Source organism: Xenorhabdus szentirmaii DSM 16338 (assembly GCF_002632585.1).
Classification (GTDB): Bacteria; Pseudomonadota; Gammaproteobacteria; order Enterobacterales; family Enterobacteriaceae; genus Xenorhabdus; species Xenorhabdus szentirmaii.
Genome location: NZ_NIBV01000002.1, coordinates 2,012,208 through 2,127,550 on the forward strand (window position 1 = coordinate 2,012,208; position 115,343 = coordinate 2,127,550).

The window sequence follows — 115,343 nt, forward strand, 5'->3', positions numbered from 1 at the left end:
TTATCAGCTGACAGACAGCAACCCCGCGCTCTTGCTGACCCAATCTCATTTGCAGGACAAACTGGCGATACACGCTGTTCCCGTTTTCTTGCTGGATGACGACACCCGGCGCAACACGCTTGGCCGGCAACCGGACCACAACCCGGATGCCGGCCAATTGGGGCTTCAGCCACACCATCTGGCCTATATTATTTACACCTCCGGCTCCACCGGAATGCCCAAGGGCGTGATGCTGGAACACCGCAATGTGGTGAGCTTTATCCATGCCCAGCATCAAACCAGTGAACCCAAAGTGGGTGATCGCATCCTGCAATTTGCCACCGTCGCATTTGATACCTCGGTGTCGGATATTTTCCCGACCCTTGCCTCCGGTGCCACGTTGGTATTGCGTCCCCCCCATATCAGAATACCGGACATCACATTTGTTAATTTCTTGCGCCAGCAAAAAATTACCGTCATCGATTTGCCCACGGCGTTCTGGCATCACTGGGTACAGGAGACAATGGCCGGCCGCAGTGGTTTCAGCCCTCACCTGCGCACCCTGATTGTCGGGGGAGAAAAAGCGGAATATCGCCACCTGATGAGTTGGTTGTCCAACCCTGAAACGCAATCCTGCCGTTGGATTAACTCCTATGGCCCTACCGAAACGACGGTTATCGCTACCACGCTGAAATTGGATAAAAAAGAATCGGTTTATTTCGAAAATTCAATTCCAATTGGCTATCCGTTGCCCAACAGCCACATTTATATTTTGGATAAACACGGCCAGCCTGTTCCCATCGGCGTCAACGGGGAAATTCATATCGGGGGCGCGGGCGTCGCCCGTGGTTATTTGAACCGAACAGATTTAACCAACGAAAAATTCATGGCTGATCCATTCAGTGACCAGGCCGGCGCACGTATGTATAAAACCGGGGATCTGGGGCGCTGGCTGCCGGACGGCAACATTGACTACCTCGGCCGCAATGATTTTCAGGTCAAGATCCGGGGATTCCGCATTGAACCGGGTGAAATTGAAACCCAGCTGGCGGCCTGTGAGGGTGTCAGTGATGCCGTGGTTATTGCCCGTGAAGAAGAGACGGGAAATAAACAGCTGGTTGCTTACCTGATCCCACAGTCAGGTATCACCCTTCATCCCTCTGATTTGCGTGAGCAACTGAGCTCCCGTCTCATGGAACATATGCTCCCCAGTGCATTTGTGGTGCTGGATGCCTTTCCACTATCCGCCAACGGAAAATTGGATCGCAATGCGCTGCCTGCCCCGGATCACTCAGCCATCGTCAGCCGTGAATATGAAGCACCGCAAGGAAAAGCCGAACAGCAGTTGGCTGCGGTCTGGCAATCCTTGCTGGGACTGGAACAGGCAGGGCGCCATGACAATTTCTTCGAACTGGGCGGACATTCATTGCTGGTTGTCAATCTCATTGAAGAACTGCGTCAGACAGGCTTATCCCTTGATGTCAGCGCTGTTTTTTCCTCCCCGACACTGGCGGCCATGAGCGCCCGCCTGAATCAAAACCATGCTCAGGACATTGGCATACTGACTGTTCCGGAGAATCTGATCCGCGAAGACAGCCAGATCATTACGCCAGATATGCTGCCGTTGGCGGAACTGACACAAGAACAGATTGACAGGGTTGTTGCCCTCGTTCCGGAAGGGGTTGCCAATATTCAAGATATCTATCCTCTGGGACCCTTGCAGGCGGGCATCCTGTTCCACCATTTGCTGGAAACAGAAGGCGATACGTATCTGGATAACCAACTTATGGCTTTTGACAGCCGTGCACGGTTGGATAATTTCTTGCGGATATTCCAGCAGGTGATTGACCGGCACGACATCCTGCGCAGTGCAGTCCACTGGCAAGAATTGCCGGAGCCTGTGCAAGTGGTTTATCGCCGGGCGTCACTGCCAATAAAAGAACTGACATTGTCCGCAGAAGAGAGTGCTGACGAAAGCGCTGAAACACAATTACGCCGGTTAACCGATTCCCGCACAGTACGGATGGACATTACCAAAGCCCCTCTCCTGGAGGCCCATATTGCCCGGGACCCTGAATCCGGACAGTGGTTGCTCTCCTTATTGCACCACCATTTAGTTTGCGATCACCTGTCACTGAATATGGTCTTCAATGAAGTGAAGGCACTATTTTTGGGGGAAGAGGCGCATTTACCCACTCCACTGCCTTATCGTCATTTTATCGCCCAAATCCGCAGTGTGCCGCAGGAAGCGCATCAGGAGTATTTCCGCCATGTGTTGGGCGATGTGGACGAACCCACCCTGCCATTCGGATTACCTGATATGCACAATGATCCCCACGGGGCAGATCAACCCAATGAAATAGCCGAAGATGTCATTGTGCTTGATGATGACTTAGCCTGCCATCTGCGGGAATGTGCTCAGCAACAGGGCATGAGTGCTGCCGTGCTGTTCCATGTGGCATGGGCACAAGTCCTGTCGCGTTGCAGCGGGCGGGACGATGTGGTATTCGGTACTGTCCTGCTGGGGCGTTTGCAAGGTGGGATCGGTGCCTCCCGGGTACTCGGCATGTTTATCAATACCCTGCCTGTCCGGGTTCGGTTGCAGTCACGGACAGTTCAGCAAGCCGTGCAGGAAACCCACCAGCAACTGAGTGAGTTGCTGGATCACGAACAGGCACCGCTGGCCGTTGCCCAACGTTGCAGTGGCATTCAGGCTCCCTTGCCATTGTTCAATAGCTTGCTCAACTTCCGTCACAGCCCACGCGACAAAACTGAATCCGCATCTCAGGTTTGGGAAGGGGTACAGATACTCGACGGGGAAGAGCGCAGTAACTACCCGCTGTCACTGGACGTCGATGATTTCGGGGATGGATTCTCCCTTACCGCACAATGCAGCCAGCAGGTTAATCCGGCCCGCCTGAATGCTTACATGGAAATTGCGCTGAAAGAGATTGTTTCTGCATTGCAGAATGTACCGGAACAGCCAATGGGGACCATTGGTATCCTGCCTCCGGCTGAGCGCAATCAGCTATTGGTGAGTTTTAACAATACTGAACAGGCTTACCCACAGGATGCGTTGATCCACCAGCTGTTTGAGCAACAGGCAGCGCGGACTCCGGACATTACTGCACTGGTGTTTGGCGACAGCGAATTGAGTTATGCCGGACTGAATCTCCGGGCCAATCAACTGGCGCACATGCTGATTGCTTTTGGCGTGCGCCCTGACGACCGTGTTGCCCTGTGTGTCGAACGCAGCCCGGAGATGGTCATTGCCATGTTGGGCATTCTCAAGGCGGGGGCGAATTATGTTCCGCTCGATCCGGAATATCCCACCGACCGGCTGACCTACCAATTATCCGACAGCAAGCCTGTTCTGATGCTGACTCAACAGCATTTACAACCGCGTTTATCACTGCAAGGAATCCCCGTCTGGCTGCTGGATGATGATGTTTTTCAGGATAATACGGCACAACAGCCTGCACATGATCCTGATGCCAGACAACTGGGCATTCAGCCACACCATTTGGCTTATATCATTTACACCTCCGGCTCAACCGGACAGCCCAAAGGTGTCATGATTGAACACCGCAATGTGGTGGGCTTCATTCATGCCCAACATCAGATAAGCCAGCCCCAGGCAGGGGATCGCATCCTACAGTTTGCAACAATGGCCTTTGATACTTCAGTATCGGATATTTTCCCGACCCTGACATCAGGGGCAACACTGGTCCTTCGCCCTGCCCATATTCGTGTACCTGATACAACATTTGTTGACTATCTGAACCAACAAAAAATCACGCTCATCGATCTGCCGACCGCTTTCTGGCATCACTGGGTACAGGAGATGAAAGCCGGCCGCACAGGTTTCAGCCCCCATTTAAGGGCCGTCATTGTCGGCGGGGAGAAAGCCGAATTCCGTCACTGGGCAGATTGGCAATTGCTTCCGGAAACCCAGCACTGTCGTTGGATAAACACCTATGGTCCGACTGAAACCACCGTCATCGCCACTCACCTGATTATGGACAGCCATTCCGGAGCTGATGCCGTCAACGGGGTCATTCCCATTGGCTATCCAAACGCCAATACCCGGATCTATATTCTCGACCCCCAAGGCCATCCCGTGCCTCTCGGGGTCAGCGGAGAGATCCACATTGGCGGTATGGGCGTTGCCCGTGGTTACCTGAACCGGCCCGATTTAACCACAGAAAAATTTGCTGATGACCCATTCAGCCAACAACCCGGTGCACGCAGGTATAAAACCGGCGATTTGGGGCGCTGGCTGGCTGATGGGACAATCGAATATCTGGGGCGCAACGATTTTCAGGTCAAGATCCGGGGATTCCGCATCGAACCGGGGGAAATTGAAGCGCAATTGCTGGCTTGCCCCGGCGTCAGAGAAGCGCTGGTTATCACCCGTGAAGAAAACAACGGTGACAAACGACTGGTGGCTTATGTCATTCCGCAACCCGATGTCACACTGGATGCCAATGAGCTGCGTGAACAGCTTCATGCACATCTGGCCAGTTATATGATCCCCAATGCCTTTGTCATGCTGGCATCTTTCCCTCTGACGGCCAGCGGAAAAGTGGATCGTCAATCACTGCCGGCACCGGACCATGCCGCTATCGCCAGCCATGAATATAAGGCACCCGAAGGGGAAATTGAGCAACAAATTGCCACCATCATGCAAGCCCTTCTGGGGCTGGAAAAAGTGGGGCGTCATGACAGCTTCTTTGATTTGGGGGGAAATTCACTCTCAATCATTCAGTTAATGGCAAGGTTGCGTGATGAATTCCACCTTGAAATCTCCATCAGCGACATTTTTGCCCACTCCACACTGACTGAACTCGCTGAGCTGATTGCATCAAGACAACTTGAAACCTTTTTCGCGCAGGAAGATATCGAATCTCTGCAAAAAGAATTGGAGAACTTGTCTGAAGATGAACTACGTGCCCTGTTAAACGGAGATAATTAATTAAATGAGCAACAACGAACAAACCCTGATTGCATTGAGACAAGCGGTACTCCAGAAAAAAATTAAAGAACGCATTAAGAGCAGTCAGGTTGCAGACAAAAAACAGATTATGCCAAGAAGCGCGGATCAGAAAATCCTTCCTCTATCCTGGGCACAACAGCGTTTATGGCTTTTGGCACAGTTAGATCCTACTGCGCAGGCGGCATACCATATTCCTGGCGGTCTTCGCCTGCAAGGCCATTTAGATTTGAACGCCCTGCAAGCCGCATTAAACAACGTTGTCGCGCGCCATGAGATTTTGCGTACCACTGTCCGGACGCTGGAAGGCCAAGTACAACAAATTATCGGCGATCCAGATTCGGGTTTCTTTTTGGCTATGGAAGATCTCAGCCACCTTTCCGCAGCAGAACAACACACCGCTGTCGAAGACACCGCCCAGCATGAAACCAGCCAGCCCTTCGATTTTGCACAAGGCCCCCTGATCAGGGGGCGGTTGCTCCGGTTGGCTGAAAATGAGCATATTTTGCTATTAACACAGCATCACATTATTTCCGATGGCTGGTCACTCAATGTTCTGTTGGATGAACTTTCCACGCTTTATCATGCATTCAGCGAAGGACGGGATAATCCCCTCCCTCCCCTGACACTTCAGTATGCAGACTATGCCCTTTGGCAACGACAATGGCTACAGGGTGAACGGCTAGAAAAACAGGTGAACTTCTGGCGCAATGCGTTGCAGGATGCCCCTGCACTTCTGGAACTCCCCACAGACAGGCCGCTGCCGGAAAAACAGAGCTACGCCGGGGGATCTCTTGATATTGCCCTGTCGCCGGAATTAAGTGCGGGGCTGAGAGCATTCAGCCAGCGTCATGGCACAACGCTGTTCATGACCCTGCTGGCAGGATGGGCAACCCTGCTTTCCCGACTCAGCGGCCAAACCGATATCGTGGTAGGGACTCCCGTTGCCAACCGGCCACACCAAGAGCTAGAGCCGCTGATGGGTTTCTTTGTCAACACACTGGCATTGCGGGTACGGTTGGATGACAACCCGACCATCAGCGAGCTGCTGGCACGGGTCAAAAACCATGCCCTTAAAGCGTATGCACATCAGGATCTGCCATTCGAACAACTGGTTGAAGCCCTGAAACCACCGCGCAGCCTCAGCTACAGCCCTGTCTTTCAGGTCATGCTGTCCGTGGACAATACGCCCGGGCAACAGGATATCGAATTACCGGGAACGGTGATCAGTGCCATCAATCCGACAGAAAACGTTTCACAATTTGCCCTGTCGCTGTCAGTCAATGACACGGAAGAGGGGCTAACCGGTGATCTGGAATATTCAAGCGATCTGTTTGACCCTGCCAGCATTGAGCGCATAGCAGGCTACCTGAAAACGATGCTGGCTGCCATGATCAGGGACGATACACAACGGGTGGAACATTTACCGCTGTTGCAGCCACAACAACGTGCCCAAGTTTTACAGGATTTCAATAAAGGCACATTGTCATACCCGCAAAGCTTGCTGATCCACCAACTGTTTGAACAACAAGCAGAACGAACGCCGAATGCCACAGCGCTCGTCTTCGGTGAAAACCAACTCAGTTATGCGGCGCTGAATCAACGCGCCAACCAATTGGCGCATCACTTGATCGCTTCTGGCGTGCGCCCTGATGATCGTATCGCAATCTGTGCAGAGCGCAGTTTCGATTTAATCATTGGCATCTATGCCATCCTCAAAGCAGGCGCGGGGTATATTCCTCTTGATCCTGAATACCCTGCGGAACGTCTGGCCTATCAATTATCCGACAGCCAGCCTGTATTATTGCTGACCCAGCAGCATTTGCAGGCCCGCTTGCCTATAGACGGCATAAAAGCAGAAGGCATGAAAGTCTGGTTGCTGGATGACAAAAGCCACCAAGAAAGCGTAGCGCTGCAAACCACCGACAATCCCGATCACCACCAGCTGGGACTTCAGCCACACCATCTGGCTTATATCATCTATACTTCCGGTTCAACGGGAATGCCCAAAGGCGTGATGCTGGAACACCGCAATGTGGTCAGTTTCATCCATGCACAGTTTCAGGTCAGTGAACCTGAATTAGGGGATCGTGTCCTGCAATTTGCCACCGTCGCATTTGATACCTCGGTATCGGATATTTTTCCCACCCTTGCCTCCGGTGCCACGCTGGTTCTGCGTCCTCCGCATGTCAGAATTCCTGATATCACCTTTGTTACTTTTTTACGTGAACAAAAGATCACTATCATAGATATGCCCACCGCGTTCTGGCATCACTGGGTACAGGAAATGATGGCAGGCCGCAGTGGTTTCACGCCTTATCTGCGAACCTTAATTGTCGGGGGCGAAAAGGCTGAACTGCGACATCTGCTGAATTGGTTGTCCAACCCTGAAACACAATCCTGTCGCTGGGTTAATTCCTATGGCCCGACGGAAGCCACCGTCATCGCCACGACATTGACACTGGAAAAATTAACGCAGGAAAACCGGAATGCGTTGCATCTCGGACACGAGATCCCCATTGGTTACCCACTGCCCAATTCCCGCATTTATATTTTGGATAAGCACAATCAGCCCGTTCCTGTCGGCGTGGGCGGAGAAATCCATATTGGTGGAACGGGAATTGCCCGTGGTTATCTGAACCGAACAGATTTAACCAACGAAAAATTCATGGCTGACCCATTCAGTGACCAGGCCGGCGCACGTATGTATAAAACCGGCGATTTGGGTCGCTGGTTGCCCAATGGCACGATTGAATATCTGGGGCGCAATGACTTTCAGGTCAAAATACGCGGTTTCCGCATTGAACCGGGGGAAATTGAGGCTCAGCTGGCAAACTGTGAAGGCGTCAAAGATGCGGTAGTCATCCCCCGTGAAGAGGGAATGGGCGATAAACGCCTCGTTGCGTACCTGATCCCACAATCAGGTGTTGTACTCAGCCCTTCTCGGCTACGTGAACAACTGAGTACCCGATTGATGGATCACATGCTCCCCAGCGCCTTTGTGATACTGGATGCCTTTCCGGTGTCTGCCAATGGCAAGTTGGATCGCAAGGCATTGCCGGCGCCTGATCATACCGCCATTGTCAACCGTGAATATGAAGCTCCCCAGGGTGAAATCGAGCAAACACTGGCGGAAATCTGGCAATCCCTGCTGAACCTGAAACAGGTGGGACGCCAGGATAATTTCTTTGAGCTGGGCGGGCATTCTTTATTGGTGGTCAATCTGATAGAACAGCTGCGCCAGCAAGATTTATCGCTTGATGTCAGTGCTGTTTTCTCCGCTCCCTCCTTAATGACCATGAGTACCCGCATTAGCCAGAATAATGATGGCCCTCAGGTCACCACGCCAGACGTACCGCCAAACCTCATTCATGCAGACAGCCGGATCATTACCCCTGACATGCTGCCCTTGGTGGAACTGGAACAAGATCAGATTGACCAAATCATCGCCCATGTCACCGGCGGCATTCCGAATATCCAAGATATCTACCCGTTGGGCCCCTTGCAGGAAGGCATTTTGTTCCATTATTTGCTGGAAACAGAAGGTGATCTCTATCTGGATAATCACTTGATGATTTTTGACAGCCGGGCGCGACTGGACAGTTTCTTGCAGGCACTCCAGTTTGTCATTGACCGGCATGACATCCTGCGCAGCGCGGTTCACTGGAAAGAACTGCTTAAACCGGTACAGGTTGTCTATCGTCATGCACCACTGCCGATTATTGAACACACATTGTCATCAGAGGAATTGTCATCAGAGGAATTGCCAACGAAGGAAGATGCTGAAACGCAGCTGCGCCGCCTCACCGATACCAGTGCCATGCGGATTGACATCAACAAGGCACCATTGCTGGCAGCGCATATTGCCCAAGATCCTGCTTCCGGGAAATGGATGTTTTCTTTGTTATATCACCATTTGGTTTGTGACCATATTTCGCTGGATATCATCTTCAATGAAATACAATCACGGCTATCGGGAAAAAGCGACAGCCTGCCCCAGCCCCTGCCTTATCGCAATTTTATTGCCCAGATCAACAAAATACCGTTGGAAGCGCATCAGGCTTATTTCCGTGAACTGCTGGGTGATGTAGAAGAACCCACCCTTCCCTTTGGGTTGCAGGATGTTCAGGGCAATAACATCATTGAAGCAATCGTGGAAAATACTTTTACACTGGACAGCAAACTCGCCCAGGATCTGCGCGAATGTGCACGACAGCTGGGAATGAGTACCGCGGTACTGTTCCATGTAGCATGGGCACAAGTGCTGGCACGATGCAGCGGACGGGACGATGTGGTATTCGGTACGGTACTCCTGGGGCGTCTGCAAGGCGGGGCCGGTGCTGCCGAAGTCCTTGGCATGTTTATCAATACTTTGCCTGTCCGCGTTAAATTACAGGCACGTTCCGTCAGGCAAGTTATTCAGGAGACTTACCAGCAGCTAAGTTCACTCCTCGAACATGAGCAGGCGCCATTGGCCATTGTTCAGCGTTGCAGTGGCATTCAGGCACCGTTGCCGCTGTTTAATAGCCTGCTCAATTTCCGCCATAATTCACGCGACAATGAAGATGAAGGGTCGGCATCACAGGTTTGGGAAGGCATTCAGGAACTGGACAGCCAAGAACACAGCAACTATCCGCTGTCGCTGGATGTCGATGATTTTGATGACGGATTTTCCCTTACCGCCCAATGCAATCAGCAAATTAACCCGGTTTGCATCAACGCCTATATGAATACGGTGCTGAAAAGACTGGTAACCGCATTAAGGCGCTCGCCCGAACTCACGATGAAAGAAATTGATGTCTTGCCACAGGCCGAGCGTGATCAATTGCTGGGAGAGTTCAATGATACCGCCGTCAACCTTCCGCAAGATATCTTGATTCACCAATTGTTCGAACAGCAGGCAGCACGCACACCTGATGCCATTGCGCTGGTATCTGAAGATAGCCAGCTGAGTTATGCAGAGCTGAACCAGCATGCCAACCAATTGGCACATTATCTGATGGCATCGGGCGTGCAGCCGGATGATCGCGTCGCCATTTGTGTCGATCGCAGCCCGGATATGATTATTGGCATGTATGGCATTCTCAAAGCCGGCGCAGGTTATATTCCCCTTGATCCGGAATACCCCCCGGAACGGCTGGCTTACCAGTTATCAGACAGTAAGCCCGCGTTATTGCTGACTCAGCACCATTTAAAGAACAAATTGTTAAAGGACAAGTTGTTAAAGGATAAATTGTTAAAGGATAAATTGCCCCTCCACGATGTGCCCGTCTTGCTGCTGGATGACGAAAACCAGCGCAGCACATTGGCCCGGCAACCTACCCATAATCCTGATAGCGGCCAAATGGGACTTAAGCCGGACCATCTGGCTTATGTCATCTATACGTCAGGCTCAACCGGAATGCCCAAAGGCGTGATGCTGGAACATCGTAACGTGGTAAATTTCATTCATGCCCAACGCCAAACCAGCAATCCCCAACCGGGTGATCGCATCCTGCAATTTGCCACTGTCGCGTTCGATACTTCCGTGTCTGATATTTTCCCGACGCTGGCCTCTGGCGCAACTCTGGTTCTGCGGCCGCCTCATATCAGAATACCGGATACCACCTTTGTCACGTTCCTGCGGGAACAAAAAATCACCATCATGGATATGCCCACCGCATTCTGGCACCACTGGGTACAGGAAATGATGGCAGGGCGCAGCCATTTCAGCCCTTATCTGCACACCATTATTGTCGGCGGGGAGAAAGCAGAGCACCGCCATTTGATGGGATGGCTGTCCAGCCCGGAAACACAAGCCTGTCGCTGGATCAACTCCTATGGCCCGACAGAAACAACGGTCATTGCCACCACCTTGACAATCAATGACAAACACTCTTCGGATAATTCGCCGGATAGCGCTTCGTTCTCCGCTGATAACATTCCAACCGATAATATTCCCATTGGCTGCCCACTGCCCAATACCCGTGTCTATATTTTGGATTCCCTTGGTCAGATTGTTCCTGTTGGCGTATGCGGTGAAATTCATATTGGCGGGGCCGGTGTTGCCCGTGGTTATCTGAACCGCCCTGATCTGACAAATGAAAAATTTGTGACCGATCCATTCAGCAAACAGCCCGATGCCCGCATGTATAAAACCGGTGATTTAGGCCGCTGGTTGCCCAATGGCATGATCGAATATCTGGGACGCAATGACTTTCAAATCAAAATACGCGGCTTCCGCATTGAGTTGGGGGAAATTGAAGCCCAACTGGTACATTGCGAAGGGGTCAGCGATGCGATTGTCATCGCCCGGGAAGACGGAAATGGTGACAAACGTCTGGTGGCTTATGTAATCCCGCAAACCGGAGTCACACTTACCCCTGCGGCACTGCGCGAACAGCTCAGTATCAGCCTGATGGATTATATGCTCCCCGGCGCATTTGTGATGCTGGATGCTTTCCCGATGTCTGCCAACGGTAAATTGGATCGCGAGTCGTTACCTGCCCCCGATCATACCGCTACCGTCAGCCGTGAGTACGAAGCACCACAAGGGGAAAACGAGCAAAAACTGGCGACTGTCTGGCAATCCCTGCTGGGGCTGGAACATGTCGGACGCCATGACCATTTCTTCGAACTTGGGGGACATTCCCTGCTGGTGGTCAGCCTGATAGAACAATTGCGCCAGCAAGGTTTATCCCTTGATGTCAGTGCCGCATTCTCTGCACCGACGCTCTCTGCCATGAGCGCCCGCCTGAGTGAAAACAGCGGACAGGATACCGGTGCACAGGCTGTGCCGCCAAACCTTATCCGGCCCGATAGTCAGGCCATTACGCCAGATATGCTGCCCCTGGTGGAACTGACACAGGCGCAAATCGACCAGATTGTGGACAACGTACCGGGCGAGGTTGCCAATATTCAGGACATCTACCCGCTCGGGCCATTGCAGGAAGGTATTTTGTTTCACCACTTGCTGGAAGAAAAAGGGGATACTTACCTCGAAAACATACTCGTCAGTTTTGACAGCCGGGCCAGACTGGATAATTTCTTGCAGGCACTCCAGCAGGTCATTGACCGGCATGACATTCAGCGCAGCGCCTTCCATTGGCAGGAATTGCCTGCACCGGTGCAGGTCGTTTACCGCCACGCGCCACTGCCGATGACAGAAGTGACGCTGTCGGCGGAAGAAAGTGCAGACACCCAGTTACAACGTCTCACTGATCCGGACACCATTCGACTGGATATCACTAAAGCTCCGTTATTGGCCGGTTACATTGCCAAAGATCCCCATTCCGAACGCTGGTGGCTGGGTTTATTGCATCACCATCTGGTCTGTGACCATTTATCACTGGAAATCATGTTCAGTGAAATACAGATGCTGCTTACGGGTGATGCAGACCACCTCCCCGCGACCGTTCCTTATCGCAATTTTATTGCCCAGACACGCAAAGTCCCTCTTGAAGTGCACAAGGCCTACTTTCAACAACTGTTGGGGGATGTGGAAGAGCCGACACTTCCCTTTGGGTTATTGGATGTACAGGGAGGCAATCGTGATGAAGACAAGGAGGAACACACGGAAATCGTGGAGGATACCTTCACGCTGGATAACGGGCTGGCTCAGCAAATCCGTGATTGTGCCCGCCAGCAGGGCATCAGTTCAGCAGTACTGTTCCATGTCGCATGGGCACAGGTTTTGGCGCAATGCTGTGGCCGGGATGATGTGGTATTCGGCACCGTACTCCTGGGCCGTCTGCAAGGCGGGGCGGGTGCATCCCAGGTACTTGGCATGTTTATCAATACCCTGCCTGTCCGTATCCCATTGCAGGGACGTTCCGTCAAACAAGCCGTACAGGAAACCTATCAGCACCTGAGCGAATTATTGGATCATGAACAAACACCGCTGGCGATAGCCCAACGGTGCAGCCGTGTTCCGGCATCACTGCCACTGTTTAACAGCCTGCTCAATTTCCGCCACAGCCCGCATGATGATGAGCAATCCGATTTACCGGCGTGGGAAGGCATTCAGGAGCAAGAAAGTGAAGAACGCAGTAACTATCCCCTGTCACTGGACGTAGACGACTTTGATGACGGATTTGAACTGACGGCCCAATGCAACCGGCAAGTTAACCCTGCCCGCATTAATGCTTATGTTAATGCGGCATTGAAAGGGATTGTAACCGCCCTGCTGCATTCGCCGGAACAAGCCATTCAGACCATCAATATCCTGCCAGAGGCAGAACGCCATCAGTTATTGGTGGATTTTAACGACACGGATCTGGCATACCCGCAGGATATGTTGGTTCATCAGTTGTTCGAGCAACAAGTGGAACGAACGCCTGATGCCACGGCACTCATTTTCGGCCACCAACAATTAAGCTATGCCGAGCTGAACCGCCATGCCAACCAGTTGGCACATCATCTGATTGCAGCCGGTGTACGACCGGATGATCGCGTGGCCATTTACGTTGAGCGCAGTCCGGAGATGGTCATTGGCATGTACGGCATTCTGAAAGCGGGAGCCGGTTATATTCCCCTCGATCCCGATTATCCGGCCGAACGATTGGGCTACCAATTAGCCGATAGCCAACCCGCGCTATTGCTGACCCAGCAACATTTGCAAGGACGGCTGCCAACGCAGGGAATGCCTGTTTGGTTGTTGGATGATGACCTGCACCGCAAGAATGTGGCAAAACAGCCTGAGCATAACCCTGATATCCGGCAACTGGGGCTTTTGCCGAATCATCTGGCCTATATCATTTATACTTCCGGTTCAACCGGACAGCCCAAGGGCGTGATGCTGGAACACCGCAACGTGGTGAACTTTATCCACGCCCAGCATCAGACCAGTGAACCACAATCAGGCGATCGCATCCTGCAATTTGCTACGATGGCGTTTGATACCTCGGTGTCAGATATTTTCCCGACCCTTGCCTCAGGCGCAACCCTGGTGCTGCGCCCTGCGCATATCCGGGTGCCGGATGAAGAATTTGTCGCCCTGTTAAATGAGCAGAGAATCACCATCATTGATATCCCTACCGCATTCTGGCATCTGTGGGTGCAAGAAATCGCCGCCGGACATTGCGGTATCGGCCAATACCTGCGCACCGTGATTGTCGGCGGTGAAAAAGCGGAATTGCGACACCTGATAAGCTGGCAATCCATGCCAGAAACCCGGGCTTGCCGTTGGATCAACTCCTATGGCCCAACCGAAGCGACAGTCATTGCGACAACACTGAAATTAAATGGCAACCCATCAGCAGATTTCGTTGATCATATTCCGATTGGCTACCCGCTGCCCAATACCCGTATTTATATTCTGGATACGTTCGGGCAACCCGTTCCCCTCGGGGTCAGTGGAGAGATCCACATTGGCGGCGCAAGTGTGGCGCGGGGTTATCTCAACCAGCCGGAATTAACCGCAGAAAAATTTGTTACCGATCCTTTCAATGAAAAACCCGATGCACGTATGTATAAAACAGGGGATTTAGGCCGCTGGTTACCTGACGGCACCATTGAATATCTGGGACGCAATGATTTTCAGGTCAAGATACGTGGTTTCCGCATTGAATTGGGAGAAATTGAAACTCAACTGACAGCTTGTGAAGGTGTCCGGGATGCGGTTGTTATCGCACGGGAAGAAGACAATGGGGAAAAACGCCTTGTCGCCTATGTGATCCCTCAATTCATGCCACCGTCCGGCATCCCCCTTACGCCTTCTCAATTGCGCGAACAATTAAGTTCCCGCCTGATGGACAATATGCTCCCCAGTGCATTTGTTATCTTGGATGCCTTCCCGCTCTCTGCCAATGGCAAACTGGATCGCAAGGCACTCCCGGCACCGGATGAATCTGCCATGACCACTCAAGGCCATGAAGCGCCAATGGGTGAGACGGAGAATGTCGTGGCCGGTGTATGGCGAGAATGTCTCGGTTTAGGGCAGGTCGGGCGCCACAATCACTTCTTCGAACTGGGGGGGCACTCCCTGCTGACCTTGCAGGTCGTTATGCGCTTGCGTCAGGTATTGCAGCGGGATATTGCAGTGCGTGATTTTCTTGCCTATCCGACAGTGAGTGAATTCGCCGCGTTTATCCAGTCGGATACTTCGCCCACCCGGCAAAACCATTTAGTGACTATCCGCAAAGGCAATCCGGCCCAAAATGCCAAACCTGCGCTGTTCCTTGTTCATCCGGTCGCCGGCAGCATCGATTATGCATACGACCTTGCTCCTTACATTGATGACAAAGAGAGAGCCATTTACGGGATTGTCGCCAACGAGATACAGGAAGACGAAAATACCCCCATTGACTTAAAAGACAGGGCCAAAGAGTACGTTGCCTCCATTCGTCAGGCGCAAATCCAAGGACCCTATTGCCTGGCAGGTTGGTCCATCGGTGGCAATATCGCCTATGAAATGGCCTGCCAACTGATTGCAGAAGGTGAAACCGTGAAGTTTATCGGACTCCTTGATACCCATGCCAATTATGAAGAGGCATACTCGCAGGAAGAAAAAGAAGCGGGATTTATCTTTGATGAAGTTGCCATTTTAGCGGATAAACTTTTGAACGATTGCCCTGACGACAGACGGGATGAAATAAATGCACTCATACTGAAACATGACTTTGACGCAATGCTAATGTGGGCACAGCAACACGAACTGCTGCCGTCTGACCTTTCTGCGGAAAATATCAGGCAACACCTCATCTTGTATCACAACCTCTCAGTTGCGGCGAACGACTACACCCCGTCAACGTGCCCGGCAAGTGCCCGAATTACCCTTTTCAAGGCAACCGAGCGAGAACAAGAAGAAGCGCCTGAGCACAGCGTCAGCCTTGGCTGGGACAAAACCGTCCCACAGGCACAACTCACCGTCGTTGATATTACAGGCTCCCATGATTCTATTATGCAGCCGCCTAATATCCAGTTTGTCGGCAAAGCTTTACTTGATGCCTTGATAAGCGAAGAGATGAACGAATAAAGGAGATTGGTATACTGTCGACATCCTCCTCATCCTTTAGGGCGAAGAGGGTGTCAAATCCAGCAATATGATAGAGTTCCAGATTCAATGGAATATTGGCGTTTGATGGGTTTTAGTTTCATCGTCATGCCCCATTGTTATGGTAATTAGGCTAACAGGCTTTTGAGGTATCCGAATTTAATATCCCCTGCAAATAAAGTTAAAAAACCTCTAATTGCCGATAATAGTCATTAACCATCAGTTATTTCTTTTTATCCAATCCTTGACAGGTTTAACCCATTCAGGATTAGGTCTAAAAAACACTCCGTGTGATTGCCCTGTATCTATTAAAAGTTCATCATATGAACGTATATTATCACCACTATTGTTTTTTATTCCATCACATGAACCTACTTCATCAGACTTTTCTATCACTGAATAAACATGCCCATAAAGCTTATATTTTTTATTACGTTGTATCTCATTAGAACAAGCGGCTAATATGATGTAACTTATATTTTTATTTTTTAATTCAGTAGCGGAATAAATTGTTATTTCACCCCCTCTTGAAAAACCTATTATTGTGATATTTTGAGGTAAAACCCCCGCCTTAATGAGCTTATTAATGTCATTGTTTAACTTCTTTGCATATTCGAAAGGATTGGTATTTTTAGGCCGATGGTAAGCAATGAGATGATAATCCGGATCAGATAAACTTTCCTTCACACCCGGAAAATCATATACTCCCCAATGGGGTTTACTAGGATTTACAGGTTTTTCAATATTTCCTTCCAAAACTTTACCATGATTATAAAAAACATACTTTTCATCTGGATTGATATTTTTGGGAAACTCATCAAAAACAACATTTGCCCATGAGATTAATGGTGCCAACAACAATATTGTGACCAATAATTTATTTTTCATGTTTTTACTCTTAAATTATATAATATGAAATTAACAGATTAAGTGCAGCAGATGAAATATTAAAAAAAGAAATCAACTGCGGTAAATCCCACAGCCATTACGCTTGAAATCGCAGCCTGAAATGCATAAATAAATCAGGCAGTATCGACAGTTGACTCAAGGATAAAAATATCAGCTTTAAGCCTTACATGCCAAAGAATATTCACAACGCTATATCGCAAAAAATATCCGTGTTCATTACAGCGCCGTTTCATAGGAATAGGAATTGAAACGTCATACGGCAAAAACTCAGGATCTGCTGATGCATTGAAAGATCATCGGAAAAAAACGCGTTCCAGTTCAGAAAACAACATGCCTGACACGGAAATATATTGTCTGGCGGATTATTAATGACTGATTATCCGGGTATTTGTATGGTAATAAAGGGTATTTATCACAGACGTTATGCGATGAGCTGAAAGAGGAAAGCCTTACACTCATTACCAACGTTCGCCGTAATCTGAAAGGAAGTTTTTATCACTTTGGGATAAGGTGATGTTAAGGAAATGATTTTTAATAGAAACCGTCAATGATCAATTGAAAAATATTTCTCAGATAGAACACTCAAGACATCGGAGTGTTGTCGGCTTTTTGTTAGAGGTCGTATCAGGCTTAATTGCTTATACGTTCCAACCGAAAAAACCGAGCTTAGGTTTACGTGATCAGGAAATCGCTGTATTTAAACAGAGTTGAGGTTAATCAAAAAGCCGGATTACCAATGGGATAATTCCGGCCTGACCGTTGACTTAACAATATCCATAATAAATGGAAATCACTGATTTTAATTTGGGTAGTCAAGAACCCAAACAGGTTGACTTACCCTATTCCCTGCTCTAGCAAGGATTTTCCCGGTATGCAGCCCGACAGACGGGCAGGTGTTCACTGTGTTCAGGCCAGAATTACAGACAGGGAAGGTTTAATCACATCAAGTGCTTCTTACCTGCCTTTTTCGTGATGTATGAGGTGACCGAGATCGTTATCGGCAGATTTGTCATGAAATTCATGAGAAATGAGGGAATGAATTTTCCTTCATTCATTGTCAGAAAATCGATTATGTGCCGACTTTTTCAGCAGCTTTCTTCACGCTGTCCTGATGTTTTTTATTAGTTGACGCTGATTGAAAACTCATTTTTACATGGGATAAACCAATATGAATGATAGTAAAAATCATGAATAAACATTCGTGCCCTGACAGTTTCCAATACAATATCAGAAGCTGTCAGGGCACGTTTTTATATTCCAGCAGCTCAATACCAGCGGAATATTTTCATTCCCGCAATAAATATCACAACACCGAACAGGCTCAGGATAATGACTGCCGGAATGACCTGCATCACATCCCCTCCTTCGATAAATATTTTGCGCATATTATCCGCCAGAATGGTCAACGGCAGGTATTCGACGATATTTGCCATCCATTCGGGGAATTTTTTGTAGCTGAAGAAGATCCCTGAAAGCAGAACTTGTATCAAAATCGTCACCTCCAGCAATCCGTTGGCTGTCTGGCCCTTGCGCGCACGGGATGCCACCAGGACTGCCATGCCCGAGAAACAGATATTGCCGGCGAATAACAATAGCAGGAAGGCATAAAACGACCCTTGCATTTCAATATCAAAGTAAATTTCCGCGAACCAATAAATGATGAGTATTTCAACGAAATTGATGATGAAACAGGCCAGTATGTGAGCCATCAAAAATAGGGACTTTTTCATTGGGGTGATGCACATCTGGCGTGTCACCTGTGTAATGCGTTTTTCGGCCAGTGCCCAACCGACGGCGATCAGGCAGGTTTCCATGATAGCCATTGCCAGCAATCCCGGTATGAGGAAATCCAGATAGCGCAAACCGGGGGTTTCCAGAATGAAGAGTGCGTTATCTGCCTGTTCAGTTTTCTGCTGATTGAGCAGGTAGTATGTCAACAGGGCATCACTGTTCTGGGGATCAATCGAATAAATGCGCTGCCCCTCTCCATTTTGTTCAATAAACATCTGGATATCACCCCGTTTCAGCCCCAGAACCACGGCATCACGATCGGGGTAATATTTGATGCGGTATTTGACTTTCACCAGATTATCACGCTTGATCTCCTTCTGGTTGACAATGCCGGAGATAACGTGCTCCTGTGCCACAAGCGCCTCTCCCCATGCTTTTATTTTCTGCTGTTCCGTAATTCCCGTGGGTAAAACAATGCCAACGTCTCTTTCTGGGACACTCTGGGATGAAAACGAAAGGCCCAGCAACCAAACCAACAAAAGCGGGAAACCAAATGACCAGAACAAAATTTCAGGTTCACGCAGGTATTGTCTGAACTGGGTTGTCATTAAATTGATAAGCGAGCTATTCATGGAATCGTCTCCCTGCCAATGTCATGAACAAGTCATCCAATGTTTTTTTCCTGACCACCAATTCATTGATATTGACGTTGACTTGTTTAGCAAATTCAAAAAGATAGACCACGAAGCTGGTTGACTCATTGGTCATCATATAGATTTTGTTTTTCTTTTTATCGAACTCATAACTCAAGACTTGGGCATGTTGGCTCAATGGCTGTAAACGCTCAGGAAATTGCGTGCTTAATTCCACCCAATCACCGTGACAATATTGTTTCAGCAAATTATCCATACTGCCCTGCGCGATGATTTCCCCCTTGTTCATGATGCAAATGCGATCACAAAGATATTCCGCCTCCTCCATGTAATGGGTGGTCAGCAGCATAGTGGATTGTTTTTCCCGGTTAAGTTTGCGCAGAATATCCCAGGTATCGTGGCGGAATCTGGGGTCCAATCCGGTTGTGGGTTCGTCCAGTATCAGAATTTCCGGCTCATTCATGATAGCGACCCCCAGAGCCAGTCGCTGCCGTTGTCCCCCGGACAGCCCTTCCACATAGGCTTTGCGCTTTTCGGTCAGTTCAACCAACTCCATGACATCTTGTGTCCGTTGGCGGGAACAACCATAGAAGCTGCCAAAAAGATTCAGTATTTCTTCGACCTTAAGTTTCCTGATAAACAAGGTTTCTTGCAGGACACCACTGAGGCGTTGGCGCAGGTAAGGGGAATCTTGCTGCCATGTTCTGCCCAGCACCCGCACGGCCCCTGAATCCTGTTTTTTCAGGCCCTGCAATATTTCGACCAATGTTGTCTTGCCCGCCCCATTCGGACCCAGCAGCCCAATGAACTCACCACGCTTAACCTCCAGCGTAATGCCTTTGAGCGCCTGAAAGTCTTTGTAATGTTTGCGGACTTGATCGAACTCAATCACTTTCTCACCGTCTTGGGTGCTGTGTTGGATACCATGTTGAATACTGTGTTGAATACCCATAAGGTTCCTGTATCTCACTTGGTGATAAGTTGGGAAAGGGAAGATAATTTTGTTTTCAGCAATCCCGTAAATTTCGCCATTCCTTCCTGATTGAAACAACAGCAACTAATTTGCATGATCGGCACTCCTTTTTCAGAAAGGGTCATGTAGATATTGATGGAATCATTTTCCCAGCGGGTAGAAATGGCCTGACTCGGCTGGGTTTGCTCTTCCCGGTGTTCATTTTGCCAATAAGCACTCAACCGCAATCCTCCCAAACCGGGATCGGCGGCCGGTGTCTTGAAGACATTCTGTAGTATGTTGATATTGATGATGGGATCAGAAACCGCCTGATGGCTTTTCCGGCGCCGGAAAAGCGATTTTGGCGGATGAGGCTCCATAAAAAACAGATCAGCCAGAAAACGCGGGTATAACTCAGAACGCCGGAAAATTTTGCTGTAAATCCAGCTTCCGGCCCGGATCGCCCAAGCGTATATTTTCGGGCTGTCTTTCCAGCGTTGTTCAGCCACAATCCCAACCGGCGTACTCCACGGGCAATCCATGTGATCATAAGCCTGCAAGATCTTTACCTTGATATGTTCCAGCAATGCCAGTGTTGCCGTTTCCCTTTGTGATGGTTTATTGGCGGTTTTATTGATGGCTGGCTTCATCACGGTTTCCATGCAGACAGGCACCGGCATGACCCGCAACAAGGGGATCATCAGTGTCTCACTGCCCGGCTGGTCCCGCCCTTCCAGCACGGAATTGAGTGAAAAACGTGATTGCCCTGTCATTTCATAAACCACTTCGGCAACCAATGTCATAAAGACCATCTGCAACGTTGCCCTTTGTTGTTTCGCCAACACATCCAGTTGCTCGTAGCTGCCATCAGGAAAGGGCAGGAAAAATTCGTGATCAATCAGAACATCCTGATTGATGTAAGGGGCAGGAAAACGTGCGTAAGGGTATCCCGCCAGATGATTCCGCCAGAAAGCCAGATTCTGCTTGCCCTGACGCCGGTAATTTTCCCGTTCATGGCGAACCCACTCATCAATCTGCATGTCATTTGCTGTCGTTGACAATGGCTTTCTGCCCTGACATCCCTGAGCATAGCGTCGCCACAACTGCTGCTCAAACAGATGAATGGCGCCGCCATCCGCCACAATATGGGGAAAGAACAAAGACAGCATGTACTTTGTTTTTCCCAGCAGATACAGCTGGGCCCGCAAGTGTGGCGGGGATTTCAGGTCAAAAGGGGTATTCAGGAGCTGGCGGATATTATTGAAAATATGCTGATCCTGCTCCGCCGCGTCATGGGCAGACAAATCCAGCAAGGGCAGGTCAAATGAATCAATCCGGCAGGGTCGCTGGACCGGGGCATAATCCAGAATTTCGGTACGCAGGGAAATATTCGATTGAATCAGGTCATTGATGGCTTGCTCCAGCAAATCTACCCGCAATTCACCTTCAATCAGAATGCCTGAATGATTGTTGACGGTATCCCCGAGTGCACTGGCGACAAACCAGAAACAATGCTGGCTGTATCCCAGCGGGAGCCATTGCTCCCGCCTTTTTTTCCCGAAATCACAGGCAAGGGGTGTTGATTGGCGTAGTGGTGATTTGATGCTCATTGATCCCCCTTCCGGCTCTCTGCCGCACTATTGGCTTGTTGCTTGTGACTCAAATCGACCTGTTCCGCCAATTGCGCAATGGAAGGGTGCTCATAGATAAATCCGACCGGAAATATCACTTGCAGCCGCTGTTTGATCCGCGCAATGATTTGCACCGCCATAAGCGAATGACCATTCAGTTCGAAGAAATCATCAAATACCCCCAACGGGCCAATCCCCATTTTTTCATGCCAGATATCAGCGATAATCGCTTCTGTCGGATTGCGGGGTGGCTGGTAATCAACGCTCAGCACCGGCCGCGGGTACAGTTTCTGTTCCGGTGTTTTTGGACTGGTTTTTGAGCCGGTTTTTGAATTAAAAGAAGGCTTTTCCGCATTCAGGGCATGGTCCGCTGAATCGCTTTCCCCTGATTCATGTCCGCTGTCCGGCAAAGGCAAACCTTGTGTAGAAATGGCATAAACACTGTCATCATGAGCCAGCAAACGTTCCAGTAATTGGCAGCCTTCCTCCGGCAAAATTCCGTGGCTGATGGTGTCTTGTTCTTCATCCTGATACCAACGGCTCAGGCTATCCACAGCCATTCCCACTTCCCGCCATGCATCCCAGCCAATGGCCAGATAGCGGGTCTGGCGCCTGTTGGCCGGACGGTGTTGGTGATGCAACAGGGCAAAGGCATCTTCATACGCATTCGCGGCACAATACGCCACCTGGCCGACTGCTCCCACCGTGGATGCCAATGATGAACACAAAACAAAAAAGTCCAGGGAATGATGCCGTAAACAGTGATTGAGTACCTGCGTTCCCACCACTTTTGAGCGGAAAACCTGAAGGGAGTCCTCTAATTTCCGATTCTGGATCAATCCCGCGTCGGCGATCCCTGCGCTATGGAAAATACCGTGGATCTGCCCATACTGGAGAGTGATATCGGTCAGCGCCTTCCCAATCCGGCCTGCATCGGCTACATCAGCGGAAATCACAGAAACGGAAGCCCCCATCTGCTGTAACTGTTGCAGTAACCGGATATTCTGTGACCGTTTATTGTTGGTATCATGGCTGTCGAGCCAATCTGACCACTCATTTTTCGGCGGTAATTCACTGCGGCTGATGAAGATTAAATGAGGCTGATAGCGGCTTGCCAAATAAGTCGCTATCGTGGCGCCGATGCCGCCAAACCCTCCGGTGATCAGGTAATTGCCACCCCGCCTGAATGAGGGGGAAGCCGCAACGGGCAATTCGGCCGTTTCAAGCAACGGGAGATAACGGTTTCTGCCACGTATCGCGACAATATTGTCTGAACGCTTGCCATCTGAATTATTGCCTGAGTTATTGCCTGAATAGCTGTCTGAATGTCCGATAATCTCTGCCAGCAATGCAGACAACGTGCGGGAAGAAACCGGATTGAACAAAGGCAGCGACCACCGGTTGTCAGACAGCGAAATATCAATGCTTTTGCACTGTACCTGTTCAAATTCTTTGGGGATCACGCGGCTCGGGCCAATCAGCAAGGCCTTGGCCGGGTCATTGCGATCATGGTCCGAGATGGCGTGCAGCCGGTTAGAAAGGATATTGATTTTCAGCACGGTGTCATGCGGGTTTCCTGCCGCAAATTGACGGGCAATGTGCAGCAAAGATTCATAATTTGTGAAAGCTGTCTGCAATGAAATGGAGAACGAACGCGTTATCGACCATGCATGAATGATGTGACTGACCTTGACGTGCTGAGAATGAAGCAGCGTTGCCAGCGCCTGATAATCCTCGCCCTGCTGAGGGTTAATCGTCACCCGGCACAAAGCGGCATTTGCGCTGAAACGTCTGCCCTGCACAACCTGCCAGACTTTTCCCCCCTGCTTTTCCAGCTGGCTGGTCAACTGCTTGCCTACCCCCAACCGATCCATGAAAATCAGGAACACCTGCCCGTTCAGTTCGCTATTTTCCACCGTTGGCGCCAGCATTTGTTTCCAGCGGATCTGGTGGCCCCATTGTTCCGGTGGCAAGCGCCCGGCTTTTGGGGCAGAGGCTTTCGGGGCAGAAAGGTTGCACCGGGATTGGGAGTCAGGAGCCTGACTGACTAATGTATCCAAACTGTAGCGTTGATGCTGGAAAGTATAACCAGGCAAAGGAAGACGACGGCGAGCTTGTGTCTGATACAGCGCTGACCAATTGACGGACACCCCTTGCCGCCATAATTGCCCCAGAGCATTCAGCAAATGTTGCCTGTCGGGAATATCCTGTTTGATGTCCCGTGTGCTGCTAAAAACGGGCGGGAATGCCGATCCTGCCACCTGCATTCTGGCCAGTCCGGTCAGGCTGCTGCCCGGCCCGACTTCCAGCAAGACAGGGGTTTTGTGGGATAACAAACAAGCAATCCCCTGGCTGAATTCAACCGGTTCCCGTAATTGGCGAACCCAATAATCCGGCGATGTTGCCTGCTCGCGGCTAATCCATTCTCCGGTTATGCAGGAGATAAACGGCAGGTCAGGTGGTGACAGCGTGATACCGTCAAATACCCGCCTGAAGGGTTCAAGACACCCCTCCATCATGGCACTGTGAAAAGCATGGGATGTATGCAAGGCCCTGGTTTCAACCCCTTCGGCCTCAAGGGCAGCCTCCAGTGCCAATATCGCCCCGGTTTCTCCCGATACCACGCAAAATTCAGGGGCATTGCAAGCCGCCAGCGTCACCCCTTCATGGAGATAACCCTGCAACGTCTTTCTATCCAATCCCACTGCCAGCATTTTTCCGCCCGGCATCCGGTTCATTAATTCAGCCCGTTTGGTGACAATGGTCAGCGCATCTTCCAGTGTAAATACACCGGCAAGGCAAGCCGCGACGTATTCACCAATGCTGTGACCAATACAAGCCGAGGGACGGATGCCCCATTCCATCAGCAATTGGCTCAGGGCATACTCGACAACAAACAGGGCCGGCTGGGTATAACGTGTTTCATACAATGCCGGTGTGTTTGCCGGCATGTTCGCTGATGCGTTCGCCGGTGCTTTATTGCTGGCAGCCGAATCGAAGATCAGCGGGCGGATATCGCGCCCCAGCAAGGGGCGCAGAATTGTCGCACATTGATCAACCACGGCCCTGAACCGGCTTTCCTGCTCATAATAGCCCCGCATCATGCCTGCGTACTGGGAACCCTGCCCGCTGAACATAAAGACAAGGGCAGAAGAGAGCGTGGCCGCACTGCTTGAAGCAAACGCGCCGGCGATATTTTCCTGCCCCTGCGAAGTCCGGGATAAACAATTATCCAGCACAGTGATCGCATTTGCATGATCATGGCATACCAGACTGTAGCGGTAATCCATTTCATTGCGGCCAACATGCAGGGTATAGGCAATATCCGCCAATGGCTGCTCAGGGAACTTTTCCAGCCAGTCGCGGAATTTCTTCAGATTTCCACGCAGTGCCGCAGGGGTTTTGGCTGAAAAGCAAAGCAATTGTTGCGGGTAGGCCGGGCCGGACGGAGGAATGGGCGGTGCTTCTTCCAGGATCATATGGGCGTTGGTGCCCCCCATGCCGAATGAGCTGACTCCGGCACGAAGAATGCCCTGACCCTGCCATGCTTTTCCTTCGGTTGGAATATAGAATCTTGACCCCGTCAGGTTAATTTCAGGATTCAGCCGGCTGAAATTCACGGCCGGAGGCAGATAACGATGTGTCAGCATTTGTGCGACTTTCATCACGCCAGTGACACCCGCAGCAGAATCCGTATGGCCAATATTGGCCTTAACGGACGCCACAGCACAAGGGATCTGTACCCCGCCTTGCTGAACATCCGGTGCATCTTGCCCATAAGCCTTGATCAGGGCCTGCATTTCCATCGGATCACCGAGGTGGGTCGCTGTACCGTGTGCTTCGACATAACTGATACTGTTTGCCGGGACCTCAGCTGCCAGCAACGCACGCTGGATAACGGAAGCCTGCCCTGTTACCGATGGCGCGGTAAAACCAATTTTCTCCGCGCCATCGTTATTGATCGCAGAGCCTTTTATCACCGCATAAATATGATCGCGGCTGTCCAGCGCATCTTGCAGCCGTTTCAATATCACCACCCCGACACCATCACCACTCAATGTGCCGGATGCTTCCGCATCGAAAGTCCGGCAATGCCCGTCATGGGAGAGAATGCCGCTGCCCTCAAAGTGATAGCCGCTATGGGAAGGAAAGCCAATATGTACACCGCCACTCAATGCCATATCACATTCCCCTGCCAGCAAGGACTGGCAGGCATAATGCAAAGCAACCATTGAGCTTGAACAGGCCGAGCCGATGATAAAACTGGGGCCTCTCAGGTTGAACTTATACGAGACGCGGGTTGAGAGCAGATCCCGGTTATTGCCGAGTAACATGATGTCCGACATCACTTCCTGCATCATGGCGGAATGGTTCAACAAATAATGGAATAAATAACTGCTGCTGGATGTACTGGCAAATACGCCAATGGCTCCCGGATATTTCTCCGGTGCATAACCCGCATTTTCCAGTGCCAGCCAGGATGTTTCCAGAAACAGGCGTTGCTGCGGGTCCATTGCCTGTGCTTCCCGTGGCGAATAACCGAAAAATTCAGCATCAAAATCTTCCGGGTAATCGAGCACAGACGCATTGCGGATAAAATCGGCGCGCGAACGCGCCTCCATTGTAATTCCTGCCGCATCCAGTTCCTCATCACTCAATGGCCTGATGGACTCAACACCGGCAGCGATATTTTGCCAGAATTCATCAATATCACCGGCACCCGCAAATTGTCCCGCCATGCCAATAATGGCAATTTCAAAGCCCGTTATTTCCGGATCATTTATTTCCGGGGCATTCATTTCGTAATCAGGCAATAAATCCATTGACTGTGTTTTTTGGGTATTATTGACATCGGTATTATTCATTAGCTCTGTTCCCTTTTCCCATTACCCTTTGTGCTGCATTTTTTTCTGCCGTTTTGCCAGACGCTGGCGTCCATCAATGAGATTGTTCGGATTCATTTGCCTGCCTGGCTGCCTGATGCCCATACCTGATAACGGTGCTTTATGTTCATGTCGCTCACTCTGTTTTCTTCCGTTGCTGATAAACTGAGCGAGCTGGTGGATAGTGGCGTAGTTGAGCAGATCAAGAATGGACAAACGGGGATAACCCAACGCATGCAGTTTCAGGTGAACGCGTGCCAGCAGCAGAGAATCCCCACCCAAATCGAAAAAATTCTCATCACAATTGGGGGATTCTATATCCAGTACTTCTGCCCAGACTTGCTGAATGCCCTGTACAACGGGATCAGGTGATAATTTCCATTGTGCCCTTTCTGTTTCCGTGTTTTCTAATCCGGCGCTTTCCAATTCAAGGTGATTTAGTGCCCCTTTTCTTGATGCATTATTTACAAATATGCCGTTTTCAGCGGTATCGTTTTGTAGCCCACTGTTTTCTGTGATCGTATTTTCTGGCGCACTCACTGCCATCCCCGAATAATGGGAAGGTAAAAGAGCAATATCGAGTTTGCCGTTTGCATTCAAAGGCAGGGAAGGCAAGGTCTGGAAATAGGTCGGCAGCATATAGCGCGGCAATCTTTCCGCCAGATAAATACGCAGTTCCATCATATCCAATGTTTTTTGCGCCCTGGGCACAATATAGGACGCAATGCGTTTTCCCCGGGTTTCTTTAATGATCCGAACCGCAGCCCGTTCAATGTCAGGGTGCTTGCACAGCACCGCCTCAATTTCCCCCGTCTCAATCCGATAACCCCGGATCTTGTTCTGATTATCAATGCGCCCCAGATATTCAATATCGCCATTGGGCAGGTAACGTCCCCGATCCCCCGTTTTGTACAGCCGGGTTGAAAGGGATTTGTCGAATGGGTTCTCAATAAACAGATTTTGGTAGAGGCTGTCTTGGTTCAGATAAGCCAATGCCAGCCCCTTCCCGCCAATGTAAAGTTCACCTGTCGTCCCTATCGGCACGGGTTGCCGGAATGCATTGAGGATATAAACCAGATTGCCTTCATTGGGTTTACCGATTGGCACACTGTTGCCTTCCGTTCCGCGATAACGATAGCTTGTGGTAAACGTGGTATTTTCCGTTGGCCCATAACCGTTGATCAGATGCAATTCCGGATAGTATTTGCAGATACGGTTGGCATGGGCGGATGACATGGCTTCACCACCGGAAATCAGTTGCTTCACTGTTTGCAGTGTCTGCGGGCGTTCATCAACAATCAGGTTGAACAGCGATGTCGTCAGGAACAGGCTGTCTACCCGCCCGTCTTTAATGATTTTTTCCAGCAAAAGCACAGAAATTGCACTCTGCGGATAAATGACTATCGAGCCGCCATTCAACAGGGGACCCCAGATTTCCAGTGTTGAGGCATCAAAGTTGACAGAGGCCAGTTGCAGAAAACGACCGAAGACGCGGAAATCAGCATAACTGACGTCTTTGACCAGACGGATAATGCCTTTTTGCCCTATCAGCGCGCCTTTGGGTTTGCCGGTAGAGCCAGAGGTGTACATAACATAGGCCGGCAGGTTGGCCTGGTTTTCATCAGGGTGAGATCCCTTGTCCGGCAGTGGGCTGACAGGCATCCGGGATAATGAGGATTGCTCTGCATCCAGCCATATTACGGCAGATAAATTGGCCGCTTTCATCGGCAGTGAGCTGTCAATCACCCGCTGGTCTGTGATGAAGAATTCACACTGTGCATCTTCAACCTGCTCGAGTAAACGCGCGTCCGGATCTTCGGGATTGAGCGGCAGGTAAACGGCTTTTAGCTTGACCAGTGCCAGAATCGATACGATCAATTCAATACTGCGCCCCAGCAACAAAGCAACCCGCTGCCCCTGTTGCACGCCTTTTTGTACCAGCAAGTGCGCCAGTTGGTTGGATTGCTGGTCCAGCGCCAGATAAGTGAGTTGCTGTTTCCCGGATGGCTTGCTGAATTCGACGGCGCACGCAGAAGGTGAACGGGCAACCTGTTCCGCAAACAGTTCAGCCAGTGTCTGTTGCCCCCGATAACCGGATGCCCCCTGACTGAAGGCTTCAATTTTCCGCTGCTGGGCCATGGGAACAAAGTGATTGGCACAATGCAAGCTCTGTGCCTCTGTCACCATTGCCGTAAAGACCGCTGAATAGCATTCAGCCATATCCGCCGCCAGATCACGGCTCAATCGGTTTTCGTCATAATCAATCTGGATAGAAACCTGATCATTAATTAGTGATGATGTCAGGGTCTTGTGCTGAAAATGGACGGTCAGGGCAAAGTGCGTCCCTTCATAGACATCTTGAGTATGCAATTTGCCTATCACGTTCAACCCGAGGCCGGCTGCCATCTGGTCATAAATATGAAAGTCAATGTAGTTGAACAGGACTTCATCCAGTAATGGCTGCTGGCCGAATTGGCGCTGAATTTCCGCCAACGGGTAGCGGCGGTGGGGAATGGCTTCAATTTCATTGGCAAAAACCTGACGGATCAGTTCATGCCAGGAAACCGGTGATAAGATCTGGCGGAACGGCAAGATGTTGAGGAACAGACCGTACAGATTATCCCCGCCTTGTGCTTCCGGCCGCCCATTGGTAGAAATACCGGTCAGAATGTCATGCTCACCGCTGAAAATGCTCATCACTTTGATGTGCCCTGTCAGCAAAACACTTTTCAATGGTACGCCGAGTTGCTGCATCAAGTGACGCAATCCCTGATAAACCGTCCCCTCCAATGTCAGGGTAAAGGATTTTATTTTCGGGCTGGTTGCAAGAGTGCCGCTGTCATTATCATCACCATTATTTCCATCAACTGTGCCTTCTCCTGCATGACTGGCCGCATCCCCTGACACCCCCGCATTCAGCTTGCGGGGCAATTCCATGATGGTGCAATCATCCAGTTTTTGTGCCCAGTACATTTTATTCTTTTCATCGGCAATGGCCGCTTTTTCCAGGGCAATGAAATCACGGTATTCCAGCGATTTCTTATCCGGCGCCTGCCAGTTGTCCAGTCCGGTCAGCGTGGCGTAGCGGCTGAATACCTCCACGATCATGGTGTTATAACTCCAGCCATCAAATATGGGATGACATTCAGTCATCGTAAACTGGAATGAATGATCTGTACGTAAGTAGATGAAGAAACGCAGCAATGTCGGATTGAGCAAATCAAACGGATTTACCCGTTCAGCCTCCAGTAAGGCTTTTACCCGTTCGTCCTGTTCTTCGTCGGATAAATGGCGCAGGTCTTCAACGACAATCGGCAGTTCAGCAAATTCAAGCACCAATTGCAGGGGTTCACTGTAACTCTCCATATCGAATGCCGTGCGCAGAACATCATGGGCTGCCACGGTCTGGGCGGTTGCTTCGCGGAAAGCTGTCTCATCAAACTGCCCGTTGATGAATATGTGGGTTGAGCCGGTGCAGTGGTATACATTGGCATCAGGAGAAAGATTCATGTGGTAGAACATACCCGCCTGCATCCGGCTGAGCGGATAGGCATCAACCACGTTCTTCGGCAGGCGCCGGCGATCTTCCGGCGAAATCTGACTGAACAGGGCCATCGTCTGCACTGCGGTCGGATTCTCTTTGCTGCGCTCATTCAGCACAGCGGCCAGTTCTGCCACCGTTTGATGCTGGAACAGATCCACCAGCGTCAATGACCATCCGTGACGCTGTGCTTTGCCTGCCAGTTGCACGCCTCGCAACGAGTCACCGCCCAAGGCGAAAAAGTTATCGTGAATACCAATCTGGGATACCGGCAGGGTTTCTTGCCACAATGCCAGCAATACGGTTTCTGTTTCATTTCGTGCCGGCTGATATTGACTGGCAAGCTGGGGGCGCACTTGCTGAGGCGCTGGCAATGCCTTGCGATCAATTTTGCCGTTGGGGGTCAGTGGCAGGGTATCCAGAAAAATAAAGGCAGACGGCAGCATGTAGTCCGGCAAGGTTTTTTTCAATTCGATCCGCAATGCATCAACGGACAGTTTTTCTTCTGGCGATGTCTCTCCGGAATGTGTCTCCTCCGCCGTTTTCGCCGCAATGGATTTCGCTGCAATAGGTTTAGCCACAATGTAAGCCACCAGACGCAGCGCATGGTTGGCATCATCCTGATGGGCGATCACGACAGCCTGAGCAACCGATTCAATGCGTTTCAGCGCACTTTCAATCTCTCCCAGTTCAATGCGGAACCCGCGAATTTTCACCTGATGGTCAGCACGGCCGAGATATTCCAGTGAGCCGTCACGACGCAAGCGGGCCAAATCCCCACTCCGGTATAACCGCTGTCCTGCCTCCGCATCCGGAAAAATCTGTCGTTTATCAATAAAACGCTGGGCCGTCAGCTCGGGGCGATTCAGGTAACCACGGGCCACCCCCGCGCCACCCACATACATTTCCCCCACTGCACCCAACAAAGATAACCGGTGCTGTTTATCCAGCAAGAATATTTCCAGATCGTCCAATGCCTCACCAATCGGGCTTTTCCCGCCCTGCTGGGCGTCTGACTGCCTGATCCTGCGGTAAGTCACATGCACCGTGGTTTCGGTAATGCCATACATATTGATGACATGCGGTTGTTCATCCCCGTGTTTTTTGAACCAACCCTGCAATTTAGCCGGCTCCAGGGCTTCCCCCCCGAGGATCACATAACGCAGTGACAATTCGTTTTTTTCGTCCTCTTTTTTCGCTCCGTTCAACTGGCTGTCCGCAGCAATAAAGAGCTGGAAAGCCGAAGGGGTCTGGTTTAATACCGTGACCTTTTCCTGCAACACCCACTGATAGAAATCACCCGGCGTGCGGCTGACCCAATAAGGCACGATGCTGAGGCGACCCCCAAATAACAACGCCCCCCATATTTCCCAGACAGAAAAATCAAATGCACAGGAGTGGAATAACGTCCAGACATCGTTCTCAGTGAAATTAAAGTGGCGTCCACTGGCATGGAACAGCCGCATGACGTTGGCATGGGGGATTTCCACTCCTTTCGGTATCCCCGTCGAGCCGGAGGTATAAATCACGTAGGCCAGAGAATCCGGCTGACTGGCGATATTCGGGTTATCCAGCGGCATGGTTTGAATAAAGGTTTTTTCAGTGTCGATGCAAAGGTAATCCACCTCATTGAGTTCAAACAGTGCCTGATGTTGCGGTACACCAATCACCAGCTGTACATTGGCATCTTCAATGTAAAAACGTATCCGTTCCGGCGCATGGCTCGTGTCAATTGGCAGATAAGCCAGCCCGGCTTTCAGTACGGCGAGAATGGATACCAACATCTCCTCATCACGTTCCAGACAGAGGCCAATCAAGGGCGCTTCCGCAGCCGGCACCTCCATTTGCTGCATAATTTCCATAATATAGTGCGCCAGTTGGTTGGCACGCTGGTTGAGTTGCCCATAAGTCAGAAACCGGCCATTGTCAGCACTGAGGGCGATGGCGTGCGGCCGCTGCAAGACTTGCTGTTCAAACGCCTGGTGCAGGGTTTGCGTTACCGGATGGTGAACCCGTTTACGCGGCCATTCATGCAAGATCCACTGTTTTTCGGCTTCATCAATGCATTGATAATCGGCCAGAACCCTATGGGCGCTTTGGACAATCTCTTCCAGCAGGAAACGGAAATTGGCATCGATTTGGCGGATGGTCGCTTCATCAAACAGATCGCTGCTATATTCAAACGCACCGCTCAATTGCGCTATGCCATTTTCCGGCGACGTTTTCTCCATTGATAATGTCAAATCAAATTTGGCGCTCTCCCCCAATAAAGTAAGAGGTGTCGTTTTCACACCATCAAACTGCCATCCGGTTGTGCCGGATTCATCAAAGGAGAACATCACCTGAAACAGCGGTGAATAACTCAGGTCACGTTTCGGGTTGATGGCTTCAACCAGTTTTTCAAAACTCACCTGTTGGTGTTCCAGCCCGCTGAGCACCGTGTCAAACACCTGATCCTGCAATTGGGCAAATGTCGCGCTTGGCACCAGTTCAATCCGGTAAACCAGTGTATTCACAAAGAAGCCGATAATGCCTTCCAGCTCCAATTGCCCGCGCCCCGATACCGTTGAACCCACCACCAGATCTGTCTGGCCGCTGTATCGGTGCAACAGCAGGTAAAACGCACTCAGCAAGGTTGTAAACAAGGTTTTGTTGTTCTGCCGGGCCAGCGCCGTTAAAGCCCCGGTCAGTTGTGGCGATAAGGTAAAACAGTGTGTTTTCCCCCGCGGGCTAAGACGGCCGGGGCGCGGATAGTCGAAAGGCAAGGCGATAGGCTCACAGCCCGCCAGTTTTTGTTTCCACCATGCCAGCGATTCACCCAACGCGGGATCATCGCTCTGCTGGTGCTGCCATTCGGAATAATCAATGTACTGAATGGGCAATTCCGGCAATTCAGGGGCATTTCCCTGACGACGGGCGTTATAACAGGTGCTCAGTTCACGGCTGGTAATCCCGGCGGACCAACCATCGGAGATAAGGTGATGCAGTACCATCACCAGATAGTGGCATTCAGCCCCGCAGCGATACAGGGTAAAACGCAATAAAGGGGCTTGCAGCAAATTAAACGGCCGCAGGCTATCTTGCTGCAAGCGCTGTTTTTGCTCCGCTTCCCCCAACGCAGACAGATCTGTCATGAGCAGCGGTAAAGCTACCGCGTCATGGCAACGCTGATAGAGTATGTCATCCTGATAAACAAAATCGGTGCGGAAAGACTCATGTCTCGCCATCATATCGTTAATAGCTTGTTGAAGTGCCGGTATATCCAATTCTCCTTCAAGCATCAACGCAGTTGTGATGTGGTAAAGCGACGATTGTTGTTCGAGTTGTTCGTGCAACCACAACCGTTTTTGTGCCAGGGATGCTTTAAATTTAAATGTATCTTGCTGCATGTGACTCCCCTTCAATGTTGTTTATATTCCATTGTTCATTGATTGTTATTCACACTCCCCGCACAACACGCTTGATTGTGCCGGAACGAACAGGGTTTTCTGCTGTAGCACGCGACGCCAGGAAACAGGCGAGTTGTGCAATGGTTTGATGCCGTAAGAATTCCGCCAAAGAGATCCTGACGGAGAGCTGTTGTTCAATGCGGGCTGCAATGCGCAACGCATGCAATGAATGCCCGCCCAGCGAAAAGAAATTCTGATCGCGCCCAGTCTCCTTGCGTTGCAGCACATCACACCAAATCTCGCCGAGGCGGTTTTCCAATGGTGTTTGTGGCTTATTCAGTGAATGCTGTTCTTGCTGGCGCATTGCCGGCAGACGTGCCAGTAATGCAGCGTGATCCACTTTGCCATTGGTGGTTTGTGGCATTTCATCCAACAGGACAATCGTGTGGGGCAGCATATGGGCGGGCAAATGCTGGCCGAGAAAATCACGCAAGTCTTCCGAAACATTGCCGGTTTGAGTTGTCTGTCTAAGAACAACACAGGCCACCAGCTGCACTTCACCCTGCTCGTTGGCATAGGGAAGCAAGACACTTTGCCGGACTTGCGGATGCTGCATCAGCTGGGCTTCAATCTCTGCCGGTTCAATGCGATACCCACGCAGTTTGATTTGCCGGTCATCACGCCCGAGATAGAGCAATTCACCATTCGGCAAGGCACAAACCCGATCGCCTGTGCGATAAACCCGGATTTCACCTTCTGGTACTGACAGGATGGTAAATTTTTCAGCGGTCAGTTCAGGGCGATCCCAATACCCCCTAGCCACGCCCAAACCCCCGATGTACAACTCACCCGCCATACCAAACGGGGTGGGCGACAAATCCCCGTCAAGCACGAACAGCCGGGTATTGGCAATGGGTAGACCAATCGGCATCATGCCCTGCAAATCCTGCTTCCTGTCAGCGCAATGGACACAACAACCCACAACGGTTTCCGTCGGACCATATTCATTGAATACCCCGGGAGCCGGGGCCTCATCCAGCCATGCCTGTACTGTCTCGCAGCTCAGGGCATCCCCCCCGATGACCAATGCGTTCACATGGGATTTTGCCTCTGCATTATTGAGGTATTCCCCTAAAATCCCGAGATGGGCCGGCGTGATTTTCAATAACTGGTTATTTTGTTGCTGCAATGCCTCCGCCATTAATGCTATCCCGGCATCATCCTGTATGACGGTGATGGTGCCGCCATGCAACAACGGCAGGTAAAGGCTGGTCAGGGTGGCGTCAAAACTGATGGAAGAATGAAACAGGCTCCGTGTATCCGCACTGATCTGATAACGCTGGCTGGCATCCGTCAGGTAGTTAATCAGGCTAAGATGCTCAACCATGACGCCTTTCGGCATTCCCGTAGAGCCGGAGGTGTAAATAAGATAAACCAGTGCATTGGCATCGTCGTGACTTGCTGCATAAGCGCAGGCCGGAACTGGGCTCGTTTCCTTATCCAGCATCCGCACTGCAATGCCAGGCATCAGGCGGTTTGCCAGCGACTGATGGGTCAGCACCAAACGGCTTTGACTGTCGGACAACAAATAAGCCACACGCTCGGCAGGATAAGAGGTATCAACAGGAACATAGCACGCTCCCATTTTGCTGACAGCCAGCATGGCGGCGACATAGTCCGTGCTGCGCGGCAAATAGAGGGCAACCCGGTCACCGGCGCTGATCTGATCGTGATGCAGGCCACGGCAAATATGATCTATTCTCTGTTCCAGTTCCGCGTAACTGATTTGGCTTGGTCCATCAATAACCGCAATCTGTTGGGGCGTACGCTGTACCTGACGGGCAAACAAGCTATAGACATTGCCGGTGAAAACAGGTAACTCTGGCCCTTGCCAGCGTGTCAGCAACTGCTGTTTTTCCTGCTCATCCAACAACGCGATATCAGATAACATGCCCGCCATGTTAGTCATCAATCGGGTCAGAATGCCGGTAAAGTGCCCTGCCAGACGCGCTATGGCTGATTCATCATATAATCCGCTGTCATAGACCAGTTCACCGTGCAAACGGTCAGAGAACGCCGTAATCAGCGCCAGCGGGTAATTGGTGCTTTCTGTTGCCTGTTCAAATTCAAACAGCCGATCTTGCATTCCCGATGATTGCGGGTAATTTTCAAATACCAGCAATGTATCAAGGGCTGGCAGGCCACAGGTGGATTTCAGCTCCGCCAGCGAAACCGCGCTGAATCTTTCATGTTCCCGCAACTGCTGTTGAATTGCGCTCAACCAGTCAGCCACGGTTTGATTGGCCTGACTGGTGATGTGGATCGGCAATGTACTGATCAACAGCCCCACCATTTTATCAATCCCGGCCAGATCCGCCTGCCGGCCGGACACTGTCATGCCAAACAGACACTCATCCTGCCGGCTATAACGTTGCAGCAACAAGGCCCAGGCCCCTTGTACCAGCGTATTGAGTGTCAACCGGTAATCGCGGCCTGTTTCTGCCAGTTGGCGGGACAATTCGGTGGAGAGCCGGAATGCATGGCGCTGTTTCTGCTGGCTGGCAACCCTGATCGGATGGGCCGCGGGCAGCGGCGTTGCCGAAGTGACACCGGCCAGCTGCCCATGCCAATAATCCTGACAGGCTTTCCGGCTCTGCTGTTGCCAGCGAATAAATGACTTGAACGCCGGAGCAGGCTGCAACTTCTCATCGGGAGAATGGTAAATGGCTTCAACGGTTGTCAGCATCAGCCTGACTGACCAGCCATCCAGAATGGCATGATGATGGCTGAAGATCAGCTGTGTTTGTTCGTCAGGCAGTTGCAGGACCGTAATGCGATACAACGTACCCTGCCCCGGTTCATCGGGATTCAGGACAAATTCTTCTGCCAGATCTGCCGACAATAAGTGCAGGCGTTGTTGTTCCGCATCTGCGGGTTGATGAAGCCGCAAATCATGCTGCCGCCATTCCGGTTTCTGCTGGGGCAGAATAATTTGCAGCGGTTCATTTGTCAGGCTCAGTTCAAAACGACTGCGCAAAATCGGATAATGAGCAACCGCTTTCTGCCATGCCTGCTGCAAGCGGGCAATATCCACTCCCCGCGGCAAGCTGAAACACAGCTGTTCGTGATACAGGCCGCTGCCCCGTTCCGCCATGGAGTGGAATAACATCCCTTCTTGGGTGTAGGTCAGCGGGAAAACATCTTCCATCACGCCATAACGTTGCTGTAACTGATGCAATGTTTCTGCATTCAGGCGGGCAAGAGGAAAATCGGATGGCGTGTAAGTTGCCTGTGAGCGGGTCATGCAATGTTCAGTCAGCCGGATAATCTGTTCTTTCATTGCCGTTGCCAGTTGCCCAATGGTTTCATGCTGATAGCTCTGGCCGTTGTATGTCCACTCTATCTGCAATTGCCCTTCGTCAATGTAACTGTCCACTTCCAGCGCATACATTCTGACATGATCAGGTGAATGCCGGTGTTCCTGCATCATGTCAGCCACACCTTTCAACGGCGTCTGATGGAATGAACGGGTAAATTGGCCGAGATAGTTAAAGCAAATGTCTGCCAACGGGAAATCAGGCAGGCTGTTTGTGTCAGAAGGAGAGTCAGAAAGCGTGTCAGAAAAAGTCCGCAGGGCACCATAGCCTGTCCCGCTATAAGGCACCTGACGCACCGCTTCCTTGACCATCGGGATCAATTGTTCTGCCGGGCAACATGCCGGTAAATCCAGCAACAACGGATAAATGGTGGTAAACCAACCCACTGTCCGGCTGACATCCACGGTTTCATGCAGGCTTTCCCGCCCATGCCCTTCCATATCCACATGCAGTTTTCCTGAACCGCTCCAACGTTGCAGTGTTGCCGCCAGGGCCGCCAGCAATAAATCACCGACATGAGTACGGTAGGCTTGGCCGGTGTGCTGTACCAATGAGGTTGTGTCAGCACTGTTCAGTGTCAGGCGGTATTTAGCCGATTCTCTGACTAAACCGGCACGCGGTTTTTCCCCCCGATCACAGGGCAGCAACGGAGGGACAACACCATTGCGTTTTTTCTGCCAGAAATCTCGCTCAGGTTGTGCCAGATCGGATTGGGTGTAGTCTGCCAAATGAGATGCCCATTCCATCAAAGAGGCACTCTTGGTTGCCGGGCGTGGTGTTTCTCCTGCCAGCAAGGTTCTGTAGTAGTGGGTTAAATCTTCCGTAATGATGCGCCATGACACGCCATCAACCACTAAATGGTGAACCGTCAGCAGTAAATAATCTCCCCCGGCGGTCATGAAATGGGTTGCCGTCAGCAGCGGGCCGTTTTCAATATTCAGTTGTGCCTGCCGCTCTGCGGCAATTTGCCGTAAGACTTCATGGGCCGGATTTTCACTGATATGAATCTGTTCTATCGGCCATTCGGTAACAGGTGCATCAATGCGGGCATATTTTGGGGCATGTTCTCCGGTCAGCGGGAAACGGGAGCGCAATCCGTCATGTTGATTAACCAACATAACCAACGCCTGTGACAGAACCGGAATGTCTGTTCCCGCTTCCAGTTCATACAGATAGGACAAATTATAGTGATGGAGATTGGCATTATTTTGCGCTGGCTGTTGTTCAAAAAAAGCACGCTGGATTGGCAGTAAGGCATATTCACCCTGTACCGGCTGTGTTTTGTCATCAGCGACGATCCCCGGCGTAACCACGGCTGCCAATGCAGCAATGGTCGGATAATCAAACAGCATTTTGGGTGCGATATGCAGGCCGATTTCCCGTGCCCTGAACACTATCTGTAGGCTGAGAATGGAATCCCCGCCCAAGACAAAGAAATCATCATCAATCCCCAAATTGTCCTGATCCAATACCTGTTGCCAGATTTCTGTCAGTTGCTTTTCCAATACCGTGACGGCAGTCCGGCGGGTCGGAAGAGGGTTTCTTTCCGCCAATGAGATCTGCTCCAGCCCCTTACGGTCAATCTTGCCATTTTCGGTTAATGGCAAAATTTCCTGCACACTCCACTGGGTGGGACACATATGCTCCGGTAACCGTTGACCAAGTTCCTGCCGTACATTTTCGATAGTGATATTTGCCGGAGGGAAATCCAAGACTAAATAAGCCACCAGATGCTGACGCCCACCGATATCACGCAGCCCTACCGCGGCCTGAGAAACGCCATGGCAAGCAGTCAGTTGTGCTTCAACCTCTTCCAGTTCAATGCGATAGCCATGCAATTTGATTTGCTGATCTCTGCGTCCCAAGTACAGTAAATTGCCGTCTGGCAAGTAACGGGCCAAATCTCCTGTCCGGTATAGCTTCGCCTGTGGGGAGGCTGAGAACGGATCGGCGATGAAACGTTTTTCCGTCATGTCCGGACGGTTGAAATAACCCAGGGCCACTCCCATCCCACCGATGTAAAGTTCACCCGCAGCACCAAAAGGCACGGGCTGCTGACACTCATCCAACAAATAAAGCCGGGCATTGGCTATCGGGCGACCAACCGGCAGTGCGCCCTCCCCGTCAATATCACCTGCGGTTATGTCATAAATACAGCAGCCCACCGTGGTTTCTGTCGGGCCATATTCATTGATAATCCTGACCTGTGGCGCATGTTGCCGCCAAAAACGCAGCGCGCTGGCAGAAAGGCTTTCGCCACCAATGACCAGCAGCGGGATACGCCCGACATTGTCCGGTGACAATTGCCGGCTCAGGAGTTCCAAATGGGCAGGGGTGATTTTCACCATTGCCAGATCCGGTAACTGTTGCCAGGCCTGTACCAACGCCGGAATATCTTCACCTTCAGGCAGGATAAACAGGGTTTGCCCCTGTAGAAGCGGCAGGAACAGGCTGGTGATGGTGGCATCAAAGGAAATGGATGCATGGAGGGTATTACCCTGTTTGCCCGGCACCGCATAATATTCACAAGCATGTTGCAGGTAATTGCCCAGCCCTCTGTGCGGAATGATCACCCCTTTGGGTTTCCCCGTAGAGCCGGAGGTATAAAGGATATAGGCAGGCTGTTCCGGCGAAATCGTGATTTCAGGATCAGCAAGGGTAACCGGCCCTTCCGGTAATGCCTGTATGCCCCACTCCTCTTCGGTGAGCAAAATAACGTGATCGCCGGATAACCCGAGTCTGCTGGCCTGTTCACCTGTCGTGATCACGCTTGCCACTTGCGCATCTTCCAGCATGAAACGGATGCGGCTGATCGGATAGGCGGTATCCATAGGCACATAGGCGGCCCCGGTTTTCATCACTGCCAGTATCGCCGTGATCAACATGGCTGAGCGTGGCAGGCAAATCCCGACCCGTGAACCAGCCCCCATTCCCTGTTCCAGTAAATTCCACGCCAACCGGTTAGCCTGCTGATTAAGTTGGTAATAGCTGATTTGCTGATTGTCAGATTGGTGATGGCTGGCTTGCTGCTGAAAAGCAATGTCATGGCTGAGTCGCGGTGCTGTACCGGCCAATATATCCAGGGCAATGGCCTGCGGGGTTTGACGCACCTGATGTTCGAACCATTGATGAATGACCGGATGCAATAATGGCTTATCGGTCATATTCAGGCCGCTGATCTGATGCTGGCGCTCTTGTGGTGAGAGAAGCTTCAATTGACCAATAGGTTGATTGGATGCCGCGCTCACGCTATCCAATAACTGAGCATAATGCGCCATTAATTGGGCAACCATTTCCTCAGCAAAGCAGGCAGCACGGTATTCAACCCGCAATTGCAGGTTCTTTTCCGTTTCCTGTACAAACAGCGTTAAATCAAATTTCACTTCCGGATTGTCTATGGATTGATTGTCTATCCACGGAGAACTTTCCCGCTGGGCTTCTTTTCGTTGTTCATCCGTCAGTTGTTCATCCGTCGATTGAGCTTGCCGGCGCAAATCCCCCTGCTGCCGGAATGCATTGAACACAAACATGATCCGGAACAGAGGTGAAAGAGAACGTTTCCCTGCAGGCATAACCGCATCCACAACCTGATCAAACGGGAGGTCTTTGTTATTCATCGCCTGATTCAGAGTCTGTGCACTTTGGGCCAGAAACTCGGTGAACGGCAAGGTGGTATCCACCTCCTGACGCAAAGCCAGTGTGTTAAGCAGCAATCCGATCACAGGTTGCAGTTCTGGCCTGTCCCGCAGGGAAACGGGGATACCGATGACGATATCACCGGGATCTGCACCTTCACTGCTGTAACGCTGCAATAAGATCTGAAACGCAGCCAATAACAGGGTAAACAGGGTGGTATCTTGCTGCTGCGCCAAGCGGCGCAAGGTTTTTGTTTGTTCAACAGAAAGCGGCAGATGATAATGAGCGGCGTGCAAATCCTCCGGGGCAACGCTGCGCTTCTGGGGCAGATTCACCATCGGCGGAAGAGTACGGTAAACACCGCGCCAGTATTCTAATTGTGAATGCCACTCCTGCCCGGCGTCAGCACTGCGTTCCCATGCCGCGAATTGCAGGTAATCAGGCGCCGGGATCTGTGGCGCGTTTTCTCCCCACCGGTAAAGAGACGTCAATTCATCATCGAGCTGCCCCAGTGATTGTTCATCAACCAAGATATGGTGCAGGCAAAAAATCAATGCCGTCCCTTGCTGTTCATCGGTCACCAGTAACAGGCGGAACAACGGCCCGCCAATAAGCCGGAACGGTGTTGCCATCATTTTGGCGGCCCGTTGCTGCAATTGCTGCTGCCACGCCTGTTTATCCCGTACAGCGACAATGTCATGCGGGCAATGGGGCGGCTGGTCACTGTAATATTGCCGTGGTGTATCACCGTCCATCCGCAGGCGCAGATTCAGAACGGGATAACGACGGAAAAGCAGATTGATGCTTTGTTGCAGCCTCGCGATATCAATCTCACCCGCAAAGGTTTTGATGGTGGTGATGTGGTAACTGTTGCTGTCAGGATACAGTTGATCAAGAAACCACATCCGGTGCTGGGCAAAGCTCAGCGGTGCATCATGAATGGCAGGTAAGTCGAGCAAGGTTTGTCTGGTGGCGGTACTGACTTGTTCCGCCAGCTTCATCGGGGTACGGCAGACAAACACATCGCTGACTTTAAAGTGCAGCTGATACTGGTTGTCAAGCATTGCCACCATTCTGGCCGCCAGCAGGGAATGGCCGCCGACAGCGAAAAATGATGTATTCCGGCCTATTGCCTGATGCCCCAATAAGTCCTGCCAGACTTCGATAATGGCCTGTTCTGTTTCATTATGGGCAGGTTCAACCATGACTTCACCGGCCTGCCTCATCGGGGTAGGAAAACGTTTCCTGTCCACTTTGTTATTCGGCAAGCGTGGAAATTCCCTCAAAAAGACATAGCAGGAAGGAAGCATGAAATCAGGCAGAAATTCCTTCAAATGTGATTCAATTTGTGACTCACCGGGAGGGGTAGCGGATTGCGTGAGTAAATAGGCCACAATGGCCGTGGCGTTCAGGTAATCCGGCCGCACCATAGCCACCGCACCGGAAATCGCGGGATGACGGCGCAAGGCACTTTCAATTTCCCCCAACTCCACACGGTAACCCCGCATTTTTACCTGCTGATCCATGCGCCCCAGATAAATCAGGTTTCCGTCCGCCTGATAATGGGCCAAGTCACCGGTACGGTAGAGACGGGCGCCGGCTCGGGAGCTGAATGGATCAGGAACAAAGCTGCGTTCCGTCAGTTCAGGGCGGTTAAGATATCCCTCCGATACCCCCACCCCGCCAACACAGAGTTCTCCGGCAACCCCGATGGGCAAGGGTGCACCGAACTCATCCAAGATCCAGACCTGAAAATTGGGGATCGGGCGACCAATATGAACGAGGGTATCTTGTGGGGTCAAATCCGCATTGCTCGTACCGACAGTGGCTTCCGTCGGGCCATAGGCATTGATGAAGCGGCGGCCTTTACCCCATTTTCTCACCAGATCAATTCCGCATGCCTCACCTGATACCATCAATACCTGCAAGTCAGGCAAGTCCGTTTCGGGCAGTACCGCCAGCGTTGAAGGTGGCAAAGTGATATGGGTAACTCGCCGAGCAATGAGCTGCCCCAGCAAATCAGGGCCGGGCATCAGGGACAGGCGCGGAGCCATCAGCAATGTACTGCCGGAACAGAGCGCCATGAAGAATTCCCAGATGGAAACATCAAAACTGAAAGAAGCAAACTGGAGAACCCGGCTGCCCGGTGTCATCGCCAGATATTCAACCTCGGCTTCCGCAAGGTTACATGAACTGCGGTGGCTGATGGGAACGCCCTTGGGCTTGCCGGTCGAGCCTGACGTATAAATGATATAGGCGGTGCTCTCAGGTGAAATTCTGACCTGCGGATTTTCAGTGCTGAACCCACTTAATTGTGGCAACAAGGATTCAAGGGAGTACAGGGAAATCTCACTATCCTGATAATCTGCCATGAACTGATCTTGCGTGATCAACAGGTGCAGACCGGCGTTTCCGATCACATGACGATTGCGTTCCAGCGGATAATGGGGGTCCATAGGCACATAAGTGCCGCCTGCTTTCAGGATAGCCAGAAAACAGACTATCGCTTCCAGCGAACGCTCAACACTCAACCCGACACAACTGCCCGTTCTGACGCCTTTCCGGATCAAAAAATGCGCCAGTTGGTTGGCATTCTGATCCAATTCCGCATAAGTCAGGCGCTCCTCGCCAAATTCAACGGCAATTGCCTCAGGAGTGCGCTGTACCTGTTGTTCAATGAGCTGGTGGATGCCGATATTATCGCTGAACAGTTTATCTGTCTGGTTCCACTCTTGTAATTGCTGCCGCTGAGCCGGACTGAGCAGGGAAATACGCCCGACGGCTTGCTGGGGTTGGTTAAGCAACAACGGCAGGAAATGGCAGAAATTCTCCGCCATGCGGGAAATGGTTTCAGGTAAGAAACGATCACTGGCGTATCCCCACACGCCCTGCAATACCTCTTTGTCACGCCACATTTCCAGTGTCAGTTCATATTTGGCAATCGGAATGTTCCACTGGCGCAGGGAAGAAAGCTGGATCGACCCCATGTGTTTTTCAGGTGCTGATGTATTCTGGTAAGCAAACAGCGTTTGAAATACCGGAGAAATCCCCCGGTGATGGACATCCTCTCCGCTGTGTTGTTCTGGTAAGGCGTGTTGCAGTAAAGGCAGCAACTGGCTGAAAGGCATATCCTGATGCTCTATCGCATCAATGAAGGTGGATTTTACCTGCATCAGCAATTGTTCGAATGATTGAAGAGGGTCAACCTGATTGCGCATGACCAGTACGTTGAAAAGCAAGCCAACGGATTGTTGCTCCTGACTGTGCAAGCGATTGGAAACCGGCGTTCCCAGCAGAATGTCGTTCTGGCGTGAATAACGCGCCAAAAATGCGATAAACCCTGCCTGTAAAATCAGCTGGGGAGTGATGTCATATTGACAGGCCAGCGCATCAATCTGCTGGCTGAATTCAGCGGACAGGCTGAACGGCAATTGCCCGCCTTGATAACTGCGCGTTGCAGGGGTGGGAAAATCATACGGCAATTGGATTAAGGGCAATGGCCCCGCCAATTGCTGTTGCCAGTATTGACGGGCAGCCGATCCCGCCGGCCCGTTAACCCGCAGGTACTGAACAGCAACATGTTCCCTCTGGCCATAACTTGCCGGCCGGATGTCGAGGGCTTTTCCCATTTGCAGCTGGCTATAATTTTCCAGTAAAGCATCCCACAATTGTTTAACGGAATCTTCATCAACAATCAGGTGATGGAAGACCAGTACAACCCAATGAGCGTGTGGCCGGAGTGTCAGTCCGGCCACACGCAATAACGGCGGCCGGGCCAGTTCAAATGGCAGGGAAGCCAGCTGATTGATCATGCTTTCAACCTGCGATTGGGCATGGGCCCCGTGTTGGCTGAAATCCTGCCAGATAATATTTGATGTAGCCTGCTCTGCAACCTGTGCAGTCACATGCCCTTCCTGAGTCAAAAAGCAGGTTCTCAGAACGTCATAGCGAACAAACAGTGCATCAAGGGCCTGTTGCAACCGGTTGTGATCCAGAGCGCCCTGCCATTGGGCGACATAGGCCATGTTATAGAGCGGGCTGGAAGGAACTGTTTGTTGATGCAGGTAAATGCCCTGCTGCTCATAGCTGGCACTGGGCGGAATTTCCGTGTCCTTTTCTGTTTCCTTTTCTTTTGCCCTAGGTTCTTTCTCTGCTGCCGGCATTTTTGTGGCACTCAGCATTGCCGCGCATTGCGCCAGTGTGGGGTGCCGGAACAGATCCCTGAATTTCAGGTCCAACCCCATCTGTTGCCGGACTTGTGCGATCATGCGAATGGCCTGTAGTGAATCCCCCCCCAACACAAAAAAGCTGTCGTCACGCCCGATATCTTCAATGTGCAGCAATGCCTGCCAGATCGCCGATAATTTTGTTTCCCGCTCTCCCCGTGGCGCAAGGATATTCCGGCGTTCCTGAGAAAAGCGACTGGCCGGTCCCTGACGGGAAATCAATGCCTGCAATGCCTTCCGGTCAACCTTGTCATTGGACAAGAGCGGAAACATGGATAAAAACTGGTAATCATCAGGCCGCATGGCAGCAGGTAAATGAGGGGACAAAAAGATATTCAGCGTTTTTGCCGTGACTCTCATAGACGGGGCCAGACGGATAAATGCCACCAACCGGATGCCCCGTGGCTGTTCAACGGCCTGTACAACAGACTGTTGCACGGCAGGATGCTGCTCAAGCAGGCTTTCAATCTCTGCCGTTTCAAGTCGCTGCCCATTGATTTTAACCTGAAAATCATTGCGGCCCAGCAGGATCAAATTACCCTGCTCATCCATGCGCCCGATATCCCCCGTGCGGTAAACGGGCTGCCCCGCCAGCTCCCCGGTTTCCGGTGTGATAAAACGTGATGCATTTTTGTCCTGTGATAACTCAGACGGTGATGATCCGGCCTGTGATAACAAATAGCCCGCACTCATGAAGGGCGTGCTGATCAAAATCTCCCCGCTGCTCCCGACGGAAACACTTTCCCCCTGTTCATCAACAACCCTGATGATGGTATCGTCAATCGGTTTACCTACGGGGATTAACGCACATTTGGCATCTTTTTCAGTCACCCGGTGATAGACACTTGCCAGTGTCGTTTCTGTTGTGCCGTACAGGTTGAGCAATTGAGTTTGTTTCAGTTTGCGCTGGTAAAAGAGTTCCACCAGCGGCCCCTTTAACGTTTCCCCTGACAGTACCGCATACCTCAGCGATTGCAAATCATCGCCCGATTGCTGGCATTCCAGCAGGACCTGAAAGAAAGAAGGGATCTGGTGAGTCAGGCTGATTTGCTGCTCACGCATCCAGCTCAGCAATTCTTGTGGTGAATAGCGGAGATCATGGGCCGGTGGAATGCACAGGGTTGCACCATTCAACAGGGGCAGGAAGATATCACGCAGGAAAGGATCAAACATCTGGGGAATGAGCTGACTGACTTTATCCCACGGTGTGATACCCAGTTCGCGGCTTTCCCAACGGATAAAATGCAATAAACTGTCTGAACGTCCTAATATGGCTTTTGGTTGACCTGTAGAGCCAGAGGTAAAATAGACATACGCCAGCCTGTTTTTATCAATACTATTTTGATGAATACTGTTTTTATTAATACTGTTTTTATTAATACTGATGTCATGGGGAGCGATGTCATTGATTGTTGGGTTATGACAGCTAATGGACGGTGAATGATCCTGCCCGGCGGGGAGCAAATGACTTTCCCTTATATCATCAGCCAGAACCAGTGAGTAATCCGTTTGCAGATGTTCAACCAATGGCAACCATTGGCGGCAGGTCACAATGGTCGCGCCTTTAAATTGAGCCAACAAGATGGCAAGGCGTTGTTCCGGTAGTTTCGGCGAGAGTGGAACAAACACTTTGCCCGCTTTCATGATGGCTAATGCCGCCATGACCAGAAAAATACTCTCTTCCATCAAGGTGATGACAAACTGGTGGTCAGCTTGATGGGACAACGCATGGCTGAGTGCAGCCACGCGCTTCGACAAGGTGTGATAAGTTAGGTTTTCGCTTCCCTGCGTTACTGCAACATTTTCCGGGAAACGTGCAACAATTCGCTCGAATTCAGTTGAAATCACCATTAGCCATCATTCCTTCAATAAGAATTTATTACCAATACGCAATAAATCATTCAGTTAAGACAAAAGGATCTGCATCTTTCAGGAACGGGAAACGTGCTCTGGTATCCTGAACATGAGAAAGTGATATCTGCATGGTTTTCACCACCTCATGATCTTTCTCGTGCAGCAATATTTCCCCCAATGGGTCAATCAACATGGAATGCCCGTCATAATCATGCTGATTGCCATCCTGCCCCACACGGTTAACCCCGATGACATAACTTTGGTTTTCAATTGCGCGGGCCTGTAGCAGCGAGTACCAGTGAAGTGAACGTTTGGACGGCCAGCTGGCAATGTAGATTGCCGCATCGTAGCGGCCATTTAAATTGCGTGACCAGAGCGGGAAGCGCAGGTCATAACAAATGAATGCCGCGATTTTCCATCCTTTGAAATCAACAATCAGCGGTGTATTTCCGGCCGTGTATTCATGATGTTCATTGGCGTAAGAGAAGAGGTGTTTTTTATCATAATGCGCGATAACGCCATCCGCATTGCACCACAGCAAGCGATTATAGAACTGCTGGTTTTCCGTAATAATCATGCTGCCGACAACCGTGCTGCCCTTTTTGGCTGCCAGATCTTTCATCCACCGGATACTGGGGCCATTCATTGTTTCAGCAATGGTTTTCGGCTTCATGCTGAAGCCCGTGGTAAACATCTCCGGCAGGATAATCAGATCACTGTCGGAGACGTGCTCAAGATGCTGTTCGATATGCTGACAATTTTTAACCGCATCCTCCCAAACCAAATCGGTCTGAACGAGGGTGACCCTGAGATCTTGTTTCGTCATTGTAAACTCCGTTTCAATACATTTTTATTTATCAAAATACGCGGTATGACGGCACATCAGGCCGATTACAGGTCTGCGTCAAATAACTGCTCCAGAAACCCGCCCATGGCAGACAGGAGCTTGATTTCTGCTTTTTCTCCCTGCTGTTGTGGCGGCGGAATAAAACCGCATTCAATCAAGTAATTGAAATAGCAAAAGAGGAGTTTTTTATCCGAAGGGGGACATTGCAGGCCACTTTCCCGGAGTAACTCAGCGGTCGTTTCGGTGGCATATTTGGCTTTTTCAGTGAGTTCCATGCCGTTGTGAACCAAAGCCAGCAAATCAGTGAAGACTGAACGGTAAGATTGCCCATTGAGGTAGAGACAATTCAGTGCCAGGGACTCCATGTAAATATCGTTGTCAATGGTTTCGATGCGATAACCGAATTCACGCAGGCTCGTCACGATTTCGTTGAAAGTGATGGGCTTCGGGTTCAACAAATGAAGGGTTTTGCCGTGGAATTTCTCGATATTCAAGATGGCGTGCAGTGATGCTTTGGCAACAAAATCGACGGGAGTAATGTCAAAATCTTCCTCTGAACTGAACGTCAGGCCGGTTTCCACCAAGGCCCGGATCATTTCATAATAGATACCCTTAACTTTCGTGATCTTCAGTGGATAGCTGCCGTCAGTGCTGTCTCCCCAAATATTGCCCGGGCGCACAATGACCCACCTGAGGCCCTTTTTACCGGCTGCATGCACGGCTTGTTCCGATTCAAATTTGGTACGTTCATATTCCATGTCTTCGAATCGCTGACCGATATCCAGATCCGTTTCATGCATGACAAAATCTTTGTACAGGTGTTCCCCCACCATGCTGAAGCTGGAGGTATAAAGCATCGGTATATCGCCCCGCAAGCAGAAATCAATGACATGATGTGTTCCCCGCACATTGACGGGCGCGAGCCTGCCATAAGAGGCCACCAGATTAGTCCATGCGGCACAATGGATAACCCGGTTTATTTTGCCGGACAGTTCTGAGTATAGTTCTTGCGTCAGCCCAAAGTTCTTCTCTGTAATATCACCCAAGACAGGAACAATGCGGTGGGTTATGTTCCGGCATTGCTGTTCCTTATCGTAGGTGAATAAAAAATCTTCCAAACGTCCCTGTGCCTGTCTGGCATTTTCTGCTCTTATCAGGCAATAGATATCGGCATCAGTGGTCATCAGACTTTCAAATAAAACCCGCCCGCCCATGACGCCTGTCGCTCCCGTAATAAATATATTTTTGATCTCTTTTTGAGTCTGGTTGAGCATGCCTATCCCCTATGCTTAGGTATTAAATCAAGCGAGGACCCGTCTGGTATTTCCACCATTCCCGTTATCCTCAATTTTTTACCGACCTGACCGCATTTATTCGGTGGTGTTTCTATATCGTGCCGACACGCATTCCTCCGTCCAGCGTGATCACCGCCGTATTGAGATAATTGGTTTTGCAACCCGCCAAAAACCCGACGACTTCGGCCACATCCTCTGCGGTTCCCCAACGCCCGACCGGAACAATGGAGCGCGCGTATTTATCGCCCATGGAGGATTCCAACAAATTGTTACTGACAAACTGATCCAACATGTCGGTTTTGCAAACACCCGGTGCAATGGCTGTCACGCTGATGTTTAGTGGTCCCAATTCGCGCCCCCAGGATTCCGTGGCGGAAATAAGCCCCGCTTTTGACGCCCCGTAAGCTGCACCCCCTGCTGATCCCCAAATTCCCGCAATTGAGGCAATGTTGATGATGCGACCGTATTTTTGCTTTGCCATATGGCGAACAAAAACTGAGGTACAATTGAATGAGCCGACCAAATTGACATCAATCACTTTGGCAGCATCATCCAGCCCCTTGCCGGACAAACAGAAAGCACAGTGGATAATGCCGGCATTGTTCACCAGCACAGCGATGTTTTTACCCAGAGTTTCAGTAATCTGTTGCTCTGCCTGCTGGACGGAGGTTGCATCTGTCACATCCATCTCAACGATAGCGAGGGATTCTGGGCATCCGAGGCGCTCCCGAAGGAGCGCCAGTTTTTGCATGCTGACATCCGTTGCCGCCACCAGATAGCCCATATCCAGCAACACCCTGGTAATTGCAGTACCAAATCCCCCGGCTGCGCCGGTGACAACCGCAATTTGCTGACTCATTTGGTGAATTCTCCTTTAAGGGTGATATCAATCACTTTGCGGGCATTTTCCATGGCATCAAAGATCCGCTCTTCGAAGAAACGCACATCATCCTGTGACATCAGCAGGTTGGAATATATGCGGGACAATGGTGAGAACTGGATGCCGTAGCGCTTGGAAATTTCACGGATGATGATGTCGCAGAATTTGACTTTATCGCTGTAGCCTTCGGAAGAGGTCACCGGTGTGCTTTGTGAGTGATAAACCAGTGCGGTCGGCATTCCCTGTATTACCAGCGGCAGGTCAACCGCTTCTGCCGCCTTGACAAATACGTTGGAGATCTGGCGCATAATGTCGCCCATGCGATCATAGCAGCCGGGATCTTTCTCAATCATGTTGAAGGTGGTTTGAATGGCGGCCAGCCCCAAAGGGTAACCGTTGAATGTTCCGGCATGGATGACTTTTCCGCGGGTATACAGATCCATGATGTCACGGCGGCCGGCAATGGCAGAAATGGGCAGGGAACCGCCGCCCAATGCCTTTCCGAAAGTGGCCAGATGCGGCGTCACCCCCAGGAGTTTTTGTGCCCCACCCAGCCCCAGACGAACACCGGTAATCACTTCATCAAAAATCAGTACAACATTGTATTTTTCACACAGCGCCTTGGCTTGCTCCAGATAACCGTCGACGGGGAAAATCCCGCCTCCGTTGATGCAAAGCGGCTCCATCAGGACGGCAGCAATCTCATTTTGATAACGCTCAATCGTGGAGGTCAGGATATCGATGTCATTCCACGGCAATATGAACGATTGATCCACAAGGACGTTGGGATCGCGTCCCAGTGTGTCCAGCAAGTCCCCTTTGAACTGTTCCGGCACGGGGTAAGTTAAATCCTGCTTTTTGCGCCATCCCATAATATTGTCCGCATTGCCATGGTAATGGCCATGGAAACGGATAAAGCGATTTTTTCCGGTAAAGGCGCGGGCGAGGCGCAGAGCATTTTGAATGGCTTCTGTCCCGCTCAGGCAAAAACGCACCATTTCAGCACAAGGAATGTGTTTGAGCATTGTTTCACAAACACCGACCTCCAAATCACAGGTATCGACCGAAGTGACTTTACTCATGTAGTCGATCAGGGAGTTGTTGTATTCTTCATTGTGATGTCCGACCAGCAATGCGCCAAATTTACAGAACAAATCCAGATGTTCATTGCCATCCAAATCCCACACGCGGGAGTTCAGCCCGCGATTGAAAGGGATCACCAGCGGACGCTCAGGATCACCAAAGTTATAGTGCGTGCCGCCGGGCATCACATTCCAGCACTTCTTGTAAAAATCTTTTGAATTGTCCAGACATAATTTTGTTGAAAAATCCATAGCTTCTTTACTCCTCACCTGTGATTTTTGAGCTGACATTTCGCTTAATTCATCGTTATTTAATTGGGAACTGTTTGATTGAGAATTGTTTGATTGAGAACTGTTTGATTGAGAACTGTTTGATTGAGAATTGTTTAATTGAAAGCTGAACGGTACATGTCGTTTAGCTTGGTCAGGTATAGCCACGTTGAGTAATTCGAGCAGGGAAAGGCGGGTAAGATAAGTCGCTCCATTCATCAGCAGGTGGGCGATATCACTGACATGTCGATTTTCCACCGCCTCAAGGGGAGTGCCTTTCAGCCATTCGTTCATGGCCCCCATTGCCGCGCCGCACCAGATTTGGTAATCCGTGTTGCGTGCCGGATCGCCGGCAATGGCCCAGCGGGACGATTGGCCGAGATACCATTGGAATATCAGGGCCATTTTTTTCTTGGGTTGTGTTTCTGCTTTAGTGATTATCTCCGGCTGATTCATGGCATGAAAATAGTCGATGGTTTCCTGCCAAATCTCTGCCAGTGATTTGTGAAATATCTGTTTTTCCAACAAAGCAATGTCCTGCCCGGACAAGGCATCCAGACTGTCATGCTGTTTATACAGGTTGTACAGTTTCTGGGCGCGCACGGCATACATGCTGCCTTGTTTCAAAACCTGTACTTTAGCGCCCAGCTCGAACATATCCGCTGAGGGGGCCGTTGTGACATCACTGATTTGTGCCTGCCCCAGCATTTTTTTCACTACATTGGATGTCCCTGCTTCCACGCAACACTGATTGACCGAGCCGGTGACAACATAAGCCGCCCCCAACGCAAAAGCGGACAGAATTGCGTGGGGCGTGCCCAAACCGCCGGCTGCCCCAACCCGGATGTGACAGGGATAATCCGCTTCCCCTGCGATTTCATCCCGCAACTGTACAACTGAACGGAAAATACAGGCGAGTACTCCCTGATCGGTATGCCCGCCTGAATCCCCTTCTACGGTGATGTCATCCGCCATGGGTACCTGACGGGCCAGATTGGCTTGTTCCGCAGTGATAAGCCTTTCGGCCAGCAGTTTTTGCAGCATGTTTTCAGGGGCTGGGCGCAAAAAGTGTTGTGCAACTTCACGACGGGAAACTTTCGCTATCAGACGGTTGTGTCTCAGGATCGTGCTATCTGGATGCTGCTCCAGACCACTGACACGGTAATAAACCAGCGCCGGACTGAGGTTGATGTAAGCAGAGGCTTCAATGACCCGCACCTGATTTTCCATGCACAAGCGTACACAGGCCATTTCCCATTCAGGATGGGCAGGGTTATGCAGCAAATTGATCCCGAATGGCCCCCCGGGCAAGGCCTGCCGGATACGTGCAATCGCCCCGGCGATCCGTTCAGTGCGCAAGCCACCGGAACCAAAAATACCCAGAATGCGCTGTTTTCCCAGCGCAATGACCATTTCTTCCGAATGGATACCATTGGCCATGGCGCCGGCGTAATAGGCGTAGTTCACACCATAATCCGCCATGAACCCCGCATCCCCCAAACTGGCTGCCGTTATTGCCGGTAAACTGCCCAGTACGGAAACCGGTTCTGCCATGGACTTATCAGATAATTGGAGTGATACCGTTCTTCCTGCTTTCACGACTTTGAGTTCAGTATCCAATGCCTGCAAGTAAGAAAGATTTTCCGTCAGCAGGTATGCTTTTGATTGATGAGCTGAGGAATTCACAGATAGGCGCTGGTTCATATTGAAGCTTCCTGTTTCTGCTCTGCCACATCATCACCTTTATTCTGCTGGCGCTGGCGGCGAATGTATCTCATGCCCAAATTGTCACTGATGCCAATCACATTGCCGCGGTAGAGGGTTTCCGTAATGAAAAGCAACGTGACAGACGCGAGTTTGCCACTGGTATGCCTGTCGTCTGAATACGTGGCATTGATGGATTTGCAGGTCAGCCGGAATTGCAACACATCCCGTTCGCAATTCACTGCGCCCCGGAATTTGGCACTGGTTGTGTGGTTGGTCAGTGTCTGTGCTTCCCAATCAGGCCGGGAATGCAGCCCAAGGTAAAACAGATAGAATTTCATCAGCTGTTCTGCCCCTTCAACCAACAATGTTCCCGGCATCACGGGGTCATTTTTGAAGTGCGCCTTGAATGCCCAGTGGTCCGGGTCAATATCCAGCTCCCCTACAGCTTGCCCCAGGCCCAATGCGCCTCCTGCCGTATCAATGCTCAGGATACGGCTCAACATACGGGTATCCGGCGTGCAAAGGTGTTTTCCACTGATACGGCCATAATGTGAACCGAAACACGCCGCCAAATCACCATTCATGGCACGGGTGATGTCCTGTTCCGTGAATGTGGTTCGTTCGCAGGGTAAAATCACGTTATTCATCAATGCATTTGTATTGCGCATCAAATCATGATGGGATGGCCCATTGTGTGATAACAGCGCCCTGGCTTTAGCAAAATAGGGGCTGGTGTCAAAATTACCGGCCTTTTCAATGCCCTTGCGGCTAAAGAACCCCGATGTGGCGGTCAACCGAAATACCAAACGCTCCCCCACATAACAAAGGTATTCATAGGTTGCCAATACCAAGCCTCCCACCCGCCTGATGGAGGTGATATTGACCTGGCCACGCAAGATTTCCCCGGTCCTGGGCATTTCACTGTACATTGTGGTGCTGCAATCCACTGCACGATAGCAAAGTTGCCCCTTGAACAGCATGTCACAACCGATGACCGTAAATGCCACAATCATTGCATGGGAGGATTCCAGCGCAACGAATGAAGGGATGTAACCATTCACGGCATACCATGCATCCTCAGGAATATCGTATTCCCATTCGATATGGCAGGGTTCCAGTTTGTCTTTAGTGGCAGAAAGCGCCGTAATGCGGGAAACAAACATGAACGGAAGCGATGGCATACGGGTACGGATCGGATAGCTGTCCACTTCGGCATATTCGGCCCCCAGCACTTTCGCCACACTGCCGTCCGTCAGTTCCAGCAATTGCTGTTCGTCAAAAATCACGGGGGATGCTGCCGCATTTTTTTCCGGCACAACCGGCATATTTGCCGGATGCACTTTTACCGGATGTACTTCTATCGGATGCACGTTTACCGGATGCACGTCTGCCAGATGCTGGTTTATCAACTGATAGTACGTCTGTTCCAGTTGCAGATAATGCAGTTGGGTAGTGGCATTGCGTATGAATTGACTGATTTCCATTGAGGGTGGCGTATTGGCTGAATTGACTGGAGCGGCTGCCGCTGCCTGATAAGGGCCGGCCTCAGATAATGGGGCAAAACGTGCCAATGTTTGTTCATTGAGAATGAACTCTTCCACCGTTTTTTCTCTTGCGGTATATACCCTGACATTCAAACCCGATTGACTGCTTTCCTGACGATCTGTCGGCCGTGCACGTTTCCCCTGCTGTGGCTCACTTAAAATCACATGATTGTAAGAACGATCAATACTCAGATGGCTGACTACTGCACGACGCGGGGCTTTTGCCGGTACAGGCCAGGCTTCAGTACGGGCCGGCAAGTGGAATTTATCCCCGGCATGATGCGCCAGCTCCTGACGTTGTGGATAGTCTGGCAAGGCCGGTAAATACCGTTGTGACAGCTGCAATGCGGATTTGATAATGCTGAGCAGGCCAGCAGTGGCAAACAGGTGCCCGTAATTGGCTTTCAGCGTACCAATGGCCGCTGTCGGTTTCCCACCAGAAGAACCATACACCCGGCTCAATGCAGCCAATTCAGCGGCTATTTCTCCTGGTTTTCCACCCGCATATAACTCAATGTAGCCAATCTGATCCGCAGAGCACTGCGCTGCCGCCAAACCGGCCTTAGCGGCAGAAACGATGGTTTTTTCAATAGCTGCTGTTTTAGCTTGCCTGCAATCAAGGGTGTTGTCCGGCATGTAACCAATGCCCATCCCATCCAGTACTGCATAAATTGGCGTATCATCACGGATGGCATCCTGTTCACGCTTGAGGACAATCGCCCCACCCCCATCACCAACTATCTGGTTACATTGATAGGATTGATGATCCCACAACACATTTTCCAGACTGCCGCCAAAACTTCTGCTGGCAATCATCACTGCATCCACCTGTTGTCTGGCCAGCATAAACTGAGCCAGCTCCAGCGCCTTAAACGGGGAGCTTTCTTCCCCATAGAGCGTGAACGCCGGGCCATTCAACTTCAAATGTGCTGCCACGCGGCTTGCGACGATATTGCCTATGCCGCCTGTAATGCCTTCTAAATAAGGTTTGGGGAACAGGCTGTCTTTGACAATTTCCTGCAAGGCAACGACATCTTCTTCGGACAAATGAATGCCATGACTGAGCAAGCTTTGTCTGAGTTGCCAGCTAATTTCATTGCGTGCCTGATAACGCAGTGAACTGTAGTCAATGCCCCCCGTCACAATCACAGCGATGTTGCGTTTTTTGCCATCCAGCGAATAACCCGCATTGAGAAAAGCTTGCTCTGCGATCGGCAACAAAAATAGAGGGAAACTTAAATGCGTGCTAACGACATTAGGCGGCAATTTGAATTTTTTGCAGTCAAATTCAAACGATTCTATATAAGAACCTAAAGAAGGGTGGCTGACCCCACGCATCGCTAAAACGTCCGGCCGTTTTTCGATGCCAATCCAGCGGGTTTTCGGTAGCGGATAGAAATGTTGCGTTCCCTGCTGCAATGTTTGATCCAGTGTCTTGCTGTCTTCCGTTTTCGCCATGTGTACACCAATGCCCACAATGACCAGTGGATCTGCTTTCTGCGGGCTATCCGGCCTAATCTGTGCACATGCGGCCCTCAGCGCGGGAGTATCTTCACTGATGACCATATGCCCATTGACACCACCAAATCCAAAAGCGCTGATGCCGGCACGTTTGGCCCGGTGACTGGCCGGCCAAGGCCTGGCTTCCCGCACGATATTTTCGATATTCAGCTGACCCTTGGGGGTAGAAACCAATTGGTTGACCCGCGGCGTTCCGGGGATCAGGCTATGTTTCATTGCCAGCAAGACTTTCAGCAAACTGCCCATGCCTGATGCTGTGAGCATATGCCCATTGATGGCTTTATTCGCACCGATTAACGGGATTTTTCCCTTTGAAGCTGACACCTGTTCATCTGAGGCCGGCTCACCAAAAAATGTTTCGATGGTCGATAGCTCGACCTGATCCCCAAGATTTGTGCCGGTTGCATGACACTCAATATAATCAATGTCACGCGGAATATTCTGGTATGCCCGTTCCAGCGCAATGCTCTGGCCTTTCTGATCGGGGACCAGCAAGTGTTTGGTTCCGGCATCGTTGGACAATCCGATGGATTCAATCACACCATATATTTTATCGTTGTCACGGACGGCATCGGCGTAACGCTTGATGGCAACAACACCCGCTCCCTCGCCGGCTTTCACGCCCCTTGATGCTTTATCAAAAGGAATGGAATCACCTTTGTCAGGGAATACCTGCAACATATTAAAACCATGATCAATATAGATATGGTCTACATGGCAGACTGATCCCACCAACATCATGTCTGCCTTGTGACTCAGCAGGTAGTCCACCCCTGATTTAATGGCATACAGTGCTGATGCGCAGGCGGCATCCAGGCAATAACGGGGACCGGACAACCCCAGTGCCAATGCCGCAATGGTTGCGTTGTGACCACCGGTCATTAAATTCTGGTCAGAATGGTTTGCCTGTGGCCAGCATTGATCAAATTGAAAATCAGGCCGCCCAATTAATTTCTGAATATAAGGTTGTAATATTTTATGATAAAAAGGACTCATTATATGTTTGGTTGAATGAGTCGGCATTCCGATATTACCCAGAATTAACCCTGTTTTTTCCAATATATTTTTATGTTGCCGATAACCACTGTCATTTAATGCCTGAGCAGCTGCATAAATTGTCCATTTAAACAGATTGTCCAGTGTATTCAGTTCTTCTTCCGGCAGGTTATATCCTTTTCCGTCAAAATGAAAATCACGGACATGACCATTATTGACATAATTAATGGTGTCAGGTGTACCGGCAACCGGTGAATAATAGCAGGCCGGATCAACCCCCAATTCCAGTGCCGACAAAGGCGTGGAGCAATCCTTTTCCCTCAGCAGGTTATCCCAATATTTTTCAGGGGAGTCTGCGCCGGGAAATAAACACCCAACACCAACAATTGCAATATGTTCCATAAAGGAGTGACTCCTTATTTTGATGGCATTTTCCTGATTGAATATTTTTTATCAGGTGCATTAGCAATCTTACCTTTATTATTAATATCCCTCATCTTTCAACATTCAGCCTTGCCGGCTGAATGTTGAATTTCATTGGATATATCTGCCATTTCTCATTGTTTATTTCATTTTTTATTTCACGGTTTAATTTATTTATTATTTAGTAAAATGAATTACTGGCTATTTTACCGGCAACAGTGTTTTGACTGCCCCGTAAGTTTTTCCGCCAATCGTAATTTGCCGTGAACGGTGATCGCCAAACTCATGCACGAAACGTTGCGTCCCTTCTTCCAGCGGAATAATCACCATATTCTGGGCTTGATATGCCCGTTTGAGCACATCGCCGACCATGCCACCATCCCACGGCCCCCAGTTTATTGAACGAATGACGGAACGCATTGCCTGCCCCTGTTTGTCCTTGAAAGGCAGGAAGGCAAATTTATTCAATGTCTCGTTTGCCAGCGAATAGTCTGTCTGCCCGGCATTGCCGAAGAAACCGGCTACCGATGAAAACAGCATGATGTGGCGCAAAGAGGTGCAATCCAGGCCACGGCACACATTTTCAAGCCCTTTGACTTTGGCATTAAAGACCGAATGTAAGTCTGCCAGTGTTTTCTTTTCAATACGCTTGTCCGCCAGATTTCCCGCGCCATGGATAAAGCCGGTTATCTGCCCGAACTGCCGTTGTGCCTTGTCCAGTGCACTCTTTACCTGACCTGAATCGGTGATGTCACAATGCAGGTACATCACCCGCGCCCCTGATTGCTCGATTTCCTGCAATGTCTCATTGATTTCATCAATGTGGAACAAGCGACCCAGCATGTTGTTCACCTTAACCGGTGTCGGCTGAATGCCCTGGGCTTGCAGGTGCTCAATGGCGGCAGTTTTGCGTTCATCCAGTGTATTCCTGCCTATGGACCATGCCGGCAATGGCGCTGTGATATCAGTGCGCCCGAGCAGAATGAACGTCGCCTGACTCTGTTTCGCCAATGCAATGACACAGTGTGCAGTAATACCCCGTGCCCCTCCGGTCACCAGTACAACATCCTGCCGGTTAAGCGAATGGGCAGAAGAAGCCAATGGCAATACCGGTTCTTCTGCCAACGCCAGTGTCATGCGTTCACCCGTGGCACTGCGCCCTATTTCTGCCAAATCCGTGCGGGTGTCCTTTAGTTCCTCCATCACTATCTTTGCAACATCGCTGTTGCTGATCCTGGAATCAATATCTACCGTTCGGCAGAAAGTATTTCCCCATTCGCTGTTCAGCGATTTGGCCAATCCGGTGACCCCCGCAGAAACAACCGGCAAGTATTCACGCCCGGAAGTCAGGAGTTCACCATCACCACGCATGACCACCATGAAGTAGCCAGATGAGGTTCCATTACCATTCAGGCTGCCTTGCAGGCGTTTTGCCAACAGGAACGTCGTTTCAACGGAGCGGTAATCCTGCTCATTGAATACATCGGTCAATGTATCAACAGCTTGTTTCGGAGCCTGTAAATAGATGACACCGTCAATCGCACCAGATTGTTGCTCAATCTCTGCCAGCACAGCATTCAGCGCAGTTTCATTTCCCATTAGGGCCGGATTTTGCCTCAGGCTCAGAACCGCAACGCGTTGCCCCTGCTGCCTGAGGGCGTTAACGATACTCTCCGCGGTGGCTGTTCCTTCATCAGCCACCAGCCAGCGTTTAGGGGACGAAAATACACCCGATGAACAATCCGGCATCGGCAGGGTTTGTTTCACAACGGTAAAGCGTGAAACGGGAGAATCCGCAAAAAGTTCTTTTTCATTTTTGAATTCATTTTTTAATGCCACAGCATTATTCAGTTCAGGCTGAACCGCAAGTGAGACTATCCGTTGCGATTCAGCTAACGGCTTTTTTACGCTGTCATTCCCGGAAAGTGTCTCGGTAGAGGTCACAAATCCCAAAGCGCGCAATTTTACCGACGAACCGCCATTTTCAGGCTCTCGGCTGACAGTGGGTTGTCGGCCCGCATTGACTTCCGGCTCATGCCCCTTATTGCGTAAGGTACCGATTATTTCGTCGATCACCTGTTTGAAGAACTGGCTCATTTTGACAATGGTACTCAGAGAATCCACTTCAAAGTCTTTCAATTCGTTATTTCTGAAAGATTCGCTGTCCATGCCAGTATTTGCGGAGAGCACATCCAACATTGCACCAAAAATTTCCAGCCGTTTAATGGAGTCAATGCCTAAATCCGCCTCCAGATCCATATCTGTGCTGATCATATCCTGCGGATAACCGGTCCTGTCACTGACAATATTAATCAATTGGCTGATGATGTTTTCTTCTGTGTTCTTTTCCAGTTGTTTGATTTGTTTCTCGACCTTAGGGCTGAGCACCTTCACCTGCACGCTGATTTCCTCATTTGCTTTCGGCATTTCAGGGACAACCGGACGCGCTGTTTCCACCTTTTCCTTTATTTCCGGTATGACTACCGGCTGAATTTTCAATACCGGCGCAGGTTCGGGTTCAGCAACCGTAACCGGTGCTGCCATCACAGGCGGGGTTATTTCTGTTTGTATTTCTGTCTGTATTTCTGCCTGTATTTCTGTTTGTATTGTTGCGGGTGCTTCTGCCTGTACCCTTTGTTCTGTTTTAGCTGGCGCGGAATATTCAACAACAGGCTGGGCCAGACGATTCATTGATCCCACCACAGAGGCAGGCTGCCCTGACTGAAACAGATTTTGTTGCGTCACAAAATAACGCTCATGGTTGATGTGGTACAGTTCAAGATTTCTGTCCAATAATTGGACACTCTGGCTCAGGCTGGAAAGCATCGCCGGCAAGTTCGAGTGATCCTTGCAACTTTCCAACAAACTATATTGTTTCTCCAACAGCGTATTCAGCAGTTGGATATATTCTGTCTGATTGGCTTGGAATTGTTGATGCAGTTGGCTCATGACTTGCTGAGCCTGCAACAATCCATTTAATGTGTTCGCCTCTGGGCGGTTTTCACTCGGTTGGTTATTCTGTTCCATGGGATCATCTCGTCTTTGAATAATTGTCAGCATGTTCTGTTGGATAACAGTTTGTTGGGTAACGTCTTGTTGGGTAACGTTCTGTTGAATAACACATTCTGGAATCATTTGTTCAGGTTCAACTTCCATCGGCACCTTGTCTTCTGATGGTGTTAATGGAGAAGCAGTGACTGATGCAGATTCAGGTACAGCTACAGATTCGGGTGCAGGTATGGATTCCGCAATAAATTGCTCAACAGCAGCATGATCTCCGTCACGCAAAGCATGTTGACGTCGCGCCTGATTTTTCTGGGAAAAAAAGAACCCGCCGCTCAGCTTGAATGTCAGGCGTTTACTCTTGTCTTCTTCTATCGGTTGGATTCGGACATGCCGGTTGATGTCCCGCAGACTGATGCCTTCTGCCAGCAGCCTTGCCTGAGCACGGGCAAATTGCAAGCGCTCTTCTCCTTTATCCGTGGGATTGACGGAAATCACCACATGTTCTTTATCTTTCAGGATATCGGATACGAGCTTGCCCAATACGCCTTTCGGCCCGACTTCGACAAACAGCCTTCCCCCCTGCTGGTAGATGGCTTCAATGGTTTGGCGAAATTTCACGGGTTTGATCAATTGTTCTGCCAGCAAGTCCCGGATATCCGGCGCCGCACTGCCATAAAGCCCCGCTGTTGCACTGGAAAACAGTTTGCATTGTGGCGGATTGAACGTGATATCCGCCAAACGTTCCCGGTAAGGCTGATAAGCAGATTGGATAAATTCAGTATGAAACGCCGCAGACACAGGTAAGATCCGGCAATTCAGGCCTGTTTTTTTCAACTCATCATTAAGTTGGTGGATAAGGGCGGTTGCCCCGCCAAAGACAACTTGCTGATCCGAGTTATCATTGGCTATCACAAGACCGGCATAACGTTTTAATATGTCTGTGCGCTGTGCCTGTGTCAGGGAAGCCGCCAACATGGCACCAGAATCCTGCCCCATGCCACGATGCATGCTGGCAGATGCCGCAGCCCAGCCTCTGGCAAGGGATACTTTGTAGAAATCTTTCTCAGAAAGCACACCCGCTGCCCACAATGCCGTCACTTCACCATAACTATGCCCTGCGACAAAATCAGGCTTGAACCCCATGCTGTGCAAGATATTGAAATAACCGGCGCTGATAGCGCCCAACGCAGGCTGGGCATTGGCGGTATCCGTCAGCTGTTGTTGCTGTGCCTGAGATTCTTCCTGTGAAAACGGAGGAACCGGATAGATGGTGGTTGACAGTTCACGGCCTGATTCATTGATGGCGATATCATCCAATGTTTCCAATGATTGACGCATCTCAGGGTAATCATTGGCGACATCACGCGCCATATTGACATGCTGGGAGCCTTGGCCGGGAAATAAGGCAACGATTTTTCCATTGAGGTTTTTCCCTTGCGGCCGGAAAGAGATCCCACGCGGGTGTTCCCAGCCCGATGAGCTATTTTTTTGCAATTGTTGAATTGCAAGGGTTAGCAGTTCAACAGTCTGCTCGACGGATTCAGAAACAAACAGCAATCTGGCCTGCCGGGGCAATAAATCATCCATATTTTGTTGTTCGAGATGTCGGCGAATGGCGTTATCTGACCGCCCTTCCCTGAAACAGGAAAGCGCCTTTTCACATTCAGCCAGCAATTCCGCAGAACTATTGCCCCTGAACAACATGATCCACGGAGATTCATTCAGTCTGTAGCGGCCATGTGTATTCTTTTCATATTCTTCCAGAATGGCGTGGAAGTTAGTCCCGCCGAAACCAAATGCACTCAATGCCGCACGGCGTGGAACAAGGCTGAATGGGCGCAGCCAAGGCCTGGTTTCACTGTTGACATAAAAAGGGCTGTTTTCTGCCTTCAATAAGTGGGTCGGTTTATCTACATTAATGGTGGGAGGCAAAACTTTATGGTACAACGCCAGCGCCACTTTCATCATAGATGCTGCACCGGCAGCACAGCGGGTATGACCAATCTGAGACTTGATACTGCCGATTGCAACTGATTTAGGGGATACCTGATGTTCACCAAATACCGCATGCAGGCTTTTCAGTTCTGTATCATCACCTGATGCTGTACCTGTACCGTGAGCTTCCACTAATTGGATGTCATTGGGCAATATTCCCGCACGGGTATATGCCCGTTTCAATGCCTTAATCTGCCCTTCCTGACGAGGGGCGAAGATACTTTTTGCCCGCCCATCGCTGGAAGCTTCGAGGGATTTGATGACAGCATAGATTCTGTCTCCGTCCAACTCTGCATCTTCAAGCCGTTTCAGCACTAACATGCCTACACCGTCACCCAGCATCATGCCATCCGCGCTCTGATCAAAAGGACGGCACAGGTGATTTTTTGACAGCGCGGGGGTTTTGCTGAAGCACAGAAATGAAAAAACGGAGTTTTCTAAATTAATGCCACCCGTTAATACCGCATCACAGCTGCCGGAATACAATTCACCCATGGCGGCTTTAATGGCCGCAAGGCTACTGGCACAAGCAGCATCAACCATATAAGATGTGCCCCCCAGATCGAAATAACTGGCAATCCGGCCACAGGCGACATTTCCCAAAAAGCCGGGAAAACTGTCTTCATTCCATTCAAGATATAAACCATGGGAGCGTTCAATAATATCATCGGCCACTTTTTCTGACAGACCGGATTTAATCATTATGCGACGCAAATAAGGTGCTTGCTGACGTGCGGCCAATGAAAATGAAGTATTGCCATTTCCCGCACCACCTAAAATAACGCCAATACGATTGCGATCAACTTTGTTATTTTCCCGGCCGATCAACCCTGCGTCCTGCATAGCCTGTTTGGCAACATGAAGCGCAAATAACTGTGCGGTGCTTATTGAATCAATAATAGCCGGCGGAATTTTGAATTCCACGGGATCAAAATCAATTTCCGGGACAAAGCCAGCACGATGACTATAGGTTTTATCAGCCGCCATTGGATTAGGATCGTAAAAATCCGCTTTTCGCCAATATTCATCTTCTGACTTATTTGTGATATCGGTCAATGAATCCTTTTTATTTATGATGTTCTGCCAGAATTTATAGAGATTCGGCGCATCAGGAAAATGACTCGCCATACCAACGATCGCAATATCCCCACGAATTTTTCTATCATGTAAAAAATATGTCTCAGACATACATTCCTCGTGCGTTGAATAAAACAACCCTTGAGTTCAACATATATTCATTATTTTTAAGATGACTGTTTTGTTAGCTACGCTCACGTATTCCTGACTTCACACCGATAAACATAAAGTTGGGAATGAGTATTCTTGCTATCGCACCTAATCTTAAATGTTCATTGAATAAATCATGTTGAATTGAGTGTTTTTGCTGTCGTCCTCAGCCAGAAAAAACAATTCCTCCTCTGCTTGTCAAAACAATCTCGATATATATGCCTCACCTTTAGGTTACAAATTTGTTAGCCATAACAAAACCTGAAATTTGACCTATATCAATAAATCTTGTTTTAGACAAAGCAGATTATCGAAATATTCTGACAAGAATATTACCGGTATTTTTTATATCGTAATTTTCACTTCCTATTTGCATAAAAAATAACCAATAAAGAGCCATATACCATATATTTTAAATTATCTCTTTGCTGGTTATATTCTATTACACCAAAATAGCGTGATGCTCATAAGATTATTAGGCATTTTTGGTTGAATAAGAATATACATAACATGGAAACTTCAACAACTCTGACCAGATACCGGGCAAGGGAATAAATAAAAATGAGATGCAGAAAGTAATCCATCCCCATATAAGAGAAAATTGCCTATAACTCTCCTTAAAATTAATTAATTCCATTACGTTATTTAATGGGGGGAGATTAATGCATTCAGAAAAGAGCGAGTTAATTACAGGTGGAATAATCACTATTAAAAATACAACCAACAAAAAAAACAACGATAATAAAACCATAATTTTTTTACCTTGCTGCTGTGCTAAAATTTGAAATCTCCGGGATATATTTATTACTTATAATGTTATAAAAATTATTACGAATAAAAATCCATCTGCATTCTTTAACACTTTCTCTTAACGTTATATTTGTATACCTCTATTTTATTCTCCTTTCAATTCTTGAAAAAAATGATTGTAAAGAACATTAAAAAAAAGTTTCTTTATATAACAACAATTTAAGTAAAATTAATTACATTTCAATAGCATAATAATTTGAAATAATAATAAAAAAAGAGCTTAGCTCTGAAACAACATTAATACTTGGATAATTATTATTGATGATATGTTTTTAATACACATGAAATAAAAATATTTCCTTAACAGCATGTTGTCACCGTTCATTTCATTGCAATATTATCCGTTATTGCAACACTATTTCCTGGTGAAACATATTTTTTATTCATGAGTAGTCACGCTTCTCTATTCATGATAAAAAAATTTTGAGGGGTTGATCATTCAGGCAATAAATTTATTTTTTATTAAATTTCCTAAATGAATATCAAAAGGCAGGGATTTACCATTAATCTGCGGGGCTGTAAGTCACTATATTTTTATACCAAACATTTTTAATGTATAATACAAAATATTCATCTGGTCATAACGTAAGTAAAATTAGTCTTCATTGTTCATTCATATAATATCAATTCTGATGATATTCTGAGGATGAAAGAAACCACAGTTAATGTGATTCAGTTGATTACTTCAATGCCTGAAATGATGTGTGTTATGGTATCAATACCCGTTTTTCATCTTTCAAGTGCCCACTGTATTGCAACTTGAAAGATGAAAAATATTCATTAAGTTACTTAAGTAAAAAAACAACAAATGCTTAATTGATGAAAATTATTTCATCCTTTCATTTTCAGGGATCAAGCTTTAGGCAACAATGTCTGATTATTGCGAGCCAGCCATAAAGAAAGTGCTTTCAGTGAATCAGGAGTGAATTCATCACAACGAGCCGTGATTTCTTCTGGTGTTAACCAGTAAACCGCGCTCACTTCATCTTCCTGTAGTGCAAACGGCCCGTGACTGACGCAACTGAACAGACCTCCCCAGACCCGGCAGGGGTTTTCTTCACTATCATTCTCTTCATAGTAAAAAATACCGTGCTCAGCAAAAGGAACACCAGCTATGCCCAACTCTTCTTCCGCTTCCCGGCGAGCAGAATCAAGCAAATTTTCTCCCACCATGACGACGCCACCTGCGGTAGCATCCAGTTTTCCCGGATAGAAATCTTTCGTTTCTGTACGGTGCTGAACCAGAATCTGACCCATTCCATCATGTACAACGATATAGGTGGCACGATGCCGCAAGTTTTGCGCTCTCATTTGCTGACGAGTCGCTTGCGCAATCACTTCGTTGTCTTCACTGACAATGTCAATCCACTCAATAATTGCTGTTTTTTCTTGTGCCATCCTAAAAAACCTTCAGTAAATGTTCTGTTCCCGTCGCCTTTCAAGTTGCAGCCATGTTGGCTTCAATGCCCCCATTGAAAGGCAAAAAAACGGATAAGCGCTGTCATGACTGGCTTAAATAACCCCACCAGCATTAATATAGAAAATTTGTCACATTTTACAGACAAATCAAACCAATGCTAATGTAGCAAGTCTACATTGTTCAACATGTTATTATTACCGGAGGTTATATGATAGATCTATACTACGCACCAACCCCTAACGGCTATAAAATCACTCTGTTTCTGGAAGAAACCGGCTTACCTTACACCATTAAACCAATCAATATCAGTACCGGTGAACAATTTAACCCCGAGTTTCTTGCTGTTGCCCCCAATAATAAAATTCCCGCTATCGTTGATCACCAACCTGTTGGTGGCGGGGAGCCTGTCTCCATCTTCGAATCCGGTGCTATTCTACTTTATTTGGCCAATAAGACAGGTCAACTGTTAAGCAAAGAGCTGCGTGAACGTACTGAGCAATTACAATGGCTGTTCTGGCAGGTTGCTGGTTTTGGCCCGATGCTCGGCCAAAACCACCATTTCAATCGCTATGCCCCTGAAGTTGTGCCTTATGCGATTAAACGCTATGTCGAAGAATCACAACGTTTGTATAAGGTATTGAATACCCAGCTGGAAAAAACACCTTATTTGGGCGGAAATGAATATAGCATTGCAGATATCGCGACTTATCCGTGGGCGAGATGTCATGAATACCAAAAAATTGACTTGCAAGATTATCCTGCGGTTAAGCAGTGGATGGATAAGATCGGGCAGCGTCCTGCAACACAGGCTGCCTATAAATGATGCCTAATTATTATTTTCAGTAAATTCAGTTAATAGTGAGATTTTTCACTAAAAAACTTGATATTGGTAACACATGGCAGCATTTTTCGCTGCCTTGTGCGCCATCCCCTGTTATAGTCGGTAATCAGCTATCTATTTTTGTCACAGGGGGTGGCTATGCGTGTATTAATCACAGGGGGCACTGGGCTGATTGGTCATCACTTGACCTGGCAACTGCTTTCTATTTCCTATACCATCACTATCTTGAGTCGTTCACCGCAAAAAGTGTACTCTCTGTTCTCCGATCGTGTTGAATGCTGGACCACACTGAATGACCAACACGATCTCAACGGCTTTGATGCCGTCATCAATCTTGCCGGGGAACCCATCGCAGATAAGCGCTGGACACCAAAGCAAAAAGAAAAACTTTGCCAAAGCCGCTGGCATCTCACCGAGCAATTGAGCAAATTGATCAAGGCCAGTGAATCTCCGCCGTCTGTGTTTATTTCCGGCTCTGCCGTTGGCTATTACGGTGATCAAGGGCAATCTGTGGTCACTGAAGATGATGCACCCCATGATGAATTTACCCATCAGCTTTGCGAGCATTGGGAACAACTTGCCTTACAGGCTGCCAGTGACAAGACCCGTGTCTGCTTGCTGCGTACAGGCCTTGTACTGGCGCACAATGGCGGGGCATTGAAAAAAATGCTGCCACTGTTTCGTTGGGGATTAGGTGGGGCAATCGGCAACGGCAAGCAGTATGTGCCCTGGATACATATCGATGATCTGGTCAACGGCATTTACTACCTGCTGGTAACGCCTGAGTTATCCGGCCCTTTTAATATGACATCACCTTATCCTGTTCATAATGACCAGTTCAGTAACACGCTGGCGAATGTGCTACACCGCCCCGCCTGGGTTCGAATTCCGGAGTTTGTGTTAAAAATAGCCATGGGAGAAGCTGCCGCATTGGTGTTAGCAGGGCAGCAGGCTATTCCAAAGAAGTTAGAAGAAGCCGGATTCAGCTTCCGCTATTTCCAGCTAGATGAAGCCTTAAGAGATGCATTAAAGGCCGATTCCGATATACGTTAATTATATCTCGCTCGGCTTAGCACCCTGCCAGCGGGTGAAGAGATCTTCTGGCAAATCGATATCAAACTGATCGAGTACACGATTGACTGTCTGATCAACAATGTCCTGAATATGCTCAGGCCGGTGATAAAATGCAGGAACCGGGGGCATTATCACTGCCCCGATTTCTGCTGCCTGAGTCATTAGCCTCAAGTGACCTAAATGCAGGGGCGTTTCCCTTACGCCCAGCACCAACTTGCGGCCTTCTTTCAACACAACATCTGCGGCGCGGGTGATCAAGCCTTCGGTATAGCTGTGCACGATACCTGATAACGTTTTTATAGAACACGGCAGGATCACCATACCCAAGGTTTTAAATGATCCCGAGGAAATCGATGCAGCAATATCACGGTTGTCATGTACCACATCAGCCAGAGACTGTACTTCCCTGAGGCTATAGTCTGTTTCCAATGACAACGTTTGTCGGGCAGATTGGCTGATAACCAAATGCGTTTCAATGCCTGCTACCGGTTGTAAAACCTGCAATAATCTGACACCGTAAATCGCACCACTTGCTCCTGTCAGCCCAACAATCAATTTTTTCATTTTTTTCCTCTGAGATTCTGGCCATAGCCGGGATTTATTGACATTTTGTGAAAGGAATTTGAACAGTATGATGATTTGATATGAGTATCTTCGCAAAATTTGTCTTCGTCAAAATCAACGCAATATCTCTAACCCAATATCTTGAACACAGTATCTCTAACACAGTGCCTCCGACACAAAACTCCACCATCATGCCGATAAACAATGTTATCAAAGCCCCTGTGAAAGAAGCTAGCCGCAGCCACAGTTCCCTCTCCTTAAGGGCAATATTTCCCATTTTAAGGGCATGGCTTTATGCCATTCATCATTTTTGACAAAAAAACGTTAATTTTTTATAGGTTATTGCTATTTTTCATGGTATATAATGACGTCTTATTAGACGTTAATCGATTTGATTAATGCTACAACTGAAAGTTGCGATTAAATAATGAACATCAAAAACAGAGCCATGAACGCAATTGTGAATCTCCTACTAAGCCTACTATCCAAATAAGTGGCTGCGTTTATCTGTTTTTCTCATGAATGAAGCCACCAGCTGGGTGGCTTTTATCTATCTTGCTGGTGGAACTGTTTTTTAACCGGAGTTCCTTGTAATGTTTTTTACTATATCCAGCACTCTCTTATCTTCCTATTTCAGCCAAAAATTGGGTTGTCCTGTATTTTTAAATTCATATTCAGATAAATGCGCTAATACCTCAGCGACAAGGAGTTCAATGTGAGCCAACAATGGACTTCTCGTTTTGGTCACGTATTAGCAGCAGCAGGTTCAGCTGTTGGTATTGGTGCCATTTGGAAATTCTCTTATGTTACTGCAACAAATGGCGGTGGCGCATTTCTTTTAGTATTTTTATTGTTCAGTTTCATTATTGGATTAGCAATATTGATGGCTGAAAACTTGCTGGGAAGCAGTACGGGCGAAAGTGCTGTCAACGCATTTAAAAAATTATTGGGTAAGCACTGGGGACTTGTTGGTTTTATCGGGATTTTCAGTTCGTGGTGTATTTACAGCTTTTATAGTGTAGTGGGAGGATGGACCATTGGCTATGTCACGATGGCAGCCGCCGGCGAGCTGAATATCACAGACAGCAATCAACTTACCACTATTTTTAATAACTTCATCAGTGATCCTTGGATGCCAATCATTGCACATTTGGTCTTTGCAAGTTTAACCTGCTTTGTCGTTTTAGCCGGTGTGCAAAAAGGTCTTGAAAAAGCAGGAAAAATTATGATGCCGCTCCTGATCCTCATCATGATTGTGTTAATCATTGTTGGTATCCGTTTGCCAGGTTCATCAGCGGGATTGAAGATGTTTTTATATCCTGACTTCGACAGCTTGACAGGCAAAGGCGTTTTAGATGCATTGGGACTGGCATTTTTTTCCTTGTCCATCGGGTTAGGCATCCACATCACTTATAGTGCCTATTTACCAAATAACAAAGGAATTGGCCGCTCTAGTTTTTGGGTTGTTATTTTATCGTGCCTTGTCTGCATATTAGCCGGACTGATGATTTTCCCAGCCCTGACAGCGGCGGGATTAGAACCTAATGCAGGCCCGGGATTAACCTTTATGACAATGCCTATTTACTTCGCGCATTTGCCCGGAGGAACTATTTGGGCTGTCACGTTCTTTACGTTATTGCTCATGGCTGCGCTGACGTCATCGATTTCACTGCTTGAACATATTGTTGCTTATGTGCAATCACGATTTAAGTGGTCTCGCCGTAAAGCCAGCTTAATGGTGACATTATCCATTATGTTAATGGGCATTCCTGTCTCTTTATCCTTCGGTATGCTGAGTTTTATTTCGATTGGCGGGAAAAGTATTTTTGATATCTTAGATTTTATTACATCAAATATTTTAATGCCGTTGTTTGGGATTATTATCTGTTTAGTTTTTGGCTGGTCAAGTAAGGTGATGTCATTGCTGCCTGAAAACATGTCGTGGCTGAACCGTCAATGTTTATTACTGGTATGGCGATATATCGGCCCAGCTTGTATCGGGATTATTTTGGTACACGGACTGATCTGATAGGTTCCCTTCGAAAGTATTCTTTTTTTACGCCAGTGCTATCACACTGGCGTTTTTTCATGGTATGGCTGCGATGGAGTGAGTAACAAAAAGTCAGCAATTTCTGGGAAAAGATAATAGAACTTACCCTTCGTTATATATCTCTAAATTCTCAATTTCCCCCTGCCCACGCATGTTCATGGCATCATCTTTACGCAGGTTTTCCAGGTAATCGAGGTAAGTCTGATCAATATCTTTCGTTACATAGATACCGTCAAATACAGAACACTCAAATTTTTCAATGTCCGGATTTTCTTCCCTCACTGCCTGAATGAGATCTTGAAGGTCTTGATATATCAACCCATCAGCACCAATCAGCTGGCGAATTTCATCGACTTCCCGACCGTGGGCAATCAATTCATTGGCGTTTGGCATATCAATGCCATAGACGTTAGGAAAACGAACTTCCGGTGCTGCTGAAGCAAAGTAAACTTTCTTGGCCCCGGCCTCACGCGCCAATTCAACAATCTGCTCTGAGGTTGTACCACGGACGATGGAGTCATCCACCAGCAAGACATTTTTGCCACGGAATTCAGCGCGATTGGCGTTTAGCTTCCGGCGTACTGATTTACGACGCTCTTGCTGCCCCGGCATGATAAAAGTCCTACCGACATAGCGGTTTTTGACAAACCCCTGACGATAAGGCTTATCCAGAATTTGGGCAATTTCCAATGCGATATCACAGGAGGTTTCCGGAACCGGGATCACAACATCAATATGTAAATCTTCCCATTCGCGGGCAATTTTTTCACCCAGCTTTTTACCCATCCGTAATCTGGCGTTATAGACCGAAATTTTGTCGATAAACGAATCGGGGCGGGCAAGATAAACGAATTCGAACAGGCAAGGTGTCAATGATGGAGTTTCTGCGCATTGGCGTGTAAATAACTGGCCTTGCTCAGTAATGTAAATCGCTTCCCCGGAAGCAACATCACGCAGAAATTCAAACCCTAATGTATCCAGTGCAACACTTTCTGATGCCACCATATATTCATTGCGGCCATCTTCCAATGTTCTTTTCCCCAAAACCAACGGCCGGATACCATGTGGATCGCGAAAAGCCACCAACCCATGCCCGATAATCATGGCAACACAGGCATAAGCACCACGGATTTTCCTGTGCAGCTCAGCAACTGCTGCAAAAATATTGTCAGGCCCCAGAGGAAAATGTGGAAATTGGGTTAATTCATTGGCAAATACATTCAGCAGGATTTCAGAATCAGAGGTGGTATTGACATGGCGACGGGCACTTTCAAACAACATTTTTTTCAATTCATGTGCGTTTGTCAGATTACCGTTATGTGCAAGTGTGATACCGAAAGGAGAATTTACATAAAAAGGTTGTGCTTCAGATGCGCTGGAACTCCCTGCCGTTGGGTAACGGATATGCCCGATCCCCAGTGTTCCCCGTAAACGTAACATATGCCGTGTTTCAAACACATCCTTGACCAAGCCATTGGCCTTGCGTAAACGAAATCCGTTGTTACCATCAATAGTTGCAATGCCTGCTGCATCCTGTCCACGATGCTGAAGCACCGTCAATGCATCATAAATCGACTGGTTAACCGGTGTAAAACCGGCAATACCGACAATACCGCACATGTAGTCTTTCCTCATCAGCCAAGCGGAGAGGACTATCTCTCCGGCAGGAAACTCGACGCATTTTGCAGGTAGTCAAAAAACCACCTGATGATTTGACTGAACTGTGGGATCAATTGTGATTGCTGCCAATCCTGACTTTTAGGCAACGGTGTGAAAGAATCTGCAAGAAACAAAATAGCAGATACAATCAATACACCACGCAATGCCCCAAAGCAGACCCCCAAAACCCGATCAGTACCTGACAGGCCAGTTCGCTGAACAAGTGAACCAATTACATAGTTTACTACCGCGCCAACAATCAATGTTGCAATAAACAGAATAGCAATCGCTACCCCATTACGCACCATCTCATCCTCAAGGCGGGTAAAATATGCCGCCAGATAAGTATAGAAATGACTCGCAACAAAGAAAGCACAACCCCATGTTATCAGGGAAAGCGCTTCGCGAACAAAGCCACGGATCAGGCTAACCAGTGCCGAGAAACCAATGATGGCGATAATCGTATAATCAATCCAGACCATATTTCAATCCAAAAATAGGCCCCCGGCATTCAAGTCGGGCGCATTCTAACAGAAAACGAAAACGTTTGCGCAGTAGATTTTTCACTCCGCCAGAAATAATTTCATTTACTTTCACTACGAAATTTTATCGTTAGTAAAATATTTCATCGTGATTATATTTAGCCGGTTATGGCTTATAGTTTTTAATTTGCCCTTGCAACCCCGTTAATTTCTTCAGTTCAGGCAAAACAGATTCTAATGCTGACCTTGATGCATCTGGACCCACATAAATTCGTGTCAATTGACCATGAACGGCAGGAGATGGAATTGTATATATCTGATGCCCTGAAAGGCGCAGTTTAGCCACAATTTCATTCACGTTATCCGCATTTTTCAATGCACCCAGTTGAACAACATAGGCTGTAGCCTGCGGGGCTTGTCCCTTCCCATGAGATGGCGTTTCTATACGTGACTCAGGCTTTACCTGTGGTTTGGTTTCCACCTTCTTCTGAGGCGTTACCTCAGAGTTCACCACCGATTTAGGTTCTTTTATTGTATTTGCAGGAGGCTCACTACCCGATTCCTTCTGAGGAGCCTGTTGGCCCTGCGCTTGCTCTTTCATTGCCTCCGCTGCACCTTCTGGTGGTGCCAGCGGCATAGTTTGTGCCAGGGGAGGAATGGCATCAATATTCTCTTCATCCCCAGGCTTTGTAACCAGTGGAATAGAAGTAAACTGGTTTTCGTTATATTTCTTATCGCCGTCAAATATCATGGGCAAAACGATCACCCCGAATGCGACAAGCGCAAGGGTTCCCACCAAGCGATTTTGAAATTTACTCGCCACGTTTCTCCTCCTCCAGAGCCTCCATGACATGGGCGACGGTGTGGAAAGAACCGCAAACCACAATAATGTCTTGTGCTGATGCCTCTTCCATTGCCTGCTGCCATGCGGGTTCTACTTCTGTAAATGTTCGGGCTTGTGCAAGATATCCGGCCAACACGCTTGCTTCCGCGCCACGCAATTCATGCAGGGATGCGCAATACCATTCATCAATTTGCTGGGAAAGGCAGGCAAGCGTTCCGGCGATATCTTTGTCTTCCAGCATGCCGACAACACCACGGATTTTACTGTTTGGTGAACGGGGCAATTCCGCCAATTTCTGAACCAGATAACCCGCAGCATGAGGATTATGGGCAACATCTAAAATAACCCGGGGATTTTCCCGGATAATCTGGAAGCGCCCCGGTAATTGGGCATTTCTCAATCCTGAATGGATAGCCTGCTCATTGATGGCCCGGCTGACTTTGTCATCCTGTTGCAACAAGCAATGAATGACACCCATCGCTGTCGCTGCATTTGCCAAAGGCAAATTAGGGATGGGCAATCCATCGAATTGCTGACCTTCAGTTGACCAGTTCCAGCTATTTTCATCCGCAGAGAAATTCCAGTCAGGACCACGGCGGAAGAGTTTTGCTCCCAGTTCATCTGCCACTTCAGCGATGGAAAGGGGCATATCGAGTTCACCCACTACCGCAAATCGGCCACGGCGGAAAATACCGGCTTTTTCACGGCCAATATGCTCTCGGTCATTTCCGAGCCAATCCGTATGATCCAGTGCAATGCTGGTAATGGCAGCGATATCTGCATCCACAATGTTGGTCGCATCCAAGCGGCCACCCAGCCCCACTTCAAGAATGACAACATCGAGATCGGCTTCTTTAAAAAGTTGCAATGCCGCCAATGTGCCATATTCGAAATAAGTTAATGAAATATCACCACGTTGAGCTTCAATATCCGCAAAAACACGGCAAAAATCTTGCTCTGTCGGCTCCTTACCCTGAATGCGCACTCTTTCGGTATAGCGGACGAGATGCGGGGAGCTATATACACCAACCTTAAGTCCGGCAGCCAGAAAAACTGATTCAAGGGTATGGCAAGTTGTTCCCTTGCCATTAGTGCCTGACACCGTAATAACTTTTGGGGCCGGGTTTAATAAGCCCAATTGATTACCGAGTTTACCGACACGCTCAAGCCCCATATCAATGGCCTTGGTGTGCAGGTTACCGAGATAAGAAAGCCACGTCATTAGTGGCGACGTGGCTTGAGGAATTTGCAAAGTATCAGACATCTTCTTTATTAGTGTTGATGTTTAGATCAGCTTCAACATCAGCAGGTTCAGCAACAATTTCTGCCACCGGCTCTACTTTTGCGCTTGTGCCTGGCTGCGGCTGGTGAGTCAGCATTGCAAGCAAGCTGGTGATTTTTTCGCGCATTTCCGGGCGACGCACGATCATGTCGATTGCGCCTTTATCCAACAGGAATTCACTGCGTTGGAAACCTGCCGGTAATTTTTCACGCACGGTTTGCTCAATGACACGGGGGCCGGCAAAACCGATCAATGCTTTCGGTTCGGCGATATTGATATCACCGAGCATCCCCATACTTGCGGTTACCCCCCCCATCGTCGGGTTAGTCAAAACGCAAATATAAGGCAGGCCACGATCTTGCATTTTCGCCAGCGCTGCACTGGTTTTTGCCATTTGCATCAGTGACATCAGGGCTTCCTGCATACGGGCGCCACCACTGGAAGCAAAACAGACAAACGGGCAATTATCTTCCAGTGCCTGTTCCACAGCACGGACAAAACGCGCGCCGACAACAGAGCCCATTGAACCACCCATAAAGTTGAATTCAAATGCACCTGCCACAACAGGCATTTCGTGCAGTGAACCTTTCATCACAATCAGAGCATCTTTTTCTTGCGTCTGTTTTTGGGCTGCAACCAAACGATCTTTATACTTCTTGATATCGCGGAACTTCAGAACATCTTTAGGCTCCAGTTCGCTTCCCAATTCGGTGCCGGTGCCTTCATCCAAAAACGCAGCCAGCCTTTGGCGAGCTGAAATGCGCATATGGTGGTCACATTTTGGACACACTTCAAGGTTACGCTCCAATTCAGCACGATACAGTACCTGATCACAGCTGTCGCATTTTGTCCAAACTCCTTCAGGTATGTTTGCCTTGCGAGTTTGTATGATTTTGCTTTTATTTAGAATCTTCTCAATCCAGCTCATTAATGAACCTTTCCGTCTGAATCTGGCTTATCCCTTAATATTTCAAGTAACGGCTTTATCAGCGAAACTCATTCATTCCAATCATAAATTATGAAACTAACTATGATCCGGAGAATCATGACCACACTGTATTATCACTTAAAATCTCTCAGATAGATGCCAGCTTTTGTTTTACGTGCCATTAAACCACAATGCCATTGCAGTGTGGATAAAAAACTGCTCAAACCTGTTATATACCCGTCGTCTTTCACGTTGCCGCTTTGGCCAGCGGCATCATGGAACCCATTGGGTATCGTGGCTTATTTACTCTCTACTGCTTTTTTCGATGCGGCGCGACGATAACGCCAAACTTCTATCACACCAGGCAGAATAGAGATAAAGATTATTGCAACAATCAATAATTTCAAATTCTCTTGGATGATTGGCATTTCTCCGAATAAATAACCAGCATACGTGAATAATAGCACCCAGATAAATGCACCGATGACATTATAAGCTGCAAAATGGCGGTAAGACATTTTCCCCATTCCGGCAACAAACGGTGCGAACGTTCTAATAATTGGCACAAACCGCGCCAAAATGATGGCTTTTCCACCATGTTTTTCATAAAACTCATGCGTTTTATCTAAATAACTGCGGCGGAAAATTTTTGAATTTGGATTATTGAATAGTTTTTCACCGAAAACTCTACCAATGGTATAGTTTATTGCATCACCAATTATGGCGGCCATAATTATTAAGGCAGCCATAATATGGACATTCAGATCATTTGAATCTAATGCAGACAATGTACCGGCGACAAACAGTAGAGAATCCCCCGGCAAAAACGGCGTTACAACCAACCCTGTCTCACAAAATACGATCAAGAATAAGATGCCGTATGTCCAATAACCATATTTGGCAACCAACTCCGCTAAATGGGCGTCAATATGTAAAATAAAATCGACAATGAATTTTGCAAAATCAACAAAATGAGTTAAAAACTCCATAATATTCCTCGCATACTCGAACATCCCTGCCCACATTTTGAAAATGTCAGATTAAATCTATTAGCCAGAAATTCAGTTATTTTCCAGAAACTCAGCTATTTTCCAGAAAAAGTGGCCCCATGATCGGTTCGGGGATACCAAAATGCACCGGATAGTCCACCGCCACTAAATACAGCCCTTCCGCTTTGGCAGTTGCCGCTGCTTTTGTTCTGTCCTTGAGTGCCAATAATTCAGCCATCCAGCCAATATCCTGATTACCACAACCTATTTCCAGCAAACTGCCAACAATGTTGCGCACCATATGATGAACAAAGGCATTTGCCTTGATGTCCACAATAATGTAATGCCCGTGCCGGCTGACATTAATGTGCATCATATTTCGCCACGGTGAATTGGACTGACATTGCACCGCCCTGAAAGAAGTAAAATCGTTTTCTCCCAGCAGGCTCTGCGCGGCTTCATGCATTTTCTTTTCATCCAAAGGATAGTGAAAATGCGTGACACCCTTTGCCAGTATCGCCGGGCGATAGCGATGATTGAAAATCACATAGCGGTAACGACGAGCTGTTGCACTGAAACGGGCATGGAATTCATCATTCACTGTTTTGACCCAACGAACGGCAATATTCGGCGGCAAATGGGTATTCACCCCCATTGTCCATGCAGCATCTTTACGTTGTGCCGAGGTTTCAAAATGCACGACCTGCCCCGTTGCATGAACGCCGGCATCTGTCCTGCCCGCACAGAAAACCACAATGGGTTCATTTGCCACTTTTGACAGGGATTTCTCCAAACACTCCTGTACGCTTCTCACTTCTTGCTGACGCTGCCAGCCATAATACCGGCTGCCGTCATACTCGATTCCCAGTGCAATTTTCACTTTTTTTGCCTCTGGCACAGACTGGTTCAGCTCTGTATCAGACATTAGTAAAATTGCTCCTGAATCAGTTTTTCTGCAATTTCTACCGCCATCAATGCCCCGCCAAAACGAATATTATCGGCAACGGACCAGAACTGTAGCATTTCTGGCATCCCGTAATCATTGCGCAGGCAACCAATGCTCAAACGATCATTGCCTGATGCATCCGTCACCTGAGTGGGATAATCCCCCTCTTCTGAGACCTGAATTTCTTCAAGACGTTCAAGTTCTCCACGCGCTTCTTCTGCACCCACCGGCCGCAAAGTTTCAAGATTCACCATTTGTGCAATGCCATAAAAAACGGAAGACTGGATACAGCTTACGGAAACCGGTAAGCCTTCGTCCTGCAATATTTTGCGAACCTGATCGACAATACGACGTTCCTCACGCACCGCTCCTTCAACATCAGGCACAAGAGGCAATAGATTGAACGCCAGCTGTTTGCTGAATATGCCTTCATCCGGCGGAATACCATTCAATAAGCGGGCACTCTGGCCGGCCAGTTCATTAATCGCCGCTTTGCCATGTACGGAAACCGGCAATATATTCGTCAGCTGTAAGCGGGCAATGCCAGCCGCATCGATCAATGGCTTGATGGCAGTCAAAACTTGGCTTGTTGAGCTGTCCGCCACAGCAACAATATTACGGTTGCGGTATTCAGCCAACGCATGAGGATTCACACCCGGGACAACCAAGGGTACATCTGGCTCTGTCGAAAACAGGCCGCTGCAGTCAATGACCAGACAGCCGGATTCTGTTGCTTTTTCAATATATTGTGCCGTCGCTTCGACTGTTGCGGCAAAAAAAGCGAGTTGTACTTGTGACCAGTCAAATTCTTCAGCGTCACGGACGGTGATATTTTTGCCATTAAAACGCAGGGTTTTTCCCGCATTCTGTTCGCTGGCCAGAAGATGCAGTTCACCAACCGGAAATTGGCGTTCCTGCAATAACGCCAATATCGCTTCACCTACTGCGCCCGTTGCACCCAAGAGCGCAATATTCCAACCTTCAGACATGTTGGTTTTCTCCACTTCTTTTATTTTGCTGACAGACAGAAACCCTGTCTGTAATTAAATCAATTTTGCATTAAACCCAATTTGAGAGAGTAATTGAGCACTTTTCTCTGAGTCACAATATATCGTCAAAGAGGACCACTCACGGCGTTCCGGATACTCTTTGCGTAACCGATCAAAAGCGCCTTCCTGACCCGCAACCTGACGTAACGGTGCATCATCGCGGCGCACATCATACACTAAATGCATCAGGCGCTTCAGAATGCTTTGTGTCACTTCACCATGCAGGACAATTTGGCTGAAATCAGGCGTAGGCAAGAGCTCAGACAATGCCGTCTTGCGGGGTTGGCCCAAAAACTCACAATAAGCCTCAAAAACCTGAGTTGTTCCGCGGGCCTTGCCTTCCAGGGTATAACCCGCAATATGCGGTGTACCAATATCAACTAAATCCAGCAAGGGCAGTGAAAGGTTAGGTTCTGGCTCCCAAACATCAAGTACAACGCGTAGTTTTTTTCCGCTTTCTTTCCCATTCTGCAATATGGAAAGTAATGCCTGATTATCAACGACCTCACCACGGCTGGCATTAATCAAAATTCGGTTATCCGGTAATGCAGAAAGTAAGCCGGCATCGGCCAGATGGTAGGTCCGGTAAGGGCCTGATTGGTTAAGGGGGGTATGGAAAGTCAGGATATCAGCTTCCTTGACCAATTTTTCCAAAGGCCAGAATTCCCCTTCATCACCACGATCAGAGCGAGGAGGATCACACAGTAACGTTTTCACGCCCAAAGCCGCCAGCCGTTCAGCCAAACGCCCCCCGACATTGCCGACACCAATAATACCAACGGTTTTATCTTTGAGTTGGAATTGATCCTGCTCAGCCAATAGCATCAGTGCAGAAAGGACATACTCAACCACAGCAATCGCATTGCATCCGGGGGCAGCAGAAAAACCAATTCCAGCCTGTGCCAGCCATTTTTGATCAACATGATCCATCCCCGCAGTGGCAGTACCTACAAATTTCACTGAACTGCCCTGCAACAAAGGTTCATTGACTTTAGTGACAGAACGCACCATAAAGGCATCCGCATGCGCCAGAACACCTTCTGGCACCGGGCGTCCGGGAATAGCCTGTACTTCACCCAACTGCTGAAAAAGTTCTTCAGCATAAGGCATATTTTCATCAACCAAAATTTTCACTTTTTTCATCCAACGGCTAAAATGAGCGTGACCCGCTATTCTGCCACTTTATCTGCATAAAACCTAATACCCTTCATCTTCTCACCTTCACTTTCTGACTTTTGTATCAGCCTTTCCTGAAACGCACAGGTGTTGTACCTGAGAGTTGCTGAAACATGGCAATGAAAGCAGAAGACGAGCTATACCCAACATCAAATGCGATCTCATAGACGTTTTTCCCCTGTTCCAATAAAGAGATGGCGTGCAGGAAACGCAGGCGTTGTCGCCATTCAATAAATGACATCCCTAATTCCTGCTGGCAACGACGTGATAATGTCCTCTCTGAGGTATAACGTTTTTTTGCCCATTCGGATAAAGACGTATTATCCGCGGGATTGCGCTCCAGTGACTGCAATATAGGTGCAAGCAACTTATCTTTTGAAGAAGGCAAGTAAGTACACTGCCTGGGTGATATTTCTAATTGATCAATTAAGATTTGTGCCAGACGTCGATCTTTTTCTGTTTCCGGTTGCCGGATCTTCCGCTCAAAAAAATCTGCCATAATGGTATTGAAAATATGACTCAATCGGATAAGGCAAGGCTGTTGAGGCAAATTTTCATTCCACTGGGGAGCAATATCAATTATCCAGAATCGTAACGTTTTCTTGTTATAACTCGAATGTGCCGCATTTTGGGGTATCCAGATGCAAAACTCTGGCGGAGCAAGAAACCGCTGGTTTCCCACCTGCGTTTCCATGACACCGGAGAGCACATAAATTAATTGCCCGAAAGGGTGAGAATGTAACCGACACTCTGTCTCCGCATCCAATATTTCATCACGGAAAGAGAGTGTATCGAGTATCTCTGGCTGAAACAGCATTTGCTTCATCTCTGCGTTATCCCTTTGATCATTTTTATGTCCGAGGATGCCTAACCTTGTTGTTGTTCTGCAATTTGGAATCTATTGATGTCTATCTTGTCTTAATTTCCACACCTGTTGGCAGATTAACAATATATATAATGAATCGGTCATTGCTAAACTAGATGGACGATTTACTTACTAAAAACATTTAGCTCAATGACTAACTTATTATTTCCTCTAATTGCTGTATTGATCTGGTCAATTAATGCCGTTGTCAGCAAAGCGGCAGCCACTGTAATTGAACCCGCTGCCATTGCTTTTTATCGCTGGTTTATTGCTTTCCTGACTTTAACACCTTTTCTCTTACTACCTGTCCTGAAACAATGGAGAACAGTCGCTCAACATTGGTGGAAGCTGTTTATTTTAGGCGCATTAGGCATGGTTTTGAACCAAAGCCTGGCATATTACGCAGCCCATACCGTCAGTGCGACAATCATCGGTATTTTTACTTCATTAATTCCATTGCTGACTGTAATTATCAGTATATTTGCCTTACGGGTTGCTCCGACTGTTGGGATCACTATCGGTACTGTGCTCTCCTTATTTGGGCTCGCATGGCTGGTCAGTAAAGGAAACCCCGCCTCTTTATTAGAAAATGGTCTGGGCATTGGAGAAGTGATGATGTTTATTGCAGCAGCTTCTTATGCCCTGTACGGCGTTCTGACCAAACGCTGGGAAATACCATTACCTAATTGGCAATCCCTTTATGTGCAAATTGGATTCGGGGTTTTATTGCTCCTGCCTAACTTCATCATGGAGAAAAACGTTCAATTAACCGAAGATAATATTTTTCTTGTCCTCTTTGCCGGCATTCCTGCCTCGATTCTTGCGCCTTATTTGTGGATACAGGGCGTCATTCGCATCGGTGCAAACATGACGTCAATATTTATGAATCTGGCCCCCGTGTTCACTGCTATCATTGCGGTTTGGTTTCTCCATGAAAAAATGCAAAGTTACCATCTTATCGGTGGCGCCATCGTACTGGCAGGCGTAATACTGGCACAACAACTACGTACTCCGCTCACTTGGAGAAAGCCTAAATATAACCCGGACTAGCAATCCCCCCAAGGCATTACCGGGCAAAAGACGAAGTACGGCACTGTGATATTGGCTGATTTCTTTAACGATGGTCAGCCCTAATCCCGCTCCCTCCAGCCCGGTCATGTTGTCAAGGCGGTTAAATGCCAGCAACGACTGGCTGATGTCTTTTTGGGCAATGCCTGGCCCGGAATCTTCAATTTCAAGGTATGCATATTTTTTGTCCGGGGCTATTTTCACCCTGCCTGTCACAATGCCCATATGAGGAGTGTATTTGATGGCATTATCCAGTAAGTTAGCGCACATTTCTGTCAACAACAGAGGCTCACCTTTGATCCAGAGTGCATCTTCTCCTTCATAGCCTAAATCAATATCTTTAATTTCTGCTTGCTGAAAACGGGAATAGCAGGCTTGTTGTAACAGATCTACGATATTGACAGGCTGATAATCTTGCAGCGTTTCACTGGCATGGGCTTTGAGCTGCGATAATTGCAATAGACAGTCAATCAGAGAAATCATGTTATCCAGACTATTGTTAATCGCTGTCAGGTTTTTTTCTCGTTGTTCCGGCTCCTGATCATTTCGCGCTACTGCAACCTGTGTTTTCAATACCGCCAAAGGTGTTCTGAGCTGATGGGAAACATCTGCACTAAATCGCCCCTGGCGTACAACCATTAGCTTCAGTCGCTCGATATATCGGTTGAATGCCTGAAGCAGGGGAGAAATTTCAGACCAAGTGACCATATCCGGCAATGGCGTGAGATCATTGGCAGAGCGTAATCTCATGATATTTGAAAGCTCTTGCAAAGGCTCAAGTAACCTTTTTAACAAAATATAAGCCAGAATCAATGTCAGCAGTAATACTGTTCCCTGCCCCACCAATGAAGAAAGCAATAATTGATGAACCATATACTCACGGGAAATGACTGTCTCAGCCACCAATATCAGCGCCATTCCCATCATTCCACCTTCATTGATGGGTTGATACTGCGCAACAACACGTATTGGTTGCCCACGGTATTCAGCATCATAGAAATATGCCAATGCCGTATACAAATGGGGACGCTGGATACCTTTCGGTATCAAAGGAAGATCATCGTAACCCGAAATTGTTTTGCCTTCCGGCGATATCACTTGATAGTAAAGACGATCATTAGTATTACGTTCAAAACTGTCCAGAACGACATAAGGTACATCGACAAGTAAATGATCTCCCCGGACAGTCAAACGTTCCGCCACCGTTCTTGCTGAAGCCAGCAAGGTACGATCATAAGCTGATGTTGCTGCACTCTTCACACTAATGTACTGGCTATACACTGAGACTCCTCCCAGCAATAGCAAGGGTATGCCGAAAAACAGCAGTAACTGGTTGAACAATGATTCAGGCATTCTGAAATATTTCATTCCTTCTGCTGCTCCAATCGATACCCCAACCCACGCAATGTGCCTATCCCAACATCACTGTTAAGTAATTTTTTCCGCAACCGATGTACATACAACTCAATGCTCTGTGGATTAGCTTCATCCGATAAAGAAAATACCTGTTCGAACAACTGCTGTTTGGATACCGGACGCCCCCGACGATTGAATAATGTCGTCAAAACCGCTGATTCCCTGGGTGTCAGCGCCAACAGCATATCGTTCAGCACAAAATATCCTTCGTCTTTATAAACCAATGAGCCAAACTTTTGCGCATCTTGGCCACCTGCCATGCCACGCCGCAGCAAAGCACGAATACGGGCTTCCAGCTCGGTAAAATCAAACGGTTTGGTTAAGTAATCATCCGCACCAGAATTCAAACCATTAACACGATCCGTAACATCGGTTTTAGCCGTCAATAACAAAACAGGAAGATTTTGCCCGCGCTTACGCAGTCGCAATAACAAAGAAAGACCATCCAGTCTGGGCAACTCTATGTCCAAAATCATCAGAGCATAATTCTCAGTCTGTAAAAGCTGATCCGCCACAATACCATCTTCAGCCAGATCAACCACATAACCAGAATGGCCCAATGCCTTCTGTAACCAATGTGACAAATCGGGGTGATCTTCAACCAATAAGAGACGCACGGGTAATACCTGCTACCAACAATAAACGAAAGAAATAAAGCTGAAATATAACCAAATTGCAACATTGAGAGAATGTAATTGTTTATTGGTTAACAAAAAATAGGGAACAAAACATTCCATTAACATAAAAATGAGAAATGCCGCGTAAATTAGCGATAAAAATCACATCCAGACAATTTTTCCTGTTAATGAAAGGTAATTGAAAGGTTTCAATTCTATAAATAAACATGCGCTGGCAATTTGTCACTCATATTCTTTACTGGCGCTATGCGAGGAACCAAAATGAAAACATTCAAAAAATTATTAACCGTAACAAGTTTGCTGTTTTGTACCAGTGCCTTTGCAATATCAGCTCCTAATTCAGCCCCTAACAAAACCGAGTGCATTGCCCCCGCCAAACCCGGTGGCGGGTTTGATTTAACCTGCAAACTCGTTCAGGTTTCATTGCTGGATACCAAAGCCATCAACTCCCCGATGCGCATCACTTTTATGCCCGGTGGTGTCGGTGCCGTTGCCTATAATGCCATCGTTGCCCAACGACCCGCTGAGCCAGGAACGATTGTCGCTTTCTCTGGTGGCTCTCTTCTCAATCTTGCTCAAGGAAAGTTCGGGCGTTATAACGCCGATGATGTGCGTTGGCTGGCAAGTGTTGGGACGGATTACGGCATGATTGCAGTACGCAGCGATTCTCCTTATAAAACCCTGGCTGATTTAATGGAAGCGTTCAAAAAATCCCCTGACAGCATCGTATTTGGGGCAGGTGCTTCTATCGGCAGCCAAGATTGGATGAAAACTGCCTTGCTGGCAAAAAAAGCCGGTATTGATCCCCGCAAAATGCGCTATGTCGCCTTTGAAGGAGGTGGTGAACCTATCACGGCCCTGTTAGGCAACCATATTCACGTGGTTTCTGGCGATTTGAGCGAAACTTTACCCTATATCAATGGCGATAAAATCCGTGTCCTTGCTGTCTATGCAGATAAACGTCTGGAGGGTGAACTAGCAAAAATCCCAACAGCCAAAGAACAGGGTTATGACCTTGTTTGGCCTGTTATCCGTGGATTCTATGTCGGGCCAAAAGTCTCTGATGAACAATACCAGTGGTGGGTAAATACCTTTGAGAAACTACAGAAAACCGAAGAATTCAAAAAGCAAAGAGAACTGCGTGGCTTGTTCGAATTCAATATGGCCGGCAAGGAACTGGATGAATATGTGAAAAAACAAGTTATCCAATACCATGAGATGGCCAAATCTTTCGGCTTAGCCAAATAACCGGGGTGCCATCATGAGCGATCGTATTTTTGCCGTTGCATGGTTAATACTGTGTGGCATAGGGCTAGTCATCGGTTGGGGGATCTATAGTGAATACAGTTATGAACCTCTGGGTCCCCGCCCGTTTCCCATTGCTATTATTTCGTTAATGGCGTTTTGCGCACTATTATTACTATTCAAAAAACCTGATGCCATACATTGGCCAAAACGACAAGTATTACGTCGCTTAGTTGTGTTGATTGTCTCCCTGACAATTTACGCCTGGTCATTTGAATGGCTGGGTTTTCCGCTGGCGACAACGTTATTAACCGTGAGTGTGGCACTGTTATTTAATGCCACTCTTTCTGCCGCTATTTTTTCTGGCTTATTTCTGGGCATCTCACTTTTTTTTGCTTTTGATCGTTTGCTAGATGTGACATTGCCAGTTGGCGTTTGGCTCAGCTAAGGAGATAACAATGGAGACTTGGACATATCTGAGCCAGGGTTTTGAGGTTGCGTTAGTGCCCCAGAATCTGGTCATTGCATTAATTGGTTGCTTTATTGGTACGGTTGTTGGTTTGCTGCCCGGCCTTGGCCCAATTAATGGGGTTGCGATTCTGCTGCCACTGGCTTTTGCATTAAAATTACCCGCTGAATCAGCCCTGATTTTGTTGGCAACGGTTTATATTGGCTGTGAGTATGGGGGACGCATTTCATCAATCTTACTGAATGTTCCCGGCGATGCCGCCGCCATCATGACCGCCCTTGATGGCTATCCTATGGCAAAACAAGGGCGGGCCGGTGTAGCCCTCTCTATATCTGCCGTCAGTTCATTTTGCGGTTCACTTTTGGCAATTACCGGCATCATTTTATTTGCGCCTATTCTGGCACAATGGTCTTTAGCATTCGGCCCTGCGGAATATTTTGCACTGATGGTATTTGCCATTGCCTGCCTCGGCAGCATGATGAGCCAGAATCCTGTCAAGTCACTGTTTGCCGCTTTAATTGGTCTTGCCTTAGCGACAGTCGGTGTTGATTCAAATACAGGGGTATATCGTTTCACATTTGGCAGCGTACACCTTTCTGACGGCATTCAATTTATCGTTGTCGTCATCGGCCTATTTTCAGTCAGTGAGATTTTACTGATGCTGGAAAGCACATCAACAGGGCAAAGTGTCATCAGCAAAACCGGACGCCTGCTGTTCAACAGAAAAGAGGCCGCAATCTGTGCAGGGCCAACATTACGCTCTTCTCTGATTGGTTTCTTCGTCGGCATATTACCCGGCGCCGGAGCAACAATCGCCAGCGCCATTACTTATATGACAGAAAAACGAATCAGCGGTAACAGTGATTCATTCGGCAAAGGCGATATTCGCGGTGTCGCTGCACCAGAGGCCGCCAATAATGCTTCAGCATGTGGTTCATTTATCCCGATGCTGACGCTGGGCGTTCCGGGATCAGGGACTACCGCGGTCATGATTGGTGCTCTGACGCTTTATAACATTACGCCGGGCCCGACCATGTTTACAGAGCAACCCGATATTGTTTGGGGGCTTATTGCCGCGTTGCTGATAGCCAATATTTTGTTGCTAATCATGAACATTCCGATGATCAGGCTATTTACCCGCATGCTAAGCATTCCGACGTGGTTTCTTGTTCCCACAATAGCGATTATTTCTTCTGTCGGAGTATATGCTGTCCACAGTACTACATTTGACCTTATGTTGATGATCGGATTAGGCGTATTCGGTTATATTCTTCGCAAAATGAACTTCCCAATGTCACCGTTAATATTAGGATTCGTGCTCGGTGAAATGTTAGAACAAAACTTAAGGCGTGCGTTATCTATCAGCAATGGAAATTTTGGCATTCTGTGGAGCAGTGCCATTACTCAGGTTTTGCTGATTTTGGCAGTATTGGTCATTATTATTCCACCTGTTGTACGTATCGTGAAAAAACGCCGCAATAAAATAACAACATCATAATAGATAAAAGCCAATCCATATAATGAATGGATTGGCTTTTGGATAAACGACAATTTTTTCAGTATAAAAAATTAATCGGAATATTTGCGCATCACCAGGGAAGCATTTGTACCACCAAACCCAAAGCTGTTGGACATAACGGTTTTCAGCTCACGTTTGGTGGGTTCAGTAATAATATCCATGCCCAAGGCTTTTTCATCTAAATTATCAATATTGATACTAGGTGCAATGATGCCATGCTCCAACATGAGCAAACTATAAATCGCTTCATGGGCACCGGCAGCCCCCAAAGAGTGCCCTGTCATTGCCTTCGTTGCGGAAATCGCGGGTGTATTGTCACCAAAAACTTCTCTGATGGCTTCCAGTTCCTTCAAATCTCCGATTGGCGTCGAAGTACCGTGGGTATTAATGTAATCCACCCCACCTTCAATACCTTCTAATGCCATCTTCATGCAACGTACAGCCCCTTCACCAGAAGGGGCCACCATATCCGCCCCGTCTGAGTTTGCGCCATAGCCAATGATTTCAGCATAGATATGGGCACCGCGGGCCAGTGCATGCTCTAACTCTTCAACAACAACAACACCGCCACCACCGGCAATCACGAAACCATCGCGATCCTGATCATAAGTCCGGGAAGCACGGTCTGGTGTTTCATTATATTTAGTGGAAAGTGCGCCCATGGCATCAAATTCACAGGCCATTTCCCAGCTTAGTTCTTCTCCGCCACCCGCAAAAATAACATCTTGTTTGCCAAGCTGAATTAATTCAACAGCATGACCAATGCAGTGCGCCGAAGTTGAGCAGGCGGAACTGATAGAGTAATTCACGCCTTTAATTTTAAACGGCGTTGCTAAGCAGGCAGATACGCCGGAAGCCATTGCACGTGTAACCATATAAGGCCCAACTCCACGCAGGCCCCGGGCGCGCATACCATCAGAACCCGCAACTTGGTTATACGGAGAGCCGCCTCCTGAGCCAACTACCAGCCCGGTACGGAAATTAGATACTTGCTCATCGGACAGGCCCGAATCTTTAATTGCCTCATCCATTGCAAGATAAGCATAAATAGAAGCATCGCTCATAAAACGTTGGATTTTACGATCAAGCAAACCAGAAGTATCCAGTTTTACATTGCCCCAAACATGGCTACGCATTCCTATTTCTTTGAATTGTCCTGAAAAAGTTATCCCGGAACGGCCTTCTTTCAGAGATTCCAGCACCTCTTTCTGGTTATTACCAATACTGGAAACAATACCCAGACCAGTGATTACTGCACGTTTCATTCTTACCTCATCAATATGTTTATCCGCGGGATGATTTCTTCCTCGCACTTTAGCGTACACTTGTACGCTGAACAAGTCCGATCAGGTTAAAAATCCCCAGAAAAATTACTCTAGACTTAGTTTCAAAATTCTGCCACAGCTGGTGCAACGAAAAGAAGACCGTTAAAATCCCCCTATTATACTTGTTACCAATGCAGGCATTATTGTGAAAAACAGTGCTATCAGCAATGCAACATTAAGCTGGAACGATCAGGGAACTCCCATTTCTGAGCAGTTTGATGATGTTTATTTTTCAAATCAAGATGGTTTAGAAGAAACTTTATATGTATTTTTGAAAGGGAACCATTTTCCTCAACGCTTTAACACTCATACTCGTTCAGATTGCGTTATTGCAGAGACAGGATTCGGAACCGGATTGAATTTCCTGACACTTTGGCGATCTTTTTCTCTTTTTAAACAACAAGATCCTGAAGCATCATTAAAACGGCTTCATTACATTAGTTTTGAAAAATACCCCCTGAAACCTGCGGATCTGAAAACAGCACATCAACGTTGGCCTGAGCTTCAAGAATTCTCTGAACAATTATACCGCCAATGGCCTGTATCCCTTGCTGGCTGTCATAGGCTCATACTTGATAATGGTGCAGTCACATTGGATCTTTGGTTCGGGGATGTGAATGACCTGTTACCCAAAATAAGTTCAAATCTTACCGGGAAAATTGACGCCTGGTTTTTAGATGGCTTTGCCCCATCCAAAAACCCGCAGATGTGGAGCGAACAGCTGTTCACTTCAATGGCAAGATTTTGCCGCCCCGAAGGTACATTTGCAACCTTTACATCTGCCGGTATCGTTCGCAGAGGATTACAGGACGCTGGTTTTACTGTTACAAAAATAAAAGGATACGGTCGCAAAAGAGAAATGCTGACAGGTGTTCTATCTCCTTCAACAAATGCTTTTTCTTCTTTCGGCCATATGCCGTGGTTTGCACGCCAATCCGCCACCCGACCCAATGATATCGCAATTATTGGTGGCGGAATTGCCAGTGCATTGACCGCACTGGCACTATTACGCCGCGGGGCAAAAGTCACGCTATATTGTCAGGATGAACACCCCGCCCAAAATGCATCAGGTAATCTTCAGGGCGCTCTCTATCCCTTGCTGAACGGCAAGGATGATCCATTAGAACGTTTTTTTACATCTGCATTTACTTTTGCCCGACGTCAGTATGACCAATTATTAGACACTGATATTCCATTTGAACACCAATGGTGTGGTGTCAGCCAGTTAGCTTACGATGAAAAAAGTGGCAAAAAAATTGACAAAATACTGGAAACGGCATGGCCAGAAGAAGTGGCATGTGGCATGAACCGCCAGCAATTGAGCTACGCAAGCGGAGTGGATGTCAATTATCACGGTATTCACTATCCACAAGGTGGGTGGTTATATCCTGCACAGTTAACTCAAGCGGCTATTAAACTTGCAGAGCAAAATGGGCTGCAAGTTTATTTCAATCACAAAGTGACTCAGCTCGTTCAGACTAAAAATGGCTGGCAGTTACAGGTACAACATCAGGAAACACCCGAATGCAAAAACCATGATTTGGTTATTATTGCAAATGGTCATTGTCTGCCACAATTCGAACAAACCCAAAAACTTCCTGTCACCGCCGTTCGCGGTCAGGTCAGCCACATCCCAACCACAAACTGCCTCAGTAAACTGAAAAGTGTCTTGTGTTATGACGGCTATATGACTCCGGTTAATCCTCACAATCAATACCACTGTATTGGAGCAAGCTATCAACGCCAACAACTGGATACGCAATATTCTGCCACTGAACAGCAAGAAAACCGTGCCCGTTTATTGAAATGTTTTCCTGATGTTGAATGGACTCAGGATATCGATATATCTGAAAATAAATCTCGACAGGGCATACGGTGTGTTATTCGGGATCACATGCCAATGGTTGGCAATGTCCCTGTTTTCAGCGAAATTATGCAGAAGTATACCGATTTATGCCAACAAGTTAACGTAGATAAAACTATTGAAGAATCGCCTTGCTATCCTGATTTATTTGTCATAGGGGCACTCGGCTCCCGAGGATTGTGTTCCGCTCCTTTAAGCGCTGAATTACTGGCTGGTCAAATTTTTGGTGAAGCCTTGCCACTTGATGACGAGATCTTAGCTTCTCTACACCCAAACCGTTTCTGGGTCAGAAAGCTTTTACGCGGCAAAGCAGTTAAAACAGAAAGACCTTAGCACTAAATATCATCTGCCCTAAATCCACTCCTTATCAGTAACGCACCAAGTCCGTGGCATGAGCCTTCTCATGATCACGGCTTCCGTTAATTTCAGCTTGCCGGATGTCAATATAGACAAAATGTTTATATGAAAAATAGAGTGACATTGTCATTTACCATCATATTTTGTAATGATTGACTATAAATATGGTATTTAAAGAAAAACATGAAATTAAATATTTTTCATTATTGACTGTTTTTATTAACTTATTGATTTAAAATTTAAAAAAATAACAATTGAAATCTCATCTCTACCGTCAATTTTTTCTAAGAAAATTTGATATCAGATATTTTTTTGATATTCTTAATCATGACAATAATGTTGTAAAATCATCATCTGAACTGAAAAGCGTTATTAAACAACATATATAATTTGACTGATTTCATCGTAATAAATCAACTATTAATCACTCGATTACATCAAAAAAATTCTATTTTTTCACCAAACCATAGGAGATTTTTATGCTGAAAGCCATTATTTTTGATTTAGACGGTGTCATTGTTGACACAGAATATTTAGACTTCTCCTTCCAGAAAGAATTTATCCTTAAATTAGGTGGAAAACCCAGAAGTGATCAAACGTTTTCAGTTTTAATCGGTAAATCCTATAACGATTTACATCGTGAAATATCACAATTCTTAGACAATAAATATACAATTCATGAAATAGAAAAAAGGCTTACTGACTTTACTTCCCTAAAATATCAATCTGTTGATTACAAAGCCGTTTTCAGAAAAAACACCTTAGACATTATTAAATTTGCAAAAAATAATCATATAAAGCTCGCGGTGGCATCCTCATCCCCAAAACAACATATAATAAAAATACTGACAGCGTGTAATATTGTGAACGATTTCGATATTATCACAAGTGGTGAAGAATTTATTCAAAGTAAACCCAATCCGGAAATTTATACACATACATTAAATTTATTAAATGTCTTACCGCAAGATGCGATAGCCATTGAAGATTCATATTTCGGAATATTATCTGCTAAAACAGCAGGATTACGTGTTATTGCATTTGAAGAAACCAGAATGCCAATTGATCAATCCATGGCGGATTTTGTTTCCAAAGACATGTTAGGCGTTTTGAACAAAATAAGAAAAAACGTTCAAATTTGACCTGAGTGGTATTCAAAAAAGGTCAGGCTATGCCTAACCCATCAATACTTGATGACCATACAATTTGATAAAGCTAACATGGGTAAGTCAGCAGATGCCTCATTGCACAACGCTGCTCTTCTGAAAACCCATAATCAATTTCACTTTGTAAAATTTGGTGTAACACCTCAGTAATCTGTTGGGGCGCTAAAATATCAAACCCTAATTTCTGATATAAAGGCGCATTCCAATCAACGTAACGAAACGTTGTCAGAGTCACCGCTTCAAGATGGCGGCACCGTGCAACTTGAATGACTTTTTCAATCAACGCCTTTCCAATGCCTTTTCTCTGCCAATGTTGATGTACAGAAAGCTCCATAATATGAAGCCCGCCATCCAACAGCTTGGCTAAAATAAAGCCAATAGGTTGAGCATTTTCATTAAGAGCAACCCAACTATTGCCTTGCGAAATATACTCTAAATGCTGCTGCTCTGTTTGCACATGACCATCAGCAATCCAAGTCAATTCAGGTATAAATCGAAACAATTGCGCAGCAGAATGCTCCACTGAAGGCAATAAATTTACCTCTGATTTTTGTGTTTCGCGAATAGAAATGATAGTACTCAAAGCATAAACCTCATTGCTGTAATCACCATACCAGAAAAACCAAACATCATTGTTACCATCCATTTAGTTTGAGAGACAATTTTATTGGATAACTCTTCATGCAGAGATGATATATCTTTTCTCACCAAGATCATTTCATTTTGCAATGTGGTTATGTCTTTTCGCATTGCGGCCATATCATCCTGAATAGAAGCTAATTCTCCTTTAATAGAATTAATCTCTCCTTTAATCGAAGTGATTTCTCCTCGAATAGAAAAAGTTTCTTTATGTATTAATGCATGAGTGGCTTCAATATCAGATTTTGTCGCGTAGTTAGATTTTATAACTGCGGTATCCATTTTTATTTGTACAACATCTGACCCCAGCTTTTCAACTTTTTTTTCTAAAATTGCATTCATTATTTTTTCCCCAGTAAAATTTAAGGAACTAAAACTTATCGATTTAGATAATAAAAACACGCCATAATTTTCAGTATTGTATTTGTATCCATTTGGAATGTATGTGCTTTCCTGCTTCATATCCCCCCCCTTAGGGTTCTTTATCCATTCTATATCCTTAGTTACACCAAGAAGTATACTTTTCTCTATTCCGCAACGAACATTACCTTAGCACCTCTATTTCACCAAATCATCAGTCGTTCTATTAATAAAAGAGTTATTAGAAAAGAAAGATATTCCTTTGCCACCGTGATATAGCTCGAAAACCATTGGGTATTATTATTAATTTAATAAACAATAGAAAATAATTCTCAAAAAATGGAGTTAAATAGAAAGTTAAAATCAATCTTATCTATTCTGTATATTCCTTCCTATATATTAATATCTGCCTATTTTTATAAGATACAAAATCATACGCCATTCCCCATGAAAAAATAATCTAACCATTGATTTTTTCTATTTATTTTAATAATTGCGAAGCACTACGAATTTTTTCATTGGGGATGAAAGATTATCTGTACCAACAAAAATAAGAGGCCATATTAATGGCCTCAATTAAAGTAATATATCGGTGCTCTTTTAAATTACGACTCGAAGAAGAAGATGTGATTGAGCAATAAATCAGACTGCAACACCATCCAACAATGTCTGCCAAGTTGCCAGAACTAAAACTTGATCGGGTGGAGTCAATTCTCCTGCTTTAATTGCCTTATGGACACTTTCTTCAACACGCTGATGAAGTTGTTCAAGGGTATTGGCACCTTCTTGTTCCAATTCAGCAACAGCCAGTGTCAGATGCCCGCGGAGGTACCCACCAGCAAATAATTCATCATCACTGGCATATTCAACCATATCATCGATTTGTGCCAGAATGTGTGTTTCAAACTCTGCGAGCATTGTTTTTCCTCAAAATCTATTTCAATTCAGCAAAAGGATCTTCCGGATAAGGAAAATGTTCTGCTTTTAGTGGGGGCGTATTGTAAAACGATTGTAGCCCCTGAATAAAGCGCGCTGCCCGTGTGGGTATTCCATTTTCAAGGTATTGCATGACTTGCCCATGGACTTTACGATGAAAAGCAAGGCGATCCGGCTCAAAATTCCCTTCAAGGTTGTCACAGCTCACGTTAAAAGGAAAACCTGCGGCTACGCAGAATAGCCACTCTAATGATTGTGGCTTAATTTCTACTTTTTCAAACTCACCTTGAGTTTGAGCATCACGCCCATCAGGGCAGTACCAATAACCAAAATCAACCAATTTACGACGTTCTTTACCCGCAATGCACCAATGTGAAATTTCATGTAACCCACTGGAATAGAAACCGTGGGCAAATACAATCCGGTTATAATCCACACTATTATCGGCAGGCAGATAAATGGGTTCATCATCACCTTTTATTAAACGGGTGTTATAGTCATCACTAAAGCAATTATCAAATATTTCAATTAGTTGATGATAATGATGTACAGTCATGTATTAATGCGGATCCCTAAAATCAAAAATAAAATGCCAACCAAGAATGGATAGTCTCGCCATGATGTTCATAAAGAAGTTTGATACTCATCAAAAAAGAAATCGTGACCAACATTGGACGGATCAACTTCTGCCCTTTGCTCAAAACTAAGCCTGCCCCAAGCCTGGCCCCAATAATTTGGCCTATCAGCATCACAAAACCTACCAGCCACAATACTTGCCCGCCTAGAATAAAGAACCCCAGCGCACCGATATTGGAGGAAAAATTCAATACCTTGGCATGAGCAGTCGCTTTTGCCAAATTGTAGCCACAAAGCATGACATAGGACAGAGCGAAGAAAGAACCCACTCCCGGCCCAAATACGCCATCATAAAAACCGATCCCACACCCAGCAAGGCAACCAAATGCAAGAGGACCAAGGCGTTGTTTCCGATCTTCGGCCCCGATATTGGGAACCAACAGGAAATAAAGACCGATGATCATCACCAATACAGGCAATAAATAACGCAGAAAATCGGGGGATAAAAATTGAACCATCAAGGCGCCGAGAATGGCGCCAATCAACGTCATCGCAATGGCAAAACGCTGAGAGCGCCAATCCACCACGCCACGACGGATAAAGTAAACACTGGCCGAAAATGAACCGCCCACTGCCTGTAGTTTATTTGTTGCCAGTACCTGAACTGGGGGAATGCCTGCCGACAATAACGCAGGAATGGTCAATAACCCCCCTCCCCCAGCGATAGAATCAATAAAACCGGCAACTATTGCAACAACGAAGAGAAAGACATAAATTTCCGAACCAAAAAATGACCATTCCATTATTCATTTCACCAAGAAACAGTTTACTAACTATTACCATGATGTCTTTCGGCATCGACCAGAGCTTGTTATATCAGGCGCTCCTTTCCTGATTTATCTGTGTAAAAGCGGTTGTATCACATCAGCACATTGAGCTCGCTGCCGCAAAAAGTGATCCATCAGTACAATGGCCATCATAGCTTCGGCAATGGGTACAGCACGAATACCAACGCAAGGATCATGCCGGCCACGCGTCACCATATCGACTTCTTCACCCTGACGATTGATAGTTTTGCCGGGCACCATAATGCTGGATGTCGGTTTCAGGGCAATATGTGCAACAATCGGTTGGCTGCTGCTGATCCCGCCCAAAATGCCGCCGGCATGATTACTGCTGAATCCCCGGGTTGTAATTTCGTCACGGTTTTCACTGCCCCGTAAATTAACAACACCGAACCCATCACCGATCTCAACACCTTTTACCGCGTTGATACTCATCAAAGCATGAGCGATATCTGCATCTAAACGGTCAAATACAGGTTCTCCCAATCCTGCCGGAACATTCTCAGCAACAACAGTGACTTTTGCCCCAATGGAATCGCCTTCTTTTTTCAAGGCTCGCAGCAATTCATCAAGCTGAGTCAATTTGCTGTCATCCGGGCAGAAAAAAGGATTTTGTTCAACAAGATCCCAGTCTTTCAATTCACAGTGAATATCGCCCATCTGGGTCAGACAAGCACGAATAAGAATGCCGTGTTTCTCAAACAGGTATTTTTTGGCAATCGCTCCTGCTGCAACACGCATGGCCGTCTCACGTGCAGATGAACGCCCGCCGCCACGGTAGTCACGCAACCCATATTTTTGCTCATAGGTATAATCAGCATGACCAGGGCGAAAAACATCTTTAATCGCACTGTAATCTTGTGAACGCTGGTCAGTGTTTTCAATCAGCAAACCAATGCTGGTGCCTGTTGTTACACCATCAAAAACGCCGGAAAGAATGCGAACCTGATCAGGTTCACGGCGTTGCGTGGTATAACGGGAGGTTCCCGGACGACGTCTGTCCAGGTCGATTTGTAAATCTGCTTCTGTAATAGCGATGCCCGGTGGAACGCCATCAACAATGCATCCCAATGCGATTCCGTGAGATTCACCAAACGTAGTGACACGAAAAAACTGCCCAATACTATTTCCAGCCATTCTTACCCTGCCATCATTATTCATGCGTTAAAAATGAGAGCGAATAACAATAACTCACTCAATGACTAAAGCCTATATTATTCCAGCAATTTTATTTGACTTTTATACTATGAGGTTCTTGTTTTAATCATTGAGCGAGGTAAAACAATTAATCTTTAAACTGTCGGAAGTATTCGTGGTTTTCAACAAGCTGCTGGCGAGTCAACACGAAAACACCATCGCCATAGTTGTGATCGAACTCTATCCATTTGAATGGAACTTCAGGGTATTGCTCAATCAGGTGGACCATACTGTTGCCGACTTCACATACCAGTATTCCATCTTCCGTCAGGAAATCTGGGGCCGTTGCCAGAATGCGGCGCGCCAACGCCAATCCATCAACACCTGCGGCCATGGCCAGCTCTGGTTCATGGTGGTATTCATTAGGCAAATCATTGATGTCTTCCTCATCAACATAAGGCGGGTTAGTCACAATGATGTCGTATTTCACCGGCGGCATGTCATGAAATAGATCGGAACGAATCGGGATCACACGCTGGGAAAGTTTATGAGTTTCTATATTGATTTCTGCAACTGCCAACGCATCCGGAGAAATATCAACAGCATCAACTTCAGCTTCCGGGAATGCATGGGCACAGGCAATGGCAATACAGCCGCTTCCTGTACAAAGATCCAGAATTGTTGATGGCTGGTGTGAGATCAACCCTTCAAACTTTATGTCAATTAAATCGCGCACCAATGAACGCGGAATCAAAACCCGCTCATCGACATAAAATTCATGGCCGCAGAACCAAGCACGGTTTATCAAGTAAGCAACCGGAACACGGTCATTAACACGACGCATGACAAGCTCTGCGACACGTTGACGCTCTGTTGATGTTATGCGTGAAGCCATTATTGAATCCGGAATATCCAGAGGCAGATGCAACGTGGGGAGAACCAATTGCAAAGCTTCATCCCACGGATGAACCGTCGTATGCCCGCAATAGATATTCGCTTCGTTAAAACAGCTGGTAGACCAACGCAACATATCTAAAATGGTAGACAGTTCTGCAACAGCCTCATCGGCAAAAATCTTATCCAAAAAACACCTCCAAACAACAAAAAAAGATATAGATATATCGACGCGTTAGTTTGCCATGTTCCCGAACACAAATCAGCTTTATTAGCGTAAGAATTATCTTAGGTTGAAATTGTATACACAAAACATGGGATGAATAAAAAGAGCTTCGACGGCCAGCCACATCATTGCCGGTAAGATGTATTTTAGAACGTAAAAAACCACTCTATAGCCTATGTACATAGAATAGAGTGGTATAAGATTGATTAGCTATTATTGCGTCTTATTGAATGGCTTTATTGCCCGGTTTTTTCACCCACAAATAATAGCTGATGGTCAGCAGGGCTATCCATACAATTCCAACATACAATGCAACCCGGGTATTAGGGAAATATCCCAATACGCCAATCACAAATGCCATAAATGCAATGGTCAGCACGGGGGCTACCGGCCAGAAAGGAACGGGAAATTTAAGTTTTTTTGCTTCTTCGGCTGACATTTTGCGGCGCATTGTGTACTGGGCCAGCAGGATCATCAACCACACCCAAACGGTCGCAAAGGTTGCGAGAGAAGCAATTTTGACGAAAATATCTTCCGGAATTAAATAATTCAAAACAACACCGATTAACAAGACCCCTGACATAACCACTACGGTAACCCATGGTACACCGTTTTTCGTGAGCTTCGTGAAAAAAGCAGGAGCCTGTTTTTCCTGAGCCATTCCGTACATCATCCGCCCAGCCCCAAAAATATCGCTGTTGATTGCAGAAATCGCCGCAGTAATTACAACAATATTCAAAATATGTGCTGCATAATCAAATCCCAGCTCAGAGAATATCTTAACAAATGGGCTGCCATCTTGCCCTACTTGATCCCACGGATAGATGCACATCAAAACAAACAGCGTCAGGACATAAAACAACAAAATACGGAGCGGAACAGCATTGATTGCCCGTGGGATGGATTTTTCCGGATTTTTAGCTTCACTGGCGGTAATACCGATAACTTCAATGCCACCAAATGCGAATATAACAATCGTAAATGAAGCAATTATTCCAGCAATGCCGTTTGGCATAAATCCGCCATGTTGCCATAGGTTTGACAGCACGGCAGTATACCCGGCCTCCTGTGTGAAACCCATTTTCATAATGGCAAAACCACCGACAATCATGGCAATAATCGCAACGACTTTGATGATAGAAAGCCAGAACTCCATCTCACCAAATACTTTGACATTACAGAGATTTATTGCACCAATGAAAAAGACAATGCTGAGTACCCAGATCCATTGATCGACATGAGGAAACCAAAGTTTCATGTAAATGCCAAATGCGGTGACATCAGCAAGGCAAACAACCAACATTTCAAAAACATAAGTCCACCCGGTCAGAAAACCTGCCAGAGGGCCTAAATAATGGGTCGCATAATAGGAAAAAGAACCGGGTGTGGAACGATTAACCGCCATTTCTCCCAATGCACGCATGACCATGAAAACCGCAGCACCACCAATCATATAAGCCAGTAATACTGCCGGCCCTGCGGCTTTAATCGCTCCCGCTGAACCATAAAAAAGACCCGTGCCTATTGCCGATCCCAGTGCCATAAACCGAATATGGCGAACACTTAAGCCTCGCTTAAGCTGTGAAGTGTCTTGCATGATTTATCCTTATATCTTTTATTATTAGATTGGGAAAGATAAATACTACGATAAGGCCGGTGTTATCCGGCCTAGAACGATGTGACTGTACCTTTAGCTTGCTAAGATTTTCCCAGCAGGTAACAACGCAGAAAGTTGCTGTTCAGCCAACAGTTGAATAGCTTTATCAATATCAGGGGCAAAAAAGCGATCTTTATCATAATGTGCAACTTCATTACGCAAAATATGACGCGCTTTTTCCAGTATCGGGCTTCCCTGCAAACCATGGCGGAAATCCATGCCCTGACAAGCAGTCAGCCACTCAATCGCCAAAATGCCGCGGACATTATCAGCCATTTCCCACAAGCGGCGGCCTGCGGCCGGTGCCATGGAAACATGATCTTCCTGGTTGGCCGAAGTTGGCAAACTATCAACGCTGGAAGGGTGTGACAACGCTTTGTTTTCGCTTGCCAGAGCCGCTGCTGTCACCTGTGCAATCATAAAACCTGAGTTTACGCCACTATTTTCAACCAAGAACGGTGGCAATTGTGACATATTGCTGTCCATCAGCAATGCAATGCGGCGCTCTGATAATGAGCCTATTTCTGCCAGTGCAATAGCCAGATTATCTGATGCCATGGCAACAGGTTCTGCATGGAAATTACCACCAGAAATGACTTCATCTTCTTCAGCAAATACCAGCGGGTTATCGGAAACGGCATTGGCCTCAACCATAATCACATCAGCCGCGTGGCGGATTTGGGTTAAGCAAGCGCCCATCACTTGTGGCTGGCAACGCAATGAATAAGGATCTTGAACTTTCACGCAGTTTTTATGAGATTCAGAGATGCCACTTTGTTCTTCCAACACAAAACGGTAAAGGGTGGCTACATCAATCTGACCTTTCTGGCCCCGCGCTTCATGGATGCGAGCATCAAATGGCTTGCGGGAACCAAGTGCCGCTTCCACAGACATTGAGCCACAAACAATGGCTGATGCAAGTAAATCTTCTGCGGCAAACAGTCCTTTCAAGGCAAACGCGGTTGAAGTTTGTGTGCCATTAAGCAATGCCAAACCTTCTTTTGCTACCAAAGTGATGGGCTTGAGTCCCGCTTTTTCCAACGCTTCTTTTGCCGGTAACCATTCGCCACGATAACGGGCTTTCCCTTCACCTAACAATAACAGGCTCATGTGCGCCAACGGAGCCAAATCCCCGGAAGCACCGACCGAACCTTTACTTGGAATGCAAGGATAAACTTCAGCATTAACCAAAGTGATCAAAGCCTGAATAACGTCCAGACGAATGCCGGAATAACCACGGGCAAGGCTATTGATCTTCAACACCATAATCAATCGGACAATATCATCCGACAAAGGCTCTCCCACCCCTGCCGCGTGTGACATCACAATAGAACGCTGTAACTCTTCCAGATCTTGTTCAGCAATACGGGTATTCGCCAGCAAACCAAAACCGGTGTTAATGCCATAGGCCGTTCTGTTTTCGCTGATAATGCGATTCACGCAGGCAACACTGTTTGCAATGGCAGGGAAGCATTGCTCGTCCAGACGAATCTGGACAGGATGCTGATAAATATGGCGCAATTCTTCAAGCGTCATATTTCCGGGATGAATAGTCAGGTTTTTCATTTTAATAACATTCCTTATTTTGCATCAATCATTGGCAGGTTCAGACCCTGCTCTTTTGCACATTCAATCGCCAGCTCATAACCTGCATCAGCATGACGCATGACACCTGTTGCCGGATCGTTATGCAATACACGGGCAATCCTTTCAGCAGCTTCATCAGTACCATCACAAACAATGACCATGCCGGAATGTTGGGAGAATCCCATACCAACACCTCCGCCATGATGCAGTGAAACCCATGTTGCGCCGCTGGCGGTATTCAGTAAGGCATTCAGGAGCGGCCAATCAGAAACAGCATCGGAGCCGTCCTGCATGGATTCAGTTTCGCGGTTAGGGCTGGCGACAGAGCCTGAATCCAAATGGTCACGGCCAATCACGATTGGGGCAGACAGTTCTCCGGTACGCACCATTTCGTTGAATGCCAATCCCAATTTGGCACGGTCACCTAACCCCACCCAACAGATACGCGCGGGCAAACCCTGAAAGCTGATACGCTCTCTCGCCATATCCAACCAGCGATGTAAATGGGTGTCATCAGGTAACAGCTCTTTGACTTTGGCATCTGTTTTGTAAATATCTTCCGGTGAGCCAGAAAGTGCAGCCCAGCGGAAAGGCCCGATGCCACGACAAAACAGAGGGCGAATATATGCAGGAACAAAACCAGGGAAATCAAATGCGCGTTCAACGCCGGATTCTTTCGCCATTTGGCGAATGTTATTACCATAATCGAACGTAGGCACACCCTGTTTCTGGAAGGCTAACATGGCTTCAACATGCACAGCCATTGAGGATTTCGCGGCTTGGATCACAACCTCAGGTTCAGTCTCTGCGCGGCGGCAATACTCTTCCCATGTCCAACCAGCAGGCAAATAACCATGCAGTGGGTCGTGGGCACTGGTTTGATCGGTTACCATATCGGGACGAACACCACGGCGTACCAATTCAGGCAAAACCTCTGCCGCATTAGCACACAGTGCTACGGATACGGCCTTGCCTTCTCGGGCATAGCGTTCCATACGTGCCAAAGCATCATCCAAATCAACGGCCTGTTCATCCACATATTGGGTACGCAGACGAAAATCAATGCGACTTTGCTGGCATTCAATAGTCAGAGAGGATGCTCCCGCCAGTGTTGCCGCCAATGGTTGTGCGCCACCCATGCCACCCAGGCCCGCAGTCAGTACCCAACGTCCGGTCAGGTTACCGTTGTAGTGTTGGCGACCCGCCTCCACAAAAGTTTCGTAAGTACCCTGAACGATGCCTTGACTGCCGATATATATCCAACTTCCCGCTGTCATCTGGCCATACATTGCCAGCCCCTTGGCATCCAGTTCATTAAAATGTTCCCACGTCGCCCAATGCGGAACCAGGTTCGAGTTGGCAATTAATACGCGAGGAGCATTTTCATGTGTTTTAAAAACACCAACAGGCTTGCCTGACTGTACCAGCAGCGTTTCGTCATTTTCGAGATTTTTCAATGATTCAACGATTTTCTCATAGCATGACCAATTTCTGGCAGCACGCCCGATCCCGCCATAAACCACCAATTCATTAGGATTTTCAGCTACATCAGGATCGAGGTTATTCATCAGCATCCGAAGCGGTGCTTCTGTCAACCAACTTTTTGCTGTGAGTTGTGTTCCTTTGGGGGCACGAATGATTGCGTTGCGGAATTTATTATTTTGCATCGTCACGGTTTTACCTATCTCATTGTTATGAACTTTTTAATTGTATAGTTGTATATACATGTATATTCAATAGGGAAAAATGTGACTCAGCTAAAGTCAAAAATATGGGAGATATTATCATTAATCATAGATATCAATAAGATGATAACGGTTTCTTCTGTGATACGCAGGTCAATGTTTTTACTGGTTTTGTGTTTTAAATCACATTTAATTTACATTGCTTTCACAATTATGAGCAAAAAAAACCTCTTTCTCCTTTTTGGATGAAAGAGGTTTTTTCGTTCTGTCAGGCAATTCAGGAACTAAAATGTCCCTTTAATTTATATCGATGCCCGGGAAATAATAATTTCGCACTGGAAACAATAAACTCTTTTGACCAGGTGCGACGACTGATTAACAAACAAGGCGTATTTGCCTCTATTTGCAATAATCGGCAAGAACGGCTATCTCCCGCAACAGCTTCAACAATATGTTCACCTTCTGTCAACGGCGCGACTTTCGATAAATAATCATGGGTCGTTTGCTGGCTGAAATCTTGCCGTAAATATTCTGGTGCAGCCTGTGCATTGACATAGCGATCTTCAATTTGTACAGGCACCTCATTTTCATAGTGAATAATAATCGAATGATAGATTGGCGTACCTACAGCAATACCAAATTCCGCTGCCTGCGTTATATTGGTATTCACTTCAGATAGTTTTAACACCTTACAGCTATGCTCATGAAAACGTGACGTAATTTCATCTGCAATACTGTGAATTTCAAACAAAGCGGACTGTCCCTTTGGCTCAGAAACAAATGAACCAATACCCTGCAAACGGAATAAAAAACCTTCGGCGGTCAGCTCCCGCAATGCCCTGTTCGCTGTCATCCGGCTACAATTGAATTGTTTGACCAATTCCGCTTCCGAAGGAACTCTGTCATGGGGTTTCCATTCCCCCGTATAAATTTTCTCAACGATCGTTTGCTTGACTCTCGCATATAAGGGCACGGGTTTAACAAATGTATCTGCTGAATCGGCTCTCACTATCAATTCCTTCTCGCTTGTTATCCGTTCCACCAATGTACCAATTGCCAGGCAAGCCGGGCTGCGGCTTTACCCCCCATTCCCTGAATATCATGCAAAGGATTGAGTTCAACCAAATCCACTGCCTGTAATTTTTTACTCTGGCAGATAAGCTGAACAAGCGGCAACAAACGTTCCAATGGAACACCTAACGCCGCAGGAGCGGAAACTGCCGGCATTTGCCAAATTGGTAGTACGTCCAGATCGATCGTCATGTAAATGATATCAACCTGATTAATGATGTCTTGTAGCTGCTGCTGCACTTTATCCAGCATGTGCTCGACACAATGTGTATCCCAGATGATTGTGACATCAAGATGATTGGCTTCATCCAGTAATGCTTGTGTATTCGATGCCAGACTTGCCCCAACACAGGTGTAATTAAATGGCCGCTGGTGGTGCTGACAATAATGGGCAAGCTGACGGAATGGCGTTCCTGATGTGGCCTGTGGTGAATTTCGTAAATCCAAGTGCGCATCAAAATTAATGATCCCAACACGCTGGGCCGGGAATGCACGATAAATTCCCATTCCATGTGCAAATGCGGTTTCATGACCACCACCAAAGATCAATGTCTTCATGTTGTGTTGCTGGCATTCATAGACCACATCACTCAGTGCATCTTGTGCCTCCGCCAGTTTTCCAGTATTGGCGCGGATATTACCTAAATCCACCAACCTATCATGTCCTTCATAACTGGCCAGATTTGCCAATGACTGACGTAAATATTCCGGCCCTAATTTTGCCCCCGGGCGCCCTTGGTTCAATTTAACCCCTTCATCACATTCAAAGCCTAATAGGGCAATATGATGAGGAAATTCCGCGGGAGAAAAATTGTCTGGTTTTTTGATTGTCTGGAATACACGCAGGGCATTCTCTGCTTCCGCCAAATCATTTCGCCCCTGCCAAATTGTCTCTGCTGTTGGATGCCATAAGTTCATGTTCTGTCCCTCGCCACTGGTTTATTTATGCGTGATTACTTACGACGCGTTCTTTATGAGCCACATCTCGCCGTTGCTGTCTCTGCTTTTACATGTTCACATACGTGCTCACAATGTGTAATTTCTCCGCGATACACACGATAAATTAGCGGGTTATGTCCCAGCTCATATAAAACATCAACAGGGTTTTCCGCATCCCAGACAACAAAATTTGCCATATAACCTGCCACTAGCTGACCATGACTCTCCGCCCGCCCCAATGCACGAGCAGCATGTATTGTCACGCCTTGCCACGCTTCCTCCGGCGTTAAACCAAACTGTACACAAGCCATATTCATCATCAAACGCAAGGAAGCAAAAGGGCTGGTTCCCGGATTGAAATCCGTCGAAATTGCCATGGGAATGCCGTGCTGACGCAATAGCGCAATAGGAGGGCGCTGGGTTTCTTTCAGAAAATAAAAGGCTCCCGGTAGTAATACGGCGACCGTGCCGGAGCGGCCGATGGCTTCAATTCCCTTTTCGTCCAAATACTCAATGTGATCAACTGACAAACCGCGATATTCAGCTACCAGCTCACTTCCACCTAAGTTAGAAAGTTGTTCAACATGGCCTTTTACGGGAATGCCCAAACGTTTTGCTGCATCAAACAGGCGTCTGGTCTGATTGAGGTTAAAGCCAACCGTTTCACAAAACACGTCTACAGATTCGAATAACTGTTTCTGCCAAAGAGTGGGAAGGATAGAATCACAAACCAAATCAATATAGGCATCAGAGTCATGTTTATATTCAGGCGGGGCAGCATGGGCTGAAAGTAATGTCGGGCTCACTTCAATGGCGTTTTTTTGTGCCAATGTTTTTACAACATTGAGCTGTTTCTCTTCGTTTTCCAAATCTAATCCATAGCCTGATTTTATTTCAACCGTTGTAACACCTTCAGCAATCAAGGCATTGAGGCGCTTCTGGGTTGCAATTTCCAGTTCCCGGACCGAGCTATTGCGAGTGGCATTGACAGTGGCATTAATTCCTCCGCCTTGGGCACTGATTTCTTCATAAGAAATCCCATTGAGACGCTGTTCCCATTCCGATGCTCGGTTACCACCAAAAACTAAATGAGTATGACAATCGATTAAACCAGGCGTTATTAACCGCTGTCCGACATCAATAATTTTACATCGCCCAATTGGTATACTGCCTGTCGGCAAAATTGCCAGAATTCTTTCATTTCTGACAATAAGATCATGGTGTTCCAGTAATCCATAATGACTTGTGCCATCAGTATGTCTGATTGTAGGGTTCATGGTGGCAAGCCTGGCGTTACGCCAGATAACATCAGTATCTTTCAATTCAATCGACATTATTACCGTCCTGTAATAGTTTTTTGTTAGTATCAACCGTTATGTTGTATATACATTTATTTTATAACCAAACTCGATTGTCAAATTATTTTGTGAACAGTTTGTTACTTAAAATAGTCGCGTCTAAGAAATATCACAAAAAATCAGGTACACTTACCAAAATTTGTTAGTGAATTTATGTGTGATGAAGAAGAAACTACTAAACGAAGAAGATATTAATCTATTCAGAACATCTGTTGCAGGAGCCCGCCGCATTACTCAAGATACGGTCTCCCATTCACCCAGAAGAAAAAAAATAGGTCATATTGCCCCTGAACGTCTGATGCAAGAGCAGGTTGACGCCAGTTACTATTTTTCCGATGAGTTCCAGCCCAATCTCGAGACAGAAGGGCCTACACGCTATATCAGACCAGATGCCAATCATTATGAATTGAAAAAACTACGTCGCGGAGATTATTCCCCCGAGTTGTTTCTCGATTTACATGGCTTAACTCAATTACAAGCCAAACAAGAAATTGGCGCACTGATAGCTGCTTGTCGCCGTGAACACGTTTATTGTGCCTGCGTTATGCACGGTCACGGTAAACATATTCTTAAGCAACAAGCACCATTGTGGCTCGCTCAGCACCCTGATATTATCGCATTCCATCAAGCTCCTAAGGAGTGGGGAGGTAATGCCTCATTACTCATTTTGGTCGAAATGAATGAATTGACACAGCGTTAACTGACTATATTGATTGGCTATTCTGTGTGATGTCAGGCTTGTGCCGCTAACTGCGCTGGAGAGGTTTGCCACAACAGGCGGCCTTTCTCTGTCTGATGTTCCAACTCTACACAGGCAATGCTGGATGTCGCAAACATTGGCGGAGTTTGTCCGAAACAAAGTTCAGAAACTAAATAGCCAACCAGCGGCAAGTGAGAAATAACCAATACCGCTTTATGCCCCTGCATCGATAAAACCTGCAAATAACTGGCAACCAGCCCAGCATCACCTGATGGTATTAATTCATTCAATACTTCTTCATTATCTGGCAATGTAAGCGCTTCACGAACTCTCTTTAAGGTTTGCTCTGCCCTGATATAAGGGCTGACCAGAATACAATCAATGTCAGGTGATTGCTGTTCAAGCCAACGAGCCATTTTTTCGGATTCCTGACAGCCGCGATCCGTTAGCTCCCGCGTTGCATCACTCATTGAATCAACTGCGGCATCTCCGTGACGCATAATAAAAACATACATAATTCACCGTCTGGTTAATTGTAAACCTTATTCTAAGCTAATACTTGATTAACTCTTTTTAAGGTTATTCATTGATTATATGTACCCAATTAAAACTTAAAATACAACGCATTTAGTTGGCATTCTGCCTTAAAATAAAAACAAATAAAACGACTAAAAACAATTTATATATAGACTATTTCATTGATATTATTTTTTATTTATAGAAAAATGAAAATCAGAATAAACAATCAGTTATTAAATCTTTTACTATAAAAATCGGCCTTAGATTAAAAAGGCCGATATAACAAATATGACAAGTTAATCGTTCGTTATTCGTAGAATTTCTTTTTCTGTTCAGTCATTTGAACTAAACGTTCGCAAGGGACAAATCTTTCGCCATATTGAGAGGCCAAACGATGTAAAATTTCTACGACCTTATCACATCCAAGTTTATCAATATAACGGAATGGTCCTCCCAGAAATGGCGGGAACCCAATGCCAAATACTGCACCAATATCGCCGTCACGGGGGCTTCTGATGATGCCTTCATCCAAACAGCGGGTTGCTTCATTTAACATAAGCATCAGGCATCGCTGGGCAATGTCAGCAGATGACATTCTGGCAGAAGGCTTTATCTTCAATAAAGTATAGATAGATGCATCAACCTCTTTAACCTTTCTTGCCAAAGGCCAAAATGATCTCTTTTTATTCGCATATGAATAAAAACCACGACCGTTTTTCTTGCCTTTTCTATCATCTTTTAAAATTGCCGCCAAAATATCTGGTGCTGTAAATCTATCTCCCAGCTGTTCTACCAAAATGGGGATGATTTTGGTACCAACATCAATGCCAACTTCATCCAGTAAGTTGATGGGACCAATAGGAAATCCGAAATCGACTAAGGCCTTATCAATGTGTTCAATCGGCTCACCTGCCACTAAACAATAACCTGCCTCATTAATGTAAGGTGTCAGAATTCGGTTGACATAGAATCCGGCTTTATCCCCAACCACAATGGCTGTTTTTCCCTGCTTCTTAGCCAATGCCACCACGGTTGCAATCGTTTTTTCACTCGTTCCGGCATGTGGAATAACTTCCACTAAAGGCATTTTGTCAACAGGGCTGAAATAATGCAGGCCAATAACCTGCTCTGGTCGAATGGCAATTTCAGCAATTTTATGGATAGGTAACGACGAGGTGTTAGAAGCAAAAATAGTTTCAGGCTTTGCATTTTCTTCAATTTCTGAAACCATTTTGCGTTTTAATACCAAATCTTCAAATACCGCTTCAACCACGATATCCACTTGCTTAAATCCACTGTAATCAGTCGTGCCTGTCAATAAAGACATCTGGCGAGTACGCTCACCGGATTTAAGGCGACGCTGGTTGACTCGCTTAGAAAGCAGATCCCAGCTGTATTTCAGTGCCTGATTGATACCTTTTTCACTAATGTCCTTAATTCGGACAGGAAGATGACCCCGCACCGCAGTGACATTGGCAATACCTCCCCCCATAAGCCCACCACCTAATATCGCTACGTTATTGATATTGCTTGGTTTTTCTGAGGAACCGGTTTCATTTTTCAATGCTGTTGAAGCAAAAAATAAACCGCGTAATGCCGCTGACTCTTCAGTCATTGCCAATTCACCAAATGCTTTGGCTTCTGCCTGAAAACCACGTTCCAGCCCTTTTTCCAAACCAATACGAATGACATTAATGATTTTTTCTGGTGCCGGATAATGTCCATGGGTTTTTGCCTGTGTTTTTTGATGCACGATCTGGAACAGCAACGGACGACCCAAGGCACTCGCCAGCATACGCTGTGACCAAGCTAATGGCTTACGTTTAGCCACCCCTTTTTTGACATGTTGAACCGCAACATCCAGCAGCACATCCAGAGGAACAGCCTCATCCACAACCCCTAACCGTTGTGCTTGTTTTGCCTTAAGCTGACGGCCCGTCAGTATCATATCCAAAGCGGCGCTGACACCAATCAGACGAGGCAGCCTCTGCGTTCCTCCAGAGCCAGGCAATAAACCTAACTGAACCTCCGGCAACCCCAAACGTGTTTTATCATCCAAAGAACAAATTCGGGCGTGGCAAGCCAATGCCAGTTCTAATCCTCCCCCCAAACATACTCCATGAATGGCGGCTACCACAGGCAAAGGATAATTGGCAATCTGGGCAAACAGCTTTTGACCTTTTTCAGCCAATGCCGTTGCTTCTTCCTGAGTTTTACAACCTGCTATCATGCTGATATCTGCACCAGCAATGAACGTATCTGGTTTGCCGGATATAATTACCAACCCTTTCAGGCCGGACGTCTGTTGAGCTTCCTCAAACATTTTCAAAAACTGTTCAACAAACTCGGCTTTCAGTGTATTTACTTTCTCACCAGGCACATCAATGGTAATGATACCTACCTTGTCATCCCTGACAGAAAAATTGAATACCGATTGCTCGCGTTGTGCCGTTGACATGACGGTTTCTTGTTCAGCCTGAGCCATTATTCCACCTCCAATACCATTGCTGTACCTAACCCACCTGCGGCACAGGCCGTTGTTAGCCCAAGCCCTCCACCACGGCGACGCAATTCATTCAGTGTCTGGGTAACCATTCGCGCCCCTGTTGCAGCAAAGGGATGACCGTAGGCGATTGAGCCACCCAATACATTAAATTTATCCATATCCACTTCACCTATTGCTTGGCTACGGCCCAATTTTTCTCGGGCAAATTTTTCACTGGCAAACATTTTTAAATTCGCCAATGTCTGAGCCGCAAAAGCTTCGTGCATGTCGATAAGTGTCAGTTCATTCAAGGTGATACCGGCACGCTCCAAGGCGAGTGGCGTCGCATAGGATGGCCCCAGCAACATATCTTGCCAAACATCAATTGCAGAAAACGCATAACTGCGTAAATAGCCTAACGGGGTCATTCCCAATTCTTTGGCAATCGATTCACGCATCAACATCACAGCAGCTGCACCATCAGTCAGCGGTGTGCTGTTCGCTGCCGTAACAGTACCGTGTTTGCGATCAAAGGCCGGACGTAATTTAGCATAAGAGGATAGAACAGAATTTTTTCGAATATTATTATCTTCTGTCAGAGTTTCACGGTATGGCGGAAAATGTGGCGAGACAATTTCATTTTTGAACAAGCCCTGTTCCCAAGCCTTAGCCGCCAATACATGAGAACGGTGAGCCAATTCATCCTGAGCCTCACGGCTAATATGATAGGTTTTTGCCATTTGCTCCGCTGTATCTCCCATCCTCAAACCTGTGGAATATTCAGCAACAGCAGGAGATACGGGTAATAGATCACGCAATTTTAATCGACTGAATAACTTTAGTCTTTGAGACAAGCCCTTGGCTTTATTCATATCAACTAAAGTACGAGCCAATGTTTTGGTCACACCAATCGGCAAAACAGATGAGGAATCAGCCCCCCCGGCAATGCCGACATTGACCGTTCCCGCCATAATACTTTCAGCCACATTGGCAATTGCCTGAAAACTCGTTGCACAAGCACGGGAGACACTATAGGCATCAGTGCGTACACTTAACCCTGCCCCCAGAACGATTTCCCTTGCAATGTTTGGCGCTTCCGGCATTTGCACAACCTGACCAAAAACCAATTGGTCGATCTTCTCAGGCGACAAACCGCTTCTGATGACCAGCTCACTGACAACAGATTTTCCCAAATCGACGGCCGGAATCCCGTGGTATAAAGTTGCCTGTTTCGCAAAAGGGATACGCAATCCACTGACAATCGCAACCCGTTCCTTTTGCTGTATTACCTTTGTTGAAGAACGACCCATAGCAACTCCTGACAATAATCATGAATTAAATCAATTGATTGATTAAGAACATTTACTTACCTCACAAGAGGTCAGACCTGATGGAGCATTGTTAACGTAATGTTGAAAAATAGCAAACAGGAATAAACTAAAAATGCGAGCAAGCGCAACTTTAAAGTATTTATAATATATACAACTTGGATAGGAAATATGCGATAGAAATACAAAGAAAAACCATTATTTACAATCATTGACACGCAATTTCCCCACCGCTTTAAGGGCATAAAACAATGGGAAAATTGGGACTCAGAACGAATTAGCGCAATCCTAGCTGAAAAATCAGGGCTTCTGCCTGACAGCTAAAAATAAAATCCATTGATAACTGCACGCCACCTTCAACAACTTCCATTTTATGATGGATGATGCAGGGGGCCGATTCCACTTTTTTTGCCTTTTCAGTCAATGAATTAAGCATAATCCCGGCCTCTTTTTCATCAGAAAAAAAACACTGATAAGAAGCAGTGCAATCTTCATTATCAATGATCGTTCCCACATCAACACAACAGCAAGCGGCGGTTTCCTCTGCATTGCAACGGTTAATCGCATCAGACATTTTTATTTCTCCAACTATCAAAAATTTCTGATAATTTTACGTTGCACCCGCAGCAAATAACCAGAGTTATTGCTGTATTAGCGCATTTATTTAACTATTTATTGATCTCATCACCTTTAAAAGACTTTGTTACATTCCATTCACATATACTGCTGTTTTTTTGTTAAGCAAGTCCCATTTTAGTAATCATTTTAGTCATATTTTGAAAACATTCTTGCAACATATTCTATTATCAGGCCTATACTCGATGCACTGGTCTGATTTGCCATTATGACAAATCGACTCTACAATCCCGCGCTCTCAGCTACTTGAGTAGCATGTAATAATAATTAAACAATGAGGTTTTGGTTATGAGCCAGAAAAACCTATTTACACGTTCAGCGTTAGCAGTGGCGGTCGCAGTTATTTCATCTAATGCTAGTGCTGCTGGTTTCCAATTGAATGAGTATTCAACATCAGGACTAGGTCGGGCATTTTCTGGAGCTGGTGTTGTTGCGGACAACGCTTCTGAAGGCAGCCGCAACCCAGCAGCCATGACTTTATTTAACAGCCCATCCTTCTCAGGTGGCTTCATTTACGTCAACCCAAAAGTTGATATTACCGGTAAATCCCCGGCAAGTGGTGCAAGTACCGATGCAAAAAACATTGCACCAAATGCTTGGGTGCCAAACCTGCATTTTATTACACCAATCAACGAGCAGTGGTATATTGGTGCGTCAACGACTTCTAATTTCGGTTTGGCAACCAAATTCAGCAATAACTATACTGCTGGCCCGATCGGCGGTAAAACTGATCTGAAAACCGTAAACTTTAACCTAAGTGGCGCTTACAAATTTAATAACCAGTTCAGCTTTGGTTTAGGTATCAATGCGGTTTACGCTGATGCAACGATCACCCGCCATGCAGGAGAAACTTCTCCTCTTTTATCCTTGGCAGCAAAACGCAATATTTCCCCAACTGATGAAGTCGCTAAATTAGATGGCACCGATTGGGGTTATGGCTGGAATGCGGGCCTCCTGTATCAGTATGATGAAAATAACCGTTACAGCCTGACTTACCGCTCTAAAGTCAAAGTGAAATTTAACAGTGGGGATTACCGCAGTGTTTTACCAGAAGATAAATTTCCGAATGGTACTGATGGCAGGACAATTAAAGGCAAACTGGATCTGAACCTGCCGGATATGTGGGAAGTCTCGGGTTATAACCGCGTTGCACCACAATGGGCCATTCATTATAGCTTGTTGTATACAGGCTGGAGCGAATTCAAAGAATTACACGCAACCAGAAATGATACAGGCAATGACGCGTTTACAAAACACGAGGGTTTCCGCGATGCATACCGTATCTCGCTGGGTACCACTTATTACCATGACGATAACTGGACATTCCGTACTGGTGTTGCTTTCGATGAAAGCCCTATCCCTGCCAAAAACCGCTCTATTTCGATCCCTGACCAAGATCGTTACTGGTTCAGCGTCGGAACTACTTACGCATTCAATAAGGATGCATCTGTAGATGTCGGTGTTTCCTATATGCGCGGTAAAAAAGTCGCTGTCAATGAGAAGCTGAAAGATGATGTACCAGGGCCATCATATCCGTTCCATTCTAAAGGAACCGCATGGCTGTATGGCGTGAACTTTAACTATACGTTCTAATGATCGTGTCTGACTGAATGCAATAATCTAAAAAGGATAGCCCCGAGCTATCCTTTTTACTATGGATTTCCAATTAATCGATGGAATCCAATTCATCCTGAATACTTGCTGCATTCGGGTTTTCTTCTGGTTCCAATTTACCACCATTAGCCATAAAATCATGGCGTTGGAAGTAAGCATCTCGCATCATCAAATAAGGATCTGAAGAATTTTTCAGCAATCCGTCAGAATCCAGTAAACGGGCGCGCGTTTCTACTCCCTCAACGACCCATTTGCCTACCGACATCCACCCCGTGAAATAACTCAGCACAGGATAAGTCATATCTGCAAAATTACCGCCTTCATCACGTAGAGTAAAACTACCGTAACCGGGCAAAACAACATATGGCCCATACCCCACATTATAATGCCCTAATGTACTACCAAAACGCATCGGATCTTCTTTTGCCAATTTCGGATTGGCCATTGAGGCAACATCAATAAATCCGCCCATGCCAAACAGGGTATTTAAAAAGAAGCGGTTAAAATGCTTTGCACCTTCATAGACATTACCACGCAAGAAACTGTTAACCATGCTGGCGGGTTCTTCAAGATTGCTCATAAAATTTCTGATGCCATTTCGTGCAGGCACAGGAACATAATCACGCCAGGCAACAGCAACAGGCCGTAGAACGTAAGGATCGAGAACATCATAATTAAAGTTGAACATTGTACGGTTAAACCCTTCCAGCGGATCAGAGCGCCCTTGTTCTACTGAATTCGATGAACTGGCACATCCCACCAGTAAAACTGCTGTAAGAGCAACCCCGCTCAGACGATACTTCATATTGTTCTCCACATAATTATTTTTAGACATTGATTCTCACATCCTATACAGTTCAATGTACCCAATGTGTTAAATATACTGCCATTTTTTCATTAATGGTAATCTAAAAGAGTGGTGATTATATAGGCAAACAGGTCTTACTGGCTTATCTACGGTAAAAACGGGCTTGCCGGTTTTTACCATTTTCTTAGGGAAATGCATATTAGAGATAAAAGTAAATTTCCGTTCCACGCTATAAGCAGCCTTGATAACACCACTTATCGCTATAACAATACCCAAGTTTAGTTCAACTTGTTTTCTAGATACATTCAGAAGATTACTCATAGGAAAAAACCAACAGGTGTAGTTTTATGTTGTTCTGATATTAGTTGAAATTAACATGACATTTATTCCCGATATTATTCTCTAACTTATTTATTTCAGGTACAAACCACCTGATTATTATTTATTAATAAAGGTCATTCAATCCTGTTTATAAAAACCCATTGACATTACTTAATTCAAATTCCCACTGCAAAGAATGATTTTGACTCCAGAATATTTACGAGTAAACTGTGATGAATTCTCCAACATATTCACGGAATGAAAAATAAAATCAATGAGGGAACAATGGAAAAACTAATAGTCATATTATTCTTTTATCTCTGTCTTTACTCTTTTTTGGGTTGGGCTTATTGGTATATTTTTGTTCCAACAGGCGCATTTTTCGAATTTATGGCAAGCAGAAAAAATTAGCAAAGTAAGCAAGATCGTATGTGTGGCATGCACCCTCTTCTTCTTATTGCCTATAATACTATTACCATTCCTTTCATTTTGCTTGATGTTATTTTTAACATAAAATCGCTAAAAAATTAATTTTTAGATTTGCATTAAATTTTACCACTCGATATAACCTGTCCGCTATATGCAAATGGAAGATAAAAGTTGAGTTAACTGTTCTTAAGTTGATTAACATGCCAAAATATTTTATCCGCATATAATTCATATGCTGCTTTCTGCTCATCAATCCAATCGTGCTTATTATATACAGCCATTCCCCCAACTAACTCATGCCCTAGCATTTTTTCAATGACATGGGGCGCAATTCCTTCATTGGATAAATGAGTTGCCAGAGAGCGCCTAAAGTCATGTGTGCGCCATTCAGGGATATCAATCGACTTCCTTAGCTTGTTCATATAGAGATTTGCTGATGATCTGTCTATAGCTTTATTCAGCGTCTGCCCGGGAAATAAAATATCATTCCCCATATTTAATAACCTTTCCATATAGGGAAGCACATGTTCAAATATGGGCCTTCTAATTACATTACCCATTTTTGAATGAACCACCGGAATGCGCCATATCAGATCACGCATATTAAATTCTCTGGCTGTTGATAGCCTCAACTCAGAAAGGCTGGCTCCCCACAACAAAAGCAATTGATGTAACGCCTTATTCGATGACACAACGTTGTTATTTTCCAGAGCTAGCCAAACCTTAGCCAGTTCCGTATACGTTAATACCCTAACGCCTACATCAGACTTCCTGCCTACATTCTTAACATTTAGTTTCATCACTTCGCATGATGGGATAAATTGCCTCGCCACACACCAGTTAATCACTGAACGCATTTGAGTTAAAAGCATTCTGGCTTTTTTGGGATTTTCTTTTTCTTGTTTGTCAAAAAACTTCATCCATAACAACGTTGGAATACCGGCAACGGGTGTACAGGAAAATTGTGTATACATCGTGTTGTATACAACAGATCTATAGAGGATTTGAGTATTAGGTTTCAGAGTAGA

The 115,343-nt window shown here is 47.2% G+C and carries 61 protein-coding genes and 1 pseudogene (1 of these 62 only partly in view); 14 read left to right on the forward strand and 48 right to left on the reverse strand.

Annotated features, from left to right (window positions below):
- The coding region (locus tag Xsze_RS18250; protein ID WP_143707588.1) for a non-ribosomal peptide synthetase at positions 1-4,954 on the forward strand (4,954 nt) is incomplete at its 5' end.
- A 4-nt stretch (positions 4,955-4,958) separates the two neighbouring features.
- Positions 4,959-15,926 (forward strand): non-ribosomal peptide synthetase, encoded by a 10,968-nt coding sequence (locus tag Xsze_RS18255; protein ID WP_099139155.1) that lies wholly within the window; start codon positions 4,959-4,961, stop codon positions 15,924-15,926.
- A gap of 237 nt (positions 15,927-16,163) precedes the next feature.
- On the opposite strand, the gene Xsze_RS18260 is transcribed toward Xsze_RS18255, so the two are convergent.
- Complete coding sequence (locus Xsze_RS18260) at positions 16,164-16,832, reverse strand: esterase (RefSeq protein ID WP_038241254.1); 669 nt, start codon at positions 16,830-16,832, stop codon at positions 16,164-16,166.
- A gap of 397 nt (positions 16,833-17,229) precedes the next feature.
- Here Xsze_RS18260 and Xsze_RS18265 point away from each other — a divergent pair.
- A pseudogene (locus Xsze_RS18265) lies at positions 17,230-17,564 on the forward strand (transposase); the annotation flags it as partial.
- A 554-nt stretch (positions 17,565-18,118) separates the two neighbouring features.
- On the opposite strand, the gene Xsze_RS18270 reads toward Xsze_RS18265, so the two are convergent.
- The 13 genes from Xsze_RS18270 to yfcD form a co-directional block, all read right to left on the reverse strand.
- On the reverse strand, positions 18,119-19,216 hold the full coding sequence (locus Xsze_RS18270) for an ABC transporter permease (RefSeq protein ID WP_038241256.1): 1,098 nt from the start codon (positions 19,214-19,216) through the stop codon (positions 18,119-18,121).
- Entirely contained in the window at positions 19,209-20,189 is a 981-nt protein-coding gene (locus tag Xsze_RS18275; RefSeq protein WP_051462550.1) for an ABC transporter ATP-binding protein, read from the reverse strand. The genes Xsze_RS18270 and Xsze_RS18275 overlap by 8 nt, the downstream gene beginning before the upstream one ends.
- A gap of 14 nt (positions 20,190-20,203) precedes the next feature.
- Positions 20,204-21,799, reverse strand: coding sequence for a condensation domain-containing protein (locus Xsze_RS18280; protein WP_038241257.1), 1,596 nt, complete (start codon positions 21,797-21,799; stop codon positions 20,204-20,206).
- Complete coding sequence (locus Xsze_RS18285) at positions 21,796-26,685, reverse strand: type I polyketide synthase (RefSeq protein ID WP_244431864.1); 4,890 nt, start codon at positions 26,683-26,685, stop codon at positions 21,796-21,798. The genes Xsze_RS18280 and Xsze_RS18285 overlap by 4 nt, the downstream gene beginning before the upstream one ends.
- A 21-nt stretch (positions 26,686-26,706) precedes the next feature.
- Positions 26,707-33,633 carry a non-ribosomal peptide synthetase gene (locus tag Xsze_RS18290; RefSeq protein ID WP_099139156.1) on the reverse strand — a complete coding sequence of 2,309 codons (6,927 nt, stop codon included), beginning with the start codon at positions 33,631-33,633 and terminating at the stop codon, positions 26,707-26,709.
- A gap of 49 nt (positions 33,634-33,682) precedes the next feature.
- Entirely contained in the window at positions 33,683-46,723 is a 13,041-nt protein-coding gene (locus Xsze_RS18295; protein ID WP_099139157.1) for a non-ribosomal peptide synthetase, read from the reverse strand.
- A gap of 46 nt (positions 46,724-46,769) precedes the next feature.
- Complete coding sequence (locus Xsze_RS18300) at positions 46,770-47,552, reverse strand: amidohydrolase (protein WP_038241746.1); 783 nt, start codon at positions 47,550-47,552, stop codon at positions 46,770-46,772.
- 65 nt (positions 47,553-47,617) lie between these two features.
- Positions 47,618-48,847: an SDR family oxidoreductase gene (locus tag Xsze_RS18305; protein WP_038241749.1), complete on the reverse strand. Its 1,230-nt coding sequence runs from the start codon at positions 48,845-48,847 to the stop codon at positions 47,618-47,620.
- A 112-nt stretch (positions 48,848-48,959) separates the two neighbouring features.
- Positions 48,960-49,727 (reverse strand): SDR family NAD(P)-dependent oxidoreductase, encoded by a 768-nt coding sequence (locus Xsze_RS18310; protein WP_038241754.1) that lies wholly within the window; start codon positions 49,725-49,727, stop codon positions 48,960-48,962.
- A complete protein-coding gene (locus Xsze_RS18315) occupies positions 49,724-52,804 on the reverse strand; it encodes a PfaD family polyunsaturated fatty acid/polyketide biosynthesis protein (RefSeq protein ID WP_099139158.1) in 3,081 nt (1,026 codons plus the stop codon). Before Xsze_RS18315 ends, Xsze_RS18310 begins: the two co-directional genes overlap by 4 nt.
- A complete protein-coding gene (locus tag Xsze_RS18320; protein ID WP_038236910.1) occupies positions 52,801-57,270 on the reverse strand; it encodes a polyketide synthase family protein in 4,470 nt (1,489 codons plus the stop codon). The genes Xsze_RS18315 and Xsze_RS18320 overlap by 4 nt, the downstream gene beginning before the upstream one ends.
- A 222-nt stretch (positions 57,271-57,492) precedes the next feature.
- A complete protein-coding gene (locus Xsze_RS18325; protein WP_084616193.1) occupies positions 57,493-63,480 on the reverse strand; it encodes a type I polyketide synthase in 5,988 nt (1,995 codons plus the stop codon).
- 1,701 nt (positions 63,481-65,181) lie between these two features.
- A complete protein-coding gene (gene yfcD, locus Xsze_RS18330; protein ID WP_038236913.1) occupies positions 65,182-65,727 on the reverse strand; it encodes an NUDIX hydrolase YfcD in 546 nt (181 codons plus the stop codon).
- A gap of 230 nt (positions 65,728-65,957) precedes the next feature.
- Between yfcD and Xsze_RS18335 the strand changes: the two genes are divergently transcribed.
- Together Xsze_RS18335 and Xsze_RS18340 are read left to right on the forward strand one after the other, a co-directional pair.
- Positions 65,958-66,572, forward strand: a complete 615-nt coding sequence (locus Xsze_RS18335) for a glutathione binding-like protein (RefSeq protein ID WP_038236915.1) — start codon at positions 65,958-65,960, stop codon at positions 66,570-66,572.
- Positions 66,573-66,728: 156 nt separating this feature from the next.
- The gene (locus Xsze_RS18340) at positions 66,729-67,643 is read left to right on the forward strand and encodes a TIGR01777 family oxidoreductase (RefSeq protein WP_038236917.1); all 915 of its coding nucleotides are present in this window, start codon (positions 66,729-66,731) and stop codon (positions 67,641-67,643) included.
- On the opposite strand, the gene Xsze_RS18345 is transcribed toward Xsze_RS18340, so the two are convergent.
- Positions 67,644-68,228 carry a UbiX family flavin prenyltransferase gene (locus Xsze_RS18345; RefSeq protein ID WP_038236919.1) on the reverse strand — a complete coding sequence of 195 codons (585 nt, stop codon included), beginning with the start codon at positions 68,226-68,228 and terminating at the stop codon, positions 67,644-67,646. It abuts the gene before it with no gap.
- Positions 68,229-68,943: 715 nt separating this feature from the next.
- On the opposite strand from Xsze_RS18345, the gene Xsze_RS18350 reads away from it, so the two are divergent.
- The gene (locus tag Xsze_RS18350) at positions 68,944-70,257 is read left to right on the forward strand and encodes a sodium-dependent transporter (protein ID WP_038236922.1); all 1,314 of its coding nucleotides are present in this window, start codon (positions 68,944-68,946) and stop codon (positions 70,255-70,257) included.
- A gap of 123 nt (positions 70,258-70,380) precedes the next feature.
- Here the strand turns inward: Xsze_RS18350 and purF are convergent, their stop codons facing one another.
- The 10 genes from purF to Xsze_RS18400 all read right to left on the reverse strand — a co-directional run bounded on the left by purF (position 70,381) and on the right by Xsze_RS18400 (position 80,459).
- A complete protein-coding gene (gene purF / locus Xsze_RS18355) occupies positions 70,381-71,898 on the reverse strand; it encodes an amidophosphoribosyltransferase (RefSeq protein WP_038236924.1) in 1,518 nt (505 codons plus the stop codon).
- A 32-nt stretch (positions 71,899-71,930) separates the two neighbouring features.
- Entirely contained in the window at positions 71,931-72,419 is a 489-nt protein-coding gene (gene cvpA / locus Xsze_RS18360; RefSeq protein WP_038236927.1) for a colicin V production protein, read from the reverse strand.
- Between the two features lie 166 nt (positions 72,420-72,585).
- Positions 72,586-73,242, reverse strand: coding sequence for a cell division protein DedD (dedD, locus tag Xsze_RS18365; protein WP_038236930.1), 657 nt, complete (start codon positions 73,240-73,242; stop codon positions 72,586-72,588).
- A complete protein-coding gene (gene folC, locus Xsze_RS18370; RefSeq protein WP_038236933.1) occupies positions 73,232-74,527 on the reverse strand; it encodes a bifunctional tetrahydrofolate synthase/dihydrofolate synthase in 1,296 nt (431 codons plus the stop codon). Before folC ends, dedD begins: the two co-directional genes overlap by 11 nt.
- Complete coding sequence (gene accD / locus Xsze_RS18375) at positions 74,520-75,473, reverse strand: acetyl-CoA carboxylase, carboxyltransferase subunit beta (RefSeq protein ID WP_038236935.1); 954 nt, start codon at positions 75,471-75,473, stop codon at positions 74,520-74,522. The genes folC and accD overlap by 8 nt, the downstream gene beginning before the upstream one ends.
- 299 nt (positions 75,474-75,772) lie before the next feature.
- Positions 75,773-76,462 (reverse strand): DedA family protein, encoded by a 690-nt coding sequence (locus Xsze_RS18380; RefSeq protein WP_038236937.1) that lies wholly within the window; start codon positions 76,460-76,462, stop codon positions 75,773-75,775.
- 91 nt (positions 76,463-76,553) lie between these two features.
- Entirely contained in the window at positions 76,554-77,387 is an 834-nt protein-coding gene (truA, locus tag Xsze_RS18385; RefSeq protein ID WP_038236939.1) for a tRNA pseudouridine(38-40) synthase TruA, read from the reverse strand.
- Positions 77,387-78,397, reverse strand: coding sequence for an aspartate-semialdehyde dehydrogenase (locus tag Xsze_RS18390; RefSeq protein ID WP_038236941.1), 1,011 nt, complete (start codon positions 78,395-78,397; stop codon positions 77,387-77,389). The genes truA and Xsze_RS18390 overlap by 1 nt, the downstream gene beginning before the upstream one ends.
- A 54-nt stretch (positions 78,398-78,451) precedes the next feature.
- Positions 78,452-79,591, reverse strand: coding sequence for a 4-phosphoerythronate dehydrogenase PdxB (pdxB, locus tag Xsze_RS18395; RefSeq protein ID WP_038237046.1), 1,140 nt, complete (start codon positions 79,589-79,591; stop codon positions 78,452-78,454).
- Between the two features lie 106 nt (positions 79,592-79,697).
- On the reverse strand, positions 79,698-80,459 hold the full coding sequence (locus Xsze_RS18400; RefSeq protein WP_051462360.1) for an AraC family transcriptional regulator: 762 nt from the start codon (positions 80,457-80,459) through the stop codon (positions 79,698-79,700).
- Between the two features lie 189 nt (positions 80,460-80,648).
- Between Xsze_RS18400 and Xsze_RS18405 the strand changes: the two genes are divergently transcribed.
- The gene (locus Xsze_RS18405) at positions 80,649-81,548 is read left to right on the forward strand and encodes a DMT family transporter (protein ID WP_038236943.1); all 900 of its coding nucleotides are present in this window, start codon (positions 80,649-80,651) and stop codon (positions 81,546-81,548) included.
- Here Xsze_RS18405 and Xsze_RS18410 read toward each other — a convergent pair.
- Positions 81,501-82,934, reverse strand: coding sequence for a sensor histidine kinase (locus Xsze_RS18410; protein ID WP_038236946.1), 1,434 nt, complete (start codon positions 82,932-82,934; stop codon positions 81,501-81,503). The two genes, Xsze_RS18405 and Xsze_RS18410, sit on opposite strands and share 48 nt — an antisense overlap.
- Positions 82,931-83,599 (reverse strand): transcriptional regulator TctD, encoded by a 669-nt coding sequence (gene tctD, locus Xsze_RS18415; protein WP_038236949.1) that lies wholly within the window; start codon positions 83,597-83,599, stop codon positions 82,931-82,933. The genes Xsze_RS18410 and tctD overlap by 4 nt, the downstream gene beginning before the upstream one ends.
- Before the next feature lie 282 nt (positions 83,600-83,881).
- On the opposite strand from tctD, the gene Xsze_RS18420 reads away from it, so the two are divergent.
- Genes Xsze_RS18420 through Xsze_RS18430 form a run of 3 tightly spaced genes read left to right on the forward strand, consistent with a single transcriptional unit; the run spans position 83,882 to position 86,832 of the window.
- Positions 83,882-84,868, forward strand: a complete 987-nt coding sequence (locus tag Xsze_RS18420; RefSeq protein ID WP_038236951.1) for a Bug family tripartite tricarboxylate transporter substrate binding protein — start codon at positions 83,882-83,884, stop codon at positions 84,866-84,868.
- Positions 84,869-84,881: 13 nt separating this feature from the next.
- The gene (locus Xsze_RS18425) at positions 84,882-85,313 is read left to right on the forward strand and encodes a tripartite tricarboxylate transporter TctB family protein (RefSeq protein WP_038236954.1); all 432 of its coding nucleotides are present in this window, start codon (positions 84,882-84,884) and stop codon (positions 85,311-85,313) included.
- Positions 85,314-85,323: 10 nt separating this feature from the next.
- A complete protein-coding gene (locus tag Xsze_RS18430) occupies positions 85,324-86,832 on the forward strand; it encodes a tripartite tricarboxylate transporter permease (RefSeq protein ID WP_038236957.1) in 1,509 nt (502 codons plus the stop codon).
- A 71-nt stretch (positions 86,833-86,903) separates the two neighbouring features.
- Here Xsze_RS18430 and fabB read toward each other — a convergent pair whose 3' ends face one another.
- A complete protein-coding gene (gene fabB, locus Xsze_RS18435) occupies positions 86,904-88,118 on the reverse strand; it encodes a beta-ketoacyl-ACP synthase I (protein WP_038236960.1) in 1,215 nt (404 codons plus the stop codon).
- 205 nt (positions 88,119-88,323) lie between these two features.
- On the opposite strand from fabB, the gene mnmC reads away from it, so the two are divergent.
- Positions 88,324-90,375, forward strand: coding sequence for a bifunctional tRNA (5-methylaminomethyl-2-thiouridine)(34)-methyltransferase MnmC2/FAD-dependent 5-carboxymethylaminomethyl-2-thiouridine(34) oxidoreductase MnmC1 (gene mnmC, locus Xsze_RS18440; protein ID WP_038236963.1), 2,052 nt, complete (start codon positions 88,324-88,326; stop codon positions 90,373-90,375).
- A 503-nt stretch (positions 90,376-90,878) separates the two neighbouring features.
- The gene (locus tag Xsze_RS18445) at positions 90,879-91,541 is read left to right on the forward strand and encodes an HAD family hydrolase (RefSeq protein WP_038236966.1); all 663 of its coding nucleotides are present in this window, start codon (positions 90,879-90,881) and stop codon (positions 91,539-91,541) included.
- Between the two features lie 73 nt (positions 91,542-91,614).
- Here Xsze_RS18445 and Xsze_RS18450 read toward each other — a convergent pair whose 3' ends face one another.
- The 13 genes from Xsze_RS18450 to hutI all read right to left on the reverse strand — a co-directional run bounded on the left by Xsze_RS18450 (position 91,615) and on the right by hutI (position 105,451).
- A complete protein-coding gene (locus Xsze_RS18450; RefSeq protein WP_038236968.1) occupies positions 91,615-92,148 on the reverse strand; it encodes a GNAT family N-acetyltransferase in 534 nt (177 codons plus the stop codon).
- Positions 92,145-92,666 carry a hypothetical protein gene (locus tag Xsze_RS18455; RefSeq protein WP_244431778.1) on the reverse strand — a complete coding sequence of 174 codons (522 nt, stop codon included), beginning with the start codon at positions 92,664-92,666 and terminating at the stop codon, positions 92,145-92,147. Before Xsze_RS18455 ends, Xsze_RS18450 begins: the two co-directional genes overlap by 4 nt.
- A gap of 540 nt (positions 92,667-93,206) precedes the next feature.
- Positions 93,207-93,482, reverse strand: a complete 276-nt coding sequence (locus Xsze_RS18460) for a YfcL family protein (protein ID WP_038236971.1) — start codon at positions 93,480-93,482, stop codon at positions 93,207-93,209.
- 16 nt (positions 93,483-93,498) lie between these two features.
- Complete coding sequence (locus Xsze_RS18465; protein WP_038236973.1) at positions 93,499-94,056, reverse strand: elongation factor P hydroxylase; 558 nt, start codon at positions 94,054-94,056, stop codon at positions 93,499-93,501.
- A 22-nt stretch (positions 94,057-94,078) separates the two neighbouring features.
- Positions 94,079-94,879: a sulfite exporter TauE/SafE family protein gene (locus Xsze_RS18470; RefSeq protein ID WP_038236976.1), complete on the reverse strand. Its 801-nt coding sequence runs from the start codon at positions 94,877-94,879 to the stop codon at positions 94,079-94,081.
- A 93-nt stretch (positions 94,880-94,972) separates the two neighbouring features.
- Positions 94,973-96,058, reverse strand: coding sequence for a chorismate synthase (aroC, locus tag Xsze_RS18475; protein ID WP_038236977.1), 1,086 nt, complete (start codon positions 96,056-96,058; stop codon positions 94,973-94,975).
- A gap of 148 nt (positions 96,059-96,206) precedes the next feature.
- Complete coding sequence (gene prmB / locus Xsze_RS18480; RefSeq protein WP_038236979.1) at positions 96,207-97,142, reverse strand: 50S ribosomal protein L3 N(5)-glutamine methyltransferase; 936 nt, start codon at positions 97,140-97,142, stop codon at positions 96,207-96,209.
- Positions 97,143-97,401: 259 nt separating this feature from the next.
- Positions 97,402-98,775, reverse strand: coding sequence for an amino acid permease (locus tag Xsze_RS18485; protein WP_038236981.1), 1,374 nt, complete (start codon positions 98,773-98,775; stop codon positions 97,402-97,404).
- 93 nt (positions 98,776-98,868) lie between these two features.
- Positions 98,869-100,401, reverse strand: coding sequence for a histidine ammonia-lyase (hutH, locus tag Xsze_RS18490; RefSeq protein ID WP_038236983.1), 1,533 nt, complete (start codon positions 100,399-100,401; stop codon positions 98,869-98,871).
- Positions 100,402-100,415: 14 nt separating this feature from the next.
- Complete coding sequence (gene hutU / locus Xsze_RS18495; protein WP_209435275.1) at positions 100,416-102,095, reverse strand: urocanate hydratase; 1,680 nt, start codon at positions 102,093-102,095, stop codon at positions 100,416-100,418.
- Between the two features lie 289 nt (positions 102,096-102,384).
- Positions 102,385-103,116, reverse strand: coding sequence for a histidine utilization transcriptional repressor HutC (gene hutC / locus Xsze_RS18500; protein WP_038236987.1), 732 nt, complete (start codon positions 103,114-103,116; stop codon positions 102,385-102,387).
- A 20-nt stretch (positions 103,117-103,136) separates the two neighbouring features.
- Positions 103,137-104,096 (reverse strand): formimidoylglutamase, encoded by a 960-nt coding sequence (gene hutG / locus Xsze_RS18505; RefSeq protein WP_038236990.1) that lies wholly within the window; start codon positions 104,094-104,096, stop codon positions 103,137-103,139.
- A gap of 53 nt (positions 104,097-104,149) precedes the next feature.
- Entirely contained in the window at positions 104,150-105,451 is a 1,302-nt protein-coding gene (gene hutI, locus Xsze_RS18510) for an imidazolonepropionase (protein WP_051462361.1), read from the reverse strand.
- Positions 105,452-105,635: 184 nt separating this feature from the next.
- On the opposite strand from hutI, the gene smrB reads away from it, so the two are divergent.
- Positions 105,636-106,175 carry an endonuclease SmrB gene (gene smrB / locus Xsze_RS18515; protein WP_176553679.1) on the forward strand — a complete coding sequence of 180 codons (540 nt, stop codon included), beginning with the start codon at positions 105,636-105,638 and terminating at the stop codon, positions 106,173-106,175.
- A 32-nt stretch (positions 106,176-106,207) separates the two neighbouring features.
- Here smrB and sixA read toward each other — a convergent pair whose 3' ends face one another.
- The 4 genes from sixA to Xsze_RS18535 all read right to left on the reverse strand — a co-directional run bounded on the left by sixA (position 106,208) and on the right by Xsze_RS18535 (position 111,081).
- Positions 106,208-106,690, reverse strand: coding sequence for a phosphohistidine phosphatase SixA (gene sixA / locus Xsze_RS18520; RefSeq protein WP_038236996.1), 483 nt, complete (start codon positions 106,688-106,690; stop codon positions 106,208-106,210).
- Between the two features lie 311 nt (positions 106,691-107,001).
- Positions 107,002-109,179 carry a fatty acid oxidation complex subunit alpha FadJ gene (fadJ, locus tag Xsze_RS18525; RefSeq protein ID WP_038236998.1) on the reverse strand — a complete coding sequence of 726 codons (2,178 nt, stop codon included), beginning with the start codon at positions 109,177-109,179 and terminating at the stop codon, positions 107,002-107,004.
- On the reverse strand, positions 109,179-110,489 hold the full coding sequence (gene fadI, locus Xsze_RS18530; protein ID WP_038237000.1) for an acetyl-CoA C-acyltransferase FadI: 1,311 nt from the start codon (positions 110,487-110,489) through the stop codon (positions 109,179-109,181). Before fadI ends, fadJ begins: the two co-directional genes overlap by 1 nt.
- 295 nt (positions 110,490-110,784) lie before the next feature.
- Entirely contained in the window at positions 110,785-111,081 is a 297-nt protein-coding gene (locus Xsze_RS18535; RefSeq protein WP_084616197.1) for a YfcZ/YiiS family protein, read from the reverse strand.
- Between the two features lie 350 nt (positions 111,082-111,431).
- On the opposite strand from Xsze_RS18535, the gene fadL reads away from it, so the two are divergent.
- Complete coding sequence (gene fadL / locus Xsze_RS18540; protein WP_038237002.1) at positions 111,432-112,736, forward strand: long-chain fatty acid transporter FadL; 1,305 nt, start codon at positions 111,432-111,434, stop codon at positions 112,734-112,736.
- A gap of 73 nt (positions 112,737-112,809) precedes the next feature.
- On the opposite strand, the gene mlaA is transcribed toward fadL, so the two are convergent.
- From mlaA to Xsze_RS18555, 3 genes are all read right to left on the reverse strand, one after another.
- On the reverse strand, positions 112,810-113,562 hold the full coding sequence (mlaA, locus tag Xsze_RS18545) for a phospholipid-binding lipoprotein MlaA (RefSeq protein WP_038237060.1): 753 nt from the start codon (positions 113,560-113,562) through the stop codon (positions 112,810-112,812).
- Between the two features lie 69 nt (positions 113,563-113,631).
- Entirely contained in the window at positions 113,632-113,886 is a 255-nt protein-coding gene (locus tag Xsze_RS18550) for a hypothetical protein (protein ID WP_038237004.1), read from the reverse strand.
- 605 nt (positions 113,887-114,491) lie between these two features.
- Positions 114,492-115,343: the 3' portion of a tyrosine-type recombinase/integrase gene (locus tag Xsze_RS18555; RefSeq protein ID WP_038237007.1), read on the reverse strand. 324 nt of this gene lie beyond the right edge of the window; the window shows 852 of its 1,176 coding nt (coding positions 325-1,176); its start codon lies beyond the right edge, outside the window; the stop codon is at positions 114,492-114,494.

Bases quoted from the DNA above. Each gene is read 5' to 3' on its own strand.
- Xsze_RS18255 (WP_099139155.1), top strand. From the start codon at position 4,959: ATGAGCAACAACGAACAAACCCTGATTGCATTGAGACAAGCGGTACTC.
- Xsze_RS18260 (WP_038241254.1), bottom strand. From the start codon at position 16,832: ATGAAAAATAAATTATTGGTCACAATATTGTTGTTGGCACCATTAATC.
- Xsze_RS18270 (WP_038241256.1), bottom strand. From the start codon at position 19,216: ATGAATAGCTCGCTTATCAATTTAATGACAACCCAGTTCAGACAATAC.
- Xsze_RS18275 (WP_051462550.1), bottom strand. From the start codon at position 20,189: ATGGGTATTCAACACAGTATTCAACATGGTATCCAACACAGCACCCAA.
- Xsze_RS18280 (WP_038241257.1), bottom strand. From the start codon at position 21,799: ATGAGCATCAAATCACCACTACGCCAATCAACACCCCTTGCCTGTGAT.
- Xsze_RS18285 (WP_244431864.1), bottom strand. From the start codon at position 26,685: ATGAATAATACCGATGTCAATAATACCCAAAAAACACAGTCAATGGAT.
- Xsze_RS18290 (WP_099139156.1), bottom strand. From the start codon at position 33,633: ATGCAGCAAGATACATTTAAATTTAAAGCATCCCTGGCACAAAAACGG.
- Xsze_RS18295 (WP_099139157.1), bottom strand. From the start codon at position 46,723: ATGGTGATTTCAACTGAATTCGAGCGAATTGTTGCACGTTTCCCGGAA.
- Xsze_RS18300 (WP_038241746.1), bottom strand. From the start codon at position 47,552: ATGACGAAACAAGATCTCAGGGTCACCCTCGTTCAGACCGATTTGGTT.
- Xsze_RS18305 (WP_038241749.1), bottom strand. From the start codon at position 48,847: ATGCTCAACCAGACTCAAAAAGAGATCAAAAATATATTTATTACGGGA.
- Xsze_RS18310 (WP_038241754.1), bottom strand. From the start codon at position 49,727: ATGAGTCAGCAAATTGCGGTTGTCACCGGCGCAGCCGGGGGATTTGGT.
- Xsze_RS18315 (WP_099139158.1), bottom strand. From the start codon at position 52,804: ATGAACCAGCGCCTATCTGTGAATTCCTCAGCTCATCAATCAAAAGCA.
- Xsze_RS18320 (WP_038236910.1), bottom strand. From the start codon at position 57,270: ATGGAACATATTGCAATTGTTGGTGTTGGGTGTTTATTTCCCGGCGCA.
- Xsze_RS18325 (WP_084616193.1), bottom strand. From the start codon at position 63,480: ATGTCTGAGACATATTTTTTACATGATAGAAAAATTCGTGGGGATATT.
- yfcD (WP_038236913.1), bottom strand. From the start codon at position 65,727: ATGGCACAAGAAAAAACAGCAATTATTGAGTGGATTGACATTGTCAGT.
- Xsze_RS18335 (WP_038236915.1), top strand. From the start codon at position 65,958: ATGATAGATCTATACTACGCACCAACCCCTAACGGCTATAAAATCACT.
- Xsze_RS18340 (WP_038236917.1), top strand. From the start codon at position 66,729: ATGCGTGTATTAATCACAGGGGGCACTGGGCTGATTGGTCATCACTTG.
- Xsze_RS18345 (WP_038236919.1), bottom strand. From the start codon at position 68,228: ATGAAAAAATTGATTGTTGGGCTGACAGGAGCAAGTGGTGCGATTTAC.
- purF (WP_038236924.1), bottom strand. From the start codon at position 71,898: ATGTGCGGTATTGTCGGTATTGCCGGTTTTACACCGGTTAACCAGTCG.
- cvpA (WP_038236927.1), bottom strand. From the start codon at position 72,419: ATGGTCTGGATTGATTATACGATTATCGCCATCATTGGTTTCTCGGCA.
- folC (WP_038236933.1), bottom strand. From the start codon at position 74,527: ATGTCTGATACTTTGCAAATTCCTCAAGCCACGTCGCCACTAATGACG.
- accD (WP_038236935.1), bottom strand. From the start codon at position 75,473: ATGAGCTGGATTGAGAAGATTCTAAATAAAAGCAAAATCATACAAACT.
- Xsze_RS18380 (WP_038236937.1), bottom strand. From the start codon at position 76,462: ATGGAGTTTTTAACTCATTTTGTTGATTTTGCAAAATTCATTGTCGAT.
- truA (WP_038236939.1), bottom strand. From the start codon at position 77,387: ATGTCTGATACAGAGCTGAACCAGTCTGTGCCAGAGGCAAAAAAAGTG.
- Xsze_RS18390 (WP_038236941.1), bottom strand. From the start codon at position 78,397: ATGTCTGAAGGTTGGAATATTGCGCTCTTGGGTGCAACGGGCGCAGTA.
- Xsze_RS18400 (WP_051462360.1), bottom strand. From the start codon at position 80,459: ATGAAGCAAATGCTGTTTCAGCCAGAGATACTCGATACACTCTCTTTC.
- Xsze_RS18405 (WP_038236943.1), top strand. From the start codon at position 80,649: ATGACTAACTTATTATTTCCTCTAATTGCTGTATTGATCTGGTCAATT.
- Xsze_RS18410 (WP_038236946.1), bottom strand. From the start codon at position 82,934: ATGAAATATTTCAGAATGCCTGAATCATTGTTCAACCAGTTACTGCTG.
- Xsze_RS18420 (WP_038236951.1), top strand. From the start codon at position 83,882: ATGAAAACATTCAAAAAATTATTAACCGTAACAAGTTTGCTGTTTTGT.
- Xsze_RS18425 (WP_038236954.1), top strand. From the start codon at position 84,882: ATGAGCGATCGTATTTTTGCCGTTGCATGGTTAATACTGTGTGGCATA.
- Xsze_RS18430 (WP_038236957.1), top strand. From the start codon at position 85,324: ATGGAGACTTGGACATATCTGAGCCAGGGTTTTGAGGTTGCGTTAGTG.
- fabB (WP_038236960.1), bottom strand. From the start codon at position 88,118: ATGAAACGTGCAGTAATCACTGGTCTGGGTATTGTTTCCAGTATTGGT.
- Xsze_RS18445 (WP_038236966.1), top strand. From the start codon at position 90,879: ATGCTGAAAGCCATTATTTTTGATTTAGACGGTGTCATTGTTGACACA.
- Xsze_RS18455 (WP_244431778.1), bottom strand. From the start codon at position 92,666: ATGAAGCAGGAAAGCACATACATTCCAAATGGATACAAATACAATACT.
- Xsze_RS18460 (WP_038236971.1), bottom strand. From the start codon at position 93,482: ATGCTCGCAGAGTTTGAAACACACATTCTGGCACAAATCGATGATATG.
- Xsze_RS18465 (WP_038236973.1), bottom strand. From the start codon at position 94,056: ATGACTGTACATCATTATCATCAACTAATTGAAATATTTGATAATTGC.
- Xsze_RS18470 (WP_038236976.1), bottom strand. From the start codon at position 94,879: ATGGAATGGTCATTTTTTGGTTCGGAAATTTATGTCTTTCTCTTCGTT.
- aroC (WP_038236977.1), bottom strand. From the start codon at position 96,058: ATGGCTGGAAATAGTATTGGGCAGTTTTTTCGTGTCACTACGTTTGGT.
- Xsze_RS18485 (WP_038236981.1), bottom strand. From the start codon at position 98,775: ATGCAAGACACTTCACAGCTTAAGCGAGGCTTAAGTGTTCGCCATATT.
- hutH (WP_038236983.1), bottom strand. From the start codon at position 100,401: ATGAAAAACCTGACTATTCATCCCGGAAATATGACGCTTGAAGAATTG.
- hutG (WP_038236990.1), bottom strand. From the start codon at position 104,096: ATGAACTTATGGCATCCAACAGCAGAGACAATTTGGCAGGGGCGAAAT.
- hutI (WP_051462361.1), bottom strand. From the start codon at position 105,451: ATGTCGATTGAATTGAAAGATACTGATGTTATCTGGCGTAACGCCAGG.
- smrB (WP_176553679.1), top strand. From the start codon at position 105,636: ATGAAGAAGAAACTACTAAACGAAGAAGATATTAATCTATTCAGAACA.
- sixA (WP_038236996.1), bottom strand. From the start codon at position 106,690: ATGTATGTTTTTATTATGCGTCACGGAGATGCCGCAGTTGATTCAATG.
- fadJ (WP_038236998.1), bottom strand. From the start codon at position 109,179: ATGGCTCAGGCTGAACAAGAAACCGTCATGTCAACGGCACAACGCGAG.
- fadI (WP_038237000.1), bottom strand. From the start codon at position 110,489: ATGGGTCGTTCTTCAACAAAGGTAATACAGCAAAAGGAACGGGTTGCG.
- Xsze_RS18535 (WP_084616197.1), bottom strand. From the start codon at position 111,081: ATGTCTGATGCGATTAACCGTTGCAATGCAGAGGAAACCGCCGCTTGC.
- fadL (WP_038237002.1), top strand. From the start codon at position 111,432: ATGAGCCAGAAAAACCTATTTACACGTTCAGCGTTAGCAGTGGCGGTC.
- mlaA (WP_038237060.1), bottom strand. From the start codon at position 113,562: ATGAAGTATCGTCTGAGCGGGGTTGCTCTTACAGCAGTTTTACTGGTG.
- Xsze_RS18550 (WP_038237004.1), bottom strand. From the start codon at position 113,886: ATGAGTAATCTTCTGAATGTATCTAGAAAACAAGTTGAACTAAACTTG.